Source organism: Flavobacterium soyae, assembly GCF_021245985.1.
GTDB lineage: Bacteria > Bacteroidota > Bacteroidia > Flavobacteriales > Flavobacteriaceae > Flavobacterium > Flavobacterium soyae.
Window position 1 is genome coordinate 1 of the sequence record NZ_JAJQXA010000018.1, and the last position, 98,009, is coordinate 98,009.

The window sequence follows — 98,009 nt, forward strand, 5'->3', positions numbered from 1 at the left end:
AATCTTTAAAGACTACTTTTGAAGCTATACACACACCGCAATTTAATCAAATTGCAAGAATTAGGAAAGCGAAAGCTTTCCTTTTTTTATGCCACAAAAAAAGCTGCCTCACTTTTGAGACAGCCTCATACTTTTATAATCATCATTTTATTGAGCAAGAAACGGATTTTAATTGAAAAAAACAGAATGTAATTTTGTTTAAATTAAAGTTTAAAAGTTATGAAAAAATTTAAAATTGTTCCGGTAACAAAAGAATTTGCAAACAAAATCCGTAAAACGAATATTGATAATTTTGGCAATCAAGTTTATGAACAACCAGCATCTGGAAAAGGACCATGCAGGATTTCGTTAAAACCTTTTAAGGTCGGTGAAGATATCAGATTAGTTTTGGCTTACAGTCCTTTTTCACAAAACAATGCTTTTAATCAATCTGGGCCTATATTTATTCATAAAAATGAGGTGGAAGAATATTCAGATATTTATAATTTTCCACCAGAAATAAAAGCTGATAAAGAAAATTTTCCTTTGTCGTTAATTGGTTATAATAAAGAACAAAAAATGATTTTTACAAAATTGGTTGGTGACAATGATGTTGATCAGTTAATTTCTGAAATCTTTGAAACTGAAAAAGATGTTGAATATCTTCATGCTAGAAATTCAGAAGCTTGTTGTTTTATTTGTAAAATTGAAAGAGTATAATCGATGTCAATTGGGATGTAATTAAACGATCATTATATATATTCCCGTGGTTGAAACCACGAGCTGTATTTCAAAATAGAATAAAAAAGAGTTTTTTTTAATGTATCTTTTTAGTTTAATATTTTCTCTGCATTTACAAATACAATCCAATGTAAACATAGCCCGTGGTTTCAACCATGGGGATACAGATTGTGCTTTGATTGTGTCCCGTGGTTGAAACCACAGGCTATGTTTAAAATAGAAACCAAAAAAAAGAGGCTGTCTCAAAATAGACCGCACCCAAAAAGTTAGACGCTATATGGGGCAGTGCAAAAGTCGGAGCAGCCTCTTTTTATTTTACATTTTTTTTTGTTCCGTAGGAACATTTCATAGGTAGAAATTATATTATTATCATCGTTTACGTTCCGTAGGAACGTTTGATTTTGACATTGTTTTTTAATAATCTGGCATATCAAAGTTCCTACGGAACCTAAATGTGTCCGACCTCTATTTTTTCTACCTATGAAACATTCTTAATGGAATGAAACCCGATATCAAAAAATAACAAGTTATATTCTTTGTCCCGTAGGAACATTTCATTTGTAGAAACAAGTTAAGTTTGCATTAAAAACAAACAAATAATTATAGTAAAAGTGCTGTCTTGACTTTTGAGACAGTCTCTCTTTTTTGTATTAAACCTTAACGGTTTCTATAATCTTATCCAGTGTAATTGGTAAATCCCTCACACGTTTTCCGGTTGCGTTAAAAACAGCATTTGCGATTGCCGGCGCCATTCCTACCAAAGCCGTTTCTCCAAGACCTTTTGTTCCCATTGGATTGCTGATGGGATCTTTTTTATTGACGAAGAAAACTTCTTGTTTTTCAATATCGGCATTTACGGGAACATGATAATCAGCGAAATTATTGTTGATTGGACGGCCAAAACGATGATCGATTTCCAATGCTTCCATTAATCCCATTCCGATACCTCCAACTGCACCGCCATACATTTGTCCGGCAGAAGTTTTTTGGTTGATAACCGTTCCAATATCAGCACACGAAACAACATGCGCCAAACGTATTTTACCCAAATTCGGATTCACTAATACTTTTACAAAGTGAACTGAAAACGAATAAATTGAATATTTCCTAGCTTCATCCGTTCCTTTTGATTGATTTTCAACCTCTAATCCATCTAACTTATTGGAACTAAGCAAAGAAGTCAAGGCAACCGTTTTAGCGGTATCTTTTGTTGAAGAAATTACTCCATTTGCAAAAGCTAAATCTGTAATTGGAGTTCCTTTTAAAACCGGATTTTCAGTCGCTAAACCTAACACTTTACTTACCAGTAAATTACACGCATCATGAACCGCAGAACCAACAGATGAAGTCGTTGCCGAACCTCCCTGTGTCGGGCCTTTTGGCAGTCCGCTTTTCCCCATTTCAATAATTACATTCTCTGCGGATAAACCTGTTATTTCAGCACCAATTGCCGTCATCATAGTTGCCGTTCCCGGCCCCATATCGTTGACACTGCACTGGAGAACTAAATTCCCATCGGGTAAAAATTTTGCTTTTACAGAAGTTGGGCTTCTATAACAGCCAAAAGTTCCAGTTCCCATTCCGTAACCTACAAGCCAGTCTCCTTCTTTTACAGAACCTGGTTCGTTTTTACGGTTTTTCCAGCCAATGCGTTCCATTCCGCCTTCGTAACATTCTAAGAGATATTTACTGCTCCACGGTCTATTTTGTTCCAAATCTTTCTCAGCATAATTAAGCTTTCGAAATTCAATTGGATCTAAGTTTAATTTATAGGCCATTTCATCCATTGCACATTCTAATGCAAAAGAACCTGTTGCTTCGCCCGGACCACGCATCCAGATTGGCGTACAAGTGTCCAGAGGCACGATTCGATAACGTGTCGAAACATTTTCACAATCGTAAATAAATCGGGACATATTTACCGTTCCTTCCATGAAATCTTCATAACTCGAAGTCATCGCAACGGCTTCATGCGTTAAACCCGTTAGTTTTCCTGCTTTTGTAGCGCCAAGACCCATTTTTTGAATGGTATAAGGTCTAAAACCAACATTGGTAAACATTTGCTCTCGGTGCAAAACTAATTTTACCGGGCGGTTTAATTTCTTTGCTCCTATCAATGCCGCAATTTCATACGGCCAGGTATGTAATCCCATTCCAAATGCACCTCCAAGATATTCAGAGTGTACTTCAACATCTTCTGCAGGAACATCAAAAACTCCTGCAACACTTCGGCGTGTTCCTTCAACACCTTGGCTTTTGGTATATAAAATTGGTTTGTTTCCGTCCCATTTTGCGATAATGTTCGCCAGTTCCATCGGGTTATGAACTTCTGTTGGAATCGTATAATCGGCTTCAAATATGACTTCTGCATTTTTGTAACCATCGTGAACTCCTCTGTGGTAATCATTCCCTTTATCTGTTTCTACTTTTTTCTCTTTATCCGCCGCTTTTTGAAGTTCAGTCGAATGTTCTTCTTTAAAATAATCGGCTTTAATTAAACTCGCCGCATATTGCATACGTTCAAAAGTATCGGCAATTACCAATGCAATTGGCTGATCGTAGTATAATATCGAGTCATCTTTGAAAATCTGCAGCGGCTGACCAAAATTATGTTTGTCTTTTGCTTTTTGATATCCGGCAGGTTTGTCTACGTTTAAATGCGTAATAACAGCCAGAACTCCCGGCGCCCATTCTGCTTTTTTAGTATCGATGGTTTTGATTCTTCCTTTTGCAATCGTACTTCCCACCAAACAGGCATACACTACTCCAGGCGTTTTATATTCGGCAGAATAAGTTGCCGATCCTGTTACTTTAGCAAATCCGTCAACTCTATTAATATTACTTGTCTTGCTCATAATTCTAATTATTTTGATGCTGCTATTGTAAGTGCTTCTGTTATTGCATTTGGACCAAGCGTTAATTTAAAATCATTGCCTCCGTATGCTTTCGCACCTTTCATTGACAAATCTGCCGCTTTTCTAAATATCTCTTCCGAAACTGTTTTTCCTTTCAGGAATTCTTCTGCTTCAGTTAATCTCCATGGTTTATGTGCAACACCTCCCATTGCAAGTCTAACATCATTAATCACATTATTTTTAAGATCTAAAGCTACAGCAACAGAAACTAATGCAAAAGCATAACTCGTCCTGTCACGAACTTTCAAATAATGCACATTTTTGGTAAAATTATTATCGGGAATTTCAATTGAAGTTATCAATTCTTTACTTTCTAAAGTATTGTCTTTTTCGGGAGTATTTCCGGGCAGGCGATGAAAATCTGTAAATTTAATTTGTCTTTTCCCTTTCGGGCCTTCCACTAAAACAGCAGCATCTAATGCTGCCAATGCTACACACATATCACTCGGGTGAACAGCAATGCAGCTGTCTGAAGCTCCAAAAATAGCCGCCATCCTGTTAGAACCGCCAATGGCACCGCAGCCGCTTTTGGGAGTTCGCTTATTGCATGGCATATCCGTATTATAAAAATACGAGCAACGCGTTTTTTGCAGCATATTACCGCCAACAGTTGCCATGTGCCTGATTTGCTGAGACGCTCCGGCCGCTAATGCTAAAGCTAACAAAGGATATTTTTCTTTAATGGATGCATCTTCGGCTACCTGACTATTTTTAGCCAATGCACCAATTGAAACTTTTCCGGTTAGAAATTCTATTTTTGCTAAATCTAATCCTGTAATGTCAACTAGTTTGTCTGGAGCTACGACATTCTTTTTCATTAAATCTACCAGATTTGTTCCGCCGGCGATAAACATAGCTTCTTTTTCTTTGCTGATGTTCGATACCGCTGAACTCGAAGATAATGCTTTAATTATTTGAAAATTTTTCATAATTCCTTCCCTCCTTCCTTCACTTCAGTTATAGCATCAACAATATTATGATAAGCGCCGCATCGACAGATGTTTCCGCTCATATATTCTCTAATTTCTTCACGGCTGTTGGCATGGCCTTCTTTGATACAGGCAATTCCAGACATGATTTGTCCCGGCGTGCAATAACCGCACTGAAAACCGTCATGTTTGATAAAAGCTTCCTGCATTGGGTGCAGCTTTTTTCCTTTTACAAGTCCTTCGATTGTAGTTACCTGAGCGTTTTGCTGCATGGTTGCCAAAGTCAGACAGGACAAAATTCGGGTTCCGTTTACGTGAACTGTACACGCACCGCATTGACCGTGGTCACAGCCTTTTTTTGTTCCGGTAAGCTGCAGTTGTTCTCTTAATAAATCAAGTAAAGTAGTCCTTGGCTCTATATTAAGATTGTGTTTTTTGCCATTTACTTCGATAGAAAGCGGTACAGTTTCTAAATACTCCGCTATTTTTTCATCCCATTTGTTCTCTGAAGCCATAACCAATGAAGGCGGTGCCAGTGCAAGGGCAGTCAAAAGTCCTGATTTTTTTATAAAGTCACGACGGGAATTTGAGTCATTCTCTGTTACTTTATCTGGATTTGTTTTTTTAGAAGCCATTCCATCTCTCTTTTAAATTAGCAAAATCTCTTGGGTATTCTAACAAATTTAACAATCTTAATCCACAAAAAGTTATGAAATTCAAACATTGTGCTTATTTAGAATAATTACAATTTCTGTGTGTATTTTTTAGCGCAAAGTGCGCAAAGGTTTTTATCGCAAAGCACGCAAAGATTTTTTATCTTGCGTTATGCCGAATGAAGGCAAAGTTCGCAAAGCTGGAATTGACAAAGCTTTGCGAACTTTGCATACGCTTAACACAATGTGAAATAAAAAAACTTTGCGTGCTTTGCGCTAAAAAATACACACAGAAACAGATTTATTATTTACATTGAAAATTGTATTTTTACGAGATTAAGTTTTAACTATGCCAAATCAGCAACATATTTATCTTGACAATAATGCTACAACTCGTGTTGATGAACGGGTTTTAAAAGCTATGCTTCCTTATTTTACTGCTTTCTATGCCAATTCTACAAGCAGACATATTGCAGGATTAACAGTAAACGAAGCCGTCGAAAATGCTGCCTGGCAGACTGCTGATTTGATTAATGCCGATGCTGATGAAATTATTTTTACTTCGGGAGCTACCGAAGCAATAAATCTGGCCATAAAAGGTTTAGCCGATCAAAACCGAAAACATATAATTACTATCCAAACTGAACATAAAGCGGTTCTCGAAACTTGTCGTTTTATGGAAAGTATTGGCTTTGAAGTCAGTTACCTCCCTGTTAATTGTGAAGGGATTTTAGATCTTAATCTTTTAAGTGAAATTATTACAGATAAATCACTGGTTTTCATAGGAATGATTTCTAATAACGAAACAGGTGTCATACAAAATATCAGCGAAATTTATACGATTCTTAAAAGTAAAAATGTCCTTTTTTTGTGTGATGCAACTCAGGCGGCAGGAAGAATTCCAATTGACGTTAAAACTTTAGGAATTGATCTTTTGACTTTGTCTGCACATAAATTTTACGGCCCAAAAGGCATTGGTGCTTTGTACATTTCGGCGAAAGCCAAACCAAAATTGCTTCCTCAAATTACAGGCGGCGGCCAGCAGCGAAAATTACGCAGCGGAACGCTTAACACACCCGGAATTATTGGTTTAGGTAAAGCTTCTGAAATAGCTGTAAATGAATTAGAAACAGATAAAAACAGAATTAAAATTTTACGTAATAAACTAGAAAATGGTTTACTGCAATTTGAGGGTTCTTTTGTAAATGGAAATATTCAAAACCGAATTTATAATACTTCAAATATTTGTTTTCCTGGTGTAAATTCAGAACAGCTTATTATGGCTTTGGGAAATATTTCGGTTTCAAATGGGGCTTCTTGTTCGGCAGTTACGTCTGAGCCTTCGCATGTTTTAAAAGCGATGGGACTGTCTGATGAGGAGGCTTTGAGTTCGATTCGGTTTAGTTTGGGGAGATTTACTACTTTGGAGGAAATTGATATTGTTGTTGAGCGGGTTTTGAACTTAGCTCGCCAATTGGTTTTGCCACTAAGGCACTAAGACACTAAGTTTTTTTATTTGCTTTGAGAAATAATCTCGTAAAGTCGCAGTCCCGAGGTTTCGGGAGCAAAGTTTTTTATTAGTTGCCTCCAGTTTTAACTGGAGGAGGAAATAGATTAAGGTTTAAAAGGCTTTAGCCAAACTTCGGCTAGTTTGGGCTAAAGCCTTTTCTATTCTTGCTTAGAACCTCCAGCTAAAGCTGGAGGCAATTGAATTAAATCTTAAAAACTTTGCGTTAAAACTGGAGGCAGCTAACAAAAAAACTTTGCGTCTCTGCGACTTTGCAAGATTAAAACATATAGCAAATTACTCTACTCAGAAACTAATTTGTTATAATCCTCTTCTGTATCAATATCAATATTACCTTTTTCGAAAGGAATTGAATAGACGTCATTTTGATGCTTTTTAATGATTTTTTTTGCTCCTTCCTGCCCACTCAATTCAAGCAATTCATTAAAATATTTTTTATGGAATAAAACCGGAGTTCCTAAGGTTTCGGAATAAGCAGAAGCTATAATTCTTTTTTTGCTTTTATGATAGTGCCTAATTAAATGTTCAAAAATTAAATTGTTAACAAAGGGTTGATCACAAACGGCAAAAATACATTCATTGCTATCAGGTTTTAAAAGCAATAATTCATTTAATCCTTTTACAATTGAAGATGACATTCCGGTTTCCCATTCGGGATTAAAACAAATATTTATTTCTGCAGTATTAAGCTGTTTTTCTACTTCATTATGATTCGCACCTGTTACCACTATAACAAATGAATTGTACACTTTTAAAGCTTCAGAAATCGTGTTCTTTAAAAGAGTTGATCCTTTATATTTTAATAATTGCTTTGGTCTTCCTAATCTTGAAGAATTCCCTGCAGCCAAAATTATAATAGCGGTTTTATATTTAAATTTATCTTTCATAATGAATTTCGTCATGAATTTTACCTGCTTTATATTTTAAAGAAGTCCCAGGCTTTCCAGTCGAAAAAGCTTTAATTTCTGATACAATTGAAAGTGCAATTTCTTCGGATGTTTCTGCTCCAATATCTAAACCAACCGGACTGTAAATTCGCTCTAATTGTTCTTCACTGACTGTTATTCCTTCATTTTGAAGATCATCCAGCATTCGGTTTAATTTTGTTTTTGGACCGAGAATTCCAATGTATTGACAGTCTGTTTTTAAAAGTAATTTTAAAACTGCTAAGTCGTATTTGTAATTGTGGGTCATCAATACGAAATACGTTTGATTATCAATAGTGATATTTTCCAGAAATTCTTCTGGTTTTAACACATTTACTTTGTCTGCTTTAGGAAAACGTTTTTCGATTGCATGTGTCGCACGTCCGTCGCCAACAGTAATTTTCCAGCCTAAAATTGAAGCTATTTTAACCAAAGGCTGTACATCGTTTCCTGCTCCTGCAATTACAAGTGAAATTGGCGGGTTTATATATTCTATTAAAACTTCACTTTCGCTTTCTGTTTGAAGTTTTTTTACAATTGATGTTTTAGTTTTCAAGACTTCATGTACATCTAAAATTAAATTTAGAGCTTCATCGTTATGAGACAAAATTTGGCTTTCCTGTCTGTAAAAAAATATCGTTCCAGACTGCACTGCATTTCTTTTTAAAGAAAAAACAGTAACAATTACGGCTTGTTTTCTTTCTACTTCTAATTGCTGTAAAAGCTGTATCGGATTTTTTGATGCTTCTTCATCAATATATTCAAATAGAATATGTACAATCCCGTTGCAGCCAAGCTGTAAACCTATTTCAATATCTTCTTCATTATTAGTATTGTAGGTAATTAGTTTATTTTGTTTTTGATGAATGGAAAGAAGCGCTTTTCGTAATGCATCGCCCTCAAGGCAGCCTCCGCTTATGGCTCCTGTTAATTCTCCATCTTCTGTAACGAGCATTCGCGCTCCGGGCTGGCGATACGATGATCCTTCAACTTTAACGACTGTTGCCAAAGCTGTTTTTTTTCCTGCCGATTTTGCTTCTGAGTATGCTTTAAGAATTTCGCTGATTTCTTTCATAAAAATAAATGCCATCAACAGAAATTTGTATTGATGATTCTTTGATACTCTAAAAATAAAAAATATTATAAACTTAAAGACCGTAAAGTCATTTAAGTTTATAATATTCTTAATTAAAATAGGTTTGATTTATTTTTTTAGGTCTAAAGAATAGTTCTGCTTCGATTTTATTATTTTTCTTTCGCGATCCAGCATATAGATTTTTTTTGTGTCTGTACTTAAATAGCCATAATACGATTGCTTTTCGACGGGTTTGTCCCAATTTAAAACAAAAATTGTTCCGTCAGGATCGTTTTCTAAACCTCGTTCTGTATTAAAATTTCCTTTTTCAACGAACTCTTTTTCAGGCGATTTTCCTTTGTAAATACTTGATAATTCAAACTTTTGCCCTTCCATTGTCCCATTTCCCTGATAAATTTTAAGAACGGTTTGAATGCCGCTGCAATCTGCACAAGGCAGTAAACCTTCATAGACCAAGGCGTTTTCGGCTGTACTTTTTTCAACTTTTGTGCTTGTTGAATCTATTACTTCGGTCTTAGTATTTTCTTCATTTTTTTTACTGTTGCAAGACAAAAATTGAACTGCGGTGATTAGCAAAATCAATACATTTTTCATATTCGTAAATTTTAATGTTTTTTCAAATTTAAAGAATTTTCTTATACATAAAAACTAAGCCTGTCAACTTTTAAATATCTTAGGATTATACTTAACAAAGTATAAACAATTATTTTTTCTTACAGTATCATTTATATTATGAAGTTTTGTATTTTTATCAATAACAATATATTTTAGTTAACTTAAATAAAAGACTACATGGGAAAATTTGTAATTACTAAAAGAACCAATGGTGAATTTCAATTTAATTTGAAAGCTGGTAACGGCCAGACAATTTTGACTAGTGAAGGCTATTCGACAAAAGCAGCTGCCTTAAACGGAATTGAATCTGTTAAAACAAACTCTCAGGACGACAATCGTTATGACAGAAAAGAATCTAGTAATGGCAAACCTTACTTTAACTTAAAAGCCAGCAACGGACAGAATATTGGTGCAAGTGAAATGTATGAAAGCACTGCTGCCAGAGAAAATGGAATCGAGTCAGTAAAAAAGAACGCTCCTGATGCCGATACAGACGATCAAACGGTTTAATTGTGAAAAGATATAAACTAAAAACGAGGCTCTAAAGCCTCGTTTTTTTTATATATGACCAAATTTTATTTTATAACGGTCCAGTTCTTCTTCTGTTTTGTTTAAAAGTTTTTCCAGCAGTTTTATTTTATCTTCATAAAGTTCTTTTAAAGCTTCGTCACTGCTTGAATTAATTAAGATACTTCCGTTATTATTATTTCCTTTTACGGTATTATAGTTATTGAAATATCTCTGACTGTCAAAACTAATAATATCTTCTACACTAACTTCTAAAATCCGAGCTATTTCTACTAATTTAGCGTAAGATAATATAGTTCTTCCTTTTTCTATTTTACTATAACCTGCCTGAGTGACACCAAGTTGATCTGCCATATATTCCTGAGTATAATTTTTTAACTCTCTAATGTTTTTGATTTTATTTTTTATTGAAGTTGCCATAAGTTTGATTTGGAGAGGGCGTGTGTAACTTAAACAGCCGCAACTAAACTTAGCTTAGAGGGGTATTGCAGCTTTATTTTTTGGATAATTACAATTCTGTTTCATGTAGGCCGATGAAATAGAATTTGTTTATTTTTTTCTAATTATAATTATGAAACCATATACAAGGGCAATAATTATAAAAGCCAGATCGTAACCGGAAATCTCATTTAATACCTGGTCCATTACGATATTTAGTTTGTAGTTTTTAAAACCCGTTCGAATTCTAAATTTAAATACTGATCGATTTGTTTTCCGATCATTGGCCGGTCTAAAGCGTCTATTTTTACTTTTGTTTCTTTTTTGTAGATGTCTTTTACAATAACAAAATAATCGAATTCTGTTTTGTTGTTAAATCGCAGGATAATTAAAAAAGAATAACACAATAGAGTTGGTATTAAATAATACAGCTCCATTAAACTGGTAAAAATCATGCAATAATAAGCTAAAGCAGTTACGGCCATAAAAGCGCCGTTTTCAAAAAGATAAGTTTTCTTTTTTTTGAGCAGTCCAAGTTCTACAATTTCATTAAAATTGTACTGCCATTGTTTTGACCCGTACTGAAACTGTACCTGATCGTGAGTGAGGGAAATGAACATAATGATAAATAATTAAATCTCTTTAAAGAAAGCCTGGTGAGAAAGCTGTCTAAAAAATTGTTTTCGGCTTAAATGAATAACTTGAAAATGCTGCAGTGGTAAACAGCACATCGTTTCACAATATTACGCATAATCAGCTTTTTTTTCTTACAAGTCAGCTTATAGAATATAACCAGAGGTTGTAATTAAATCTAATTATAAATTTTACCTTATGATTTCAAAATCCAATATGGCGTTTTACTTATATAAGTAATGCATAAAAAAAGCCACTCCTTTATGAGGAATGACTTTTAGACAGGATAAAGTTACAAAATTTATTTTAAACCGTCGACTCCGATATGAGTTGGGATTACTTCTTTTATACTTCCGTCTGGATTAAACTCTAATTTATCGATGCAGACTTCACGATGAAATCCTCCTGCGTCTCCCATTTTAATTCCGGTTGGATAAGAAAATCTATGGTAAACAAGATACCATTGGTCTTTATTTGGAATTTGCAAAACTGAATTATGCCCCGTTGCGTGAATTCCAATATCTGGTTTTCCCTGAATCACAATATTATTTTTCGGAATCTCAATTGGTCCTAAAGGCGATTTTGAAGTTCCGTACCTAACTTTATAATTCGGGCTTCTGGTATCATCTTCGCTCCACAGGAAATAATAAATTCCTTTTCTGTAGAATATATAAGTTCCTTCTCGAAATGAATCATTAACAGCAATTACTTTAGTACTTCCTTTTTTAAGGGAAACCATATCAGCATTCAATTCGGCGACACCCATGTACATATTACCCCAGTATAAATAGCTTTTTCCGCTTACCGGATCTGTAAAAACATCAGGATCTATTTCCTGACCATCTTTTACACCTTCAGGTCTTGTGCTTATTAATGCTTTTCCACTGTCTTTAAAAGGCCCATTCGGATTATCCGAAACTGCTGCACCAATTTTTTGCGCTGCTGTGAAATAATAAAAATACTTGTATTTTCCTTTTATCTTTTTCTCTACAATACAAGGTGCCCAAGCATTTCTGTTTGCCCAGCTTACATCTTTTCTAAGGTCAAGAATAATTCCTTCGTCTTTCCAGTCTTTTAAATTATCTGAAGAAAATGTCTTGAAGTAATTTCCTGACCAGCCGTCAAAACCGTCGCTTGTTGGGTAGATATAATATTTTTTTGTTTTGTTTGAGTACAGAATTTCCGGATCAGCGTAATAACCTTCTAAAACCGGATTATTATTAATTTTTGGGTATTTTGAAGGCAATCCCCATTTGTCTGTAATTCTTTTTAATTCAGAGCGTGTTATAGGCAGAATCGTTCCGTGACGCGGATTAAAATCCATCGAAATATCATTATCGATTACAGTAAAGTTTTCTAAGTCTTTGGTTTTTGTAAACTGATATCTCCCTTTTCTATACACATCATACATCAGGATATATTCGTCTGAATTGTTTAGTTTGAAAACGCCTGAGCCTTCAACTCCTTCATTTGTCTGCTGTAAATAATTATCATTTTCTGTCCATTTTCCCGAAGTCAAATCAGTTGTTGCAGCCGATTTTATTCCAGCCGTTTCAGTTTCGGTTTTATAGAAAAGATGATAAACTCCGTCTTTTTCAATTATATCTCCGTCAATGCAGGCTTTTTCAGATTTTGGAACAAATAATAATTTGGGCGCGCTTTCCAGAGCTGTGAAATCTTTATTCGCATAAGCGTAATAAATTTTATCTGGCCCTCCGCCATATTGCAGACTAAAGTAAATTAAATATTTTCCGGCTTTAGCATCATAAATAGTCTGCGGTGCCCAAACTCGTTTTAAATTTTCGTTTCCCGAAAAAGCCGTTTGAATATTTACCACGCTGCTTTTCCAGTTTACTAAATCGGTACTTTTTAGCAAGACCATCGCACGATTACTGTCCCAGCCTTTTGATGAAGTCATGTCGGTTAAAACCATATAAAAGGTTTTTCCATCGTCGCCTCTTAAGATATGCGGATCACGAACTCCTCCGGTTGAACTGATTATTTTACTGTTTAAAACTGGTTTATTATCGTTGAGATGGTAATAATGATAACCGTCGGCACTTACGGCAAAACGAACGGCTTCTTCTTCAACAGAATTTCCGGTAAAGTATACAAACAAATAGGCTGTTAAGTCTTTTTCTGCAATTACGGGCGGAACTCCTTTTGTATTCTGGGCTTGTAAAAAATTAAAAACCGTTAAAAATAATACAAGACTAAAATGCGTTTTCTTCATTATTTTTTACTTTTTAATTGATATAAAACAGAACTGTGCGGTCTTAAATCGGCTGAAATAGCGGTTGGTGCTTTAGATTTTTCATTTGTCCATATATTCAAAACATCAGCTTCGCCCGAAATACCAAGATCTGAAAGATTTACCGAAACATTTTGCGATGCCGTATCTGAAATATTAAATAATGCCAGATAAATACTGCCGTCTTTTGCATTTTTTGAAGTCACTGCAATTTTACCATCTTTCTGGAAAAGCTGTTTTACAGCTGTGCTTTCGTTATGCATTTTTACCACATTTTTATTGGTTAATAACGATAAAGTAAAAGCGTCATTACTTGGTAAATCTCCGCCAAAAAACAACGGTGATTTGAAGATATTGAAAAACGTGATCAGCGTGTATTGTTCGTCTTTTGTTAAACGAGTCATTCTGTCTTCGCCTCTTTCTCCTCTTACTGAAATGCGACCAAGCGGAATCATATCACAATCCGGCCAGGTTCCCGGAGCAATATGCGGGTACCATTTTTGCGCAACATCCATTAAATGGGTAATGTGAGGCCAAGTGTCCCAAACGTCGTCAACCATACGCCACATGTTCGCGTGTGTAGTTACGTGCGGCGCAGCTTCGATTGGAGTTTCTCCCGGCGAAGTACTTAAAACAATTTTGCGTCCGCATTTGTCAATGGCATTTCTAATTAAGTTGATTTCGCCTTCGTGATATGGTCTTGATAAATCATCGATTTTAATAAAATCAACTCCCCATTGTGCATACAATTCAAAAATAGAATTGTAGTATTCCTGTGCTCCCGGTTTGTCTGCAACAATTGTATAATTGTCTTTTAACCATTCGCACTGCAAAGCGGTGCTGTAAATTTGATCTGCTGTAACTCCATTTGCTCCTTTTATTGGCAGTTTGTCTTCCACTGCTTTTTTAGGGATTCCACGCATAATATGGATTCCAAATTTTAATCCTTTTTTATGGATATAATCTGCTAAAGGTTTGAATCCCTGCCCGTCTTTTGCTGACGGAAAACGGTTTACAGCCGGAAGATATCTTCCGTATTGATCGATTACATAACGCGGGTCTGTCTGGTTATAACCTCCTGCTTTGTCATTTTCTACAAACCATCGAATATCTACAACGACATATTCCCAGCCAAATTTCTTTAGGTTCTTTGCCATATAATCGGCATTGGCTTTTACTTCGTGTTCTTCAACAGTTGGTCCATAACAATCCCAGCTGTTCCAGCCCATTGGCGGGGTTTGCGCCCATTGCTTAAATTCGTCTTTTTTGAAAACTGTTTTTTGGGCATTGGCAGAAACCGATACCAAAACTACTCCTAAAGCAAGGGCAATTTTATTCTTAATTTTCATTATAATGTGGTTAGATGTTAATAAATGTAAAATTTACACTTCAAATATAATAAACTTTAACCATAAAATGCAATTAACCTGTCTGATAAACCAAAATACAGACAGGTTAATTGACAATCTGAAAAAACTAACTAATATTCGTTTTTTTGTAATTAGCTCCAGTAGAGCATATTTATAGATCATGTATTATATTCTTCAAATAAAGCTCCAGCGGAATGGCGCCTCTTCAGTTTGAACAAATTCTGCCCAATGGGGTCCGTTCACATAAATATCTGATTTTCTATAAATATATCGTCCCTCTGGGACTTAAAATTAATCTCCTAAAATAATTACTTTACATTAATCGTAACTTCAACCGGCTTTAACCATTGACTTGTAAAAGTTACTTTTATTGGCTGTGTTTCTCCTGTAGATTGAATGTAGGCTGCAATATGACCGTGAAATACTCGCTGTACATTATCTGTATAATCTGTCATGTCGCTGTTGTTTCCTGCTTCAAGTCCTAATAAAGTTCCCGGGCCAGTTATCGTACAGGTTACTTCGTTGTCTGAAAGCATTACAGGTAAACCGTTTTGATCTTTTACCTGAACCATTATTTTAGCAACACCCTTATCTTTAGAAATTGTGATATTTTTATCTGCAATGGTTAATTCAACTGGCTGCTGTGTTGATATAATGGCATATCTGCTTACTTCTTTGTCGTCTTTGCCTAATCCGATTACTTCTAATTTTCCTGAAGCAAAAGGAATATCCCAATACATAATTCCTGTTTTTTCGTCGTAAAGTTTGGTTTCACCAACTACTTTTCCGTTTAATTCTAAACGTGCTTTTGCAGCATTGGTATAACAAACTACGCGAATTTTTTCTCCGTCTTTATAGTTCCAGATTGCCCACGCATCTTTAGAAATGTCTTTTTCATTTTTTAATGGATAAGTTCCAATATATGCCATTGGTTTATCTGACCATAATGACTGACGGAAATATCCTCTTGGTTTAATAACGCCGGCAAAATCAACTAAACCTGAGTAAAATCCTCTTGAAGGCCATCTTCCAGATTCTCCTAAATAATCAATTCCTGTCCATAAAAACTGTCCGAAAATATGTTTGTTATTTTTTACCGCCAGCCAAGGATCCATATCATGCACATTTTCACTTCCGAAAATGACTCTGTTTGGATATTTTTCGTGATCTGATTGGTATTTGCTTTCTGTATAATTGTATCCTGTAATGTCTAAAGCACCTGGATATTCTGTTTCGTTAGACATTGCAACTCCAGCTAATCCGGCAGTCGTTGGGCGTGATTTATCGTATTTTTTTACTGCAGCTACCAAACGTTTTGCAATTGCCCCAAGACGCATAGCATCTGGTGCATCTTTTTTGTAACCTCCGTAAGCTGCCTGCCCAAAACCGTCTTTTCCTTTATCTAAAACCGGATGCGAGTATGGATCGTTTGGATAATCTACTTCGTTACCTATACTCCATCCAAAAACAGATAAATGATTTCTGTCGCGACGCACAAAATCTTCTAAATCTTTTTCTGCATATTCTGCAAAAATATCAAACGAACCTTCGAATCCAGGAGTTCCGTAATTCCAGCCTTCTAACCATTTACGTTTAGGAAATTCCCATTCGTCATAAGCTTCGTTTAACACCAAAATTCCTAATGCGTCACAAAGTTCATAGAAAACGGGCGCTTGCGGATTATGGCTTGTACGAATTGCATTTACGCCTATTTCTTTAAGCGTTTTAAGTCTTGTTTCCCAAACTTCGCGAGGAACGGCTGAACCTAAAACCCCTGCATCGTGATGCAGACAAACGCCTTTCATTTTCATCCATTTCCCGTTTAAGGCAAAACCATTATTTGGATCGAAAGTAAAGGTTCTAAAACCAGTTTTTGTTACGGTTTGGTCGATTTGTTTCCCATCTTTTAAAACGGTTGTTTTAAGCTGATATAAATTCGGGTTTTCTAAATCCCATATTTGAGGATTTTTTACGGTTAATTTCGTTGAAATTTTTCCGCTTTGATTGGCGGAAACTTCAATTTTTGAAGAAGATTTTGCGACCGATTTTCCTTCATTTGAAATCAATTCATTTACAATAGTAAGACTTGATTTTGCTTTTGAACCGTTTTCTACATCAACCTCAACATTTAAAGTTCCTGTTCCGTTTTTTACTTCCGGATAAGCATAAACTCCCCATTGCCCGATATGAACCGGATTTGCATACACCAGCCAGACATCTCTGTAAATTCCTGAACCGGTGTACCAGCGTGAATCGGCACTTTGACTGTGATCTACTCGAACAGAGATTGTATTTTCTCCTCCAAATTTTACATATTGAGTCGCATCATAGGCAAAAGAAATATAGCCGTTTGGTCGTTTTCCTAACGAATGTCCGTTGATGAAAACTTCGCTTCGGTTGTAAACGCCTTCAAAGTATAAATAGACTTTTTCTCCGCTTTTGCTCTGCGGAATATTTACTGATTTTCTGTACCAGGCAATTCCTCCCGGAAGATATCCTGTACAGCTTGCCAGCGTTGGGCTCAATTGTCCTTTTACGCTCCAGTCGTGCGGTACATTTACCTGCTGCCATTTGCTGTCGTCAAAGGCTGTGTTTTTTGCATCCGGAGTTTCCTGAAGATTGAATTTCCAGTTGTCATTGATTTTTTGAGAATCTCCAAATGATATCTGACTAAATGCTGATAAGCACGAGAAGAGAAGTACGGGTAATATGATTTTTTTTCTAAACATTTTTTTTAGTTAATTTTTGTTTCAAGTTTCAAGTTTCAAGTTCCCCGCAAACGTGAAACCTGAAACTTGAAACTAACTTCATTTTTATTGAAACTCTCCCACAAATGTCACTACAGACCTTGCTGGAATTTCTAAATCATTAATTTTCTGAATTGCTGCTCTTTTTAGGTTTGAATTTTCAGATGTTATGTAAGGCGTTAATTCGTTGTTTTTAATTGATCCTTTTGATAATTCGAATTTGTATTTTTGGGGAGATTTTCCGCAGTTGACTGCTACTATAATCATTTTTTTATTGGCTGTGTCTTTATAAGCAGTCAGCATTACATCATTTGCTGCATCTAATTCGTTTTGGTTTGGAACGTCAATTCTCAACATTCCGGGACGAACAAAAAGAGAATAATTTCCTAAAGCCCAAAGCAGTTTTGAATCATGGAATTCTCCATCGTTTCTAACATAATTAGGTTCGGTTCCTCCTTTGCTTTTTCCGTCGTCAAGATAAATTAAACCATCTTTGTAATCAACTCTGGTTATCGATGTCCACCATTGCCATGAAGCTGCGTTGGCAACTGCAATATCGTTGTGAATTAAACGTGCTACGAATAAAGCAGTCTGCATTCCTAAATCTCTTCCTCCGCCTGAACCTCCTGGTATTTCAGCTTCTCCCGGATTTTCTAATATGCAGTATTCAGACTGCCAATATTTTAATCCCGGATTTTGTTTAATATTTGCAGCAATTAACTTTCGGCTTAAAACCTGTTTTTCAACCGGCCATGTCGTAAAATAGCTGTGGCCCAAAATGACATTTTTTACATTTGGAAGCTTGGAAATATTCGTTTTAGTTTTTCCGAAGAAATAATCGATTTGATTGTCTCGATTTTCAGCATTTACATTTTCATATAAATAATTGATTTGTCCGGCTTCGGCAATCACAATTTCGGTACTCATTTTATTAGCTTTGAGTTTTTCTGAAAGTGATTTGGTCAAAGCATAAATTTCGTCATTTGTCGCCGGCGTTCCTTCCTGACTGTTTTTGTCGCCATTATTAGCCATCCATTCCCATTGCGGTTCGTTTATTGGACTCACATAATCGAATTTGATTCCTTCTTTTTTCTCCAACCCCTGAATACTTTGAACTAAGAAATCGGCAAATTTTGGAATTGCACCATCTTTTAGATTCAGTTTATTCTTTTGGGATGCAAAAGATAATCCGTTGTTTGTCATAAAAACCGGCGGACTGTTTGTAAAAATCAGGAATTTATCGACACCTCGTTTTTTAGCTGCCTGCAAAAACCATCTCTGTCCTTCTTGTTTCGAAAAATCATAAGTTCCGTCGGCATTTAAAAAACATTCGCTTCTTCTCCATTCGTCAGAAACTTTGCTGTTTTCTCCTTGTTCTGTACTTCCGGCACCGAGATTAAACCGCCAGATCGAAAGTCCAATTCCTTTTGGATTTCCTTCTGCATCAATTTCTTTGCTAAAAAGTAAATCCGCAATGGCGTTCTTTTTCTTCTCCGGCCAATTTTTACCCACAAACTGGGTTCTCCAGGCATCAGAACCTCCAAAACCATCCATGATTTGTACAACATTATCTGTGCTTATGATGGCAGTTCGCTGTGCAAATGACAGCGAACTTGTTATCAATAAAAGCGAGATATATATTTTTCTCATTTATTTTTTTGTTTTTCTTATTGTCGCATTTTTTTAACGCTCAGTTTGTCATTCTGAGGAACGAGGAATCGCACTAGAAATTCTGCAAAGTATGTCGCCAATCTTTGTCGATTAACGAGTGCGATTTCTCCTTACGTCGAAATGACAAAAATTGCGGATAACATGAATGCGTAAAACATCTTACTTATAACTTCCAACGTAGGTAACTACAGCCCTCGCAGGAATTTGAATATTCGTTGCATCAACGGCAGTTCCTTTTTTCAGGCTTAAGGTTTCAGAAGTTGTGTATGGCGTTAATTTATTATCGGCTAATGTTCCTCCGGCAAGATTTAATTTATAGGCTTTCGCCGATTTGCTGATGTTAACAGCAACAACAACCAGCTTTTTATTTACAGCGTCTTTATATGCAGTTACCATTACATCATTAACAGAAGCGGCATTATCTACACTAGGAATCTGCACTCTTACCATTCCCGGTTTTACGAAAAATGAAAAATTTCCTAATGCCCAAAGTGTTTTTGAATCTCTAATATAACCATCATTTTTGCAATAATCTGAATTTCCGGCACCGTTGCTTGCGCCATCGTCTACGTGAATTAAACCGTCTTTGTAATCACCGCGGCTAATAGCTGTCCACCACTGCCATGAAGTAACTCCTCCAACCGCAATATCTGTATTGATAATACGAGCTGTCCAAAGTGCCAGCGACATTCCTAAATCTCTTCCTACTCCTGCTCCGCCTGGTAATTCTGCAGTTCCCGGATTTTCCAGAACGCAGTATTCAGATGACCAAAGGCTTATATTTCCGGCTCCCTGAATTCCTGAAGCCGCTTTTTGTCTTGAAGAAACCATTTCGCTTAAAGGCCATGCCTGCCAGTAACTGTGTGCAGAAATAGTTTTCTTTACGTTGCTTAATCCACTGATTTTTTTAGCTGAATTGGCTCCAAAGAAATAATCGATTTGGTTTGATCTGCTTTCTTTGCCCGAAACTGTTTTATACAATGGTTCATAAGCACCTGCTTCGCCAACTACAATTTGTGCTTCGACTCCTTTTGACTGTAATTTTGGAGACAGAATATTTACAAAGCTGTAAATATTGGCATTTGTCGCAGGAGAACCTTCCTGATTTGTTCCGTCCCACTCGTATTGCGGTTCATTAAACGGACTTACATAATCGATTGTTAAACCTTGCTCTGTTTTTAATTTATCTAAAGAATTTGCCCAGAAATCAGCCAAATCTGGCATTTTTCCATCTTTTAAATTGTAGAACTCTTTGATGGTTGCGTGTGCTTTTCCATTTTGGGTTAAGTAAACCGGCGCACTATTTGCAAAAGCCAGTAATTTTTCGACACCGCGTTCTCTGGCAGCTTTCATAAACCAAACCTGTCCGGCTTGTTTGTTCATATTATAACTTACACCATCTGTTGTAAAACATTCTGTACGTCTCCATTCATCCGTAATATCGCTGGCATCGCCTTGCTCTGAACTTCCTGCTCCCAGATTAAAACGCCATAATGATAACCCGATTCCTTTTGGGTTTCCATCGGCATCAAAATCTTTGCTGAACAATAAATCGGCTATTTTGTTTCTTTTGTCTGAAGGCCAGTTTTTTCCAATAAAGTTACACTGCCATGCATCAGAAGCTCCAAAGCTTTCCATTGTTTGAAGATTTGCATCCAGATTGATACTTAATTCTGCTGCAGAAGATCCTGAATCTGAATCTCCGTTATTTTCAGAGTCACAGCTTACTAAAAAAGTATTTGCGAAAAGTAAGCCTGCACATAGCAGACTTACTTTATTTTGTTTGTTAAACTTCATTTTAATAACCAGGGTTTTGAGTGATTAATCCGCCGCTTAAGTCAATTTCTAACTGTGGTATTGGCCATAATAAATTTTTAGCCGGACTAAAATTGATTCCTTTATCTTGTGATTCTCTGGTATTTGTAGTTTCATACGGATCTGTAGAATTCAAATTGTATTGAACAAAAGTCCCATTTGGCCCCATTAGAGATTCGATTACCGGTCTTCCGGTTGTTGGGTCTTTTTCACGACGAATATCAAATAAACGTAATCCTTCAAAAGCTAATTCTAAACGACGCTCTTTGTAAATTTGTTTTAAAAGCGTTGGGCCAGAAATTCCTGTTTTTGGAGTTAACTGAACACGCGCTCTGATGATATTAATATCTGCCAAAGCATCTCCGCCTGTATGGTAGTTGGCTTCTGCTCTTGTTAAATACATTTCTGCCAGACGAATCAACGGAACATTTAATGGTAAGTGTCCGTCTTTTTTATCTAATGCACGACGTGTTGCTATTGGAATATAATATTTACGGCAGATACGTCCTGATTTATTATCGTTTAAGCTGAATTTATGTGTTGGATTTAAAACTTCATCCCCGTAAGCGGCTTCTCCCCATTTTGTAATGGTGCTTCTGCGGCGAATAACATCATTTTCAGATAAATAAGCGTTTTCTAAATCACTGGTTGGCATACACCATCCCCATCCGTCAATAACATCTGCGGCATCATTACTTGGAAAATTTTTCTTGTCTTCACCTCTTGCTCCGGAGAAAGTAGGTAACATAGACCCTAAATTTTTGTCTTGTACAGATGATGACTGCGCTTCAAGAATTGATTCAACTCCGTTATGATTGTTTACATTCCATATATTTAAGAAATCAGATTCTAATTGAAATGGTCCTTCAGTAATTACTTTGTTTGAATATAATTTGGCATCAGCCCATTTTTCCTGAAATAATGTAACACGAGCCAGTAATGCATATGCAGCCCATTTGTTTATTCTTCCGTTTCTTGCTACAGGAGCGCTTTCTAATTTTGCTGCTGCATCTTTAAGGTCTGCTTCAATTTGAGCATAAACATCTGCTGCAGAGCTGCGCTGTAAATTCAAGTCGCCTGTTCCTAAAGATTTTGTATATAAAGGAACTCCGCCAAAAAGGTTTACCAATTCGTAGTAGCAATACGCACGGGCAAATAATGATTCTCCCATATATTGATTTTTTTGAGAATCAGAAATTGGTGATAAAGCCATTTTCTCTAAACCAATATTTGCCGATTGAATCGTATAGAAATGCGCTGTATAAATGCTGTTCATAGCTCCCATATTATCAGGAGTAACTAAATACTGCGCACAAGGTCTGAATGCTCCGCTGTCTTGACCTGTATTCCCCATCCAGGCATCATCTGTCGCGGTTTCGCTAACTAATCGAGGAGCAAGTAAGGTATACCAATCATTAGTAATTAACAATCTGCGAGTTAATTCGTTGGTATAATTTTCACACTCCTGTGCCGTTTGAAAATAATTTTCTAAAGTCTGCGTTCCTCTTTCTTCTTTTTCGATAAAATCGTCACAAGAAACTGTAAATGCAGCTAAAGCTATTATGGATACTATTATTTTTTTCATGATCGTTTTTTATTAAAATGCAACATTAAGACCCATCAAAATTGTTGGCTGTACAGGATAATTCCATCCGCCAAAACCTGATCCTTTAACTCTGTCTCCTTTATCAGGATCTCCACCAGCTACCTCAGGATCAACTCCTGAGTAGTTTGTCCATGTCCATAAATTTTGCCCTGATAATGAAATTCTAAGTTTATCTAAACCAAATTTGTTGTAGAATGAATAGCCTAACTGCAGGTTTTTCATACGTACAAAAGAACCGTCTTCAACATACAGAGACGAGAATTTTGTATAGTTCTCATTGTTATCGTCTTTAGATAAACGAGGAATGTAGTTTGAAGTACCTTCTCCATGCCAAGCCATTTGATCTAATCCGTTTACTTTGTTTGTTAAACTTGCACCGTTGTATAAATCTGAAATGTTTTGGTTTACGATGTCATTTCCAATGCTTGAATAGAAGTTTGCTACTAAATCAAATCCTTTATAACCAAAATTGAAATTCAAACCTACATTGTAATCTGCCCAAGGAGAACCAATTTTTGTTCTGTCTTTTTCGTCCAGTTTTCCGTCACCATTTACATCTTTAAAACGAATATCTCCTAATTGCGCATACGGCTGTAATTTTGTTCCGTGTTCGTCTGTATGAGAATTTAACTCGGTTTGATTCTGGAATAAACCATCAGCAACGTACCCGTAGAAATATCCTGGTTCTTCGCCTTTTACAGTTAAAGTTCTGTTACTTGATCCATATAATTTTTCTCCGTCAGAGGATAAAGACAGCATTTCGACATTTACAGTTGTAAAAGTTAAGTCTACACCATAAGAGAAATCGCCTTTTTTATCTTTATATGAAAGCAATAAATCAATACCGCTTGACTGCATTGAACCCACGTTCGTCCACATTGTAGAATATCCCGGGAATCCACTGTACGTTGGAAATTGTTTCAGGAACAACATATCATTTGTTTTCTTTTGATAGTATTCTAATGATCCTGAAAGTTTATTTTTCCATAATCCAAAATCAATTCCAAAGCTGACATCTTCTACAGTTTCCCATTTAATATCTTTATTAGCCATTGATGAAGGATAAGACGTATCGACAACTTGTCCATCGATTATATAAAATCCTTGTCCTATATTTGACTGATAAACAGCACTTGGTAAATTTTGATTTCCTACTTTACCCCATCCTGCTCTAAATCTTAAATCGCTTAAAACGTCTTTGGTTTTTTCCATAAATCCTTCATTTAAAATTCTCCATGAAACTGAAGCTGAGGGGAAATTTGCCCATTTGTTATTAGTCATGAATTTTGAAGAACCATCTCGTCTAAAAGTTCCTGTAAAATAATATTTACCATCGTAGTTATAAGAAAAACGAGAGAGATAAGACATTAAAGAACTTGACCAGCTGTTACCACCGCTGTTGCGGTTTTTAGTTGCAGCATTCAACTCTCTCATCGAGTCTGAGTTATTTGGTACGCCTTCTCCATACCCCCAAACATCATTTCCATTATATTCTTCCATTGTGTTACCAATCATCAAAGAAACATTGTGTTTATCTGCAAATGTTTTAGTATATGTTGCAGTATTCTGCCACGTCCAGTCTACATTGTTTGTTGCTTTTCTTTCGATGGTATTGATTTCAGCTTTTTCGTGTGCCGCGTCAATTTCGAAATCCGGAGTAAATTTGCTCCAAATTTTATCTCCAACTTCAACAGAAGCCTGTGTACGAATTACTAAACCTTTTATTGGTTCATATTGTAAATATCCGTTTGTATTTAAGTTGTACTGATCTGTGTAATCATCATAACGGTTTACGGCTGCAACCGGATTCCATACATACGATGGAGAACGGGCGTAAATACTGTATTCATTTTCTAATCCTGTTAACTGACTGGCAGGTTTGTAAATTGGCGTAATTGGATCAATTTTATCAAAATCTGCCCAGTTTCCAGGAGATCCCCAAGTTTCATAACGAGGGTTTAAAGTGATTCCAGCTGAGAATTTATCAGAGAATTTAAAATCATTTGCAATTCTCATCGTTACTCTTTCCCATCCGCCTATTCCGTACATAGACTCTGAGTTATAGTAATTCAGACTTATCGCATAAGTATGTTTGTCTGAACCTCCGCTTACTCCAAAAGAGGCATTGGTAACAGGTGTTCCTGTTTTAATTCCGGCTCTCCACCAGTCTGTTGTTTTTCCTTTATACTGAGAAGGATTTGGCAGATAATCTGAATAGCCTGAATTGTTGTATGCTGTATTCATGATCGTTGCATAACCTTCGGCATCAGCCATATCATATGGGTTTTTCATAATCTGCATACCAGAACTCAAATCAAAATTAAATCTGGTTTTACCTGCTTTGCCCTTTTTAGTCGTAATCAGGATAACTCCGTTTGATGCACGAGAACCATAAATTGCACTTGCAGAAGCATCTTTTAAAACTTCCATAGACTCAATCTCATTATTGCTTAAGAAATTGATGCTGGTTCCCATTGGGATTCCGTCTACTACATAAAGCGGGTCTGTACTTAAGTTTACAGTAGAAATTCCACGAATTAAAACTCTTGGCTGCGCACCGGGACCTCCCTGTCCTGTAACCTGAACTCCGGAAACTTTTCCCTGCAATGATTCAGTTACGTTACCTACTGTCATAGTTTGTAATTCTTTTCCTTTTATAGAAGAAATAGAACTCGTTACAGTGCTCTTTTTTACAGAAGCATAACCTACAACCACAATTTCGTCTAACGCCTGGCTTGATTCCTGAAGTACGACATTAATCTCGGTTTTATCACCAACAGCTGCTACCTGAGTTGTAAAACCCACAAATGAAAACTCAATTTGAGCATTTTTGTTTGGAACATTGATTGTATAATTCCCGTCAAAATCAGTTGCTGCAGATGTTGAAGCTCCTTTTACATTTACGTTTACTCCGGGAATTGGTACATTTCCTTTGTCCTTAACAGTTCCTTTTATTTTTATTTGTCCAAATGATACAGCAGTACACAAAAGGGCAATAAAAAACCATATATATTTAAATTTCATATTTAGATGTTTTATTTATTAATGTTATAAAAGTGTAATAACAAATTATTTCTTTGTTATAAAAACTCTCTCTAACTCTGTATCAAGAACTACTTTATAAACTCCGGCCGCTGCTGGGTATTTAGCATTTCCGTTTTCTCCCGGTGACATGGTACAAATACCATTTTTAATTAATCTCCATGAAGGGCTCCACCATTGACCTGTAAAAGTTCCTTCCATAGTTCCGGTTAAGGTATACTCTCCAACTAATTGATAAGGATTGGCTGGATTATTGGCTAAGTGAAGTTTTTTCACAACCCACGCATTCCAGGTATCCCAGTTTGCACCGTCGATTCCGCCTCCGCAAACGCTTACGAAAGGTTTTCTTAAAGCTTCGTCGTCATGCCATAATCCGTTGGCAACATCAGCCCAGACTTTGCTCGAAGGTGTATATTTTGTTGCCGTATATTTTAAAGTGTTTGGATTTACTTTAATAATATAATATCCTTTTGTTGGCAGAATAACTGCGGTTGAAGCAACATCGTCTACTAATTCTCCAGACGCATTTAAACCAAAACAATGTGGGGCAAAATCTGATTCCTGGCCTAAGAAATAAATTTCTTTATTGTCTGTATCTGCGTAATATTTAAATTCAAAATCCTGTCCGCTTTTTTCGTGGAAATACATCGGAACTCCAACTGCATCTGTCGTTAGGTTTGTACCTTTTGGCTGGTCGCATAAATAAATTGCAGGATACTCATTTGTAGCCACAATATTTATGTTTAATGTTCCTGTATTCGGAATCGCAAATTTATCTTTTGCTGTAATTGTCAATACGTAATCAGCTGCAGTTACAGGCAGTGTATAAGTTTTATTAAAAGTATAAGATTGAGGTGATCCTGTTAACTGAACGGTTTCATCAATACCAAGCGCAGCACATTTAACCTGAACATAATCAATTCCTGAATCGTCATTTACCGTAAAGTTTACCGGCATTTCATTGCTTGTTGATAATAAGATAACGGCACCTTCTTTTGGAGTAACCATTGTTATTGAAGGAGCTGCAAATTCGCCGTCCAGACGTAAATTAATTTCTTCATTTACTGCATTTCCGGAAACGTCTGTAATGGTAAGTTTTATTTTGAATGCTTCAGAAGTTCCTCTGTTTGCCGGAACTTCGAAAAAATAACTCAAATCGTATGATTTTAAAAGAGGATCTGTTGCAAATGAGATTACTTTATCAAGCGATAATTCTGGAATTTGAATCTCTACGCTTTTTAATCCTAAATCATCAGCCAAAGCGGCTTTAATTTCAAATTTTCTGCTTGGTGCACCATAAATTTCTTTTGTTGATACAACTACCGTAGGATCATCAGAACTTGGAAATCCTGATTCGTTATTTTGGCATCCGGTAAAAAAGATGGCAAAAAGGGTAAGAAAAAATAAAAATACATTTTTTTTCATTTCTCAATTTTTAAGGTTAGGTTTAGTTAGTTTGTTTTTTTCTAAAAACGTAAGTTGGTTTAAACTTGTAGGTCAATTTTTAAATTTTGATTGTCTGTTTGTGAGGCAAAAAAACAGACTGCAAATGATTATCTGGTTATTTTCATATTGGTGAGTTTGGTTAATTGTTAGTATATTTTTTTCCTTATGATCTTTGTTCTTTCTTCTTTAATTCTTTCTTTTTTTAGCGTATCTCGTTGTTTGTTATTTTACCCGCAGTTTTTTAAAGGGCTGCGGGTATGATAAGTTATATTGTAAAACCAACTCTTACTTAATATTTAAAGAAGGCTCAATTCTTTAAACTGATAAAAACTTATCGAAACAAACACTTATAATTTTAACATAGCAATGCAACTAACTTCATTACTATTACTGCAAAGAAATGTTTAATTCACACTCTCTAACAGGGGTAAAATGGAAAAAAAAGGAGGTCAAATTTGCAATTAACTATTATTTTACAGTAAAATTTATTAAGTATTAAAAAATAACAGTATTTTTTTACACAATATATAATTACTATCTAAAACCTTTATTTTTAACTCTTACGTTTTAGTAAGAGTAACTTTGATGAATTCAAATTCACTTTTGACACGCAGTATATATAAACAGGTTTGCTCTTTTATTTATAAATACTAGTAGCTGCTTCTTTTCCTTTTTCCTTTTGGTCTGCCAGAATTGTTTTTAAAACTTCCGGATTTTTGATCACTTCCGGATTAAATGATGTACTGTTCATGTAGTTCAATATTGAAATCAACATTTGTTTCGCAACAGGACGTTTGTCTAAATCTCCTGTCAGATCAAACGAAGCGATTATCAATTTTCCGGAATTTATGCTTCCTTCATACAGCGAAGCCAATTTGCGGTTATTGGCAAAATTATCTACCATTTCTACGATTGGTTTTCCACCAATAATGTTATCTGTAATAAGTGTTGTCGAGTTTACAGTCAAATCCCACCATTGCCAGTCTGTATTCATGTCTGTTGGAAAGTCAGCCAATGCATTATGCGCAGGATTACAAAGGACGCCCATTGTGCCGGCTTGTTTCGGAAAATGAACCGGACTCCAAAATACAGGAACAAATTTTCCTTCTATACCTTTTAGTTTTTTCCAATCCGGATTTAATAATACTGTTTTTCCGGCTTTAAGTTGTTTGTAGGCTTCGTCAAGATTTCTGGTGTAAACAACTTTTCCGTAATCAATGGCTTGCTTTTGAGGGTAAACCCAAATATTCCATTGATTTTTATAGTTTGTTCCTTTCAGATTTACTTTAATTATTAATTTGGATGCCTTGGATACTTTTTGAAGGCTTTCATTTAAATCTAAGATTTTATGATTGTACCCAATTGCAATGGCTGCTTTTGTACTGCCAGAAGCTATTACAGCAGTATTATCGCTGATACTCCATTCTATTTCCTGATCTTTTAAATTAGTTTCTGAATAATTACTGACATCTAAAGAAGCAGTAAAAAGTTCGTTGTTTGTATAAGCAGCTTTTGAAAATCGTAAAAGCGGTACAACGGGCGCAGAAAACTGACGGAATTCTTCTGCCGAAATCAGTCCTTTGCTATCCCAAAAAGCATCTAAAAGTCCTACAAATGCGGTTCCCTGACCCGGAAAATCATGTAAATCCAATAATTGAAAACCGCTGATTCCGGCTGTTTTTAATGCTCTTTCTATTTCTTCTTTATAAAGAATTACAGCCAGTCTGCCCGAAGCTTTTGTATAATCTGCAGCTTTAGCAATTAATCCTTTACGCTCTAAATCTTCTTTAACCGATTTAAAATTGACAGGTTCTAAAACACCTGTATATTTCGAAATTTCATCTATTTTAGGGTAAACAGCATACTGCCCAATTTCGTGTGTTATTAAAGGGACCGTCATTCCTTCCACAGAAGCGGCATAATCTTTATTAAAAGCCGGCGATTCGCTGTTAAAAACGCCCTGCCCGCGAACCCAGCCTTTCTTTGTCCACTGTGTGATAAAGAAATCATCTTCAGGTTCCGGCCAAACGCCATGTTCTTTTTCGAAAGTAAAAGAAGTTGTCGTATATAAATGCCTGCCGTCTTTTGCTTTTAAACTATTCATTAATTTTGTCAGAACCGTCATATCGCCTTGCAGTTCATTGCCCATTGACCACATGCAAAATGAAGGATGATTTCCGTATTCATCCATCATACGTTGTGCTTCGGCGTATAAAAAGTCCGTTGTTTTTTGATCTTCTCCAATTTTAAGGCTCCAAACCGGAAGTTCAACTTGTAGATAAAACCCCATTTCGTCAGCCACTTCAAAAGCAGCTTGCGGAGGACACCAGGAATGAAAACGCAAATGATTTAATCCCCAGTTTTTAGCTGTTCCAAATACTTTTTTCCAGCCTTCTTTATCCATTGGCGCATGTCCGGTAAGCGGAAAAATATTACATTCTAAAGTCCCTCTTAAAAAAACCGGCTGGCCGTTAATCGTTAAAACCGGTCCTTTTTTTAAAAAACTGCGCATCCCAAAATCTACAGCAATCTGCGATTCGTTTTTCATTGTTTTTAATTCGGCTTTTAATTCATATAATTCAGGTAAAAATTCGCTCCAAAGCTTTACGTCTTTTCCCATATTATAATCAAGCTCTACTACAGATTGTCCTGCTTTTAACCGGATTTCTTTTTTAAGTGATTCTACTGCAGTTTTTCTTTTTTTATTGATGGCAGTAATCGTTAAAATTCCTTTATCTGTACTTTTAGAATTGTTATTCAGCTTAAAAGTCAATTTTACTTTTCCTTCTTTAATATCTGGATTTACTTGTAAATTAGTAATACGAACAACATCAAACGCTTCAATTTCTATCTTGCCAATAATGCCATTCCAAATAATTTGTGTTTCATTGGTATAAGCATGCGCCATATTATCTACACTAATATCAAACAGTTTACGATTATCAACACGAATCGTGATGCGATGCGTTTTTCCGGCCGTTAGATATTTTGAAAGATTAAAATAATGTGGTGCAATCAGGCTGTTTTGTTCTGTTTCAACTTCATTGCCATCAATCCAGACATTTGTTTTCCAAATGACACGCTCTAATTTTAAAATAAGGTCTTTTCCTTTCCATTTTTTTGGTATTGTGATTTCACGACTATACCAGGCTGCACCCAGATAACTGTTTTTTCGGGTTAAATGACTCATTTGAAGTTTCTCTAAACCTGGTTTTAACTTATTGGCTGCTCCAAGTCCTGCATCGTCTGTTGTTCCCGGTAATTTCATTAATTGTGCAAAACCTTTATTTTGCCAGCCATTTTTTAGTCCTATATCAGTGCTGTCTAATTGAACTGTCCAGTCGCCTGAAATATTCAATACTGGCTTATCTTCAACATCCCAGGATGACAGAAAAAGTAAAAGCAAAACAGAAATTATGATGTGTTTGATTTGCATTTTATTAAATTTTATAATTGAAATTTTTATTTGTGATCTTATTGAATAATGAGTTATTTGCGAAACGTTTGTTTGTTTATATCCAATTGTTTCACTTTTTGATAGTATTTTTCAGACTCTTCTTCGTTTCCTAATCCGCTGTAACCTAAGGCCATTACATAATAACAATGCACTTGGTTTCTCACATTTAAATCATCATCCCAAATAGCGAGATCCGGCAGTGAAACTGCAAAATAATCAATTCTGGATTTTTCGAACAAATACTTTTCTCCATGTGCCAGCAGTTTGTTAAAACGGCTTCGGGCTTTATCTTCGTCTCCTAACTCACGCCATGCCAGTCCCTGATAAAAAATCTTATCCGGCTGCTGGTCATTATAGAAAAAAGCCTGAATCGGCTCAGGAGACCCAAGTGCTGCTTCTGCAAAATTTCTATTTGCATTTTCTACATCCCCAAGTCCTTTATACGCTAAACCTTTATAATAAAACACTTCATTTTCTTCGGCATTTTTCAGTTTTCCCTCGCCTAAATTGTGCGGATAAAATTCTGTTTCTTTTAGCAGTTGTATCGCTTCTTCAAAACGTTTTTCTGCTATGGCAATTTTGGCTAATTCTACTCGGCATAAGGTATACTGCCCGGTTACTTTTCCTTCTCCTCCTTCCCAAGGATGAAATTTTCTTTTCGAAATCAGATCTTTTGCAACAGCATATTTCCCAATTTGATTGTAAAGTGTAATGCGTTCAATACACAAATCATCACGTTCTTCAACCAAATTTGGATATTGATTTAAAAGCGACAATCTGTCCTCAGGTGGTGTTCCTATTTTTTTATAAAGCTGATCCAATTCCATAAAAACCCTTGAATCTGCTGTATCCAGAGCAAAAGCTTTTTCTAACATTTCCTGAGCTTTAGCTTTATCATTTGTTTTATTGAAATATGCCAATGCAAGGTTTCTCAGTAAAGTTGGAAATTGATTGTCGATACTATACGATAATTCCCAATTTTTTACAGCGTCCTCATATTGACGGAATGCATACCAAAAATTCCCTAAATAATAAGGCGCTTTAGCATCCTGAGGATTCATTTTAACAGCATCTTGCAAAATATTTACTTCCTCTATTCGGTTAGGAAAACACTTTTCTGAAGATTGTAATGATGCTTTTTTATACCACTCTTCTGCTTCATTTGTATTTCCGTTTTTAGAAGCAAAATAACCTAACGTGTAATACACCATTGGATAAACTTCGCCAGTATCCTGAATAGATTCCTGCAATAACTGACTCGCTTCTTCATACAATCCTGCTCCGGCAAAATCAAGTGCATATTCTATATATCCATGCGGCCATTGACGCATAATAGTATTCATTTCATTTAAAACTGCCTGATCTTTTGTAATCAGATATTTCTCAAAACGGCATCCCATATTAAAACGGTCAATTTTTATTGAGTCTTCAATCCACGCTAAAGCTTCCTGATTTCTGTTTAATTTTCTCAAAACAGAAGCTTTTAATTGACGCGCTTTATGATTGTGCCAATTTCTTATTAATGATGATTCAACTCTTTCTAAAGCTCCGGTCCATTCTTCTTTTATGCTGTCAATTTGTGCCAATGTATAAAAAGCTGCATCCTGCCAGGCAGCATTCCAGGTTGATTTAAAAAGTGAATTATAAGCTTCGTTATTTTTTCCCTGAAGTTTCAAACAATATCCCAAATTATAATGTGGTTCTCCGTCAATTGGGTTTGGATTGCGTTCTGTAAGCACTTCTATGGCTGTTTTGAAATACGTTTCGGCTTTTTCAAACTGACCTCTTCTTAACATTAATAAACCAACAGCATTATTGCAGCGAACATCTCGCGAATCCCGGCTTAAAGCTTCATAATAATAATCCAGCGGATTGTAAGTCGCGTGTCTGTATTGCTCTAAATGCAATCCTGTCAAATACAATTGCTCTATTGATGCGATATCTTTTGGATCTAAGGCTGCTTTTGCAGGATTGGGAACAGGTTTTATTTCTGCTTTTTCTTCCTGATACTGAACCAGCATTTTTCCGTCAGAAGTATAAATTGTAAAAATTAAATTTTCTGATAATGCATCTCCTATAGAAACTCTTTTTTTATATGGATTTACTGGAGAAATTGTAATTTCATCCTTAAATAAAATGTTATTTTCATTGTCTTTTAGTTCTATTTTTAAGTTCTCGTACAAACTTGTGGTGTATAAAACCAAATCAGCTTCAGTTCCTTTAACTTCAATATTGATGATTGCATCTTTTGTCGCATTTTTTACGTACCCTACTTCGGCATACGGCATAAAATACTGTACCCATGACTTTTCTTCATATGATTGCAGCCATGAAAAATCAGGCTGATTGTCTGTAAAAACTCCTGTCATTAATTCGATATACGGACCATCTTTGTCTGTTAAATTTCTGTCCCAGGCAAGTCCAAAATCACCATTGCCCCAAGTCCATTGTTTTTTACCCGGTGAAACATGGTGGTTTGCAACGTGCAGCAGTCCTGCCTGTACATTATCTTCATAACCTCCAACAAAATTATATTTAGACTGAACCGCCATATAAGAGGTTGGAACCGGAATATTTTTATATTTCGAAATATCAACACCGGCTGAATAATCTTGTTTGTAATATTCGCCAGTCGCGATTGGGAATTTTGAAACATCTCTTTTTCCGTGATCAAAAACAGCGTTAACATCAGGAGGGAAAACCGATTTATAACTATCATTTACGACAACTGCAGGATTTGCCCACCAAAGGAACGTTTGCGGAAAAGCGGTACGGTTATAAATTTTGACCTTTATTTCAATATAAGCTTTGTCAGGATGCAGTGTAAATCCCTGCATTCCTTTTGTTCTAAACATTCTTTCTACTTCATTACACCAAATGGTTTTGCTTCCGTCAGCATTCTCTTCAATGCTGTAATCTATAGGCAAAAAAGTACTCGGACGGTGGTGCTGCGGCCAGTTAAATTCAATTCCGCCCGAAATCCAGGGTCCTGTAAGTCCAACAAGAGCCGGTTTAATTACCTGATTGTAATACACAAAATGGCGTTGTTTTACTTTATCATATGCCATATGCACACGGCCGCCCAATTCAGGAAGAATCATTATTTTGATGTATTTATTTTCTAAAAATACAGCGTTGTAACATTTGTCATTTTTTTTGTCTGATAATTTTTCAACCACAGGATACGGATAAACAGCACCTGTACTTCCCTGATAAACACGTTTTTCAAGAAAAATTGGGTTCTTTTCTTCTTCGCCAATTTGATAAGTCGGCAGTAATATATCTTCTTCCCAAACACGAACAACGCCATCTTCATTAACCGTTGATTGTATTAGATAAGCCGTGATTTTTTCGTCTTGGGCATTTTCATTCATTGCTTGTCCTGTCTGTAAATTTTCCTTAATTAAATTAGGTTGATTTACATCTGAAATTATATTTTCCATTTTATTGTAAGCTATTATTTTGTCAATTCATTTTCTATTTCCTCTAAAGACTTTCCTTTGGTTTCCGGCAAAGAAACGCATAGGAAAAAATATCCTGCTAAGCAGATAATACCATACATCCAGAATGTCCCGTAAGAACCAAGGCTGCTATTTAGGATTGGAAATGTATAAGTAAGCACGAAGCAGGCTGTCCAGAGCGCGAAAGTTGAAACCGCCATTGCCATTGCACGAATTTTTATTGGGAATATTTCAGATAGAACTACCCAGGTAATTGGTGCCAGTGTCATTGCATAACACGAAATTGCTGCAATAACAAGTCCCAGAACCGCAATTCCTGTTATTTCAAAATAATAGCAGGCACCTAATAAGGCATATATGAGGAATAAACCAATTGAGCCAATAAGCATTAATGTTCTGCGTCCCCAACGGTCTACAAAGTACATTCCGACAAAAGTGAAAATTACATTCGTTAACCCCGTAATAATGATATTAAATAAGATGTCTGAAACACCATAACCTGCCGCTGAGAATACTTCCTGCGCATAATTAAAAATTACATTGATACCGCACCATTGCTGGAAAACAGCAATTACAATTCCTAATAAAAGAATCTTTGGTATTTTGCCTTCAAAAAGCATTTTATAATTCACTTTTTCTTTGACGTCGCCTGCTCTTAATTTCAATTGCTCGATTTGTTCAGAAGCAAAAGCTTGTCCGCCAATTTTAGTAAAAATTGATTCGGCTTTTGCATAACGGTATTGACTTGCAAGCCATCTTGGACTTTCGGGTATAATTAATATTAAAACAAAAAAAACAACTGATGGAATTGCACCTGCCCAGAACATATAGCGCCAGCCCCATTGTCCGTTCCAGGAATTCAGTATATCCTGTCCTTCGATAATTGGATCAGCAATTAACCAATTCACAATTTGTGCCGCCAGTATTCCAATCACAACCGTAAGCTGATTTATGGAAACAAATTTACCTCTGGATTCGCTTGGAGCGATTTCGGCTATATACATAGGAGAAAGATTAGACGCAATTCCTATTCCAACTCCGCCTACCACTCGCCAGACAATAAACCATTCAATCGTATCGACCAATCCGATACCTGCTGCAGCCAGTGTAAAAAAGACTGATGCAACAATCATTAACGGTTTTCTCCCATATTTGTCAGACAAGCTTCCGGAGATCATTACTCCCAGCAAACAGCCTAATATTGCACTTCCCATTACCCAGCCCTGCATAGAAGGCGAATTTGTAATATTAAAAAAAACTTCATAAAAAGGCTTTGCTCCTCCAATTACTACCCAGTCATATCCAAATAGTAAACCGCCCATTGCTGAAACTAATGCAATGAAAAGCAGGTACGAAGAATTGAACTTACTCATATATTTATATTTTAAATTAATTTATCGATTACAAATATCGTTACTTGATAAGGCTGTGAAAATGTAATATTTCAGTAAAACATGTATAAAAAGCCGATTTGAAACAAAACCTTATCATACCCAAAATAAAAAATCATTTTTTTTACATTAAATCTATTTTTAGTGTTAAAAGCTACGAATAAAAAAGTTACACAACATAAAAAATACCTTGCTAATATTACAGCACAAGCTTTTATTACGTAATTTCGATCACTATTTTATTATAATATGTAAATTTTCACGGTTTGATAAAATTTAGATTTTAGCATATTATTTCTTAGATTTGGTTTTTAATACATAATAAATGGTTCTCATTTTAAAAATATGGATCAGATAGCAGATGGATTTAAAGGCGAAAGAGCCATTGTTGTTCCTTATAGTGTACGCAATTTTCAGTCAGAAAATGAGCTGACAAAAAATGTATTTATTACCCATATTGGTTATTATCCCAATGCAAAATATCATTTCAGAAAACGATCAAAAGGCGCTCTTGAAAACATTCTTATTTATTGCGAAAACGGAAAAGGCTTTATCACTTTTGAAGATGAACAATTTTCACTTACTAAAGATCAGGCTTTTATTATTCCGGCCCATAAAGCGCATAGCTATGAAGCCGAAATATCAAAACCGTGGAGCATTTACTGGCTGCATTTTAAAGGAATAAATACTTCTTTACACGATTCTGTCACAGGAAAAATTATAAACCTGAACGACGCGGGATTATCCGACCGGCTGAACCTGTTTGAAGAAATTTATCAAAATCTGGAAATGGGTTTTTATCCTGATAATCTTGAATATTCCAGCATTTGTTTACAGCATTTTTTGGCCAGTATAAAATATACAGATCAATTTTTAAAAATAAGAACTGCCGATGCAGAGGTTTTAGATGTAATACCTATGAGCATCATTTATATGAAAAACAACCTGACCAATAAGATAACACTGCATGAAATCGCACAGCATGCAGGGTATTCGAGTTCTTATTTTGGGGCTTTATTTCTTGAAAAAACATCCTGCACCCCTATGGATTATTACAATCAGTTGAAAATTCAGAAATCGTGTTCACTTTTGCAATTCAGTACTATGAAAATAAAAGAAATTGCTTATCATTTAGGCTATTATGATCCGTTTCATTTTTCAAAAACATTCAGATTGGTCATGGAAATATCGCCGAGAGAATATCGTCTGAGATACAAAAATCAAGTGTAAATTTTCAATTGACCAGATCCCAACAGGTTTTAAAAAACTATTATTTAATAATATTCAAATCCGAATTAAAGGAACTCTTGTACTTTTTAATATATTCTGATGGCGTCATTCCGAAGAGTTTTACAAACTGCTGTCTGAAATATTTTGGATCTTCAAATCCAACTTCGGCACTTGCCTGAGTAATATTCATATCTTCGGTCAGCATTAACATGGCTGCTCTTCGAATACGAACTGAACGTATAAAAGCATTTAAAGTCTGTCCCGAAATAATCTTGATTTTTGTATAAAGCGTTCTATGGCTCATTCCCATTTCGAGGGCAAAGTTTTTGATTGTAAAATCTCTTTTATGAATATTGGCTTCTACTATATCAATACATTTTTTTAGCATTTCCTGATATTCTACCGGAACTTTCTGGGTATTTTCTTTTAGTGTAATGCTGTCTAAGAAATAAGTACGCAGGTTGCTTCGGTTTCGCAGTAAAGATTCTACACGTGCTTTGAGTATATCATCGTCAAATGGTTTTGTGATATAATCATCGGCGCCATCATTTATTCCCTGTAAATGGGTTTCAGGATTTTTTGATGCTGTCAGCAGAATTACGGGTATATGAGACAAGTCGTTGCTTTCTTTTATTTTTCGGCATAACTCTAAACCATCCATTTCTTCCATTGTAATATCGCTGATTACAAGGTCCGGCATATGTTTTTTTGTCAGTTTTAAGCCTTCTTCCCCATTTTCGGCACTATAAACGACATAGTTTTCTGAGAATAATTTTATCAGATAGGCTCTGATTTCCTGGTTGTCATCAATAATTAAAATGGTGCGTTTTTCAGTAAGCATGATTTTTTGGAAATCACTTTCTGAAACTATACTATTTGAAACAGCATTGTTTTCTTCAGCATCATCAATTATTAATTCATCAAATAGCTGACTTCTTTGCGGAGCATCATTTGTAATTTCGACATTTTCAAAGTGGCTGTTTCCTTTCAGGAAAGTTAGTTTAAAGGTACTTCCTTTCCCTACTTCACTTTCGCAGCTTACTTTACCTTTATGTTTATCTACAAAATATTTAACAATAAAAAGTCCAATTCCAAAACCGGTTCCAATTGAAACTTTTGAATTGATCTGTTTGAATTTTTCGAAAATAACCTCAATATCTTTTTTCTCGATTCCGTCGCCGCTATCAGAGATTTCAAGAAAAACCTCATCATCACTTTCTGTCACTATCAAATTAATTTCTCCGCCAATTGGTGTGTACTTAAAGGCATTTGACATTAAATTGAATAATGAAATCTCAATTTTTTCATAATCGCCGATAATCACAATTTCATGACCCGGAATTGTAAAATTATAATTGATGCTTTTATCTTTTGCCTGATTTACAAAACATTGATAAACTTCATTACAAAGATTATTTACATTTATTGGGGATAAACGCAATGAATCGGCATCATTTTCTGCTTTTCTAAAAAGAAGCAGCTGATCTACAAGGCTTAAAAGTCTTCTGGCATTTCGGTGCGCAATGGCCAAATCGCTTCCCGAAGAACCGTTTTGAACATTTTCTTTCTGAACTGCTTTTTTCAGCGGATTTATTATCAGCGAAAGCGGTGTTCTAAATTCATGCGAAATATAAGTAAACATAGAAGACTGCTTTTCGGCAATTTCCTTTTCTTTCTTGCTTTCTAACTCTGCAATTTTTACTTTATATTTTAGTTTTTCTTTGTTTTTATGATAATCCAGATAAACGAAAAGAAGTCCTGAAATACTCAATATATACAATAAATAGGCCCACCAGGTTCTGTACCAGGGCGGCAGGACTTGTATCGAAACAAGGCTGACTTCTTTGTTCCAGCCGCCTTTAAAATTGGTTGTTTTTACTTTAAAAGTATATTTTCCTTCGGGAAGTCTTGAATAATTTGCTTTTCGGGCCTGACCCACATAATTCCATTGCTCGTCCCAGTTCTCTAAAAAATAAGCATAATTTATTTTGTCTGCGTTATTATAATCTAAGGCAACAAATTCTAATGATAAAGTGGTTTGATCGTAAGCCAGTTCGACTTCTTTTATTTTTTCAGAATCGGTTGTAATTGCTGCTTTACTTTCTTCTATTAGCTGATTGTTAACATAAAAATCTGTCAGCAAAACATTGTTCTTTTGGTTGAATCCTTTTATTGCTTCGGGAAAAAAGACGTTAAAACCGTTTATACCGCCAAAAAGAAATTCTCCTGTCGATAATTGAAGTCCGGCATTAAAACTAAACTGGTTGCTTTGTAAACCATCATTTACAGAAAAATTGCGAAACGTTTTTCTTTTTTTATCAAATCGGCAGACACCATTATAAGTACTCATCCATAGGTTTCCTTCCTTATCTTCTAATAATCTTAAAATCGTATTTGAAGGCAGTCCGTCATCTGATGTAAATCTCTTGAAATTATTGGTTTTACGGTCATACAATACCAATCCGCCTTCTTGTGTTCCGAGCCAGAGATTTTTGTCTTTGTCTTCATGAATACATCGAATTGGATTGCTAAAAGCTATTTTTACAATCTTTCTGATATTTTTTTCTATTGAAAATAATGTACCATAATTGGCACCCCAAAGTTTCCCGTCTTTAGTTTCTATAAGACATTGCAGATTATTAATGGTTCTGTCAAAAAGAACAAAATTATTTTTAGTACGATCAAAAAGATACAAAGAACCTTCGTTAGTGGCACTTGCCCAAATATTGGCTTTTGAATCTTTATAAACAAACCAAATATTCTTTTCAATTTGTTTCGTGTACGGATTGTAACAAGAAAATCGTGTTACGCTATTGTCTTTTTTATTAATGCGGTTTATTCCTCCGGCCCAGGTCGAAATCCAGATATCGTTATTATTATCGCGGGTAATTCCGGTTATAAAAGTGCTTGAAAGAGCGTTGCTATAATTAACGTACGTATTATTTTTTCGGTTCCAGTATTTTAAACCTGCACCATCTGTACCCACCCATATATTCCTTTTTTCGTCTTCGCAAAAAGACAAAATAAAGTTTTCGGCAGGGTCTTTTGCATTGTACCTAATGCTTTTAAAATATTTAGGTGTATTGCTCAACATACTGATTCCGCCCCGTAACGAGCCAAACCATTTGTTTCCTGACTTATCTTCGTATAAACTCCAAACCGAATTGCTTTTGGCCAGCTGATTACCTTGTATGTTATTTTGGGCAATTGCTGTTTGATTTGTTCTGTCCACTTTAAAAATCCCGCAGCCGTCTGTTGTGATCCAGATTTCTTTTTTCTTATCCAAAAGAATATCGGTAACACTGCATTTTACTGTAAAGTAATTTCCTGAAAGTGCACCAGATTTTGTATTGAAAAGAAAAAGTCCTTCATCTGTTCCTAACCAAAGATTTTCATCAGGAGCTAATTTCATTGCCTTTACTTCTTTGGAAAGTGGAAAAACTACTTTTAAACTTTTAGAAGTATAACTGTAACTGCAAATTCCAACATTTCTAACGTAAACCCAGCAATGCGCCTTTTTTTTATCATCCTGAAGTGCAATTGCATCATAATTGCTAACACTGATCCTGCTGCCCAATACATTTAACGGAATATGTTTTCCAACAAAAGTGCCATTTTCAAAAGTAATTAAGCCTAAATTTTGAGAAGCAATTAATACCAGATTCTCAGACACAGACCGCATTTGATGAATGATATCTTTTAGAACTTTTGGCTTTTGATCCGATAAAATAAACTGAACAGGATTAAATCTGTTATTGGTTTTATTGTAAACACAAACACCATTTGCGCCTCCAACCCAGATATTTTTTTTAGAATCACCTTCAATATCATAGATTGTATTAAACAATAATGATTTTGGATCGTTGATTCGGTTTCTAAAAACTTTAAAATTGTAGCCGTCGTATCGGTTTAAGCCATCGTAAGTTCCAAACCACATAAAACCTTCGCTGTCCTGAAATATAGTTGTTACGGAATTATTGGATAATCCGTCGGATATATCAAGAAATTTAACCGGATAATCTTGCGAGTATCCAGAAAATGAAAAGCCTATTAGTAGAATATATAAAACAAAATGCTTCAAAACGTAATTTTTAATTTACTTGTAAAAAGTACAATTATAAGCTAATTTTATAGATAATTCACATTAATCACTAGACAAAAATAACATTAACTTCTTTATTTATGAGATTTTACCTTGAATGTTTATTTTTAATAAACTAATACCTATAAACTAATAATGTTAAGAAAAGAAACACATATTACATAAAATATCTCGAAAATACTTAAAACATAAACCCCTTAAAAACAATATTTTTTAAGGGGTTTATTATCTAAAATTATATCTGGCTATACTTTAACTTTCAACATTAAATTTTCAATTTTAGAATTCGAAATTTCCGGGTTTGCCCCCGGCGCTTCGGCAACTAAAGCTCCTACTGCACAAGCAAAATCGATAGCGGTCTGCGGTGCTTTTCCGGTAAGTAATGATGTTATTAAAGCTGCTAAAAAGGAATCGCCCGCTCCTACTGTGTCGGCAACTTCAACAGGATAACCTCCGTTTTCATAAAGCTGTCCTTCCCACATTAACAAAGCTCCGTGTTTACCTTTAGTTACACACATAGCGGTTACTTTGTTTTTTTTTGCAATAAAATGCATATTGTCTTCTAAACTTACAAAAGGCGATTGCATTGCTGCGGCAATTTCTAACAATTCTTCATCATTAAACTTAATAAAATTGGCTGAATGCATTAATTGTTCCAGAATTTCATACGAATAATGGGGTTTTCTTAAATTGACATCAAAAACCTTATAAGCATTGGTTTGCAGCAATTCTTCCAGAGATTGTCTTGATACTTCGTCTCTGCAGACCAAACTTCCGTAAATTAAAACATCGGCATTGGCGGCTAAGTTTTTAGCAGAATCGTTCAATACAATTTTATCCCAGGCCGATGGATAACTGATTTCATAACTCGCAGAACCACGTTCATTCAGTGTCACGTTTACTAATCCGGTTGCAAAATTTTCTGTCTGCATAATAGCATTCGTTTCAAGTCCTAAACTTTTTACCTGATCAATAATCGCTTTCCCGTCTTCATCTTTTCCTACACAGCTAATCATGGCTACTTCGCAGCCTAATGTTTTCATACGCAAAGCCACATTTAGAGGTGCACCGCCAATCTTTTTTTCATTGGCAAAAACATCCCAAAGTACCTCTCCATAAGCTACTGCTTTAAGATTTTCTCCGTTATTCATTCTAAAATTATTTTATATTACTATTATTCTGTTTGTATAATCTGAAGGTTAGAAAAAATGCCGTTTTATCCTTCAGCAGTTAATCCTCATTTATTTTTGTCTCTTCTGTAAATGCGATTCGTTAAAGCCGCTTTTCCGTTAATGTAAAGTTAAGCAACAATTTCAAATCATTCTAATCATTAATAACCTGGATTTTGTTTGTATAATCCCTGACTGAAATTAATTTGTTTTAACGGAATTGGGCAATACTCTTCTTTATGAGCATCAAAAAAGGCATCCTGATAATAGGTTCGTTTTGTTTTTTCTCCAGCATAAAAGTCATTTAATACCTGATCTGTAACGCCCCAGCGAACTAAATCAAAGAAACGATTTCCTTCCATCGCCAGTTCTAAACGACGTTCCCAACGCATGGCTTTACGGGCAAACTCTTGTGTCCAGTTGCAATTCACTCCATCAACATAAGTGTTGATTTTAAAGTTGTTCACATATGGTAATCTTCCTGTACTCTGCGCCGCTCTTTCTCTAATTTGATTAATTAACGGTAAAGCTTCTGCTTGTCTTCCTAATTCAATCAAAGCTTCGGCACGCATTAAAATCACATCGGCATAACGAATCTGGATTCTGTTTTTTGAATTTCCATAAAACGGATCAATATTCACTACACAGCTGCAGCTTGGAGCTACGTTTTCTTTTAAAGAAGCAAAATATCCGTACGTTCCAGGAGATCTTACCCAGGCTTCAACATATAAAAATTCAGGATCGTATTTATAAGGCAAACCGGGCATTGCAACGGTGTGATATAATCTTGGATCAACTGTATTTGCATTTATGTTTTTATAATCAAAATCCTGATTGTTGTAGGTATCAAATTCCGGCAAACCGTTTGTTCCGGTTTTAAAAGCATTTACTAAGTTTTGACTTGGTTTATGAAAATCGCAGCATCCTAAACCTTGCGGAGTCGAAAGAACATCCGAAAAATTTAATCTTCCGTATAAAGTTCCGTCATTGTCTGAAAATTGAATTGAAAAGATTGATTCTGCTCCGTTTTCATAAGTTCCCGGCAAAAAGTTATTGGCATAATCAGGTTCTAAACTTGCTTTCCCAATTACTTTATCGGTCGCTGCAATTACTTCCAGCAAATGCTGCTGATTGATTCCTGTAACGGCAAATGTTTCGTCTTGTGTATAAGCCTGATACAAACGCGTTTTTGCTAAATAAGCATAAGCAGCTTTTTGAGTGGCACGCCCAACTTGTGGCTGTGTTTCCGGCAGATTATCGGCAGCAGCCTGAAAATCTTCAGCAATTTTGTTCCAAAGTTCTTCGTTTGTAAGTGCTTTGTTTGAAATCGTTTTGTAATCTTCCACAGGAACATCTTCTGTGATATAAGGAATGTTTCTGAACATGATTTTCAGCATAAAATAAAAATGTCCTCTTAAAAAACGCATTTCGGCCATACGTGTTTTTTTCAACGGATAATCAGCTTCCGAAATTTGCTCTAATGCTTTCAAAGCTTTATTGGCTCTTGAAACTCCTACATAACTTATGTACCAAAAAGAATCTAATTCACCAAAATCAGGTCTGATATTATTTGAAACTTCAAAAAAGTGAAAATCCTGAATATCGTTAGTTCCGCTTCCGCCTTTATAAGCATCATCAGAACGAACATTTCCAAATGGCCACAAACTGTATGGCGAGTCATAATGGTCATTTCCTAATTGTGCATAGGCTGCATTCATAAACCCTTCTACTGATTCCGGTGTCACAATATCTTCTTCAGATAAAACGCCGCGCGGATCATTTTCAAGAAAATCTGAACAGGAAGTGATGATTCCCATCACTAAAAATCCTGCTATATATAGTATTTTTTTCATGTCTTTAGATTTAAACTTTTATTATAATGTAAAATTAAGCCCCGCCGTAAAAGTGGTTGGCTGTGGATATCCAAATCCCGCATTTTCAGGGTCTACACCTGTAAAACTTTTAGCATCAATGATCAATAAATTCTGACCGCTGATGTAAAATCTAAAGCTGTCGAAATTCATTTTTTTCAATAAATCTTTTGGCAGGCTGTAGCCAAATTGTAAAACACGCAGTTTAAGATAGTTTCCGTTTTCTACATAATAAGTAGAGAATCTTGATTCTGCATTTCTGTCTACAGTTGTTAAAGCCGGAATTGTAGAGTTTGGATTATCTAAAGACCAGGCGTTTAATAAACGAGTTCCTTTGTTAGAACCTACGTCATCAACACTCCAAAAATCAGTTTGGTATTTTGTATTATTAATTACGTCAACATTACTTGCTCCTTCCCAGAAAGTAGTGAAATCCCAATTTTTATATCCTAATCCTAAATTAAATCCGTAAAGCAACCCTGGGTTTGGATTCCCAATCCAGGTACGATCTTTATCTGTAATAGTTCCATCTCCATTTAAATCTTTGTAGCGAATTCTTCCAAGGCCTTTTCCTTCCTGATTAGCCGAATTGTCTACTTCGCCCTGACTTTTAAACAATCCGTCAGCCACATAGCCGTACATAGAATTGATTGGTCGGCCTAAAATATTATCGTTTAATCCGTCACCGCCATAATTGTTTTTTACTTCATCCGGCAATTGTGTAATCTTGTTTTTGTTTGCCGAAACGTTAGCCGAAATATCATATTTTAATCCAAAAGAAGTTTCATCATGATATCCTAAAGTAAATTCCCATCCTTTATTTTCCATGGAGGCGCCGTTTACCCAGCGATTTCCACCTTCGCCAATTACTCCTAAATAAGGCGGTAAAACCAAAATGTCTTCTGTTTTTTTGATGTAATAATCAACAGAACCGCTTAATTTTTGTTTGAATAATCCAAAATCTAAACCGATGTTGGTTTGTGTAGTCGTTTCCCATTTTAAATCATCATTTCCGGATTGCGTTGCGATAAAACCGGACGGAAGCAAACCGTTTCCGTTTCCTGCAATGTCATAAGCCGTACCGTAAGAAGTTGCCCAGGTTGGACTTCCGCCGGCATAACTAGCCAAATACAAACTGTAAACGGCTGTATTACTAATTTCCTGATTTCCGGTTTGTCCCCATCCTGCTCTTAATTTTAAATCTGAGAAAACAGGGGCATTATTTTTAATGAAATTTTCATTACTGATTCTCCATCCTGCCGAAACTGCCGGAAAGGTTCCGAATTGATTGTTTTTCCCAAAACGGGAAGAACCATCACGACGAATTGTAGCCGAAAGCAAATAACGATTATCAAACTCATAATCTGCTTTTCCAAAGTAAGAAAGTAATGAATATGTAGTTGATGTTCCGCTTGTAAACGATTCTCCAGTTCCTGCATCAGGATACATATAATCTGGTGTTTCGATCAAAAAGTCATTTTTGCGCAAAGTTGTTGTGTCGTAAATGTCTTTGTACATCTCGGTTCCAGCCATTAAATTCAAATTGCTTTTTCCGAAATTCAAACTATAAATTGCAGTATTTGTCCAGGTCCATTTATCGCTCACCGATTGATCAATTGTAACCGATGTCTGATCGTTTTGCAGATAACCCGATTTATAACTTCTTTGTAAAGTACGTTTTTTGTAAAACCCGTAATCGATACCAAAACTGGTTTTGACGTGAAGATTTTTGATGATTTCTAAATCGGCATACGCATTACCAAAAAGACGTAAATAATCGTATTTATTGTCTTTATTATATTCTAAAAGACGAACCGGATTTTGTCTGTCATTCATTCCGCCTACCGGTCCGCCCCAGCCTTTTCCGTCAACGGTATGTACCGGAATAATTGGCACAGCGCGAAGAGCCTGTTCTAAAACTCCGGGATCAGTAACTTCGTTGGTACGATTGAAACTGAAATTTTCTCCAATAACTAATTTGCCGTCAAAATATTTATAAGAACCATTCATTCTGGCAGAAATTCTTTCGAAATCAGTTGTTTTTACAACGCCTTCATTTTCATAATAGCCCAAAGAAAAAACATAACTTCCTTTATCTGATGCATTTGAAACTGACAAATCATAAGATTCGGCAATTCCGGTTTGTGAAATTGCATCATACCAATCTGTATCAGAGGATTTCAGCGTTTTTTCTGCATCTAAATATTCCGGAATTATAATATTGTTTAGCTGTGGTTTATTGTTATTTACCGACCAGTCAAACTGGTAACGCAGGTTATTATTGTTCGGGTTTAAGCCGTCATTAATATTGGCCTGCCATAGAGCCTGACCAAATTGGTTCGCATTCATCACATCCAGCTTTCTCGAATAATTTGAAATGGAAGTATAAGTGCTAAAATTAATCCTCATTTTGCCTTCTTTTCCTTTTTTGGTCGTAATGATAATTACACCGTTTGAAGCACGGGAACCATAAATACTTGCCGAAGAAGCATCTTTTAAAACCTGAATTGTTTCAATGTCATTCGGGTTTAATTCCTGCATTCCAGACTTGGTTGGCATTCCGTCAATTACATAAAGCGGATCTGTGTTGTTTAAAGTTCCTACACCACGAATCACCACTTTTGTATTGGCACCGCTCGGAGATCCGTCAGACGAAATTTTCACCCCCGCTACTCTTCCTTGTAACGCTTTAATTGGGTTTGGTTCCGGCTGTTTCATGACTTCCTTCATGTTTACAACAGCAACTGCTCCGGTAATATCGGTTTTCTTTTGTTTTGAATATCCTGTTACAACAACTTCATTCAGTTGATTGTTATCGAGTTTTAAAATGATTTTTAATGTTTTTTCTCCTTTAACAGAAATTGACTGCGGTGTAAATCCGATAAAAGAAACAACAATTACGGCATCTGAACTGATTTCCTGGAAAGAAAAATTTCCATCAAAATCTGTCGCTGTACTGGTATTTGTACCAGAGATAATTACAGTCGCTCCCGGAAGCGGCATTCCGTCATCTGACGAAATTACTGTTCCTTTAATTCCTCCTTCCTGCGCTGTCATAATCAGCATCGGAAAAAAGAAAAATAGAAAATAAATAATTTTGGTTTTCATAGTTAGTGGTTTTGGTTTTTAGTTAGTTTATATTTAATTGGTTAAATACGAGATTGCTCAATTCGATTCCTTGGGTTGAAGAAACGGACAGAGAAGTAAATGGCTGGTTTGAGAAAAAGATTTCGGTCATTACCTTTTCGCCATTATTGTAAAATATTTCAATAGATGTTTTGTCTAAAATGATTTTAAAAACACCTTCTTTTTGATTTCCATCTAAAGTTGCTTTGGTAATTGCTGCAGCAAATTTTTCTGAGAAATCGTTTTTTCCTGATTTCGAACGATCCACAAATAAATAATGATCTGAATTATTTATTCCGAAAGTCAAAGATTCACCAACTGCGTTTGAAAGTGTGAAAGTGTATGTATCTTGTTTTAAGTTTTTTAAATTAAAATTGATAATTGCCTGAGTTAAATCAATTTTTCCTGCTTCAGGAATTGAAAGTTTTCCTTTTCCTTTCAGGCTTTTTACTTTAAGGGTTTTAGAAACATATTTGTTAATCTCTTTCACCGGACTGCTAACTAAACTATAGTCATTTCCTTTTTTGATTAACTGAATTTCGCGAGCAATGGTAGCAGCGCTTCTCCAGCCAAAAGTTGGTACTTGCTGCGCATAATCCCAATTAGACATCCAGCCAATAAATAATCGCCGTCCGTCTGCGCTTGGAACATTATTCCAGGTTACACCTGCATAATTATCTTTTCCGTAATCAATCCAAACGGCTTTTTCCTGTTCTACTCTTTTGGCAAAATTTGCATCAGGCGTAAAAGTTTTTCCGTCAAAATCTCCAATAAAATACTGTGTTCCTGAACCTCCATTGGCGCCGCCTGGATTTAAACTCTGAATTAAAACCCATTTGGTTTCATTGGTTCCCTGCACTTTTATCTGAAAGAAATCCGGGCATTCCCAAACACCTCCGTGAGCTCCGATATTTTTTCCGAAATCCGATAAATATTCCCAGTTTTTAAGGTCTTTCGATTTATAAAACTGAGATCGATCTTGCGCCGCCAAAACTAATATCCATTGTTTGTGCGTTTCATCCCAAGTTGCTTTTGGATCACGAAAATCACGAATTCCGGGGTTTTTCACGACAGGATTTCCTTCCTCAAATTTCTGCCATGTAAAACCGTTGTCGTTAGAATACGCAATATCCTGCTGCTCAACATCAATTTTATTTTCTTTTTCTTTTGTCATATTATGCAGCGTATAAATCGCTACAATTGGAGCTGTTTTTCCGGTTCCTAAACCTGATGTATTATTTACATCAACAACAGCACTTCCTGAAAAAATGTATTTGTCATTGTCGGGATAAATTGCAATGGGCTGTTCTTCCCATTTTATTAAATCTTTGCTGATTGCATGTCCCCAATGCATTGGTCCCCATTTATTTCCGTCAGGATAATGCTGGAAGAATAAATGATAATATCCGTTAGCATAAAACATTCCGTTAGGATCATTCATCCAGCCTTTTTTGGGTGTAAAATGAAAGTTCGGACGGTACATTTTTTCTTCTGCAGGAGTTGACACCGAAACAACAGTCGTTTGTGCAGCAGCCAAGTATGGTTTACAACCTCCTATTGAGAGTATTACTGCACTATAAAATGCCAGCGGCAGATGTTTCTTTGATTTCATGTTTTTTGGTATTTTTTTTGGTTAGATTTTCACTTAATACTTCTAAAGAAATCCCTTTGGTTTCCGGCATCATAAAAATTACAAACAGCAATTGAAGCACCATCATCAAAGTGAAAATTAAAAAGACGACTTCCGGGCCAATTTCTGAGAATAACATTGGAATTAAAGATGGAATAATCGCTGCCAGAACCCAATGTACTGAACTTCCAAAAGCCTGTCCTGAAGCACGAATGTGATTTGGAAAAATTTCTGAGATGAAAACCCAGATAACGGCTCCCTGCCCGATGGCGTGCGAAGCAATGAATAAGAAAAGAAAAACAGGTACTGATAATCCTCCCCAATTGTAATAAAAAGAAGCAGAAACTAATCCTAAAGAAATAATATATCCGATTGAACCAATGTACATTAACAACTTTCTTCCTAATTTGTCAATTAATGCTACGCCGATTAAAGTAAATATAAGATTCGTAATTCCGATTCCGATACTGCTTAATAAAGCGGTATTTTGTCCTAAACCTGCTTCTTCAAAAATTCTTGGTGCATAATATAAAAAGGCATTGATTCCAGAAAACTGATTGAAAAATGCAATTAAAAAGGCCAGCATTAGCGGAAAACGGTATTTTTTCATGAAGATGTTTTCGTGTTTCGTAACACCATTTTCTCTTGAATCGTCCATAATGGCTGCAAGACTTGCAGACGGATCAATTTTAAACAACACTTTACGTGCTTCTTCATCTCGATTTTTAGATAATAACCATCTCGGGCTTTCCGGAATTGTAAGTATAAAAAGAATATAAATAAAAGACGGAATAGCCTGAACTCCAATCATCCAGCGCCAGGCGTTTTCGCCAATATCTTTTAAAAAGTAATTGGATATAAAAGCAATTAAGATTCCTAATACAATATTAAACTGATATAAAGCTACTAATCGTCCGCGTTTGTCAGCCGGAGCAATTTCAGAAACATAAGCCGGAGCGGCAATGGTTGAAGCGCCAACACCTAAACCTCCAATAAATCTAAATGCAGCAAAAACATAAGGGTCATTTGCAAAAGCCGCACCAATGGCTGAAAGGAAATATAGAATCCCAATCCAAAACAGTGTTTTTTTACGGCCTATTTTATTTGTTGGGATTCCTCCAAAAATAGCACCTACAACGGTTCCCCAAAGTGCCATTGCCATGACAACAGATCCGTGAAAAGCATCAGATGAATGCCAAAGAAGCTGTAATTGTTTATCAGCTCCCGAAATAACTACGGTATCAAAACCGAATAGAAAACCTGCCAGTGCAGCAGTAACAGACCAAATCAATATCTTATTCATTGTACATGTATTAAAAACTTATTGCTAAGATATCCGCAAAAAAATCAACTTATTTTTAATGATGTTACAATTTAATTCTATAATTATTAATAGTTTGATACTTAAACAGCAAAACCTTTATTTACAAGGCTTTACAGGATTTAAAATTTATTTACGAAAACCGTGTAGTTTCGATTTTGTTACATTAGGTTAGAAATTGATACCTTATTTTCTTGAAAAAGGAACTAAGTAACAAAGGTACTGAGGTTCTAAGTTGTTAAAATTATAAGTACAGAAGATTTTAGGTTAAAATTTTAAGAACTATTTCTCTTTTTTTGAATTGCCTCCAGCTTCAGCTGGAGTTATAAAATAAAGGCAAGAATGGCTTTAGCCAAAATAATAAAGCTTTTTGGCTAAAGCCGCATTTATGACCAATCCTATAACCTCCAGCTGAAGCTGGAGGCAATTTAAATCTCCTAATCTCTCACAAAGGTGCAAAGCTTAAACATAATATTGTCATTTCTACGAAGGAGACCCGAGCGATAGCGGTCTTTTCGAGATTAATTCTATTTATTTCCCAAGGTTGAAACCTTGGGCTATGGACATTGAACTGAAGCTGGAGGCAATTTAAGATCTTCTAATCTCTCAAGATTCTAACTAATTTGACAATTTGTATTCCTTTGGTGAAATTCCAAATTTATTCTTAAAAGCTGTAGAAAAGTAGTTTGGAGAAGAGAATCCAAGCGAGTATGCAATTTCAGAAATATTCATCTCATTTGACTTTAAAAGCTCTGCGGCCTTCTCTAATTTTACATTATTGATATGATCGCTGATATTAATTCCGATAATGGCTTTCACCTTTCGATACAGCTGAACTCTTGAAACCCCAAGTTTATCTGCTAAATCTTCAACCGAAAATTTAGGATCTTCAACATTCTTCTTAATAATATCATTCATTTTGGTAATAAATGATTGTTCCTGATTTCCAAATTTAGACTCAGGTTCAACGCGATAAATATTATTAGTATAATAATAACGAAGTTTTTCTCTGTTGAAAAGCAGGCTCGAAATCGACTGTTTTAAAATAGAAAGGCTAAATGGTTTGGTAAGATATTGATCTACCCCGCTTTGTAATCCTTTTAAAACAGATTCCTTGTTACTTTGTGCCGTTAAAATAATAATTGGAATATGTGACGAACGTAAATCCTTTTTCAATTCTTTACTAATCTCGTAACCGTCTTTATCAACGAGGTTAATGTCGCAAATAATAATATCGGGAATAATTTCCATTGCTTTTTCAACAGCATCGCTTCCGTCAGAACTATGAACTACATATTCGTTTGATAATTTTGCTTTTAGAAATGTAACCAAATCTATATTGTCTTCTATAACCAAAAGAGTATGTTTTTCTGATTCAGAAATTACATTTACTTCATTTATATCAGATCCTATATCTAAATTATCTGTTATTAAATTGGGAGTTACATTTAGATTTTCGGCTTTATTTATAATTTCAGAAGGCTGCAAATGGCTGTTTCCTTTTAATAAGGTAATTACAAACTCGCTTCCTTGTTTTGATTTTAATTCAATAGTTCCCTGATGCAAAAGCACAAATTCTTTAGAAAGATGAAGTCCTATTCCTGAACTGTTTTTATTATTATTTGAAGCTCTGAAAAACGGATTAAAAACGTTAGACAATTCATTTTCAGGTATTCCAATTCCTGAATCTTTAAAACTAATTTTAACCGTATTGTCTTGATTTTCTATAATCGAAATAGCTATTTTTCCGTTATCAGGCGTAAATTTGAAAGCATTCGAAAGCAGATTGAAATATACTTTATCCATCAAACCTTTGTCAATAAACAGTTCCAGATTTTTATTTTTACACGTAAGCTGAAAATCTATATTTCTGCGTGCAGCTTCGCCTTTAAAGTTGGTCATTACTTCGTTTGTAAAATCATAAATCTTAGTATTTGAAGCTCTTAACGTAAATTTTTGCTCCTCGATTTTTCTAAAATCCAATAGCTGATTTATTAATCGCAGCAATCTGTTTGAGTTTTTATGAATCAGTTTTACTTCATCAATAAGTGCAGTACCTTTAATTTTTTCATTTTCAATTAATGATTCTACATAACTCATAATCAAAGTTATGGGCGTTTTGAATTCGTGTGAAAGTCCTGTAAAAAAATTCAGTTTTGCTTCATTGCTTCTTTCCGCAATTTTTGCCATTTCCTGAATTTCATTATTCTGGTCAATTACGGTTTGATTAATTCTTTCGAGTTGTTTTTTCTTTCTTGAAATAGAAATAGTCGAATAAATACTGTAAATCGTCAAACTCAAAATAATCACTAGAAAAAAGCTCATTAACCTAACCAGGTTATTCTGCGAAGCATATTCTCTTTCCTGCACTTTTATCGCTCCTTGCTGCGACTCAATAACCGTTTGCTGCTGATCGACTTTATCCATTTGGTTTTCGATAATTTCAGCATTATTTCGGTCGATAACAATTGTATTGAGGATATTATTTTTAGAAATTGGCTCTTTATTGTACATTTTTAAGGCCAGTTTCAGCGCTTCGTTTCCTCCTGTCGGGTATAAAATAGTTCCGTCCAAAACACCATTTTTTACCAATTCTATTCCGCCATTGACGGTATTCAATCCGTCAACGCCAATAAATTTAATTTTCTTTTCTAATCCCACTGTTTTTGCCGTTTCCCACGCACTTAAAGCCATACGATCGTTATGGGCAAAAATATATTCAATATCAGGATTTTGTAAAAGAATTGCTTTTAAAGGCGCTTTAACTGATTCTCCTTCCCAATCCCCGTGAATGATATTTTCAATTTTGAAACGCTTGTTATCATTGATTATCTGATCGAATCCGAGGCTGCGCTCATACGCTGGCGATGAGCCATTTGCTCCGGTAATTTCGATAATTTTACCCGAGTCTTTGCTGTGCGAAATAATATATCGGGCGGCAATTCTGCCAATTTCTATGTTATCGGCTCCAAGATAAGCGGTGTAATTTTCGCCATCAATTTTACGGTCTACTACAAGAACCGGGATTCCGGCTTTTATCGATTTTTCGACAACGGCGGTTAAAGGCTTAGATTGAATTGGAGATACAATAATAACATCTACTTTATTAGAAATGAATCTTTCTATGTCTTCAATTTGCCTCTCGATATTATTATTGGCGTCGCTAATTTTTAAATCGACTTCAGGCCGCAATGATGCTTCAATTTTTATGGAGCTGTTCATTTGTTTGCGCCAATCATCTGTGGTCATCGCCTGAGAAAATCCTACTTTGATTTTATCTCCCTGTTTTTGTTTACAGGAGACTAAACTTAATGATGCTAAAAGTAACATCAAAATATATTTTATAAATTGATACATGAAATTGTGAGTTTATGTAAATAAAAATGAGTCCTTAAAAAATACCTTCTCGTACCAACAACTTGCCAAAATAATTAGGAAGGATTATTTTGCGATGACAAGTAAGAAGGATGTATAATTAAAAAAGTAAAATTAAACTTTTATTTCATGCATGCAAATCGGTAAAGAAATATCTGTAAACGAAAAAAGAGGATTTAAAAATCCTCTTTTTTTATATAAATCAATATTTTGTCCACATATTTTGCGACAAATATTGCCATCAATTCTACCGATATGAAACTCCTAACGGAGTAATGTTTATTCGGTCAATTCTATTTTTCTACCGATATTAAACCCCTAACGGGGTATATTTAGGGGCTAATTCTATCGTTTTTTTCTACCGATATGAAACTCCTAACGGAGTTTTTCTTAATATTTTATCTAAGTGTAAGATTCCTGATGGAGTTAATATGTAAACCCTTATTTATTTCACATATAATATCTCGGAGAGATTAAATATCGGTAGAAAAATATCGGTAACAATGATAAATATGACGTGCCAATTTGTCCCGGAGGGACTATACAAATTTAATCCAATAAAAATACAATAAGCCCTCGGGCACCATGCGCACCCAAAACCAGCGATTGTTCAATATCAGCCGTTTTCGATGGTCCGGCAATAAAAGTTCCGAAACCATATTCCTGATTTCCGATTCTTTCATAAGCTTGCTGCATCGTGCGTACAATATCATTTTTATGAACGATTATTGCTAAATACTGCGCAATAAAAGGCGAAATTCGCTGTCCTAAAATATCATCAGTTACCCAAAGTGCACTATTCTCAGCAACTCCAAAATGTGCTTTTACAACGGTTAATTCAACATCCTGAAGCGAATGCGGATCGACATTGTTCCAATCTAATGAAGCAATTTCTGAAAGTTCGGGAAGCGTTGTAATTAAACGCTTTTGAAGATTGTAGTTTGATTTTATATAATTTATGATTTCACTGTAATCAGAAACCTCAACAGGATCTCCGCCAATACCTTTTAAAACAGTTTTATAGGTTTCAAGTATATCAAAATCTTCTGAACCTAAAAGACTTAAATCTGGCAGATCTGTCACTAAATCAGGCTGGTTTAGTTTTATTCTATTTAAAATTTCGGCTTTACTGCTCATTGTCTTTTGCTTTAGATTCTCTTGAATTTTTCTTGTACCATTCTCTAAAAGACTGTTCAGGAACGTCTGGCATTTCGCGCTGGTCATACCATTTATTCATTTTATTATTAACCATTGACGGAACATTTTTCATTACAAACCTTCCAGATTTTCCTGCAATGTTAAAAATCGTTGGGTTGGCTAATACCGCTGCCATTGTTTTCATAGCAATAGTTTTTGCTTTTGGCGTATAACCGTCTTTTACCAAAACCTGACGCCATTTGTACAATTGATCGTGGATATCAATTTTTACCGGGCAAACGTTGGTACAGGAACCGCAAAGTGTACTTGCAAAAGGTAAATCGGCATTTTTGCTCATATCTAAATTTGGTGCCAAGATAGAACCAATTGGTCCCGCGACTGCGTTATGATAACTGTGTCCGCCGCTTCGTCTGTAAACCGGACAGGTATTCATACAGGCGCCGCAGCGAATGCATTTTAGGGAATTTCTAAAATCTTCTCTTCCTAACTGTTTGCTTCTGCCGTTGTCGACAATTACAATATGAAGTTCTTTTCCATCTCTTGGTTTCTTAAAATGGCTTGAAAAAGTTGTTATTGGCTGTCCTGTTGCGCTTCTTGCTAATAATCTCAGGAAAACACCTAAATGTCTGCGCTGCGGAATTAGTTTTTCAAATCCCATGCAGGCAATATGAACATCGGCTAAATGTGCGCCCATATCGGCGTTTCCTTCGTTCGTGCAAACCACAAATTCTCCGGTTTCTGCAATGGCGAAATTCACTCCGGTTAAAGCTGCTTTTCGGGTTAAGAAAGTGTTTCTTAAACTATGACGCGCCGATTCTGTTAAATACTGCGGGTCAAAATTTCCTTTTTCTGTACCTAAATGTTCGTGAAAAGTTTCGCTTACATCTTCTTTTTTAAGATGAATGGCCGGCAGAACAATATGACTTGGAGGCTCTTTACGAAGCTGTACAATATATTCACCTAAATCTGAATCGATAACTTCAATACCTTTTTCGGCTAAATAATCGTTCAAATGACATTCTTCTGTAAGCATTGATTTTGATTTCACCATTTGCTTTACATCATGTTTTGCCATGATAGAATGCACTATTTCGTTATGCTCTTTTGCATCGGCAGCCCAATGTACAATGATTCCGTTTTTTTGAGCATTAGCTTCAAATTCAACTAAATAATCGTGAATATTAGATAAAACGTTTGCTTTGATTTTTGAAGCCGTTTCACGCAATAATTCCCAATCATTAATTTGATGTGCCGATTTATCACGCTTTGCACGAACAAACCAAAGTGTTTCATCATGCCAATTGACACGCTCTACATCTTTATTAAACTTTGCTGCGGCTTCGCTGTGCTGTATTATTTTTTCTGATGACATTTTTTATTGTTTAAAAGTCAATTTTGAAATGTTTATGATAGTGTTTATTTAACCGCAAAGTTCGCAAGGTATTACGCAAGGTTCGCAAAGCTAATTTTTACTCTTAGTGTACTTTGCATATTTTACTTTGTATACTTTGCTGTTAAAAACTACACTCAACGCTTACTTTTAATTTTCTAGTGAATTTAATATTTCAGCAATATGAATGGTTTTTATTCGGCTTTTTTGTCTTTTCAAAATTCCGTCTAAATGCATTAAACACGACATATCACCGCCGGTGATATAATCAACATTATGGCTTTCATGATCTTTAATTCGATCTTGTCCCATTTTTACAGAAACAGCTTCTTCGGTAACGCAAAAAGTTCCTCCAAAACCACAGCATTCATCTTTCCTTGTTAAAGCAACCAAATCAAGTCCTTTTATATTGTGCAGCAATTTTTCTGGTTTTGAAAAAAATGGTGCGTTTAATTCAGACATCTGCGAAAGCATTAATCCGCGTTGTCCGTGGCAGCTTACGTGCATTCCTACTTTAAAAGGAAAACTTCCGTCTATGTGGTCAATTTTTAAAATATCAGTTATAAATTCAGTTAATTCAAAAACTCTGTTTCTAATTTCTGCTGCAGCTTCTTCATTTTTATCATCATGTAAGTGATCTTTTACATGCAGGACACAGCTTCCTGAAGGGCATACAATATAATCGAATCCTGTAAAATTGGCTATAAAATTAGCATCACAGCCTTTTGTTAAGTGTGCATACCCGCTGTTTGCCATTGGCTGGCCGCAGCAGGTTTGTCCCATCGGAAAATGAACTTCACAGCCTAATTTCTGCAAAAGCTCATATGTCGCTATACCCACTTTTGGATAAAACTGATCGACATAACACGGTATAAATAGTCCGATTTTCATTTCTTATTATTTTATTTTTAGCCGCAGATCTGGCAGATTAAACAGATTTTTATTTAAGTATCACGCACTTTTTATCTGCACAATCTGCGAGAAACAAAAAATTATTTAATCCTTCATCCCAATAACCATTAGGAACAGATTTTTTAATTTTTAATTCTTAATTTTTAATTGTTTCAATGTTTGTAAAATTTCAAATCTATCAAATCATTCTGAATCGGTTTAGGATTCCAGTTTTGATGAATCGCCAATGCTGCGCCTAAAGCACTTGCCTGCGCCATCGATGCTGCGTAAACTTCTACATCAGGAAAAGCTTCGGCTAATAAATTCATAAAAATAGAATTTTTACTGAAACCTCCGTCAACAAAAATTTTCTTTACAGGGCTGTTACGAATGACTAAATTAGTTGAAAAAACCTGTTGTTCTACCAAATCTAACATTAATTGATGATAGGCTGTTTCATAGCTTTTAAATATTGAAAGTTCTCTTTTTTGAAAAGGGCATTCTTTCAGGATGTCAAAATTATACTTTTTAGGGTAAATAATTTGAAAATTTAAGGCTCTTAAATTTGAAACGACGTTTTTATCAAAATAAACGTCTTTGTACATATCTACAGGAACGTTAAAATGTTCTGCTAATCTTTTGGTTTGTATTTCGTGTTCGTTTCCGGAAAAAAGCCTTGCGGCCTTTACAGGTTTTTCTGTGTATTGCAGATAACACAAGCAATCATGTTGTAATTCCTCAAAAGTTAAAGGCTTATTATTGAACGGATTTAAGGAAATACTCCAGGTTCCTGTTGATAATAAAACAAAAGGCTCGGTAAAGTTTATAGTATAGGGAATTATCGCCGATGAGCTATCGTGAAGCCCTGCACCTACTGCTAAACCGTCCTGATTTTTTATAATATCTTTTCCGTAATGAAATGGCGGAATTTTGGCAGAAATGCCTTCACTATTTAACCATTTATGGTATTTCATTTTTTTGAAATTCCAAAGATTGGTATGGCAGCCTACGCTTGTAATATCAGCATAAGCTTCATTGGTTAAAAGAAAACTCAAAAACTGAGGCAGATGTAAACAATATTTTACCTTTTCGAATAAGTCTGGTTTTTCTTCTTTAAATCGATAAATCTGCATTCCAGAATTTAAACTTCCCAAAACCGGAGAAGCTGTTTTTACGGCAAATACTTCTTCTCCTTTGTATTTTTTATAGAAGTCGTTTTTTAAATCCTCCGGATAATCTTTTAAATAATTATACAGAGGAGTTAAAACTTTTCCTTCTTTATCAATGTAGACAAAACTAGCACCGTAAGTACTAAAATTAATAGCTTTTAAAACATAATTGGTTAAAGTCTTTATTTCTGATAATCGTTCAAAAACCCAGTTTTTGAGAACTTCAATATCTTCGCAGGGAAAACCGTCTTCATCGACAGTTTCGTCAAGATTGATTGATTTCTCCCAGACAATTTTATAGTTTTCATCAAATAAGAATACCTTTTTGTTTGTTTTGCCAATATCAAAAATTGCAGCTACATTCATTTTTTTAATTGTAAATTGTGAGTTGTCAATTGTGAGTTGTGATTTTTGTTCAGTTTTTTTTAGCAACTCATAATTCACAACTCACAATTCATAATTATAATCCCGTTGCCAATGTTTTTAGCCCTCTCTCTCCAATTAGATTTTTTCTGACAGAAAGGCTTCTGTATAATTCTACCGGATTTAAAGCTGCTCCTGAGCGTAAACGGGCTTCGGCAACTAGAGCGCGAACATCTGTACGAAAAGCATTTTGAAGAATTTCCTGCGCTTTTACTACGTCATTTTCTTCCTGTGCTTTTTCTAATGCTTTTCTGTCTACTGAAAGTGCTTGTGCGTAAGCAATCATAATGGCTTCAACTGACTGTAGTAAATCTTCTAACGGATCTTTGATGTTGTGCGATGCGTCGATCATCCAGCCTAAATCTTTGGCATGGTTCATACCTCTTGCGTCCATTCCTTCAACCAATTCGTTGAAAATCAAAAACAATTGATATGGTTTTAAGGCTCCGGCTGTTAAATCATCGTCACCGTATTTTGAATCATTAAAATGGAATCCGCCTAGTTTGTTTTCCATTAATAATAAAGAAACGATCTGTTCGATATTGGCGTTTGGCAAATGGTGTCCTAAATCGACTAATGTCTGTGCTTTATCGCCTAACTTTTTAACATACGAATAAGACTGTCCCCAATCAGCTACGGTCGTTGAATAAAAGTTAGGCTCAGCACATTTGTATTCTAAAAATAATTTCCAATTGGATGGTAATGCATCGTAGATTTCTTCTAAACTTTCTAATGTATTTTGATACGCTTTACGGAAGTTTAACTGCCCCGGAAAGTTAGAACCATCAGCAAGCCAAACTGTTAATGACTCTGATCCTAATTCGATTCCGTGTTTTATCACTTCAATATTGTGTGCAATTGCCTGTTTACGAACTGCTTTGTTTACGTTTTGTAAAGAACCGTATTTGTAAGTATGTTCGGCACTTGCCTGATCCTGAAATGTATTCGAGTTCATGGCATCAAACTTTAAATTATGCTGTGCCGCAAGGGTTTTGATTGCTTTATAATCTTGTGGAATATCCCACGGAATATGAAGCGAAATGGCTCCTGAAGCATTGTTTAATTTATGAAGCAGCCCGACATCTTCTATTTTTTCTTCGATTGAACGAGGTTCTCCGCCTCCGGCAAAACGTCCGAATCTTGTTCCTCCTGTTCCTAATGCCCAAGATGGAATTGCGATTTGAAAATCAATTAGTTTTTGGATAATCGACTCTGCATTGTCAATTTCTGATGCTGTAAAAACAAGTTTGTTTTGATGTTTTTTTAATAATCCCTCGTTATGAGATTCGATGTGGTTTGATCCGATTAACATAGTTATTGATATTTTAATAGAGTTACAATATATGAATTTTAGACGCTGATTTTACGGATTCGCTATCGCGAAGACGCGGAAAAAAACGGATTTTTGCGATAATAAATTAAAAAAATCTGTGTAAATCAGCGTTTTCGCGATAGCGAATCCGTTTTATCCGCGTTCTATGTCTGTATATTCAATATTTTCAGCTTAAAATTTTTATACTAAACTCTGGTTTAATTTTACTATTTTATGGTAATTGGTCTGCTTAGAAAAATGAGATGTCTAAAAAAAATCTAACGCTCGAAAAATCGAACGTTAGACCACAAAAAACCACTTTTGCTTAAACAAACTTATAAAAAAACTTAAATAACTTTTATCTATAAAAGCCCATTCCAACGCCGCCGTCTACGTTTAGGGCATTTCCTGTCGATTTATCCAATAAACCGCCAACAAAGGCAAAACAAGCATTTGCAATATCATCCGGCAATATAATTTCATTCAATAACGTTCGTTTTGCATAGTATGCCGGTAATTCTTCTACCGTAATTCCGTATGCTTTTGCACGGCCTTCTGCCCATCCGCCAGACCAAATATTTGAATCTGAGATTACCGCATCTGGATTTACTGTGTTTACACGAATTTTATCGGCTCCTAATTCTGCTGCCATTAAACGTGTTAAATGTGCCTGAGCGGCTTTTGCAGAGCCGTAACCTGGATTATTTGGGCCAGCAACTACTGCATTTTTAGAAACAATGTTTACAATGTCTCCTCCAAAACCTTGTTTGCGCATTACTTCAATTCCGGCTTTAGAAACAATAAATTGTCCTTTTACCAAAATATCATATAATCTATCCCACTCATCAAGCGTATGTTCTGCAATAGATTTAGAAATACTGATTCCGGCATTGTTAACAATAATATCTGCGCCACCAAACGCTAAACAAGCCTGATCTAATGCCAATTCTGTGCTTTTTTCATCGGTAACATTTAATAAAGTACTGGCAGCAGCATCTTTCCCAAAAGCTTTAATAAATTCAGCTGCTGCTGATTCTAAACGCTCTTCGTTAATATCGTTAAGAACAACGCAGGCGCCTTCCTGAGCAAATTTTTTAGCAATAGCTTTTCCAATTCCACCACCAGAACCCGTAATTAGAGCCACTCTTCCAGACAATGCTTTTGGTTTTGGCATACGCTGTAATTTAGCTTCTTCTAATAACCAATATTCAATATTAAAAGCTTCCTGGTGCGGTAATGAAGTATATTCTGAAACCGCTTCAGCACCTTTCATTACATTTACGGCATTGATATAATATTCTGATGCCAGACGCGCCATCGTTTTATCTTTTGCAAAAGTGAACATTCCCACTCCCGGATATAGAATCACAACCGGATTTGGGTCACGCATTGCAGGAGAATTCGATTTCCTGCAGGCATTATAATAATCTTTGTACATGGTACGATAAGCTTCAAAAGCCGGAGCTAATTTTGCCTTAACCGCATTTATATCTGATAAATCTTCGTTTGGATCTAATTCTAAAACCAGCGGACTTATTTTAGTTCTTAAAAAGTGATCTGGACAAGAAGTTCCTAATGGAGCTAATTTTGAAAGATCATTTGAATTGATGAATTCCAATACTCTTGCATCATCTGTATAATGACCAATCATTTGACGTTCTGATGAACAGAAACCTCTTAGAATTGGTGCCACTTTTGCTGCTTTTAATTTACGATCTGCTTCCGAAAGACTTTCAATTTTCTGGCCGCCAAAAACCGGACGTTTTTTCCCGTAATTGCTTTCTAAATATTCAGCGCATTTCTCGATTACTTCCAATGTATTAATATAACTTTCGTACGCAGTGTCTCCCCAGGTAAATAAACCATGAGAGCCTAACATGATGCCGCGTAATTTTTTACCTTTTTTTCCAGCTTCCTCTAAACAGCTTCTTAATTGAAGTCCTAAATCAAAGCCCGGACGCTGCCAGCCAACCCAGCCAATTTCTCCATCAAATAATTCTTCAGTAATTTTTGCCCCGTCTTTGGCGGCAGCGATTGCAATTGCCGCATCAGGGTGAAGGTGGTCGATATGTTTAAATGGCAAGAAACCATGCAAAGGCGTATCGATAGACGGTGCTTTTGAAGCCAGATCGAAAATACAGTGATTAAACAATTCTACCATTTCATCTTCAAATTCGATTCCTTTGTAAACATTTTCAAGATTGCGAAGTCTGTCTAAGTATAATGCAGCGCAGCCTGATTTTGTCAATGTTCCAATATCGCCTCCGGAACCTTTAATCCACATTACTTCTGAGTTTGCCCCCGTTAAAGGATCTTTATCTGTAATTTTTACAGAAGTATTTCCTCCGCCATAGTTTGTTAATCTTAAATCGGCTCCTAATAAGTTCGATCGATAAATGAAAAGCGCTACTTCATCTCCTGCTAATGCTGCTGCTTTAGCTTCATCCCAAAGATAGCTCACATGCTTAAAATTCATATTTTTTGTATTTGTATTTGACATTGTTATCATATATTTTTTCAAGTATTTACAAAGAATTCCCAATTCCGACTAAAATGATCGAAAGCATTATCAATCCGATTCCCAAAATAAAAGTGCCGAATGTTTTTTTAGAAACACCTTTCCACTCTTTCAAATAAAATCCCCAAAAATTAGCCGTTAAAATAATGGCTGCCATATGCAGGATCCATGAACTGGCGCCATTTCCCAGCTTGCTTTCGCCCATTCCGTAAAAGAAAAACTGCAAAAACCACATTGTTCCGGCAAGTGCAGAAAACAAAACGTTTTTAGTAATTGGTGTAGATTTATTGGTATAATCTCCAATTGTTTTGTTTTTGAAATTAAGGTAGATACACCAAATAAAATTAGTTGTTAAACCTCCCCAAAGCAAAACAATATAGGTTACGTTATTTTGAAACAATGGATTACAGCCAAATTCTACTGCCTGCTCTGCCATTGGTTTTCCGGCTTCGATTCCGTAATTAAAAAAAGAACTTAAAATTCCTGAAATTACTGCGATAATCAAACCTTTTACAAGGCTGAAATCTTTGTCTTTATCTTCATGTCCAACGGCGAAATCTTTTTCTTTAAGAATTCCGGCTTTTCCAGAGATTGCAATTCCTAAAAGGCAGACTACAACACCTAATAAAACCAATTGCCCGCCAGAACTTGCCAGCATTTCTGTAAATGAAACTTTACCTTCTGTTGGATATAAATCGTAATATATTGAAGGAACTAAAGCGCCAAAGGCAGAACAAAATCCTAAAATGATAGAATTTCCCAGCGACATTCCTAAATAACGAACGCCAAGACCGTATGTTAAACCTCCAATTCCCCAAATTAATCCCATCGAAAAAGTAAAGGTTTTGATGGCTGGTGAAGCTGCTGCAATAATTTCAGTAAAATTTGGAATCGTTAAATAAGCTGCAATTGGGGGTACTATTAACCAGGAAAAAAAACCGCCAACAAGCCAGTAACTTTCCCAGGCCCAATCTTTTACTTTTTTAAAAGGCATATAAAAACTACCCGAAGAAAATCCTCCGATAGAATGAAAAATGATTCCTAATAATGATTCCATTTAATAATTTTGTATGTGGTTAATTGCGATAGTTAATTTCGTTTTGTAAAATAATATAATGTCAAAAAGAAAACTGTCCTGTACTATCCTTTATGATTCGTGTATTTTTTGTTAAAAGTGTTCATTAATTGCAAAGAACAATCGAATTGTATTGGAAAAATAAATTTAAAAACGCTACTTTAGCAATCGATTTCGTAATTATTATACCTTCATTGTAATATAACTGCCTGAAAACAAAGAACACTTTTATTTAATTGCTGTTTTTTGTAAGGAAAGTAATAAAATCAACATGTAAAGCCGTTTTTAGAATCGCTTTTTATAAAATTATAATTAAAAAAATTTGTTTCAAGCCCCTAACCTGAAACTGATTGCAAAATACCAGCATGATTAAATTAATTAAAATAGACGAAGATTCGAGGGTTCCAAAATACAAACAAATTGTTGACTCGATTTTGCAGAATATTGCTAACGGAAATTTAAAAATAAACCAAAAAATTCCTTCTATAAACGGTTTCAGTGAAGAGTTTTATATGTCGCGTGATACTGTTGAAAAAGCATATAATATTTTAAAAGAAAGAAAAATCATTACTTCGATTAGAGGAAAGGGATATTATATTACCCGAACAAAATTGGAGTCGAAAGTAAATATTTTGTTTTTATTTAATAAACTGAGCGCTTACAAAATGAAAACTTACAGCTCATTTATTGATACTCTTGGTGCCAATGCACATACTGATCTTCATATTTATCATTGCGACGAAACGCTGTTTTTAAATTTACTGGATAAATTTGAGGGGGCTTATGATTATTATGTTATTACTACACATTTTAAAACAGATGAGTTAAAACATTTAAGTTTTACGGATGAAGTTGCCAAAGCTATTCAGAGAATTCCGGAAGAAAAACTGGTTTTAATGGATAATATTAAACTTTCGCATGAGGGTGAAATCATTAAAATTTATCAGGATTTTGAAAATGATATTTACAATGCACTAAAAGAAGGTTTAACCAAAATTACCAAATACAAGAAACTAATTTTAGTTTATCCTGATAAAGCGGTTTATCCTTATCCGAGAAGAATACTGCACGGTTTTAGAAAATTTTGTGTTGAACATGAAATCAATTTTGAGATTTTAAGTGAAGTTTATGACGATATGATCCTTAAAAAAGGTGACTTATTTATCACTATTGAAGAATCTGATCTGGTGAATTTAATGAAACAGATTCGTGATGAGGAATATGTTTTAGGAAAAGATATTGGCGTTATCTCATACAATGACACACCTCTAAAAGAATTATTAGGCATAACCGTTATGTCAACTGATTTTAATATTATGGGAGAAACTGCTGCCCGAATGATTTTGAATAAAGAAAAAGGGCAGTTTAAAGTGCCTTTTAATTTTATTGACAGGAATTCTATTTAGGAGTTTTGAAGTTTGACCAATTCATTTTTATCTTTTTAATTGATGTTTTGTTTGTGGCTCCAAATATTTCAATATTTCACCTAATATATTAAACAGATCTTTAAACTTATCAAATTCCTTTTAAACCCATTTGTTTCAGCTTTTAGAACTGGGATCCATTCTCTATATAAAAAACTCTACATTGTAATTTTCATTATTCCATTCTTTGGACTAAATAGCTGGTCATTTTCTGCATTTTTTTGGAACTTTTGCTGTGAGAAAACAATTCACACATACCATTACTTTTAATGCATCATTTTTCATTATATCACTCTAAATCAAAATATATTCCCGATTAATTGTAAAAAATGCCTTAAGACCACTTAATTTCTAAGACAATTTTGAGCACAATTAGATTCAATAATTCCAAATTAATTCTTAAAAATGGTCTATAAATACAATAAATTTTATTTCATTTTTTATTAATTTATTCTTAAAACCAAAAACCTTTCATAGCTTAAATAAATTATAATAAGTTAATTTTCAATAAATTACTATATATTAATTCAATCTAAGAATTAAGTAAACTGCCATCATCGCTTTTATTTGTTAAAAAAAATGTAAAAAAAATACTATTCCTACATTATTAATTATTATTTTTACACAGTCTAAATAAGAATAATATTTATAGATATTTCTTATCTAAAAAGACATTGGATAAAAACAATAATGAAAAATAACAGCATCTACGGTCATTTACAAAAAATTATTACAGCAGCAATTTTTCTGTTTATCAGTTTAACTCAGTCGCAAAATAGCGTCAGTATAAGCGGAATAATCTATCATTCCGGCATTCCCTTATCAAGAGCGGTAATAGTGCTGAAGCCTGTCGAAAAAACATCAATATCTGATCATAATGGCTTTTTTTCATTTTCAGGGTTATCAAATGGAGTTTACACGATCAGAGTTACGAATATGGGATATAAAGATTATATACAGGAGATTATTTTAAACGAACAGACCTTTAAATCTTTACAGATAGAAATGGAACCTGGTATTGATCTCAATGAAGTAAATGTAATAAGCCGCAGTGAAAATAAAAATCCTGAAAATCTTGTCAATGCCCGATATAGTGCTATGCCGGTAACAATTATAGATCGAAAAACCATTGAACTTATGGGAAGCCGCAGACTGGACGAAGTACTAAAAGAACAAACCGGAATTGCTGTTGTAAATAATATCAGCGGCGGAGCCAGATCAGTCGGAGTTCAGATGCAGGGTTTTGGCAGCGAATACATTATGGTTCTTATAGACGGGCAGCCTATGGTAGGGAGAAATAACGGTAATTTTGATCTTTCGCGAATCAGTGTATCTAATGTTGAACGTATTGAAATTATTAAAGGAGCTTCTTCGAGCCTTTACGGAAGCGAAGCTCTTGGAGGCACGATAAATATCATTACAAGACATGGTGTTATTGACCCGCAGATGCAGGCTTCTTTAAGTTATGGTTCCCTGAATATTGTAGATGCTACGTTAGAAGGAGAAACTCCGTTTTTGGAGAATAAAGGAACTGCTAATGTCGCAGCAAACTACTACAGAACTGATGGTTACAACACTAATTCAAAATACATTAAAGGTACGACTTCTCCGCCTTATGACAATTACAGCCTGCAGGGACGTTCACGTTATAAGGTAAATCAAAATAGTTATTTAGGGTTTAGCGGCCGTTACGGACTTCGCCGCTCTTATATGCAGAAGGATTTTGGCCTTGGTCATATATCCGGGGACAATCAGGATGAGCAGGATCTTAATCTCTCTCTTTCGTTTGACCATCGTTTTAACAGCAGTCTAAGAAGTATTACCAGATACTACCTTACTCATTATACTGCAGATATGAGTGTGGCATGGCAGCAAAACAACAGTGCTGTAACTCAGGATGTTTTTAAACAAACCCTGCATCGTATTGACCAGCAGTTTTCGTTCAGCAGTAATAATTCCTGCCAGCTTGTGGGCGGTTTTGGCGGCAGTATAGAAAATATGAATGATGATGCGCTGACAGGTGTAAACTCTCTTGAAACATTTTTCTCTTATATTCAAGGGGAATGGACTCCTTTTGAAAAACTAAAAGCCGTTGGCGGATTGCGATACGATTATACCAATAATTTTGGAGGAAGGCTGAATCCAAGTTTTGGGCTGCAGTATTTTATAACGCCTAAAATAACTTTCAAAGCTGGAATTGGTACCGGTTTTAAAGCTCCAGATTTCAAAACCAATTATCTTGTATTTTACAATTCAAGCAGCAACTATCTGGTTATTGGCAATGCGGTGCTCACTCCTACCCTGCAGCAATTGCAGGACGATGACCAGATAAGTGAAATAAGGCAGTATGTACTAAATCAGACAGCCGGAAAACTGCAGGCCGAAAAAAGTACGTCGTATAATGCCGGACTGGTTGTTGAACCTTCTAAAGCTTTTAAAATAGAGGGAAATGCTTTTTATCATAAAATAACAAATCAAATTAACAGCATACAGGTCGCTACCGGTACAAATAACCGGATTATTTATACTTATCAGAACCTTCCTGAAGCCGTAAACAAAGGATTTGAACTTGCTCTTAAACTCAGTCCATTAAAAAATATGGAAATAAGTGCAGGTTATCAGTATTTAATTGCTCAGGATCTAAGCGTTAAAGACAGCATCAGGGCAGGAAAATGGCCTTACAGCCAAAATATACATGATCCTGCAACAGGAAACTCTTACAAACCGCGTCCGTCAGACTATTGGGGAATTGAAAACCGCTCACGGCACATGGCAAACAGTTCTATTTTTTACCGCTATGATCCCTGGAAAATTAATGCAAATATCAGGGTAAATTTTAGAGGTAAATATCCTTTTGGAGACCGAAATGGAAACCAATTTATTGACAAATATGACATTTTTGTGAAGGATTACTGGCTCACTAATGCCAGTATCGAAAAGCAGCTTTTAAAAAATCATCTCAGTATCAGGTTTACGGCTGATAATATTTTTAACTACACAGATCCTCTCATGCCCGGACAGCCCGGACGTATACTCCTTGGCGGGGTAAGCTATCGTTTCTTTAAAGACTAATAAAACCTAATTAACATTAAATATTTTCCCAAATGATAACAAACAGACCTATTACAAAATGGTACATTTTACTGCTTCTGACTGCAGCGATTAATTTTATGGGATGCAGCAGCAGTGAAGAAAATACTGCTGCCACTCTGGAAGACGGCAAAAGTACTGTCGTTACTGATCTTGCCGGAGATACCGGAGCTTCTATGGGCGATGGAACAAACGGAAAAGAACAAAGAAGCTTTCATACATTTCTATTTCGTTTCAGTGATCAGAAACAGATTTGGCTGCACACCAAGGCAGACTCTTTGCAGTATATGAAAACGACTGACTGGGATATTGCTTTTACCGGGCCTTACAACAGCGAGGTTTTTATAAACAATGCAAACTACCAATACAATCCGGGCTTTGGCGGACCGGCAGAAAATACAGCAGTCGTTCTGCTTAATGATTCATACAAAAATATAACCCAGGCCCCTGCCGATACTGACTTTGACAACAGCGGGATAACCAAAATTGGCTGGGCATCTTCTGAAAGCTCTGCCGGCTGGTTCTACTACAGCCTGAGCAGCCATATTATGCAGGCCATTCCTGATCGTACTTATGCTATTAGACTTCCAAATGGTAAATATGCAAAACTGCAGCTTGTAAATGCCTATAAAGGCAATCCGCCTGCAGTAACTGATCTTAACTGGCCTGCGCCTTATTTTACATTTAGATATTATGTACAGGCAGATGGAAGCAAAAATTTAAACACAAAATAATATAACCCGATGAGAAAATTTAAAGCCTTAACCAAGAAAATACCACAAACACTGCTGCTGCTTTTTCTTATTACTGCATTAATGAGTGCATGCACATCTGATGACAGTAAACCCGCTGAAGAAGGAAATGAAGAAAACCCTGACACTGAAATACCCAATTCGAATTTATATTACAAAGTAATTCATGTAAAAAACTATCAGGGAAGCACTTCCGATGAAAATCCTACGGCTCCATCTGCAACTTTATATTACAGCCTTGAAGAAAATAAAGCTGTTGACGGATCGTACAAAAAAACACGCAAATGGGATTTAGCTTTTGGAGGACTTTATGCCAGTTTTTTGTCGGGCAATAATGGAAGCAACTCACAAAATAATGGTTCTCTGGCGGGCGGCATAGGCGGTATCACTATTGCAGCTAAACATTTTAACGATGTGGTTGATATTCCGGCAGACAGTGAATTTAAAACCGGTATTGATCTGATTGGTACAGATGATGCCGGGGCTTTTGGCAATGGAACAGGCTGGTATTTGTATGATTTTGGCGGTGATGTTGTTTCTAACGGCAATGCACAAAAGGCCCATGTAGCGTATGCACTTGGCGAGCCGCTTACCATTGCGAATGGTACTGTTATTCCTGCAAGAACAATTATACTTAAAACTGCAAACGGCAGTTACGCTAAAATTAAAATGATATCAGTTTACAAAGATGTTTATAGTCCGGCAGACTGGTACAAAGATACACCGCATATGTACTACACATTCGATTATGTAATGGTACCGGCCGGAAGCACCAAATTTGAAATTAGATAACCAATCTCTCAATTAACATGAATATTATAAATGCCAAATTAAAGAAAATGCTTTTTTTTACTGCTGTAATGCTCTCTATTTTTTTGACATCATGCACTAGTGAAGAAGACAGATGGACAGATGTAAAAGAAGATCCTGTTACTGAAATCGTTACTGATCTTGATGCCCGAAGAATTATATCTTTTCAGGTAACAAATCCCGGCGAATCCCAAGCTATATACAGTGCTGTAAATAATCTGGAAAAGACAATTACAGTATATCTGCCTTCGTATTATGAATACCAGTATCTTGAAACTGCCATAACGCTGCCGGCAAATACTACTATTTCTCCTGCATCTAAAGAGCTCATTCCGGTATTTAATACAACACCTGTAACTTATACTACAAAAGCTGCCGACGGAACAACTGCGGTATATACTGTAAAAATCGTTATACAGCAGCCAAAACTTATTTTAGATGAGCTTTCGACTGCATCATCTGTTTTTATAGTTAATGCCGGAACCTCAATAACACTAAAGGGAGAAAATTTCCTTCCGTCTTATGAAATAACAAAGGTATTTGTAGTAGATGCACAGGGCAATAAAAAATGGCAGATGAAACAATATAACGAAGGGCTCAACATAGCAGGTTTTTATGCTATGTATGTTTTTGGAGCAACTGCTGATTCGCCACTGACCCTGGAGTCTGATACTGATTACTGGCTTATGATGGAAAGCTATAACTTATCGGTAACGATGAAACTTCCATTCAGGATAACGAACTAAAAATCTATTAAAATAAAAAATGCCTGTCTTCACTGCCAGGGTAATGAAAAAAGCCAATTAATCTATTAAATATAAATAATTATGAAAAAAATAATTTTATCTATTGTAGCATTGGCTGCTATTTCATTTACATCTTGCAGTTCTGACGATCAAACTGCCGATTCACAAGCGCAGACACAGGAACAAGAATTATCGAATAAAACCGGAAAAGCGGCGCTTGACCTTTGTACAGTTACTGCTACATCAGTAACAGTAAACAGATGGCAGGCCCCATCTTCTGTTGATGCAAACTGGACTCCGGTAGCTGCAACAATTGGAGGTGTTAACGTACAATGGGAAGGTATCTATGGAGCCTCAATACGTCCTGTAAACAACACAGCGAGATGGTATGTTGGTACAGTAAGTTTAAGCCAGACATGTGCTGACTGGGACGACTGGAACAGTAGTATTGCTGTTAAAAATGCATTGGCCAACCTTGGTACTGCGCCATCAGATCCGTACAATGTATTGGGTTATGACGGGACTATTTCAGGAACAAACTACGGGTTAGGATATTACTCATACAATATCACAACACATATTATGACTCCTGCAAAAGCTATCGTTATCTGGAAAACAACCTCTGGTACAAATTCGCAATCGATCACTAGTCCTGCATCAGCGACAGAAGCTTACCTGGTAAAAGTAACAAGCGTTACTCCAAGTGGTACAAGCAGTACAATAAACTATAACTGGACTCAGGTACTCTAATTAATAACGGCGTAAAAAAAACATGGGATCACGAAATGGTCAAAGATAATTGCAGTAAAAGCTGGCCGGCGATCTCTGCATAATACCCGTATCATATCATTCCCCCATGACTATCAAACGGCTTTATAAATTACCGCAGGCATTGAATGTACAGGCATTTTAAAAAATAAAAAGCAGACTTATTCAATAAGTCGCAAAATTAAGAAAATAAAATCATTTAAGAATTAAATAAAAATACAATCATGACTAAGAGAAACAATCCCGGCATCTTTTTATATAAGACCGTGATACTTTTTTTATCTGTATTCCTGTTTTCATGTGAAACCGAATATAATGATAAAATAAATACCATTCCGGGCGATGTAATAAAAGTTCCGGGATATACCCAAATTGAATCATTTACTATAAAAGATACTGAAAACAACTCTATAAGCGCTGCCATTACTGATGAAAATATCATAATTACATGGAGCAGCTACATGAAACTTCCGCAGACTATAAAACCAGAAATAGTACTTGGTACAGAAGCTGTAATCAGTCCGGCATCAGGAACTGATGTTCCTTTTGCAAATGGTACCGAATTTACTGTTACTTCAAAAGCCGGAACTACAAAAAAGTATACACTGAAAATAGATTTTAGGCAAAAAGAGCCTAGAACCTGGACTACAACTGGCGGAGAAACATTGACCAAAGGTTTGCTGCAGAGTATTATTAACCGTGGCAGCGGAACTACAAATACTATAAATGATTTATGGATGAGCCTCGAAAACACAAGGGTTTATTTTGTATCTGCTGCTGACCAGACGGAGTATACTGCAGAAATAGTTTATTTAGGAAGCGGAGAGACTGTTTCTCCATTTCTTGAATATGGAATCTATTATTTTCTTCCTGAAAATATGCCTCTTGGATTGTATGACCTGCGTGTAAAAAACGGAACTTATGTACTGCAGAATGCAAGTGTTGAAAACAGATTTAAAATTGAGATCACAGAACCGGATTTCTTTACTACTGTAAGATATGGTTTTCCTGTTGAAAAACAAGCCGGAGAAACATTTGAAGTAAGAGGGGCAATGATGAATATTCTAACTTCTGTATCTATTTACAGCAGCAGTAATACCGCAGCGGTTTATCCATTAGAAATTGTAAGCCTGACCCCATACAGAGCTGTATTAAAAGTTCCTGCCGGAATTCCTGCCGGATTATATGAAAGAATGAGATTTATAAGAAACAACGGAGGTACCTCAAACTTAACTTATGCCGTGACCGTAAAATAAACTTTACTCATTAAGCGGATATTTTTTTTTAAACCTTCAGCTGCAGTTTTGGCTGAAGGTTTTTTTTAAAATTCTTTCCTTTCTCTTGACATAGTAACTTAATTAAAGTCAACTTTTTTCAGGACAAGACAAAGTATAAAAAAACCTCGCCGGCCGGCGAGGTTTAGCTGTATTATTTTTTTGATTCTTCGATAGAAACTTTTCTGAACTCTTTTAAAAGTTTTTCAATTTCTAAAGTAGCTTTACGTGCTCTTGGTCCTGCAGCTTTGATACCTTTTTCAGTTAAAGATTCAGCTTCTGCTTTGAATGTTTCAATTTCGGCGTTGATTTTTACTAATAGATCTTTCATGCTTATAATTATTAAATTAAGGCGCAAAAATAGAAGTTTGATTTGTAGTTACAACATATTTGCTGTTAAAATTATCATTGTTTTTTGTACTTTAAATTAACCTAAAATTTACGAATCACATTTTGCTAAATCATCTTTTCGCAATAAACTATTAATCAGATAATTATTGTCAAAATAAAATTTCAGGACTCAAATGGGCATGTTTTAAAAAAGGTCTGCAAAAAAAATAAAACAATTTTAAAGTATAAGATTTTAGCTTAAAAAAATATTTTTCTATTGAGAATGTGTGTAAAAATTCCCCAATTGATTGTTTATTCACATACAGAACTACAAAATAAAGGTCAATTATTAAGATTTTGTTATTATTTGTTTTTAAAAGAAGATTAATATCGAACTCATTCTATATTAATCTTAATTTCTGCTGAAAGCTGTTTTTCCAAATTCATCAAATAATTGCTGGAACAGGCAGATTTTTAAAGTTTTTGCTGTATTTGGCACGACACAAAAATCAGCACAAAGAATACTGTTGATGTGTAAAGCTTGATTGTGCTTTTCATTCTTTTTATTTTAAACCAACCAGGCATTTAAGCTTAAATGAAATCAATTATAATTCTGCCCTAAATTTAAAGCACTAAAACATTTTTGCATCCAGCACTTCCTTCTTTTGGTTCAGTTAAGATATGAAAAGTTTTTTTGGAAATATTTAAGACTCAGATATAAAAAATAAAGCTTTTTGAAAACTGTCAAACTGAGATTGATAAACCGCCGGATTCGAAAATTTAATTTCCGGGATTTTTGAGATAAAATCTGAAGTATCTTTAAAATACGATTTTAAATCTTTTAGCAGCTCTGTTCTTGATTTTGATGCATCCAGGAGTTTTAGATTTTTAATCTCATTAAAGTAAAGTAAACTATTGTGCAGATGTTTATCAAAAAAACAAATCATTACATTGGTTCCTTTCTTCTCTAGTTTTAAAAAATCTATTAATTCTGTTTTATTATATACTACAAATATCGAACGTTCAAAATCTTTTGGTTTACTTCCGTTTTCTAACAAGAAGGAATCTTCAGAAAATTCAAACTCTTCTTTAAATTTTCTTTTAAACATTTTTAAAAAAACGCCCTGATTATCTCTAACTAAAACACTTTCCTTTTTCATTGTTTCTTATAAAAATTATTTTTCAAAAAAAACTCTAACTAAACTTTTGTAACATGCATTACGTTGTTTTCTACAAATGCGATTAATTTTTCGATATCCCGTTCGTTTCTGGCATTATTAGCGATAGATATAATATATCCATTTCGTTCTTTCACATATAAGAAAAAAAAATCTTTAGTAAGCATTGCTTTTTCTATTTTACTCCATTTATGTTTAAACCTTCCCAATGGAGACTGCACATAGATAAAAGTATTAGTAAAATTGAACCTGTATTTGTTTATAAAATTTTCAGACTGAAGTAATCTTTTTGCCAGCCCAAAAATGATTTTACAAATAGAATTTACAACCGGGTATTGAATCATTAAAAACAAAACAACAAACAAAAGACTTCTTATTATCCAGTCTATTAAGTCGTTATCCTTATTCAAATCAATAAAAATCAAGAAGAATAATACAATAGAAAAGAAGACTAAAATTCTTTCTTTGTACAGATGTTTAAAGTACATCTTATTCAATTTTTGAATTTCAGAAACATCCAACCCGAACTCTAATGAAAAATTAGGCGTATTCATTTAATCTCTGTAAAATTATTGACTGCGTTTGTTTTTGTGAATTGAGTACAAAATTATCTCAAATATGAATTTTTAAAATCCTTATGAAGCCATATTAGTACCAGAATAAGACATTTATTTATGGTTCCTTATTCCTTCTTCAAAAGATATACTTATAAATAAAAAAGTCAGGTTTAAAAATGACAGAAATCAAATCTGAAAACGGCAGTAAAAATTGTACGAAATTATTTTTATCAGGCATGTTATTTTTATCGTTTAAAATGACATGAAAAACAACCCGAATAAGTCAAAAAAACATCAAAATAAGACACAAAAACAAATGCTATTTATTTTGTTTTCAAATAGTTAATTATAACTACTCTTTAAGAGCCTAAACCCAATTATTTAATTACTTTTGGCCTGCAATTTAAAATGATTATAAACAATTTCTTACAAGATGAAATCTGAGCAGACAGAAGAAAAATTAAAAGAACGAGTTAAGGAATTAACATGCCTTTACGAAATTTCAAAAACAATATCACAATCAAATTCCATTGAAAAAGAAGTTCTGGAAAAAATTATTCTAATTATTAAAAATGCATGGCGGTTTAATGATGATGCTATTGTCGAAATCCAGATTTTAGATTACTATTTTACAACCTCACTGCTGCCTCAAAACACAATATCTCAAAGCTGCAGCATAAACATTCCTGATACAAAACCCGGAAGCATTAAAGTTCATTACCCCATAGATAAATACGAATTTGATCAATTTCTCGAAGACGAACAAAAACTGCTGAATATGGCTGCTGTAGAAATTGGAAATTATATTGAAAAGTATCAAACTTTAGATAAAAAAAACTCTTTAAGCAGAACAATCGAAAGAATAGACAGATTATCTACCCTTGGTGAAATGACCGCCGGAATTGCACATGAACTCAATAACCCATTAGGCAATATTTTGGGATATGCTGAACTTATCAAACTTAACAACACAGATCCTGAAATCGATTCTGATGTTACAACAATAATAAAATCAGCAATTTACACCCGGGAAATAGTAAAAAAATTAATGTTTTTTTCTTGCGAAATGCCACATCAGCCTAAACAAGAGGAAATTAAATCTATTGTAACATTTGCATTGTCATTTTTAAAACAAAATTTTCAAAAAAAACAAATTAAAAGCGAACTGATAATTAAAAACAGCACTTTAATAGTAAAAATCGATGCCGTACAAATTACCCAGGTCCTTTTTAATTTACTCATAAATGCCATACAGGCTTCTCCGCAAAAAAGTACTGTAAAAACAATTATTGAAGATGATGCTGAAAACCTATTCATAACCATTGAAGATCAAGGTCACGGTATACCAGATACAATTAAACAAAAAATATTTGAACCTTTTTTTACAACAAAAACCAGTACCAGCGGCTTAGGTTTAGGACTAAGCGTCGTTCATGGAATTGTTAAAACTCATAATGGAGAAATAAGAATTAAGGACAACAAACCACTAGGTACAATTTTTACGATACAACTCCCCCTAAGTTAATTAAAATGAATTTAAGAAAAGAAAATATACTAATTGTCGATGATAATTATGAAACGCTGGATCTTGTTCAGCGCAATGTAAAGACATTAAATTATAACACCTACAAAGCCTCATCTGTTAATGAAGCAATTGATGTTTTAAAATCAAATCTTATAGACTTATTGATTACTGATCTTAATATGCCGGAAATAAGCGGTATAGAATTATTAAAATATGCTGAGGAGCATTTTCCTTTTGTTTCCAAATTGGTCATTACCGGAATGCCAACTGTAAATAATGCAATAGATGCTATTAAATCCGGTGCATTAGATTATCTCATAAAACCCTTTACAAACGATGAACTCAATAAGGCTATAAAAAGCTCTTTGCAAAAAGTAAAGAACAGTTCTAAAATTTTTAGCAGCGATTCTTTCTTATTACCAGAAGAAAACAGCTATGCTGCCCTTATTGGGCAATCTTCACAATTTAAGGACCTGGTAAATATAATAAAACGCGTTAAAGACAACAAAGCCAATGTTTTAATTGAAGGAGAAAGCGGCACTGGTAAAGAACTAATTGCCCGGGCCATACACAATACCGGTGCTTTGGCAAAAATGCCTTTTATATCTGTTAACTGCGGTGGAATACCTGAAAGCCTCATAGAATCAGAGTTATTTGGTCATACAAAAGGTGCTTTTACCGGTGCAGCAGAATCTAAAATTGGTTTATTTCAGGCAGCATCCGGCGGTACAATATTTCTAGACGAAATAGGCAATGCTTCTATGGCTTTTCAAACAAGGCTGCTTCGGGTATTGCAAGAAAAAGAAATTACCCGTATAGGTGCTGTAAATCCTGAAAAAATTAATGTACGAATTATTTCTGCCACTAATAGCGATCTGCATAAAATGGTACTCAATGGAACTTTTAGAGAAGATCTTTATTACAGAATAAATGTTATAAACATACAAACCTCTCCATTAAGAGAAAGGAAACAGGATATACTGCTTCTTGCCAATAATTTTATTGCAAAATATGCCGCAGAATATCATAATCCAAAAATAACAATGGAAGATAAAGTTACAGAAGTATTACTGCGTTACGACTGGCCGGGAAATATTAGAGAGCTTGAAAATGTAATGCAGCGAATGATTATTATGAGTGATGATATAATAACCCTTAAAAATGTCCCTGACCATTTAAAATATCATATTCCTCAAAAAACTGATTTTTTTAAGACATTAAAAGAATATGAAAAAGAACAGATAGTAAAAGTGCTTAACTCTGTTGGCAACAATAAAACCAAGGCTGCAAAGATTTTAAATATAGACCGTAAAACACTCAATCAAAAAATAACATAACGGGTAAATAATCCCCAGCCAGGAATAATTTCCTATGCCAAAAATTTAGTATTCTGCTCCGTTAAAAAAATAATTAATTGATACCCAACTACTAAACAAAAATAAAAATATCAGGCATATGTTTTGCCTACTATAAGTCAAATAAACAATAGAATAAGATTTATAGTACAAATACATAAAATGGTTAAAACGCAGCATAAAAGCGAAAAAAATCATTTATTTTAATCAAAAAACACTATTAATCAACAACTTAATAAAAAAAACATTAATTTTATAAAACAAACTAATTTTCCTGTGAAAACAATAGAACATTTTTATAGTGCAGATTTAAGTTGGGTAGAAAATTTTGCGAAACAGTATAACGGAAAAGTCGAAGGCAATTTTATAATTGTTCCAGAGGATATTCAATCCGGAACAAGGTATTTCCTCGATTGTGGTGAAGGAATCGTAGCCTATTACATAAATGTAGAATACAAAAAAAATTTACACCTCATACAAAAGAATTCAAGCAATGATTTTGTTGGATTTTATTATAATCTAACCGACGGTGAGGCTACTGTATCTGTTCATAATTCTCTGTACAATGTAAGCAGGTGGCAGTATAATTTATCGGTTATTGACGGCACTCTCGAATCAGATTATAATGTAACTAAAGGAAGTAAAACATTTGCATTGTGCATTTTCATAAAAAAAAGTTCAATACGAGAGTATGCATTAAACAATCGTCTTAAATTTCCAAATATTGATGAAATCTTAAATCCGGAAAAAAATACTATGATTCGGTTTGACAGGATGAGCAATGAAAGCTTTCATATTCTGGACGATTTAAGAAAAAAGAAAGTTGGAGGTCCTGTTTTTGATTTAAACCTGGTTGGGACCGTTCATATGCTTATTGCCAATTATCTCAAAAAACTTGCATCCAAACGTATTATTATCCAAACTGTAAACCAGCCGGATTTAACAAGCATAATTTCTACACAAATGTATTTAATCGAACATATTGAAGATCATTTTCCAAGTATTAAGTTACTGGCTGAAAAAGCAAATATGTCTGAATCTAAATTTAAAACGCTATTCAATAAAATAACAGGAAATACACCTAACATGTTTTTCATGGAAAACAAATTACTGAGAGCCAAAGAATTACTTGAGAGTAAACAATTTTCTATTTCACAAATTTCTGACCGGCTTAATTTTACCAACAATTCTTATTTTGCTTCAAAATTTAAAGAACACTTTGGAGTTTCTCCTAAAACATTTGTTCAGGATCTATAAAAAATATTTAAATAAGTACAGTTTTTATACTGCATTTTTAAAAATTTCTATATGAAAAAAATATTTCACTATTATAGTCTCACTCCTGAATGGCAGCACAAGCTGGCCGATCAGACAGAAACAAAAGTTATAGACAATAAGATTATTATATTTCCGGAAAAAATTGGTAAAGGCCAATCTTATTTTACCCAGGTTACACCTGGTATTTCTGTATTTTTTATTGATTTATCCCTTAATACACCTTTAAAAATATGCCGAGAAGTATCAGAAAATGATTTATATATATTTCATTTTGACTTAAGCGAGCATGTAAATTTAATTAAAATTAATAATGAAGATTACGAAATTGGATCTTATGACAAATTAGATCTGGCTATTATCGACAATCAAATAGAAAGCTCGTACAAGCCTGCTGTGCATGAAAGAACATTTGCCGTACGAATATTGGTAGACAAAAGTTTACTGTCCAATTTTATCGCCAAATACTCCAGTAAGGAAACCAAGCATCAGACAAAAGATAAAACTCAAAAAAAAGACGAATTCTATCATTATGGTAATATTGACAGCAACAGTACTCTTTTACTGCAGTCACTCAAAACTAAATCAATACATGACTTATCATTTGATTCTTTTATAAAAGGGACTGCCTTAAAGTTACTTGGTAATTTCTTCAGCCGTTTTTATGATCTGGAAAATAATACCAATCCATTAACACAGGCAGAAAATGAAGCAATGAACAAGACAAAAGATTTTCTTCTTGAAAATATATACGGCCCTTTCCCTTCTGTAGTATTTCTGGCAACAATGGCAGGAATGTCTGAATCAAAATATAAAATTGCATTCAAGAAATGTTTCAATACCACACCAAATAATTTTTTCATTAAAGAAAAAATGACAATCGGAAAAGAACTTCTTAAAAGCGGGGAATTCCATACTTTAACCGAAGTTATGTATGAATTAAATTATAGCAAATTAAGCTATTTTACTTCAAAATATTATGAGCTTTTTAATCGAAAACCAATAGATGATTTTGTAAAAAAAGGGCATTAAAAATTAATTGTGAATTATGAATTATAAATTGTGAATTATAGTTCGTCAGCCTTATACTTATAATAAAAAAGAGGCTGTCTCAAAAGTAAAATCAAGCTGTTGAGAATCGCGTAAATGAAAAATTTCTCCGATAGGTATCCGAATAAAAAAGAGGTTGTCTCGACTTTTGAGACAGCCTCTTTTCGTTTTTACAATTTTTTTTAATGCTTATTTATAGTGATGATAAACTCAGAACGTCTGTTTACCTGGTGTTCAGCCTCAGAACATGTAACACCATTTGTACATCTGTTAAGTATTTTAGTTTCTCCATACCCGTGTCCGGAAATTCGATCTGCACTAATACCATGCGCTATAATATAATCAACAGTTGCTTTTGCCCTGTTCTCAGATAACTTCATATTAAACTCATCACGTCCTCTACTATCTGTATGCGAATTAATAGTTAATGATAAACTTGGTCTGGTACGCATTACCTCTACCACTTTATCTAATTCTGCTTTAGAAGATTCTCTAATTTTGTAACCGTTATAGTCAAAATAAATAGGGTTTAAATTCAGCAGACTATTTAAATCAACTCCATCTTCAATAATTTTTGTTTGATTATTAACCACAACCTCCAGTTCATTAAGGAACTCAAACGAGTATTCTCTTTTCTCCATTGGTTTAAATGGTGGTGCTTCCTGATTTTTTTCAGTAATTCCAGGTTTTTTATAAACTAATTTATATTTAATGTAAGGATCTAATTCTGTTTTATACTTACCTTCTGCATCTGTATAAATAGTGTTTATCAACTCTTGTTTTTCATTAAAAATTTGAATTTCGGCTCCCTCAATCGGGCCTCCAGAAGTGTATTTTAATGTTCCAAATACAATTGGGTCTATACTAAAATCGAAATTAACCGGGCTGTTTTCCGTAAATCCGTAGATATCGTCATTGCCGCTTCTGTTTGATGACATATATCCTTTTTTAGTTTTGCTGTCAATTACATAAGCAAAATCATCACTTGCTGTATTTACACCATCTCCTAAATTAACCACTTTATATTTCCCATCAGTATCTTTCATTGCTGCAAATACGTCAAGGCCGCCTAATCCCGGATGCCCATCTGAAGAAAAATACAATATCCCTGATGAATCTACATAAGGATACGTCTCTCTTCCCGGAGTATTGATTTCGTCACCTAACTTTCTTACGTCGTTACCAACAAAACCGCCTTTATTTAAACTTGCTACGTAGATATCTGAGTTGCCAAATTTATTATTTCTGTCAGAAACAAAATAAAGTTCTGTTTCGTCTGGGCTTAATGCAGGGTGTGCAGATGAGAATCCATCACTGTTAATTGGATAAGCCAATTCTCTAATATTAGCCCATACTCCATTTACATTTTGGGCAACATAAATTTTCAAATAACTTGTACCGTCTTTATCAGCCCCAAGTTTACCGTCGATATAATTATTTCTGGTAAAAAACATTGTTTTACCATCTTTTGTAATTGCCGGTGTACTTTGGTGATATTTAGTATTTACATCTCCTTTTAACAGCACTGGGTTTTGAAGCCCGCCGTCAACTGTTATATCAGCAGAATATAATTTTAAAAATGCTTTTTCATTCCAGCTGTGTTTACGTTTAATTACAGTTCCAGTATCTTTTGCAGATGCAAATATTACTTTGTCTTTACCATAAAAAGCAGTTCCAAAATCTGAAAACGGTGTATTAATTTCAACTGGGTTTATAGTGTAACGACCAGATTGTATTTTGACCGCTTCCATCAATTTAGCTTCACCCCAGTTTGTACTAAGATCATTCTTACCTGCTTTAGAGTAGTAAAACTTCATGACCTTTTCGGCTTCATTATAATTTTGTGTATTATTTAAAGCCTGGGCATATCTAAAATAATATTCCGGATCAACTTTTGCTGCAGAAGTAACAATTTTAGAGTAACATTTTACTGCCTCAGGATAATTTGCGTTATAATAATAACTATCTCCAAGTTTTGTATAAACTTCTGTGGTGTTAACCCCTTTATTAATCTGCTCTTCGTATAATTTCGCGGCTTCGACAAAAGCGAATTTGTCATAAGCTTTATTTGCTTTTTCTAATCTTTTGTCCTGTGCCTGCACACTAATGTTCATTATACAAACCATCAGGAAAATAAAAGCAATTTTTATATTTTTATAAATCATCATCTTTGGTATTAGGTAATTATTAGAAGAATCTTGGCGTTACTAATCTTGATTTTGAAGAACCTGTTAATTCAAATCTTAAGAAAATCTCATGTGATCCTGAATTATAATTTCCAAGTTTAGTTGTTTCATAATCATATCCATAACCAACCATAAGGCCATCTGTAATTTGAAAACCAGCCAATGCACTTACGGCAGCATCCCAACGATAGGCAGCTCCCAGCGTAAATTTGTCATTGAACATAAAGTTTGCAGAAACATCAACTGCCAACGGGGCACCTGATACATATTTCGTTAAAACTGCCGGTTTGAATTTCAAATAAGGATTAAGATCAAATACATACCCCCCTATTAAATAAAAATGTGATTTTGTAGAATAAGTCGTTTGTTTTACATCATCAAAATAAGATGTTTTTAATAATTTTGGAGATGAAATACCCACGTACCAGCTGTCTGCATGTACATAAAAACCTGCACCTACATTTGGAGAAAATTGAGAAACTGTCCCAACCATATAAGGATCATCCATGCGTTCACGATTTACTTTATTGTAGTCAACACTAAAATTGTCAAAACCTCCGGAAACTCCAAATGAGTATTTTACATCTGTGCTTCCTAAAATAGTGTAAGCAAAACTTGCCATAGCCCCAGTATTTTTTACCGGGCCAATTTGATCGCTTACAACATTTAAACCTATACCGTTAGCATGAGTTCCTAACGGACTTTGAATAGAAAAATTCATTGTTTTTGGTGCACCTTCCAGACCTACCCACTGTGTTCTGTATAATCCTAAGGCACTAATTACTTCTCTTGATCCAGTGTAACCAGGGTTAAATGTCATTGTATTGTACATGTACTGCGAATACTGTGACTCTTGCTGTGCTGAAGCACTAAAAACTCCAGCTAACAATATTATTACTATGTGATATATATTTTTCATTACTTAATTGTTTTCAATGCTTAATTGTTTTTCAATACTTAATTTTAGAATTATTGGTTATTGATATACAGGTATCCTGCTTTCTCCTTCACTTTTGTACCATTATTATATTTCAATATGTAGAAGTAAGTACCGGTAGGAAGTTTTTCACCTCTATTGATTGTTGCACGTCCATCTGAATAACCTGTAAACATTATATCAGTTTCGTTATAGCCTTTTGCATCATATACTTTTACACCCCATCTGTTGTAAATTTCAAGTGTATTGTCTGGAAATTTGTTTATTCCAGCAATGTGGAAAGTATCATTTAAACCATCACCATTTGGAGATACTGCATTGTATACGATTAATCCATCATCTGCACCAAACGTTTTATCAACCACAGCCATGGTAAACATTCCATATCCACTTACTCTGGCAGTTAACAATTGTGTATAACCTCCATTGCTTTTTGAATTTGGAATTTTATTGAAATCAACTACACCACCTTCATTTATCCATTTCGTACCATCCCAGCGAACAATAACAACTATCTTATCATCATTTAAATTAAAAAATTCTGAAGGTGTAGTTCTGGTGTCCATAGTAAGAGTCAGTATGATATTCTCTGCTCCTTTATCTTTTGTTACAGTCCAATATTCTTTATTATTTATAAGTTGGATTTCTTTTTCTTTACTAGAATGACTATGCTTGCTGTCATCAGAATTTTTATAGAAATATCGTGTAGTATAGGCATCATTTACATTACCACTTTTAGCATGATAAGATGGCCTGAAATAAAGTTCGTTACCAACCGGGTATTCAAAATCATTAGTTCCTATTTTTTGAACCCTTCCGTCAACAAAACTTAAATCGTTTGCATTTTCATGAACAGCATCTTTTTCAAAAATTACTATTCCGTTTTTCTTGAAATCTGCAACACCGTTTACAGGTTCAGTAGTTATACCGTTGACAATACCATTTGTAAACTCTGTTTTCTTATTTACTGAAATCGAAGTAGACAACTCAAAAGGCATTAAAAACGCATCATTATCTTCAGGAATTAGTTTGCTGTCATTATTAAACTGTAAATTTTGAAATTTTGCTAATGCAGATCCGGTAATCTTTTGTATATCTCCTCCTTCAAAAATTGTTTTACCATTTTTTGCTGCAGTAAAATCAACTTCTCCATCATTATTCCAGTTTTTGAAAATATACACATTACCATCATTGGTGAAATTTCCTGAAGCAGTATTGTCATAATCTTCATAAACGGACATTATTGTATTCCCTTCTACTTTTACATCACCCGTATTATAGAATTGAGCCTGACTTTCCTGACAAGCCAAAAGACCGGCCAAAACCAAAAAGCCACAAACTGAACCTTGTTTAATCAGGGACTCAGAATCGTTTTGTTTGTTTACTTTATATAAAGTATTATTTTTCATATCTATATTTTTTTTTGGTATAAATTGTTTTCAAATTATGATGTAAAATTACTTCGGGCTCAAAACTCCAATAACCTGTCAAAGTCATTAGTGTATTAAAATAGGTTTAAATATTAGTGCCTTTTTTAAACCCTTTTTTGAGCAGTAAAACCACAAACAACTAGCTATCATAGATTTAATTAATTTTACGCTGCAAAATTCTTACATAGATGATTGGGCAGTAACCTTAAAAAGTTTTTAGAATTGCAGATTAGGACATTTTATTTGTTATGAGAGAGGAAAAGAAATTGAAAGATGCGGCTGCAGACGGCAAATATGATGTATAATTTTTTAATTAAACTCTTTTGATTAAAAACACAAAAACATTGAATTACAACACTATAATTCAAATAAAGTCGTAATAATGAAATTGTTTTTATATAAAAAAAGAGGAAGCCGAAACTTCCCCTCTTAAGAAAACAATTACCAAAAAGATTATTTTACTCCTTTAGAAGTAATGAAAAATAATACTGCAAATATCATTGATGACTATTGTACTAATAGTCCATAAACGTTTAATAAACCATAGATTAAGGTTTTTTATTGATTCTTTGTCCAAAAAAACACTTTAGAAACTAAAAAAAACCTAAATAAACAGAATTACATTATGTAGCTTTTTACTTATATTTACTAAATATTAAGAGGTGAATGATTAATAATGAGAAAGCCAATGATTAAAAATTCAAACATTCCTATATCATCATTAGATGATCTTGCAGGTTTTAAAGATCTAGCTAAATCGAAAAAGGAAAACGATAGGGAGCCTGCAAAAAGTAATTTCTTACTTAGAAAAACAAATTGAAGTTTAAGGAAGTAAAAACAATGACTGAACTACAAAGAATTAAAATATCATTAAAGACCTTAATAAGTTTAGGTACTGCCAAAAATCAAGAAGAGCTTGGAAAGCTGCTGGGTTATTCTAACAAATCGTCATTTTCTCAAGTAATAAACGGAAAAGTTAATTTACCTGTTGATTTTATTAATAAGCTATGCAATTTAAATTCACTAATTGACAAAGACTGGATTAAAACCGGAAAAGGGAATATTCTAAAAAACGGCATCGACACCAGCCAGGACATCGATAAAGATAATATTGCAAATAGCAGCATAAATGCCGGTTTTGATAAAAATAAAAGTTTATCACTTATATCTGCCGAAAACATGACCGCATACAACTATGGCAATAAAATTGTTTCAAACTATAATGATGCTCCATTTTTAGTACCCACTTTTGAAGGGGCTGATTACTTAATTAACATAATAGGTTCCTCAATGTATCCAAATTATAATAATGGAGATATTGCTGCCTGCAGGCATTTGCCGGTAGATACTTTTTTTCAATGGAACAAAGTTTATGTTTTAAATACCGAACAAGGTATGCTGGTTAAACGTGTCTGCAAGTCTAATAATGATAACTTTATTACTCTTGTGAGCGATAATACAGCTTATGATTCGTTTGAACTGCCCAAATCTAAACTGCTTTCTGTCGCAATTGTAATCGGTATAATTAGATTAGAATAACAATTTCTCTTTAATTGTATAAGGTAAGAAATATTTGTACAATTTAAAAAAACTTATAAAAGGACAAAATATTTAATTCTCTTGTAATGAACGATGTAACCCAGAGATTTTTAATTATCTATGAATACCTGAAGAAGACAGGTATTATTTCAAATCCTACGAAGTTCGCTCAGGAACTTAATATCAGCTCTTCTTTAATGACTGAAATATATAAAGCAAGAACTAATGCAGGAATGATCCCTATTCATAATTTACTAATAAAATATAAAGTTATTGATGCGAACTGGCTTTTAACCGGCGAAGGATCTATGCTAAAAACCCCTAATAAAGATACTAATACGAATTACAAAGAACTGGCCGAAGCAAGACTTGAAATTATTGGACTTAAAAATGAAAAAATTGAACAGCTAAATAAGGAAATAAAAAAATTAAAAGGTTTGTAACAAGATCCTTTTCCCGTCCCTAGGTTTCGGGATCGCTCAGGGTGACAACGATAGTATAACCACACCGTTTGTCTTTGCGAGGAACGAAGCAATCTCACTTAGTTTATTACCAAAGCTGCTTATTGTTAGTGCGGCTGCTTCGTTCCTCGCAATGACAAGATTGAGCGAAGATTTTGTAACCGTACAGTTTGTCATCCTGAGCGAAGTCGAAGGACTCGCAAGCAACTCTACAAAGATTGTATAACCACATAGTTTCAACACAAAGAGACCCGACAGGTTTTAAAAACCTGTCGGGTCTCTTTGTGTTGCGTCTTTACTTTGCGCCCTTCGACTTCGCTCAGGGTGACAACGATAGTATAACCACACCGTTTGTCCTTGCGAGGAACGAAGCAATCTCACTTAGTTTATTACCAAAGCTGCTTATTGTTAGTGCGGCTGCTTCGTTCCTCGCAATGACAAGATTGAGCGAAGATTTTGTAACCGTACAGTTTGTCATCCTGAGCGAAGTCGAAGGACTCGCAAGCAACTCTACAAAGATTGTATAACCACATAGTTTCAACACAAAGAGACCCGACAGGTTTTAAAAACCTGTCGGGTCTGATTTGTATTGCGTCTTTACTTTACGCCCTTCGACTTCGCTCAAGGTGACAACGATAGTATAACCACACCGTTTGTCTTTGCGAGGAACGAAGCAATCTCACATAGTTTATTACCAAAGCTGCTTATTGTTAGTGCGGCTGCTTCGTTCCTCGCAATGACTGTGCGTGTGTGGATCTTTGTCAAAGTTTAACTAACCACATGGTTTTAACACAAAGAGACCCGACAGGTTTTAAAAACCTGTCGGGTCTGAGTTCTATTGCGTCTGTACTTTATGGAGTTACTTGCGTGTCCTTCGACTTCGCTCAGGGAGACAAGATTAGAAAGAATTAACCGTACTGTTTGTCATTTCGACCGAAGGGAGACTCGAGCGATAGCGAACAGGCGAAGCAAATCTCACGCGCAATTCTACAAAGATTGGCGATATGCTTTGCGGAGTTTCTAGTGTGATTCCTCGTTCCTCGGAATGACAAAAAAACTCATAACTCACAATTCGCAATTCACAATTCACCATTATTTAAGAATATCCGTATCTACAAGCCTCGCATATTTCCCTGTGATTTTGCCTTTTTCGTCTATGGTGAAAAAAGTTGGGGTTCCTATTATGGCGTAGGTTTGGAAGTTTGGTCCTGCAAAACCTTTGAAATCGCATAATTGTTCTTTCCACGGGAAGGCGTGATCGTGGCCGTCTGCGGCATTTTTGGTCATGTCTGCGGCAACGCTTATAATTTCATAACCTTTGCTTTTTACGATTTCGTAATTGCCCAATAACTGGTGAATTTCGTTCTCGCAGTTGTTACAGCCCGATTCGTAAAAGAATAACAAGGTTTTTTTATTGATTGTTTTTTTGCCTGAGGCGGTTTGCAAAGCAGGTGCCGAACCGCCAATTACAGGGGCATTAATGGCATTTGTTAATTGTTTGGCAGGCTTTTCTAACCTTCCTGATTTTGCAGTATACTGACTTATAGCAGTTACCATATCATCTTTTCCGGCTTTGGTAAATAAAGCGACTGCTTTTTCTGTAAAAGCCGTATAGATTTCATTGCTTTTTATGCGCGACAGGATTTGTTTGGTGTCTGCCAGCCAGGAAGTGTCGTCTTTTAGTACACCTTGCTGCAGCTGCATCCAGCCTTCAATAAGATTATTCCACTGGCCGCTGTTGTACAATACTGCCATATCGAGTTTGTCTCTTACAAAAAGATTGGCTTCTTTAGCTTTTTCTTCTTCTGATTGCTCCAGACTGCTTCCCACGCCCATTAAAACATCGTAGATCTCGGCTAATCTTGCAGCATACAATTTGCTTTGTGCTGTTGTGGTTTTTAAAGTGCCGAGCTGTGTATTAAGGTTTTCTTTTTCTTTGTCAAGAGCATTGTACAAAGCGTCTTCTTTTTTATAAACTTTGAGACCGTAATTTACCATACCGGCTTTTTCTAAAACCTGCCTTTGTTTTTTCATTCTTTCTACAAGGTACTCGTTCTCTGGTGAACCAGTATAAGTGGTGTTCTCAAAATTAGGCTGTTCTTCGAGGCAGGAAATGGCAAAATTTTCCTTGTTTACAATAAAATCCATTCCGCCGCCGTCTGTAAGGGCAAAGTGCGAAATACCGGTATAGCTTTTTTTGGCAGCAGGAATAACAAGTACAGCTTTTCCTGTGGCATCAAGTTTTCCTGATGCAATAGTATCTGCTTTGCTGCCTCTCTCGAGTACATATACATACTGTTTTCCTCCGTAATGAGAAAAATTTACGTTTATGGTTTGTGACTGCCCGGAAGTTACCACACCCAAAACAGCAATAGCCTGTAATACTATTTTTTTCATGTTTTCTTTTGTTATTAATTACTAATTAACCTAAAATTTATATTAAATACCGAAACGCCTTTCATTCCTGCTCAAAGCAGGAAATGAAAAGCGCAGCGGTATTTTTGATAATCTTAACCTTTAAAAACTTATCATTGGGCTGCTATAAATAACCCAGCTAAAGCTTTATTTATTCCAGACAGGAAAATCTATTATTATTATTCCCCTGGGCGCATAGCGATACAACGTATCTGAAGTACAAACGCTTGGCTGGTATAATATTTTGTAAAATTTACAGAACCCGTCATTCCACCGTCTAAGTAAATGTTACCCTCTCCGGAAGACCAATAAGAAGTTAGCCAATAATTATTTTGCCCTCCTAATATCATCCCACCAGAAGGCAGCATTAAGCTTGGTCCTACTTGTACTCCTGTTTGTCCAACAGTCCTTGAAGAATTTACATAGGATTTACTATTATTAGCATTCAAACCATCCCATTCTGCATCATTTGGTACACGATAACCATTAGGGCATGGGTCATTTTTTGTTTTTTTACCGGACATCACCCAACTAGCAACAGGTGAATTTGCACCAGGAAGATTAGTCCCCCACTTGTAATAACCACCTACCAATCCAGGTTTAATGACAAAAGGATTTAAAGAAGTATCAGCACCTAAGTTATGACACATAAATGCTCTCCATTCTGTAGCACTTACCTTTGCACCACAGCACATGCAGTCTTTTATTTCTGCCTTTATTTGTACTGCTTTCTCTCCGCCTCCGTCAGTATAAATGGCGTATATGGTTACATAAAATGGATTTGCAGCCGTCAAACCTTTTGCCGTACTCTGCAGTGTCGTCTTGTATTTTACTGTTACAGTATTGTTTTTATTATCTATAAAATCTTGAACAATTTTTCCTGCTCCATCTGTACTTTCCACATATGCAAAACGAACACTGGTTACTGCACCGCTTGGTGTAAAGGTGTAAGTTTGTGTGTTTGTAGCTGTAGTAGTAAAATCTGCCTTCTGAGATAAACGATCAGACAGCGCACCGCAAGTAGTACCACCTTCAGTTTCTGCAATATCAAAACAAGTTTTCCCACTTAAAGACCCGCTCCCTAGTGTGATATCACCCGGGTTTTTAGTTACGGTAACCTTAGCTGTTGTTGCCGAAGTTGCAGACGGATTACCAGTACAGCCATTTGTTACAGTACAGTAAAAATAATAGATACCTTCTGTAAGGTCAGCTGTAGTATACGAAGTTCCGCTGCCTACCTTAGTGCCTCCTGTTGTACTGTCAGTTGTATTTTGATACCATGCATATGTTGGTGTATTAGTATCTGCTGTTGAAATATTTATTGTAACACTCGTTTTTGCTATTATAGTCTGCGCAGAAGATATTGAATTAATAACAGGCGTAAGACACCCTGTATTCATCGTTATTTCCTTATCTATTGTTTTTTCGCCGCATTCGTTTTTCGCTGTTACTGCAATTTTTACTTTTTGCCCATCAGTTCCAGTCTTTGGAAGATTTATTGTTGTGGTCTTTCCAGCAGCATTTGGAACTACAACTCCATCCACAGTCCAAGTGTATGAAGAATCGTATGAATTAGTAACAGTAAGAGTAATTGATGCCCCAAAAGTTTGATCAGCAGGAGGGTTTACCTGAGGATCCCACGAAACATTAGGATCACTTGAGTTTCCAGAAATTGTTTTTTCTATCATAGGGCTTATACAGCCTGTTGTGTTAGTTATAGTGGCACCATAAGTCCCCTCAGCTGCAACCTGAAGTTCATTACTGTTTTCTCCCTCTATTATTTTTTTATCTTTATACCAGGTATAGGTGTAATTTCCTGAATTTAAAACAGTTAAAGTTGCACTACCTTTACAAAGGGTACTCGTAGTTCTAATATTTGGGTTCTCCGGAGTACTGCCCTGTATTATATCTGCCTTTAAAACACTTTGTTCTGCTGCACATTTAGCTCCGCTGTTATCAGTTGCCACCATACGAAGTGAAATAGTTGACTGAGAAGCTGGAACAGTAAATGGATTACTCGTTATTATATCATTACCGTTGTACCATGTATAGGTAATTGTGCTTTGCGGATTTTTAATGCTTAAATTTAAACTTCCTCCAGAACAGAATTTTGTAAAGGTATTCAACGGCACACCGTTTACTAATACATCAGCGGGATCAAGAGTCACTTGCCCAGCTGCTTCGCTTTTTGTTACCTTAATACTGTTTGAAGGTTTAGAATAACAGCTTCCGTCTTTTGTAGCAGCAAACCATTCGCCAACACTGCTGTCTCCGCTTATTTCTATAGATTCTCCCGTTTCTTGTTCTTTACCATTATGGAACCAAACAACAGAAGCACTGCCGTTTCCTGATACCCAAAGTTTTACTTTGCCCGTACCGCAAATTACGGCATTATTAGATGCCGATGCAACAAGATCAATTGGTGTTGTAGATCCAGATTCTGTAATAGTACGTTTGTTTGATGCGTTAGTATTACAGCCTACGGCCCCCATAGAAATATTATATTCTCCTTTTTGAGTCGCAGCAATATAAGATGCACCGTTGCTGCCCGGAATTGGTAAGCCATTACGGGTCCAGATTAATTTATTCAGGTTTGCCGTATTAGAAGGAACTGATAAATAGACCGCACCACCCACACATAAAGTTAAATTGGCATTTGATGGTGATATTGTCGGTACAGCATATGGCATAGAACTACAATCTACGCCATTTTGAGAGAATAAAAACTCTTTGTACATACTGGTACAAGTGCTGGTAACCCGTACTAATACAGTATGGGTATTTACTGTTTCGTTTGGATAAAAGTTTATCTTAAATTTTCCGTTTACAATGTCTACATCGCTTAAGGAAGCATATTCTGACCCAGCCGTAATACTGATGGTAAATGGCCCGTTAGGACAATCAGGATCTGTAACGCTAAATTGGGTATCACATCCGGTGCCATCTGCAGCTACATCTACACATGGCTGCGGGCTGATGGCTGTCTGTGATGTTCCTTCACATAAACTTACCCAGCGTGTTTTGTTCCAATACTCCACACAATCGGTAGTTTTATTGTAAATGGTAAGACCGTTACCTTTATCATTATTTTTTACTGCAAAAGCATTACGCTCTGCAGTTGTCATTTGAGGGAGTCTAAGTCCGCCTTTGTTAAGCAGTTCGAGCACTGAGAAAGCCTCAGGTTCTTTTTTGCCCCCAATGGTCATTTGGGCCTGCGTGTTAACCGAAAATAATATGGCCAGAAGCATAAGCCATATACAAAATAGATTTTTCTTCATTTTTTAATTTTTTAAATTATTTAAAGCGGCAGCCTTCTAACTATTATTTCTGGAAATAATATATTAAAAGACATACCAAATCGATATCCTTTTGGGATATTCGTGTATATTTTGTGGTATTGTTGAGTAAAAAAATAAGTACTATTGAATCTTGTCAATACGGCTTATAGAAATGAAAGATCTGCCTGTTTACAAATTTAACGAGACACATTAATTTAATCTGCTTATAAAACCTGGGATTTTAAAGCAGATAAAGGGGTATAATAACTTTTGGTTTTCTTGTATATTTTGACTTAGTTACTTAAGTGTTTCCTGAATAAGATTCATAATTACATCTTTGTGGGCTTTTTGCATAATATCATAATCTTTTTTGATGCTATCCGGTGTTATTCCATGCACAGCCCCGCTTACGCACTGACGTATATAATACTTTGACAGTCCGTATTTCACAAACAGTGCTTCGAGGATATTAGAATCATAGGATTTATAGATTTTTGTTTTACTTTTACCCATCGCTTATTTATATCAAATTTTAAAAACAAATGTAGGCGATAATTTTCAATAAACAAAATTATTTAAGGGATAATTTCCTACGTATGAATACAATTCTAGAAAACATAAGGCTTTTAGCTGTAAATGAAAGGATTACTATATCTAAATTAGAACAGGTAATTGGTGCCAGTAAGGGAGTTTTGTCCCGTGCCATTAGTAACAATAGTGATATTCAGGCTAAATGGATTTTAAAAATAGTTGAAAAATATCCCCAATACAGCTGTGAATGGCTGCTAAAAAGCGAAGGCCCGATGATTATGGGTGCAAATGATGAAAATTATCACTCGGATATTAACCAAAATGAAGATGAAAAAAGCTACAAAAGTCTTGCAGAATCAAGAAAAGAGACGATTGAAAGCCTGCAAAAGGTAATTTTTCTCTTAGAAAAACAGGTTCCTGACAACGAAAAAAAATAAAAACAAAGTAAAAATGAAGCTGCAGCTTACTTTTTGATTTAAAATTAATGCCCCTACATCGTGTATTGATAATTAAATGTCAATATATTTATGGAGTCTTCGACTTCACTCAGAACAAGAAAACGAATTAAACAAACTATTTGTCATTGCAAACTGCGAAGCAATTTCATATAGTATACTACTAAAGGCACTTACTTTAAAATAGTAGTCACAAAAATAGTTCTCCATTACAGTTATATTATAAGTCTGTGGAATGTACCATTTTTATTAGTAATAGTAATTGGTTCCTATATCATCTACTAGTAAAATATAAAGATATTGACGCAAACTGGCTTTTAACAGGAAAAGGATCCATGTTAAAAAATAACACTGTTGAAATCAATATCAATTATAAAGAATTAGCCGAAGCAAGACTTGAAATTATTGATCTTAAAAATGAAAAAATTGAATGGCTCAATAAGGAAATAAAAGAATTGAAAGGGTTGTAGTGCGATTATTCTCTCGTCCCGAAGCTTCGAAGCCGGTAGAGTTCAAGAGGACAAATAAATTAAACACATAGTTTTAATACAAAGAGACCCAACAGTTTTTTAGAACCTGTTGGGCCTGAGTTATTTTGCGTACCCTTCGATATTTATTTATCTTGGTTTCTTATTATTTTTATATTAAAACTCACTTTGTCTCAATATATAAGTTTTAACTACATTTCCTCTATTTGTAATAATTATACTTGTAGCTGTCTTTTGAATATCAAAATCGAACTGGTTTGCAAGACCACCATCACCACCAGAAGTAGCGGAACATGTAGTCACTCCAGCAGCAGTAAGTCTTAGAAGATCACCATCTGGATTTATGACAGCGGCACTATATGTTGAATTTCTAGCTTGACCTCCATTGAATGCCAATACATTACCTACAGAAGTAAAAGTAGCAATAGCGATTCTGTCACAGGCATTCCATGTTTGAACCACAAAAAGCGAAACATCTGGCGTAATAGTTAAACCAATGGTTTCAGATGCTCCCGGTGCAATACTGCTAGTTGTATATGTTGCTCTTGATGGTGGTGCAGATATAGCTTTTTTAACCACACCATCAGCACCTACTACTAAAGATACATCTGTCTTGTTTGTACTGGTTGTCAATCCTTCTATTTTAACGGGATCGGCTGTTGCTTTAACATGTAAAGTATTCGTTGGAGAGGCTGTACCAATACCTAAGTTACCTGCAGCATTAAGACGCATTAATTCTTTTTGAGCTGGCCCTGCACCTGAATAATTAGACCATGTAAATAGTCCTGAATTTGCAGCTGTTTTTGCTCCTGATACCATTCCTAAGTTATATCCTGAACTGTGTTCAATTCTGGCAGCATCTTTATTATAACCAATAAATAATATTTTTGAAGCATCAGCATTTGGAAAACTAATCGTTGACGCAAAAGCTGTATTATTAGTTGTTTCGTCAATTGAAAGAGAATTGACACTGCTTAAATTATTCCAAATACCTAATACTCCTTTATCCTTATACAAAATAAATTTATTTGGATATATAGCAACAGTTCTGTCAGTAAAATCTATTCCTGTTTTTATAAAAGCAGTTGAAATATTATTGATATTTTTACTACTCATATCTAGATCCTGAGTTGCAGTATGGTTTCCTAAGTTATCGCCTTTTGCTGCAATAGTTGCAGGATCTGTCCATGTAAGGTTACCTGAAGCATCAGAAACCGCTACTTTACCAAGACCTGCGCCTGTAGTAATCTGCGCCGCAGGTGTTGTTGTTTTTGTTGTTGCTGTAATATTTGCTCCTGTAACTGTACCGCTTGCTGTTACGTTTGCAGCACCGGTAATATTTTTAGAGCTCATTAGTAAATCCTGAGTCGCTGTATGGTTACCTAAGTTGTCGCCGGTAACTGCTAAAGATGAAGCAGGTTTCCAGACTACATTACCATTTATATCTGCCGCTACTGCTACCGAACCAACTGCCGGAACTAAACCATCTATACCTGCAGTAATAGCCAGGTTATTTACCGTTGTTCTTCTGGTTGTCTCATTTATAGCGAAATCATTTCCACCCTTTAACCCATTATAAATCCCTAAATTCCCATTATCTCTATAAATAGAGTATGTATTTAAGTTTGCAGCTGTTCTATCTTTAATTACAAGTTCGTAGTTAATTTTTGCACTACTTATATTGTTAATATCTTTATTAGACATTTCAAGATTCTTAGTAGCCGTATGATTTCCCAGATTATCACCTTGTGCTGCAATAGTTGCAGGATCTGTCCATGTTACATTACCAGAAGCATCAGAAACCGCTACTTTACCAGCTCCGGCTCCAGTAGTAATCTGTGCTGCAGGTGTCGTTGTTTTTGTTGTTGCAGTAAGGTTTGCTCCTGTAACTGTACCGCTTGCTGTTATGTTTGCGGCTCCGGTAATATTTTTAGAACTCATTAGTAAATCCTGAGTTGCGGTGTGGTTTCCTAAATTATCGCCTCCAAACTGAGCTCTCGTTACCCATTTTAATACGCCATTAGCATCTGCTACTAAAACATTATCCGTACCTGAACCTGTTTGTAATCCTGCTATTGTTAAGGTATTGGCTGCAGTAGTTGTTAATGTAGTAGGTTTTAAAAGAGCACCGCCTAATTGTACTTTTCCGCTAGCGGCTGTTAATCCGTTTTCAGCCGCAATAAGTGCATTAACAGATGTATCATCACATAAACTTACCCAGCGTGTTTTGTTCCAATACTCTACACAGCCTGTAGTTTTGTTATAAATAGTAAGACCAGAACCTTTGTCATTGCCTTGTACAGCAAATGCATCACGCTCTGCAGTAGTCATTTGAGGCAGGCGAAGCCCTCCTTTATTTAATAGCTCAAGCACTGAGAATGCTTCAGGTTCTTTTTTGCCCCCAATGGTCATTTGAGCATGCATGTTTACTGAAAATAATATAGCAAGAGGTACAAGCCATATACATAATAGATTTTTCTTCATTATCTAATTTTTTTAATTGTTTTAAAAATTGAAATATTATAACCAGTAATAATCAGAAACAGAAAAGATTAAGTCTCTGAATTATTGTTTTTACTATCCATTTGATCTGGTTTATTCAAAAATTGAAACCTGCAGGCCAAAAAAATAGAGTTGGTTAAAACTCCTTAATGAATATCTTATAAATGCATAATTACACAAGTGATATTCAAATTATTTAAAAAGCAGAATGCCGTTCACTTATTCTATAAATAGTACTACAATATGCTTTTTGAAAAACTTATTTTTTATAGTTGTTTATATTATCCACACAAAGGGTCTTGCGGCCCTTTGCATGGAATTTTAAATTTATAGAGATGAAACTACATACCAATTTGTACCATCTGATTGTAAATTAATTTTAAGTGTCCCTCCTGTTGATGCAGAATAAAATGGTGCTAACAATTCTTTAGCTTTAATTTTAGATGAATAAATCACATCAACATCAAACTTAACTGTTAGTTCATTACCTGCATTACTTACATCATTTTGGTTTATCACTAAAACTCTGCCTTTACTGCTTGCTGCTGCCGGTAAAGTAATTGTAATATCACCAGTCATTCCAGCAGCAATTACAGTATAATCATCAGCTGCTACAGTGTAATTATTACTGATTGTTTTAATCCCCATTACACTATTGGATGCCGGTGCTTTCCAGATAACGTTACCGCTTGCATCTGCAGCTGTAGCCACATAACCCGCAGCTGGTGCAGTACCATCTGTACTTTTTGCAATTGCCAGGTTATTTATCGTTGTTTTTCTGGTAGTCTCGTTTATAGATAAATCATTTCCACCCTTTAACCCATTATAAATCCCAAAATTCCCATTATCTTTATAAATAGAGTATGTACTTAAGTTTGCAGCTACTCTATCGTATACGACAAGTTCATATTTAATTCTGGCACTACTTATATTGTTAACATCTTTATTAGACATTTCAAGATTCTTAGTCGCGGTATGATCTCCTAAGTTATCACCACCAAATTGGGCTCTGGTTACCCATTTTAATACTCCATTAGCATCGGCTACCAAAACATTATCTGTACTGGTACCTGTCTGCAATCCTGCTATTGTTAAGGTATTAGCTGCCGTAGTTGTTACGACTGATGGTTTTAAAAGGGCACCGCCCAATTGAATTTTCCCATTAGTCATTGTTAAACCATTGTCTGCAGTAGTTGGAACAGCATTTACCTGCACCTTCTTTCCATTTATAGTGACAACCGTCTCTGTTTCCTGTGCCATCAAAAACCCTCCTTGGATTAATAATAGTATACATATAATTTTTTTCATCTCTAATCTTTATAATAATTTGTAATTATTTTTTTGAAGTTATACTTTGATCTATTTTATTGACACATCATAAGCAGTATGAGTAAAATTAACAGTGCAAATTTAAGAGTACGCTATAGAATATTTTACCTGTTAAAATTCTGATTATGACAGATTAAGACCAATTTTTAATACATTAAATTTTGTGTTTTATTGATTTTAAGATTACACACTCTCCAAAAACGAAGAGTGTGTTTTAATCTTCAATTCTATTAATTTAAATAATCAATTATAACATTGTCATCTGCCATTAAAGCGTATGAACCATTATTTTCCGGTTTATACGTAACAACATTACCACTGATAGAAATTGCATCTTTATCAATACGAACACCATTAATGTATAACTTCACTTTAGATAGAGAAGAAGGTGTTCCTGCTAATGTAAAACTAGTCTGTCCGGCTGTTGCAGTAAATTCGTCACTTGCTTGTTGAGCTGCAGCAGCATTAATCACATAAGGACTTGCCTCTGTTCCTGCTCCAGTTACTGTTACATTTGTTCCAGCGATAGTTTTACCACCAATTCCGTCTGCTCCAGTAGCTCCTTTAAGACCTTGGATACCTTGATCTCCTTTTTCACCTTGCTCTCCTTGGAAACCTTGAAGACCTTGTGCTCCAGTTGGACCAGCAACACCTTGTATACCAGGATCACCTTTTGCTCCTTTTAGGGCAGCTAATTGTGCTGTAGTAAAATCACTATATGTAAACGCTGCTCCAGTAGCTCCTTTTGCTCCAGTTGCTCCTTTCAATCCTGCTAAGAACTCTGTTAATGATTTACCATCATTGCCAGGAAGCCCTTCCCAGATTTCATATGCTGATTTTCCATCTGCTCCGCTTGCTCCGGTAGCTCCTTTTATTCCTGCTAAGAACTCTGTTAATGATTTACCATCATTGCCAGGAAGCCCTTCCCAGATTTCAAATGCTGATTTACCATCTGCTCCGCTTGCTCCGGTAGCTCCTTTTATTCCTGCTAAGAACTCTGTTAATGATTTACCATCATTGCCAGGAAGCCCTTCCCAGATTTCAAATGCTGACTTTCCATCTGCTCCGCTTGCTCCGGTAGCTCCTTTTATTCCTGCTAAGAACTCTGTTAATGATTTACCATCATTGCCAGGAAGCCCTTCCCAGATTTCAAATGCTGATTTACCATCTGCTCCGCTTACTCCGGTAGCTCCTTTTATTCCTGCTAAGAACTCTGTTAATGATTTACCATCATTGCCAGGAAGCCCTTCCCAGATTTCATATGCTGATTTTCCATCTGCTCCGCTTGCTCCGGTAGCTCCTTTTATTCCTGCTAAGAACTCTGTT

The 98,009-nt window shown here is 35.1% G+C and carries 62 protein-coding genes and 1 pseudogene; 19 read left to right on the forward strand and 44 right to left on the reverse strand.

Features of this window, described 5'->3' with window-relative positions:
* Positions 1-219: 219 nt before the first annotated feature.
* Complete coding sequence (locus LUU93_RS18225) at positions 220-699, forward strand: DUF1203 domain-containing protein (protein WP_232682587.1); 480 nt, start codon at positions 220-222, stop codon at positions 697-699.
* Between the two features lie 671 nt (positions 700-1,370).
* Here LUU93_RS18225 and LUU93_RS18230 read toward each other — a convergent pair.
* The 3 genes from LUU93_RS18230 to LUU93_RS18240 are packed head-to-tail and all read right to left on the reverse strand — an operon-like array spanning position 1,371 to position 5,199.
* Positions 1,371-3,575 carry a xanthine dehydrogenase family protein molybdopterin-binding subunit gene (locus LUU93_RS18230; protein ID WP_232682588.1) on the reverse strand — a complete coding sequence of 735 codons (2,205 nt, stop codon included), beginning with the start codon at positions 3,573-3,575 and terminating at the stop codon, positions 1,371-1,373.
* A gap of 8 nt (positions 3,576-3,583) precedes the next feature.
* Entirely contained in the window at positions 3,584-4,564 is a 981-nt protein-coding gene (locus tag LUU93_RS18235) for an FAD binding domain-containing protein (RefSeq protein ID WP_232682589.1), read from the reverse strand.
* Positions 4,561-5,199 carry a 2Fe-2S iron-sulfur cluster-binding protein gene (locus LUU93_RS18240; protein WP_232682590.1) on the reverse strand — a complete coding sequence of 213 codons (639 nt, stop codon included), beginning with the start codon at positions 5,197-5,199 and terminating at the stop codon, positions 4,561-4,563. The genes LUU93_RS18235 and LUU93_RS18240 overlap by 4 nt, the downstream gene beginning before the upstream one ends.
* A 367-nt stretch (positions 5,200-5,566) precedes the next feature.
* Between LUU93_RS18240 and LUU93_RS18245 the strand changes: the two genes are divergently transcribed.
* Positions 5,567-6,715 (forward strand): cysteine desulfurase family protein, encoded by a 1,149-nt coding sequence (locus LUU93_RS18245; protein WP_232682591.1) that lies wholly within the window; start codon positions 5,567-5,569, stop codon positions 6,713-6,715.
* A gap of 311 nt (positions 6,716-7,026) precedes the next feature.
* Here the strand turns inward: LUU93_RS18245 and LUU93_RS18250 are convergent, their stop codons facing one another.
* The 3 genes from LUU93_RS18250 to LUU93_RS18260 all read right to left on the reverse strand — a co-directional run bounded on the left by LUU93_RS18250 (position 7,027) and on the right by LUU93_RS18260 (position 9,361).
* Positions 7,027-7,647, reverse strand: coding sequence for a nucleotidyltransferase family protein (locus LUU93_RS18250; protein WP_232682592.1), 621 nt, complete (start codon positions 7,645-7,647; stop codon positions 7,027-7,029).
* Complete coding sequence (locus LUU93_RS18255) at positions 7,622-8,761, reverse strand: XdhC family protein (RefSeq protein WP_232682593.1); 1,140 nt, start codon at positions 8,759-8,761, stop codon at positions 7,622-7,624. Before LUU93_RS18255 ends, LUU93_RS18250 begins: the two co-directional genes overlap by 26 nt.
* Positions 8,762-8,875: 114 nt before the next feature.
* Positions 8,876-9,361: a copper resistance protein NlpE N-terminal domain-containing protein gene (locus LUU93_RS18260; protein ID WP_232682594.1), complete on the reverse strand. Its 486-nt coding sequence runs from the start codon at positions 9,359-9,361 to the stop codon at positions 8,876-8,878.
* 198 nt (positions 9,362-9,559) lie between these two features.
* Between LUU93_RS18260 and LUU93_RS18265 the strand changes: the two genes are divergently transcribed.
* Entirely contained in the window at positions 9,560-9,892 is a 333-nt protein-coding gene (locus tag LUU93_RS18265; protein ID WP_232682595.1) for a YegP family protein, read from the forward strand.
* Positions 9,893-9,940: 48 nt separating this feature from the next.
* On the opposite strand, the gene LUU93_RS18270 is transcribed toward LUU93_RS18265, so the two are convergent.
* From LUU93_RS18270 to LUU93_RS18330, 13 genes are all read right to left on the reverse strand, one after another.
* Positions 9,941-10,330, reverse strand: coding sequence for a helix-turn-helix transcriptional regulator (locus LUU93_RS18270; protein WP_232682596.1), 390 nt, complete (start codon positions 10,328-10,330; stop codon positions 9,941-9,943).
* A 233-nt stretch (positions 10,331-10,563) separates the two neighbouring features.
* Complete coding sequence (locus LUU93_RS18275; RefSeq protein WP_232682597.1) at positions 10,564-10,968, reverse strand: hypothetical protein; 405 nt, start codon at positions 10,966-10,968, stop codon at positions 10,564-10,566.
* Positions 10,969-11,282: 314 nt separating this feature from the next.
* Entirely contained in the window at positions 11,283-13,214 is a 1,932-nt protein-coding gene (locus LUU93_RS18280) for a glycoside hydrolase family 43 protein (RefSeq protein ID WP_232682598.1), read from the reverse strand.
* On the reverse strand, positions 13,214-14,581 hold the full coding sequence (locus LUU93_RS18285; protein WP_232682599.1) for a glycoside hydrolase family 27 protein: 1,368 nt from the start codon (positions 14,579-14,581) through the stop codon (positions 13,214-13,216). The genes LUU93_RS18280 and LUU93_RS18285 overlap by 1 nt, the downstream gene beginning before the upstream one ends.
* A 329-nt stretch (positions 14,582-14,910) precedes the next feature.
* Positions 14,911-17,331: a glycoside hydrolase family 2 TIM barrel-domain containing protein gene (locus tag LUU93_RS18290; RefSeq protein WP_232682600.1), complete on the reverse strand. Its 2,421-nt coding sequence runs from the start codon at positions 17,329-17,331 to the stop codon at positions 14,911-14,913.
* A gap of 84 nt (positions 17,332-17,415) precedes the next feature.
* Positions 17,416-18,999, reverse strand: coding sequence for a glycoside hydrolase (locus LUU93_RS18295; RefSeq protein WP_232682601.1), 1,584 nt, complete (start codon positions 18,997-18,999; stop codon positions 17,416-17,418).
* 180 nt (positions 19,000-19,179) lie between these two features.
* A complete protein-coding gene (locus LUU93_RS18300) occupies positions 19,180-20,817 on the reverse strand; it encodes a glycoside hydrolase (RefSeq protein ID WP_232682602.1) in 1,638 nt (545 codons plus the stop codon).
* Position 20,818: 1 nt separating this feature from the next.
* The gene (locus tag LUU93_RS18305) at positions 20,819-22,420 is read right to left on the reverse strand and encodes a RagB/SusD family nutrient uptake outer membrane protein (RefSeq protein WP_232682603.1); all 1,602 of its coding nucleotides are present in this window, start codon (positions 22,418-22,420) and stop codon (positions 20,819-20,821) included.
* A gap of 12 nt (positions 22,421-22,432) precedes the next feature.
* Positions 22,433-25,465, reverse strand: coding sequence for a SusC/RagA family TonB-linked outer membrane protein (locus LUU93_RS18310; protein WP_232682604.1), 3,033 nt, complete (start codon positions 25,463-25,465; stop codon positions 22,433-22,435).
* A 45-nt stretch (positions 25,466-25,510) separates the two neighbouring features.
* Complete coding sequence (locus LUU93_RS18315; protein WP_232682605.1) at positions 25,511-26,908, reverse strand: hypothetical protein; 1,398 nt, start codon at positions 26,906-26,908, stop codon at positions 25,511-25,513.
* A gap of 658 nt (positions 26,909-27,566) precedes the next feature.
* Positions 27,567-30,365: a DUF8487 domain-containing protein gene (locus tag LUU93_RS18320; RefSeq protein WP_232682606.1), complete on the reverse strand. Its 2,799-nt coding sequence runs from the start codon at positions 30,363-30,365 to the stop codon at positions 27,567-27,569.
* A 53-nt stretch (positions 30,366-30,418) separates the two neighbouring features.
* On the reverse strand, positions 30,419-33,829 hold the full coding sequence (locus tag LUU93_RS18325) for a tetratricopeptide repeat protein (protein WP_232682607.1): 3,411 nt from the start codon (positions 33,827-33,829) through the stop codon (positions 30,419-30,421).
* Positions 33,830-33,843: 14 nt separating this feature from the next.
* Positions 33,844-35,220: a sugar porter family MFS transporter gene (locus LUU93_RS18330; RefSeq protein WP_232682608.1), complete on the reverse strand. Its 1,377-nt coding sequence runs from the start codon at positions 35,218-35,220 to the stop codon at positions 33,844-33,846.
* A 363-nt stretch (positions 35,221-35,583) separates the two neighbouring features.
* Here LUU93_RS18330 and LUU93_RS18335 point away from each other — a divergent pair, with 363 nt between their 5' ends.
* Positions 35,584-36,468 carry an AraC family transcriptional regulator gene (locus LUU93_RS18335; RefSeq protein WP_232682609.1) on the forward strand — a complete coding sequence of 295 codons (885 nt, stop codon included), beginning with the start codon at positions 35,584-35,586 and terminating at the stop codon, positions 36,466-36,468.
* A gap of 40 nt (positions 36,469-36,508) precedes the next feature.
* On the opposite strand, the gene LUU93_RS18340 is transcribed toward LUU93_RS18335, so the two are convergent.
* From LUU93_RS18340 to rhaT, 14 genes are all read right to left on the reverse strand, one after another.
* Positions 36,509-40,549 (reverse strand): two-component regulator propeller domain-containing protein, encoded by a 4,041-nt coding sequence (locus LUU93_RS18340; RefSeq protein WP_232682610.1) that lies wholly within the window; start codon positions 40,547-40,549, stop codon positions 36,509-36,511.
* A gap of 266 nt (positions 40,550-40,815) precedes the next feature.
* Positions 40,816-41,721 carry a carbohydrate kinase family protein gene (locus LUU93_RS18345; protein WP_232682611.1) on the reverse strand — a complete coding sequence of 302 codons (906 nt, stop codon included), beginning with the start codon at positions 41,719-41,721 and terminating at the stop codon, positions 40,816-40,818.
* A gap of 179 nt (positions 41,722-41,900) precedes the next feature.
* Positions 41,901-43,592, reverse strand: coding sequence for a RagB/SusD family nutrient uptake outer membrane protein (locus LUU93_RS18350; RefSeq protein WP_232682612.1), 1,692 nt, complete (start codon positions 43,590-43,592; stop codon positions 41,901-41,903).
* A gap of 21 nt (positions 43,593-43,613) precedes the next feature.
* Entirely contained in the window at positions 43,614-46,718 is a 3,105-nt protein-coding gene (locus LUU93_RS18355; RefSeq protein WP_232682613.1) for a SusC/RagA family TonB-linked outer membrane protein, read from the reverse strand.
* Between the two features lie 22 nt (positions 46,719-46,740).
* Complete coding sequence (locus tag LUU93_RS18360) at positions 46,741-48,348, reverse strand: glycoside hydrolase family 32 protein (protein WP_232682614.1); 1,608 nt, start codon at positions 48,346-48,348, stop codon at positions 46,741-46,743.
* Positions 48,311-49,669: a sugar porter family MFS transporter gene (locus LUU93_RS18365; RefSeq protein WP_232682615.1), complete on the reverse strand. Its 1,359-nt coding sequence runs from the start codon at positions 49,667-49,669 to the stop codon at positions 48,311-48,313. The genes LUU93_RS18360 and LUU93_RS18365 overlap by 38 nt, the downstream gene beginning before the upstream one ends.
* A gap of 636 nt (positions 49,670-50,305) precedes the next feature.
* Positions 50,306-53,044 (reverse strand): substrate-binding domain-containing protein, encoded by a 2,739-nt coding sequence (locus LUU93_RS18370; protein ID WP_232682616.1) that lies wholly within the window; start codon positions 53,042-53,044, stop codon positions 50,306-50,308.
* Between the two features lie 567 nt (positions 53,045-53,611).
* Complete coding sequence (locus LUU93_RS18375) at positions 53,612-54,199, reverse strand: LutC/YkgG family protein (RefSeq protein ID WP_232682617.1); 588 nt, start codon at positions 54,197-54,199, stop codon at positions 53,612-53,614.
* Positions 54,189-55,592: a lactate utilization protein B gene (locus tag LUU93_RS18380; protein WP_232682618.1), complete on the reverse strand. Its 1,404-nt coding sequence runs from the start codon at positions 55,590-55,592 to the stop codon at positions 54,189-54,191. Before LUU93_RS18380 ends, LUU93_RS18375 begins: the two co-directional genes overlap by 11 nt.
* Before the next feature lie 168 nt (positions 55,593-55,760).
* Complete coding sequence (locus tag LUU93_RS18385) at positions 55,761-56,501, reverse strand: (Fe-S)-binding protein (protein ID WP_232682619.1); 741 nt, start codon at positions 56,499-56,501, stop codon at positions 55,761-55,763.
* Between the two features lie 173 nt (positions 56,502-56,674).
* Positions 56,675-58,036: an FGGY-family carbohydrate kinase gene (locus tag LUU93_RS18390; RefSeq protein WP_232682620.1), complete on the reverse strand. Its 1,362-nt coding sequence runs from the start codon at positions 58,034-58,036 to the stop codon at positions 56,675-56,677.
* A 94-nt stretch (positions 58,037-58,130) separates the two neighbouring features.
* Positions 58,131-59,405, reverse strand: a complete 1,275-nt coding sequence (locus LUU93_RS18395) for a sugar isomerase (RefSeq protein WP_232682621.1) — start codon at positions 59,403-59,405, stop codon at positions 58,131-58,133.
* 358 nt (positions 59,406-59,763) lie between these two features.
* Positions 59,764-61,905 carry a bifunctional aldolase/short-chain dehydrogenase gene (locus tag LUU93_RS18400; RefSeq protein ID WP_232682622.1) on the reverse strand — a complete coding sequence of 714 codons (2,142 nt, stop codon included), beginning with the start codon at positions 61,903-61,905 and terminating at the stop codon, positions 59,764-59,766.
* Positions 61,906-61,930: 25 nt separating this feature from the next.
* Positions 61,931-62,980, reverse strand: a complete 1,050-nt coding sequence (gene rhaT, locus LUU93_RS18405) for an L-rhamnose/proton symporter RhaT (protein WP_232682623.1) — start codon at positions 62,978-62,980, stop codon at positions 61,931-61,933.
* A 383-nt stretch (positions 62,981-63,363) separates the two neighbouring features.
* On the opposite strand from rhaT, the gene LUU93_RS18410 reads away from it, so the two are divergent.
* The 7 genes from LUU93_RS18410 (at position 63,364) to LUU93_RS18440 (ending at position 71,844) form a co-directional block, all read left to right on the forward strand.
* A complete protein-coding gene (locus LUU93_RS18410) occupies positions 63,364-64,404 on the forward strand; it encodes a GntR family transcriptional regulator (protein ID WP_232682624.1) in 1,041 nt (346 codons plus the stop codon).
* A 708-nt stretch (positions 64,405-65,112) separates the two neighbouring features.
* Positions 65,113-67,494, forward strand: coding sequence for a TonB-dependent receptor (locus LUU93_RS18415; protein ID WP_232682625.1), 2,382 nt, complete (start codon positions 65,113-65,115; stop codon positions 67,492-67,494).
* 32 nt (positions 67,495-67,526) lie between these two features.
* Positions 67,527-68,246: an HmuY family protein gene (locus LUU93_RS18420; protein WP_232682626.1), complete on the forward strand. Its 720-nt coding sequence runs from the start codon at positions 67,527-67,529 to the stop codon at positions 68,244-68,246.
* 9 nt (positions 68,247-68,255) lie between these two features.
* A complete protein-coding gene (locus tag LUU93_RS18425) occupies positions 68,256-69,056 on the forward strand; it encodes an HmuY family protein (RefSeq protein WP_232682627.1) in 801 nt (266 codons plus the stop codon).
* Positions 69,057-69,073: 17 nt separating this feature from the next.
* Positions 69,074-69,820 carry an SGBP N-terminal domain-containing protein gene (locus LUU93_RS18430; RefSeq protein ID WP_232682628.1) on the forward strand — a complete coding sequence of 249 codons (747 nt, stop codon included), beginning with the start codon at positions 69,074-69,076 and terminating at the stop codon, positions 69,818-69,820.
* 81 nt (positions 69,821-69,901) lie between these two features.
* Entirely contained in the window at positions 69,902-70,570 is a 669-nt protein-coding gene (locus LUU93_RS18435; protein WP_232682629.1) for a hypothetical protein, read from the forward strand.
* A 242-nt stretch (positions 70,571-70,812) separates the two neighbouring features.
* Positions 70,813-71,844, forward strand: a complete 1,032-nt coding sequence (locus LUU93_RS18440) for an SGBP N-terminal domain-containing protein (protein WP_232682630.1) — start codon at positions 70,813-70,815, stop codon at positions 71,842-71,844.
* A gap of 172 nt (positions 71,845-72,016) precedes the next feature.
* Here the strand turns inward: LUU93_RS18440 and LUU93_RS18445 are convergent, their stop codons facing one another.
* The 3 genes from LUU93_RS18445 to LUU93_RS18455 form a co-directional block, all read right to left on the reverse strand.
* On the reverse strand, positions 72,017-72,193 hold the full coding sequence (locus LUU93_RS18445; protein WP_012026201.1) for a BF3379 family histone-like protein: 177 nt from the start codon (positions 72,191-72,193) through the stop codon (positions 72,017-72,019).
* A 703-nt stretch (positions 72,194-72,896) separates the two neighbouring features.
* Positions 72,897-73,301, reverse strand: coding sequence for a hypothetical protein (locus LUU93_RS18450; RefSeq protein WP_232682631.1), 405 nt, complete (start codon positions 73,299-73,301; stop codon positions 72,897-72,899).
* Between the two features lie 89 nt (positions 73,302-73,390).
* The gene (locus tag LUU93_RS18455) at positions 73,391-73,858 is read right to left on the reverse strand and encodes a YcxB family protein (RefSeq protein ID WP_232682632.1); all 468 of its coding nucleotides are present in this window, start codon (positions 73,856-73,858) and stop codon (positions 73,391-73,393) included.
* 502 nt (positions 73,859-74,360) lie between these two features.
* Here LUU93_RS18455 and LUU93_RS18460 point away from each other — a divergent pair.
* The 4 genes from LUU93_RS18460 to LUU93_RS18475 all read left to right on the forward strand — a co-directional run bounded on the left by LUU93_RS18460 (position 74,361) and on the right by LUU93_RS18475 (position 79,114).
* Positions 74,361-75,452 carry a sensor histidine kinase gene (locus LUU93_RS18460; protein WP_232682633.1) on the forward strand — a complete coding sequence of 364 codons (1,092 nt, stop codon included), beginning with the start codon at positions 74,361-74,363 and terminating at the stop codon, positions 75,450-75,452.
* A 5-nt stretch (positions 75,453-75,457) separates the two neighbouring features.
* Positions 75,458-76,789: a sigma-54-dependent transcriptional regulator gene (locus tag LUU93_RS18465; RefSeq protein ID WP_232682634.1), complete on the forward strand. Its 1,332-nt coding sequence runs from the start codon at positions 75,458-75,460 to the stop codon at positions 76,787-76,789.
* Positions 76,790-77,083: 294 nt separating this feature from the next.
* Positions 77,084-78,064, forward strand: a complete 981-nt coding sequence (locus tag LUU93_RS21795; RefSeq protein WP_232682635.1) for a helix-turn-helix domain-containing protein — start codon at positions 77,084-77,086, stop codon at positions 78,062-78,064.
* Positions 78,065-78,115: 51 nt separating this feature from the next.
* Positions 78,116-79,114: a helix-turn-helix domain-containing protein gene (locus tag LUU93_RS18475; protein WP_232682636.1), complete on the forward strand. Its 999-nt coding sequence runs from the start codon at positions 78,116-78,118 to the stop codon at positions 79,112-79,114.
* A gap of 200 nt (positions 79,115-79,314) precedes the next feature.
* On the opposite strand, the gene LUU93_RS18480 is transcribed toward LUU93_RS18475, so the two are convergent.
* Genes LUU93_RS18480 through LUU93_RS18490 form a run of 3 tightly spaced genes read right to left on the reverse strand, consistent with a single transcriptional unit; the run spans position 79,315 to position 83,664 of the window.
* The gene (locus tag LUU93_RS18480; RefSeq protein ID WP_232682637.1) at positions 79,315-81,300 is read right to left on the reverse strand and encodes an OmpA family protein; all 1,986 of its coding nucleotides are present in this window, start codon (positions 81,298-81,300) and stop codon (positions 79,315-79,317) included.
* A 19-nt stretch (positions 81,301-81,319) separates the two neighbouring features.
* Positions 81,320-82,237, reverse strand: a complete 918-nt coding sequence (locus LUU93_RS18485) for a PorP/SprF family type IX secretion system membrane protein (RefSeq protein WP_232682638.1) — start codon at positions 82,235-82,237, stop codon at positions 81,320-81,322.
* Positions 82,238-82,287: 50 nt separating this feature from the next.
* Positions 82,288-83,664: a T9SS type B sorting domain-containing protein gene (locus LUU93_RS18490; RefSeq protein WP_232682639.1), complete on the reverse strand. Its 1,377-nt coding sequence runs from the start codon at positions 83,662-83,664 to the stop codon at positions 82,288-82,290.
* 861 nt (positions 83,665-84,525) lie between these two features.
* Between LUU93_RS18490 and LUU93_RS18495 the strand changes: the two genes are divergently transcribed.
* On the forward strand, positions 84,526-85,224 hold the full coding sequence (locus LUU93_RS18495; RefSeq protein WP_232682640.1) for a S24 family peptidase: 699 nt from the start codon (positions 84,526-84,528) through the stop codon (positions 85,222-85,224).
* An 86-nt stretch (positions 85,225-85,310) separates the two neighbouring features.
* Positions 85,311-85,667, forward strand: a complete 357-nt coding sequence (locus LUU93_RS18500; protein ID WP_232682641.1) for a hypothetical protein — start codon at positions 85,311-85,313, stop codon at positions 85,665-85,667.
* A 1,110-nt stretch (positions 85,668-86,777) separates the two neighbouring features.
* On the opposite strand, the gene LUU93_RS18505 is transcribed toward LUU93_RS18500, so the two are convergent.
* Complete coding sequence (locus LUU93_RS18505) at positions 86,778-88,082, reverse strand: peroxiredoxin family protein (RefSeq protein ID WP_232682642.1); 1,305 nt, start codon at positions 88,080-88,082, stop codon at positions 86,778-86,780.
* A 197-nt stretch (positions 88,083-88,279) separates the two neighbouring features.
* On the reverse strand, positions 88,280-91,378 hold the full coding sequence (locus tag LUU93_RS18510) for an immunoglobulin domain-containing protein (RefSeq protein ID WP_232682643.1): 3,099 nt from the start codon (positions 91,376-91,378) through the stop codon (positions 88,280-88,282).
* Positions 91,379-91,974: 596 nt separating this feature from the next.
* On the opposite strand from LUU93_RS18510, the gene LUU93_RS18515 reads away from it, so the two are divergent.
* Entirely contained in the window at positions 91,975-92,346 is a 372-nt protein-coding gene (locus tag LUU93_RS18515) for a hypothetical protein (RefSeq protein WP_232682644.1), read from the forward strand.
* A 353-nt stretch (positions 92,347-92,699) separates the two neighbouring features.
* Positions 92,700-92,834: a hypothetical protein gene (locus LUU93_RS21735; protein WP_255669555.1), complete on the forward strand. Its 135-nt coding sequence runs from the start codon at positions 92,700-92,702 to the stop codon at positions 92,832-92,834.
* A gap of 174 nt (positions 92,835-93,008) precedes the next feature.
* On the opposite strand, the gene LUU93_RS18520 is transcribed toward LUU93_RS21735, so the two are convergent.
* The 3 genes and pseudogenes from LUU93_RS18520 to LUU93_RS18530 all read right to left on the reverse strand — a co-directional run.
* On the reverse strand, positions 93,009-95,336 hold the full coding sequence (locus LUU93_RS18520) for a phage tail-like protein (RefSeq protein ID WP_232682645.1): 2,328 nt from the start codon (positions 95,334-95,336) through the stop codon (positions 93,009-93,011).
* Between the two features lie 345 nt (positions 95,337-95,681).
* Positions 95,682-96,662, reverse strand: coding sequence for a hypothetical protein (locus LUU93_RS18525; protein ID WP_232682646.1), 981 nt, complete (start codon positions 96,660-96,662; stop codon positions 95,682-95,684).
* A gap of 251 nt (positions 96,663-96,913) precedes the next feature.
* Positions 96,914-98,009 (reverse strand): annotated as a pseudogene (locus LUU93_RS18530) (collagen-like protein); the annotation flags it as partial.

Coding starts and splice junctions, on each gene's coding strand:
- LUU93_RS18310 (WP_232682604.1), bottom strand. CDS start 25,465: ATGAAATTTAAATATATATGGTTTTTTATTGCCCTTTTGTGTACTGCT.
- LUU93_RS18420 (WP_232682626.1), top strand. CDS start 67,527: ATGATAACAAACAGACCTATTACAAAATGGTACATTTTACTGCTTCTG.
- LUU93_RS21735 (WP_255669555.1), top strand. CDS start 92,700: ATGTTAAAAAATAACACTGTTGAAATCAATATCAATTATAAAGAATTA.
- LUU93_RS18400 (WP_232682622.1), bottom strand. CDS start 61,905: ATGTCAAATACAAATACAAAAAATATGAATTTTAAGCATGTGAGCTAT.
- LUU93_RS18455 (WP_232682632.1), bottom strand. CDS start 73,858: ATGTACTTTAAACATCTGTACAAAGAAAGAATTTTAGTCTTCTTTTCT.
- LUU93_RS18225 (WP_232682587.1), top strand. CDS start 220: ATGAAAAAATTTAAAATTGTTCCGGTAACAAAAGAATTTGCAAACAAA.
- LUU93_RS18230 (WP_232682588.1), bottom strand. CDS start 3,575: ATGAGCAAGACAAGTAATATTAATAGAGTTGACGGATTTGCTAAAGTA.
- LUU93_RS18525 (WP_232682646.1), bottom strand. CDS start 96,662: ATGAAAAAAATTATATGTATACTATTATTAATCCAAGGAGGGTTTTTG.
- LUU93_RS18385 (WP_232682619.1), bottom strand. CDS start 56,501: ATGAAAATCGGACTATTTATACCGTGTTATGTCGATCAGTTTTATCCA.
- LUU93_RS18315 (WP_232682605.1), bottom strand. CDS start 26,908: ATGAAAAAAAATGTATTTTTATTTTTTCTTACCCTTTTTGCCATCTTT.
- LUU93_RS18300 (WP_232682602.1), bottom strand. CDS start 20,817: ATGAAGTTTAACAAACAAAATAAAGTAAGTCTGCTATGTGCAGGCTTA.
- LUU93_RS18515 (WP_232682644.1), top strand. CDS start 91,975: ATGAATACAATTCTAGAAAACATAAGGCTTTTAGCTGTAAATGAAAGG.
- LUU93_RS18375 (WP_232682617.1), bottom strand. CDS start 54,199: ATGAGCAGTAAAGCCGAAATTTTAAATAGAATAAAACTAAACCAGCCT.
- LUU93_RS18370 (WP_232682616.1), bottom strand. CDS start 53,044: ATGTATCAATTTATAAAATATATTTTGATGTTACTTTTAGCATCATTA.
- LUU93_RS18335 (WP_232682609.1), top strand. CDS start 35,584: ATGGATCAGATAGCAGATGGATTTAAAGGCGAAAGAGCCATTGTTGTT.
- LUU93_RS18480 (WP_232682637.1), bottom strand. CDS start 81,300: ATGATGATTTATAAAAATATAAAAATTGCTTTTATTTTCCTGATGGTT.
- LUU93_RS18280 (WP_232682598.1), bottom strand. CDS start 13,214: ATGAAGAAAACGCATTTTAGTCTTGTATTATTTTTAACGGTTTTTAAT.
- LUU93_RS18505 (WP_232682642.1), bottom strand. CDS start 88,082: ATGAAAAAAATAGTATTACAGGCTATTGCTGTTTTGGGTGTGGTAACT.
- LUU93_RS18290 (WP_232682600.1), bottom strand. CDS start 17,331: ATGTTTAGAAAAAAAATCATATTACCCGTACTTCTCTTCTCGTGCTTA.
- LUU93_RS18430 (WP_232682628.1), top strand. CDS start 69,074: ATGAATATTATAAATGCCAAATTAAAGAAAATGCTTTTTTTTACTGCT.
- LUU93_RS18425 (WP_232682627.1), top strand. CDS start 68,256: ATGAGAAAATTTAAAGCCTTAACCAAGAAAATACCACAAACACTGCTG.
- LUU93_RS18465 (WP_232682634.1), top strand. CDS start 75,458: ATGAATTTAAGAAAAGAAAATATACTAATTGTCGATGATAATTATGAA.
- LUU93_RS18450 (WP_232682631.1), bottom strand. CDS start 73,301: ATGTTTAAAAGAAAATTTAAAGAAGAGTTTGAATTTTCTGAAGATTCC.
- LUU93_RS18490 (WP_232682639.1), bottom strand. CDS start 83,664: ATGAAAAATAATACTTTATATAAAGTAAACAAACAAAACGATTCTGAG.
- LUU93_RS18240 (WP_232682590.1), bottom strand. CDS start 5,199: ATGGCTTCTAAAAAAACAAATCCAGATAAAGTAACAGAGAATGACTCA.
- LUU93_RS18380 (WP_232682618.1), bottom strand. CDS start 55,592: ATGTCATCAGAAAAAATAATACAGCACAGCGAAGCCGCAGCAAAGTTT.
- LUU93_RS18365 (WP_232682615.1), bottom strand. CDS start 49,669: ATGAATAAGATATTGATTTGGTCTGTTACTGCTGCACTGGCAGGTTTT.
- LUU93_RS18445 (WP_012026201.1), bottom strand. CDS start 72,193: ATGAAAGATCTATTAGTAAAAATCAACGCCGAAATTGAAACATTCAAA.
- LUU93_RS18350 (WP_232682612.1), bottom strand. CDS start 43,592: ATGAAAAAAATACTATATATAGCAGGATTTTTAGTGATGGGAATCATC.
- LUU93_RS18330 (WP_232682608.1), bottom strand. CDS start 35,220: ATGAGTAAGTTCAATTCTTCGTACCTGCTTTTCATTGCATTAGTTTCA.
- LUU93_RS18255 (WP_232682593.1), bottom strand. CDS start 8,761: ATGGCATTTATTTTTATGAAAGAAATCAGCGAAATTCTTAAAGCATAC.
- LUU93_RS18355 (WP_232682613.1), bottom strand. CDS start 46,718: ATGAAAACCAAAATTATTTATTTTCTATTTTTCTTTTTTCCGATGCTG.
- LUU93_RS18435 (WP_232682629.1), top strand. CDS start 69,902: ATGAAAAAAATAATTTTATCTATTGTAGCATTGGCTGCTATTTCATTT.
- rhaT (WP_232682623.1), bottom strand. CDS start 62,980: ATGGAATCATTATTAGGAATCATTTTTCATTCTATCGGAGGATTTTCT.
- LUU93_RS18265 (WP_232682595.1), top strand. CDS start 9,560: ATGGGAAAATTTGTAATTACTAAAAGAACCAATGGTGAATTTCAATTT.
- LUU93_RS18520 (WP_232682645.1), bottom strand. CDS start 95,336: ATGAAGAAAAATCTATTATGTATATGGCTTGTACCTCTTGCTATATTA.
- LUU93_RS18460 (WP_232682633.1), top strand. CDS start 74,361: ATGAAATCTGAGCAGACAGAAGAAAAATTAAAAGAACGAGTTAAGGAA.
- LUU93_RS18500 (WP_232682641.1), top strand. CDS start 85,311: ATGAACGATGTAACCCAGAGATTTTTAATTATCTATGAATACCTGAAG.
- LUU93_RS18305 (WP_232682603.1), bottom strand. CDS start 22,420: ATGAAAAAAATAATAGTATCCATAATAGCTTTAGCTGCATTTACAGTT.
- LUU93_RS18260 (WP_232682594.1), bottom strand. CDS start 9,361: ATGAAAAATGTATTGATTTTGCTAATCACCGCAGTTCAATTTTTGTCT.
- LUU93_RS18295 (WP_232682601.1), bottom strand. CDS start 18,999: ATGAGAAAAATATATATCTCGCTTTTATTGATAACAAGTTCGCTGTCA.
- LUU93_RS18395 (WP_232682621.1), bottom strand. CDS start 59,405: ATGTTAATCGGATCAAACCACATCGAATCTCATAACGAGGGATTATTA.
- LUU93_RS18410 (WP_232682624.1), top strand. CDS start 63,364: ATGATTAAATTAATTAAAATAGACGAAGATTCGAGGGTTCCAAAATAC.
- LUU93_RS18475 (WP_232682636.1), top strand. CDS start 78,116: ATGAAAAAAATATTTCACTATTATAGTCTCACTCCTGAATGGCAGCAC.
- LUU93_RS18415 (WP_232682625.1), top strand. CDS start 65,113: ATGAAAAATAACAGCATCTACGGTCATTTACAAAAAATTATTACAGCA.
- LUU93_RS18360 (WP_232682614.1), bottom strand. CDS start 48,348: ATGAAATCAAAGAAACATCTGCCGCTGGCATTTTATAGTGCAGTAATA.
- LUU93_RS18495 (WP_232682640.1), top strand. CDS start 84,526: ATGACTGAACTACAAAGAATTAAAATATCATTAAAGACCTTAATAAGT.
- LUU93_RS18485 (WP_232682638.1), bottom strand. CDS start 82,237: ATGAAAAATATATATCACATAGTAATAATATTGTTAGCTGGAGTTTTT.
- LUU93_RS18245 (WP_232682591.1), top strand. CDS start 5,567: ATGCCAAATCAGCAACATATTTATCTTGACAATAATGCTACAACTCGT.
- LUU93_RS18390 (WP_232682620.1), bottom strand. CDS start 58,036: ATGAATGTAGCTGCAATTTTTGATATTGGCAAAACAAACAAAAAGGTA.
- LUU93_RS18250 (WP_232682592.1), bottom strand. CDS start 7,647: ATGACGAAATTCATTATGAAAGATAAATTTAAATATAAAACCGCTATT.
- LUU93_RS18235 (WP_232682589.1), bottom strand. CDS start 4,564: ATGAAAAATTTTCAAATAATTAAAGCATTATCTTCGAGTTCAGCGGTA.
- LUU93_RS18275 (WP_232682597.1), bottom strand. CDS start 10,968: ATGTTCATTTCCCTCACTCACGATCAGGTACAGTTTCAGTACGGGTCA.
- LUU93_RS18510 (WP_232682643.1), bottom strand. CDS start 91,378: ATGAAGAAAAATCTATTTTGTATATGGCTTATGCTTCTGGCCATATTA.
- LUU93_RS18345 (WP_232682611.1), bottom strand. CDS start 41,721: ATGAATAACGGAGAAAATCTTAAAGCAGTAGCTTATGGAGAGGTACTT.
- LUU93_RS18325 (WP_232682607.1), bottom strand. CDS start 33,829: ATGGAAAATATAATTTCAGATGTAAATCAACCTAATTTAATTAAGGAA.
- LUU93_RS18270 (WP_232682596.1), bottom strand. CDS start 10,330: ATGGCAACTTCAATAAAAAATAAAATCAAAAACATTAGAGAGTTAAAA.
- LUU93_RS18440 (WP_232682630.1), top strand. CDS start 70,813: ATGACTAAGAGAAACAATCCCGGCATCTTTTTATATAAGACCGTGATA.
- LUU93_RS18285 (WP_232682599.1), bottom strand. CDS start 14,581: ATGAAAATTAAGAATAAAATTGCCCTTGCTTTAGGAGTAGTTTTGGTA.
- LUU93_RS18320 (WP_232682606.1), bottom strand. CDS start 30,365: ATGCAAATCAAACACATCATAATTTCTGTTTTGCTTTTACTTTTTCTG.